This window comes from Mammaliicoccus sciuri (genome assembly GCF_002901825.1).
GTDB classification, from domain to species: Bacteria; Bacillota; Bacilli; order Staphylococcales; family Staphylococcaceae; genus Mammaliicoccus; species Mammaliicoccus sciuri.
In genome coordinates this window covers 60,012-175,354 of the sequence record NZ_PPQD01000030.1, presented here as the reverse complement: position 1 = coordinate 175,354, position 115,343 = coordinate 60,012, and the positions used below count along the sequence as shown (strand labels likewise).

At 31.8% G+C, this 115,343-nt stretch carries 107 protein-coding genes, 2 pseudogenes and 1 riboswitch (2 of these 110 cut by a window edge); of the genes and pseudogenes, 83 read left to right on the top strand and 26 right to left on the bottom strand.

Going from position 1 to position 115,343, the window contains the following annotated elements; genetic code table 11:
- Together CD035_RS10680 and CD035_RS10675 are read left to right on the top strand one after the other, a co-directional pair.
- Nucleotides 1-483 carry the 3' portion of a Rossmann-fold NAD(P)-binding domain-containing protein gene (locus tag CD035_RS10680; RefSeq protein ID WP_048542661.1) on the top strand. It extends 21 nt beyond the left edge of the window, so only the last 483 of its 504 coding nucleotides appear in the window; its start codon lies beyond the left edge, outside the window; its stop codon occupies nt 481-483.
- A 208-nt stretch (nt 484-691) separates the two neighbouring features.
- On the top strand, nt 692-2,998 hold the full coding sequence (locus tag CD035_RS10675; protein WP_048542665.1) for a CDP-glycerol glycerophosphotransferase family protein: 2,307 nt from the start codon (nt 692-694) through the stop codon (nt 2,996-2,998).
- Nucleotides 2,999-3,176: 178 nt separating this feature from the next.
- Here the strand turns inward: CD035_RS10675 and CD035_RS10670 are convergent, their stop codons facing one another.
- Nucleotides 3,177-3,395 carry a hypothetical protein gene (locus tag CD035_RS10670; RefSeq protein WP_048542667.1) on the bottom strand — a complete coding sequence of 73 codons (219 nt, stop codon included), beginning with the start codon at nt 3,393-3,395 and terminating at the stop codon, nt 3,177-3,179.
- 159 nt (nt 3,396-3,554) lie between these two features.
- Between CD035_RS10670 and CD035_RS10665 the strand changes: the two genes are divergently transcribed.
- The 19 genes from CD035_RS10665 to hfq all read left to right on the top strand — a co-directional run bounded on the left by CD035_RS10665 (nt 3,555) and on the right by hfq (nt 26,112).
- Complete coding sequence (locus tag CD035_RS10665; RefSeq protein ID WP_037587854.1) at nt 3,555-4,346, top strand: TIGR00282 family metallophosphoesterase; 792 nt, start codon at nt 3,555-3,557, stop codon at nt 4,344-4,346.
- A 105-nt stretch (nt 4,347-4,451) separates the two neighbouring features.
- On the top strand, nt 4,452-6,209 hold the full coding sequence (locus CD035_RS10660; protein ID WP_048542669.1) for a 2-oxoacid:acceptor oxidoreductase subunit alpha: 1,758 nt from the start codon (nt 4,452-4,454) through the stop codon (nt 6,207-6,209).
- Nucleotides 6,210-7,076, top strand: coding sequence for a 2-oxoacid:ferredoxin oxidoreductase subunit beta (locus CD035_RS10655; protein ID WP_025905600.1), 867 nt, complete (start codon nt 6,210-6,212; stop codon nt 7,074-7,076).
- A gap of 72 nt (nt 7,077-7,148) precedes the next feature.
- Nucleotides 7,149-7,439 (top strand): thiamine-binding protein, encoded by a 291-nt coding sequence (locus CD035_RS10650; protein ID WP_025905601.1) that lies wholly within the window; start codon nt 7,149-7,151, stop codon nt 7,437-7,439.
- 67 nt (nt 7,440-7,506) lie between these two features.
- The gene (locus tag CD035_RS10645; RefSeq protein WP_048542671.1) at nt 7,507-9,231 is read left to right on the top strand and encodes an ABC transporter ATP-binding protein; all 1,725 of its coding nucleotides are present in this window, start codon (nt 7,507-7,509) and stop codon (nt 9,229-9,231) included.
- Nucleotides 9,228-11,072 carry an ABC transporter ATP-binding protein gene (locus CD035_RS10640; protein WP_048542673.1) on the top strand — a complete coding sequence of 615 codons (1,845 nt, stop codon included), beginning with the start codon at nt 9,228-9,230 and terminating at the stop codon, nt 11,070-11,072. Before CD035_RS10645 ends, CD035_RS10640 begins: the two co-directional genes overlap by 4 nt.
- Nucleotides 11,073-11,086: 14 nt before the next feature.
- On the top strand, nt 11,087-11,596 hold the full coding sequence (locus CD035_RS10635) for a GNAT family N-acetyltransferase (RefSeq protein ID WP_048542675.1): 510 nt from the start codon (nt 11,087-11,089) through the stop codon (nt 11,594-11,596).
- A gap of 117 nt (nt 11,597-11,713) precedes the next feature.
- Entirely contained in the window at nt 11,714-13,249 is a 1,536-nt protein-coding gene (miaB, locus tag CD035_RS10630) for a tRNA (N6-isopentenyl adenosine(37)-C2)-methylthiotransferase MiaB (RefSeq protein WP_048542678.1), read from the top strand.
- Nucleotides 13,250-13,681, top strand: a complete 432-nt coding sequence (locus CD035_RS10625; RefSeq protein WP_025905606.1) for a YlbF/YmcA family competence regulator — start codon at nt 13,250-13,252, stop codon at nt 13,679-13,681.
- Between the two features lie 8 nt (nt 13,682-13,689).
- Nucleotides 13,690-13,781, top strand: a riboswitch (TPP riboswitch).
- 65 nt (nt 13,782-13,846) lie between these two features.
- Complete coding sequence (gene thiW / locus CD035_RS10620) at nt 13,847-14,347, top strand: energy coupling factor transporter S component ThiW (protein ID WP_048542680.1); 501 nt, start codon at nt 13,847-13,849, stop codon at nt 14,345-14,347.
- 140 nt (nt 14,348-14,487) lie between these two features.
- Nucleotides 14,488-17,013 (top strand): DNA mismatch repair protein MutS, encoded by a 2,526-nt coding sequence (mutS, locus tag CD035_RS10615; protein ID WP_048542684.1) that lies wholly within the window; start codon nt 14,488-14,490, stop codon nt 17,011-17,013.
- Between the two features lie 14 nt (nt 17,014-17,027).
- Nucleotides 17,028-18,998, top strand: coding sequence for a DNA mismatch repair endonuclease MutL (mutL, locus tag CD035_RS10610; RefSeq protein WP_048542687.1), 1,971 nt, complete (start codon nt 17,028-17,030; stop codon nt 18,996-18,998).
- A 9-nt stretch (nt 18,999-19,007) separates the two neighbouring features.
- Nucleotides 19,008-19,541 carry a glycerol-3-phosphate responsive antiterminator gene (locus tag CD035_RS10605; protein ID WP_048542689.1) on the top strand — a complete coding sequence of 178 codons (534 nt, stop codon included), beginning with the start codon at nt 19,008-19,010 and terminating at the stop codon, nt 19,539-19,541.
- Nucleotides 19,542-19,731: 190 nt separating this feature from the next.
- On the top strand, nt 19,732-20,550 hold the full coding sequence (locus CD035_RS10600; protein WP_048542691.1) for an MIP/aquaporin family protein: 819 nt from the start codon (nt 19,732-19,734) through the stop codon (nt 20,548-20,550).
- Between the two features lie 26 nt (nt 20,551-20,576).
- Nucleotides 20,577-22,070 (top strand): glycerol kinase GlpK, encoded by a 1,494-nt coding sequence (glpK, locus tag CD035_RS10595; protein ID WP_048542693.1) that lies wholly within the window; start codon nt 20,577-20,579, stop codon nt 22,068-22,070.
- Nucleotides 22,071-22,185: 115 nt separating this feature from the next.
- Complete coding sequence (locus CD035_RS10590; protein WP_025905613.1) at nt 22,186-23,862, top strand: glycerol-3-phosphate dehydrogenase/oxidase; 1,677 nt, start codon at nt 22,186-22,188, stop codon at nt 23,860-23,862.
- Between the two features lie 136 nt (nt 23,863-23,998).
- Nucleotides 23,999-24,946 (top strand): alpha/beta fold hydrolase, encoded by a 948-nt coding sequence (locus CD035_RS10585; protein ID WP_048542695.1) that lies wholly within the window; start codon nt 23,999-24,001, stop codon nt 24,944-24,946.
- Nucleotides 24,939-25,868 (top strand): tRNA (adenosine(37)-N6)-dimethylallyltransferase MiaA, encoded by a 930-nt coding sequence (gene miaA, locus CD035_RS10580; RefSeq protein ID WP_048542697.1) that lies wholly within the window; start codon nt 24,939-24,941, stop codon nt 25,866-25,868. The genes CD035_RS10585 and miaA overlap by 8 nt, the downstream gene beginning before the upstream one ends.
- Before the next feature lie 13 nt (nt 25,869-25,881).
- A complete protein-coding gene (gene hfq / locus CD035_RS10575) occupies nt 25,882-26,112 on the top strand; it encodes an RNA chaperone Hfq (protein ID WP_048542700.1) in 231 nt (76 codons plus the stop codon).
- 66 nt (nt 26,113-26,178) lie between these two features.
- Here the strand turns inward: hfq and CD035_RS10570 are convergent, their stop codons facing one another.
- Nucleotides 26,179-26,652, bottom strand: coding sequence for a glutathione peroxidase (locus tag CD035_RS10570; protein WP_048542702.1), 474 nt, complete (start codon nt 26,650-26,652; stop codon nt 26,179-26,181).
- 108 nt (nt 26,653-26,760) lie between these two features.
- On the opposite strand from CD035_RS10570, the gene hflX reads away from it, so the two are divergent.
- From hflX to CD035_RS10545, 5 genes and pseudogenes are all read left to right on the top strand, one after another.
- Nucleotides 26,761-27,999 carry a GTPase HflX gene (gene hflX, locus CD035_RS10565; protein WP_048542704.1) on the top strand — a complete coding sequence of 413 codons (1,239 nt, stop codon included), beginning with the start codon at nt 26,761-26,763 and terminating at the stop codon, nt 27,997-27,999.
- 11 nt (nt 28,000-28,010) lie between these two features.
- Nucleotides 28,011-29,258, top strand: coding sequence for a methionine gamma-lyase family protein (locus CD035_RS10560; protein ID WP_048542706.1), 1,248 nt, complete (start codon nt 28,011-28,013; stop codon nt 29,256-29,258).
- A gap of 85 nt (nt 29,259-29,343) precedes the next feature.
- Nucleotides 29,344-29,581: pseudogene (locus CD035_RS10555) on the top strand (MerR family transcriptional regulator); the annotation flags it as partial.
- A 137-nt stretch (nt 29,582-29,718) separates the two neighbouring features.
- Nucleotides 29,719-31,059, top strand: a complete 1,341-nt coding sequence (gene glnA, locus CD035_RS10550; protein WP_048542707.1) for a type I glutamate--ammonia ligase — start codon at nt 29,719-29,721, stop codon at nt 31,057-31,059.
- A gap of 501 nt (nt 31,060-31,560) precedes the next feature.
- Nucleotides 31,561-31,908 (top strand): hypothetical protein, encoded by a 348-nt coding sequence (locus CD035_RS10545; protein WP_048542709.1) that lies wholly within the window; start codon nt 31,561-31,563, stop codon nt 31,906-31,908.
- A gap of 36 nt (nt 31,909-31,944) precedes the next feature.
- On the opposite strand, the gene CD035_RS10540 is transcribed toward CD035_RS10545, so the two are convergent.
- Together CD035_RS10540 and CD035_RS10535 are read right to left on the bottom strand one after the other, a co-directional pair.
- Nucleotides 31,945-32,583: a sugar O-acetyltransferase gene (locus tag CD035_RS10540; RefSeq protein ID WP_048542711.1), complete on the bottom strand. Its 639-nt coding sequence runs from the start codon at nt 32,581-32,583 to the stop codon at nt 31,945-31,947.
- A 62-nt stretch (nt 32,584-32,645) separates the two neighbouring features.
- On the bottom strand, nt 32,646-33,107 hold the full coding sequence (locus tag CD035_RS10535; protein WP_048542713.1) for a MepB family protein: 462 nt from the start codon (nt 33,105-33,107) through the stop codon (nt 32,646-32,648).
- A 219-nt stretch (nt 33,108-33,326) separates the two neighbouring features.
- Between CD035_RS10535 and CD035_RS10530 the strand changes: the two genes are divergently transcribed.
- The 6 genes and pseudogenes from CD035_RS10530 to CD035_RS10510 all read left to right on the top strand — a co-directional run.
- Entirely contained in the window at nt 33,327-34,067 is a 741-nt protein-coding gene (locus CD035_RS10530; protein WP_048542715.1) for a sulfite exporter TauE/SafE family protein, read from the top strand.
- A gap of 18 nt (nt 34,068-34,085) precedes the next feature.
- Entirely contained in the window at nt 34,086-34,559 is a 474-nt protein-coding gene (locus tag CD035_RS10525) for a pyrimidine dimer DNA glycosylase/endonuclease V (RefSeq protein WP_048542716.1), read from the top strand.
- A 4-nt stretch (nt 34,560-34,563) separates the two neighbouring features.
- The gene (locus CD035_RS10520) at nt 34,564-34,932 is read left to right on the top strand and encodes a YbgA family protein (protein ID WP_048542717.1); all 369 of its coding nucleotides are present in this window, start codon (nt 34,564-34,566) and stop codon (nt 34,930-34,932) included.
- A gap of 88 nt (nt 34,933-35,020) precedes the next feature.
- Nucleotides 35,021-35,185 carry a hypothetical protein gene (locus CD035_RS13965; RefSeq protein ID WP_162841924.1) on the top strand — a complete coding sequence of 55 codons (165 nt, stop codon included), beginning with the start codon at nt 35,021-35,023 and terminating at the stop codon, nt 35,183-35,185.
- A 154-nt stretch (nt 35,186-35,339) separates the two neighbouring features.
- Nucleotides 35,340-35,549, top strand: a complete 210-nt coding sequence (locus CD035_RS10515; protein WP_048542719.1) for a hypothetical protein — start codon at nt 35,340-35,342, stop codon at nt 35,547-35,549.
- A 154-nt stretch (nt 35,550-35,703) separates the two neighbouring features.
- A pseudogene (locus tag CD035_RS10510) lies at nt 35,704-35,847 on the top strand (TM2 domain-containing protein); the annotation flags it as partial.
- A gap of 166 nt (nt 35,848-36,013) precedes the next feature.
- On the opposite strand, the gene CD035_RS10505 reads toward CD035_RS10510, so the two are convergent.
- Nucleotides 36,014-36,937 (bottom strand): diacylglycerol/lipid kinase family protein, encoded by a 924-nt coding sequence (locus CD035_RS10505; protein ID WP_048542789.1) that lies wholly within the window; start codon nt 36,935-36,937, stop codon nt 36,014-36,016.
- Nucleotides 36,938-37,029: 92 nt separating this feature from the next.
- Here CD035_RS10505 and CD035_RS10500 point away from each other — a divergent pair, with 92 nt between their 5' ends.
- From CD035_RS10500 to CD035_RS10485, 4 genes are all read left to right on the top strand, one after another.
- Nucleotides 37,030-37,602 (top strand): N-acetylmuramoyl-L-alanine amidase, encoded by a 573-nt coding sequence (locus CD035_RS10500; RefSeq protein ID WP_229412542.1) that lies wholly within the window; start codon nt 37,030-37,032, stop codon nt 37,600-37,602.
- A gap of 303 nt (nt 37,603-37,905) precedes the next feature.
- On the top strand, nt 37,906-38,790 hold the full coding sequence (locus CD035_RS10495; protein ID WP_048542722.1) for an NAD(P)-dependent oxidoreductase: 885 nt from the start codon (nt 37,906-37,908) through the stop codon (nt 38,788-38,790).
- A 4-nt stretch (nt 38,791-38,794) separates the two neighbouring features.
- The gene (locus tag CD035_RS10490) at nt 38,795-39,124 is read left to right on the top strand and encodes a nucleoside triphosphate pyrophosphohydrolase family protein (RefSeq protein ID WP_048542723.1); all 330 of its coding nucleotides are present in this window, start codon (nt 38,795-38,797) and stop codon (nt 39,122-39,124) included.
- 81 nt (nt 39,125-39,205) lie between these two features.
- The gene (locus tag CD035_RS10485; protein ID WP_048542725.1) at nt 39,206-39,799 is read left to right on the top strand and encodes a hypothetical protein; all 594 of its coding nucleotides are present in this window, start codon (nt 39,206-39,208) and stop codon (nt 39,797-39,799) included.
- Nucleotides 39,800-39,837: 38 nt separating this feature from the next.
- Here the strand turns inward: CD035_RS10485 and CD035_RS10480 are convergent, their stop codons facing one another.
- Nucleotides 39,838-41,211 (bottom strand): aspartate kinase, encoded by a 1,374-nt coding sequence (locus CD035_RS10480; RefSeq protein ID WP_048542726.1) that lies wholly within the window; start codon nt 41,209-41,211, stop codon nt 39,838-39,840.
- Between the two features lie 197 nt (nt 41,212-41,408).
- Between CD035_RS10480 and CD035_RS10475 the strand changes: the two genes are divergently transcribed.
- From CD035_RS10475 to CD035_RS10460, 4 genes are all read left to right on the top strand, one after another.
- A complete protein-coding gene (locus CD035_RS10475; protein ID WP_048542729.1) occupies nt 41,409-42,686 on the top strand; it encodes a homoserine dehydrogenase in 1,278 nt (425 codons plus the stop codon).
- 1 nt (nt 42,687) lies between these two features.
- On the top strand, nt 42,688-43,752 hold the full coding sequence (gene thrC / locus CD035_RS10470) for a threonine synthase (RefSeq protein WP_048542731.1): 1,065 nt from the start codon (nt 42,688-42,690) through the stop codon (nt 43,750-43,752).
- Complete coding sequence (thrB, locus tag CD035_RS10465; RefSeq protein ID WP_048542734.1) at nt 43,749-44,660, top strand: homoserine kinase; 912 nt, start codon at nt 43,749-43,751, stop codon at nt 44,658-44,660. Before thrC ends, thrB begins: the two co-directional genes overlap by 4 nt.
- 68 nt (nt 44,661-44,728) lie before the next feature.
- Complete coding sequence (locus tag CD035_RS10460) at nt 44,729-45,535, top strand: Cof-type HAD-IIB family hydrolase (protein WP_048542735.1); 807 nt, start codon at nt 44,729-44,731, stop codon at nt 45,533-45,535.
- A gap of 54 nt (nt 45,536-45,589) precedes the next feature.
- On the opposite strand, the gene CD035_RS10455 is transcribed toward CD035_RS10460, so the two are convergent.
- From CD035_RS10455 to rpmG, 4 genes are all read right to left on the bottom strand, one after another.
- Complete coding sequence (locus CD035_RS10455) at nt 45,590-46,990, bottom strand: phosphoribosyltransferase domain-containing protein (RefSeq protein WP_048542740.1); 1,401 nt, start codon at nt 46,988-46,990, stop codon at nt 45,590-45,592.
- 12 nt (nt 46,991-47,002) lie between these two features.
- The gene (locus CD035_RS10450; RefSeq protein ID WP_025905885.1) at nt 47,003-47,317 is read right to left on the bottom strand and encodes a hypothetical protein; all 315 of its coding nucleotides are present in this window, start codon (nt 47,315-47,317) and stop codon (nt 47,003-47,005) included.
- A 495-nt stretch (nt 47,318-47,812) separates the two neighbouring features.
- Nucleotides 47,813-49,255 carry an amino acid permease gene (locus tag CD035_RS10445; RefSeq protein ID WP_048543154.1) on the bottom strand — a complete coding sequence of 481 codons (1,443 nt, stop codon included), beginning with the start codon at nt 49,253-49,255 and terminating at the stop codon, nt 47,813-47,815.
- Between the two features lie 203 nt (nt 49,256-49,458).
- Nucleotides 49,459-49,608: a 50S ribosomal protein L33 gene (gene rpmG / locus CD035_RS10440; RefSeq protein ID WP_049318964.1), complete on the bottom strand. Its 150-nt coding sequence runs from the start codon at nt 49,606-49,608 to the stop codon at nt 49,459-49,461.
- A gap of 160 nt (nt 49,609-49,768) precedes the next feature.
- Between rpmG and CD035_RS10435 the strand changes: the two genes are divergently transcribed.
- The 3 genes from CD035_RS10435 to CD035_RS10425 all read left to right on the top strand — a co-directional run bounded on the left by CD035_RS10435 (nt 49,769) and on the right by CD035_RS10425 (nt 52,817).
- On the top strand, nt 49,769-50,707 hold the full coding sequence (locus CD035_RS10435) for a metal ABC transporter solute-binding protein, Zn/Mn family (protein ID WP_048543152.1): 939 nt from the start codon (nt 49,769-49,771) through the stop codon (nt 50,705-50,707).
- Nucleotides 50,708-50,798: 91 nt separating this feature from the next.
- Nucleotides 50,799-51,782 carry a GMP reductase gene (guaC, locus tag CD035_RS10430; RefSeq protein WP_025905892.1) on the top strand — a complete coding sequence of 328 codons (984 nt, stop codon included), beginning with the start codon at nt 50,799-50,801 and terminating at the stop codon, nt 51,780-51,782.
- A gap of 18 nt (nt 51,783-51,800) precedes the next feature.
- Nucleotides 51,801-52,817, top strand: coding sequence for a CAP domain-containing protein (locus CD035_RS10425; RefSeq protein ID WP_103354257.1), 1,017 nt, complete (start codon nt 51,801-51,803; stop codon nt 52,815-52,817).
- 305 nt (nt 52,818-53,122) lie between these two features.
- On the opposite strand, the gene lexA is transcribed toward CD035_RS10425, so the two are convergent.
- Entirely contained in the window at nt 53,123-53,743 is a 621-nt protein-coding gene (lexA, locus tag CD035_RS10420; protein ID WP_048543145.1) for a transcriptional repressor LexA, read from the bottom strand.
- A gap of 144 nt (nt 53,744-53,887) precedes the next feature.
- Here lexA and sosA point away from each other — a divergent pair, with 144 nt between their 5' ends.
- The 6 genes from sosA (at nt 53,888) to CD035_RS10390 (ending at nt 58,223) form a co-directional block, all read left to right on the top strand.
- Nucleotides 53,888-54,097, top strand: coding sequence for a DNA damage-induced cell division inhibitor SosA (gene sosA / locus CD035_RS10415; RefSeq protein WP_048543143.1), 210 nt, complete (start codon nt 53,888-53,890; stop codon nt 54,095-54,097).
- A gap of 77 nt (nt 54,098-54,174) precedes the next feature.
- Entirely contained in the window at nt 54,175-54,411 is a 237-nt protein-coding gene (locus tag CD035_RS10410; protein WP_025905900.1) for a DUF896 domain-containing protein, read from the top strand.
- A gap of 85 nt (nt 54,412-54,496) precedes the next feature.
- On the top strand, nt 54,497-56,485 hold the full coding sequence (tkt, locus tag CD035_RS10405) for a transketolase (protein WP_048543141.1): 1,989 nt from the start codon (nt 54,497-54,499) through the stop codon (nt 56,483-56,485).
- A gap of 126 nt (nt 56,486-56,611) precedes the next feature.
- Nucleotides 56,612-56,842 (top strand): YneF family protein, encoded by a 231-nt coding sequence (locus CD035_RS10400; protein WP_025905903.1) that lies wholly within the window; start codon nt 56,612-56,614, stop codon nt 56,840-56,842.
- Nucleotides 56,843-57,027: 185 nt separating this feature from the next.
- Complete coding sequence (locus CD035_RS10395; RefSeq protein WP_080964705.1) at nt 57,028-57,714, top strand: cytochrome c biogenesis CcdA family protein; 687 nt, start codon at nt 57,028-57,030, stop codon at nt 57,712-57,714.
- A gap of 38 nt (nt 57,715-57,752) precedes the next feature.
- Complete coding sequence (locus tag CD035_RS10390) at nt 57,753-58,223, top strand: CcdC family protein (protein ID WP_025905907.1); 471 nt, start codon at nt 57,753-57,755, stop codon at nt 58,221-58,223.
- Between the two features lie 20 nt (nt 58,224-58,243).
- On the opposite strand, the gene CD035_RS10385 is transcribed toward CD035_RS10390, so the two are convergent.
- Nucleotides 58,244-58,750 (bottom strand): DUF2621 family protein, encoded by a 507-nt coding sequence (locus CD035_RS10385; protein ID WP_025905909.1) that lies wholly within the window; start codon nt 58,748-58,750, stop codon nt 58,244-58,246.
- A 75-nt stretch (nt 58,751-58,825) separates the two neighbouring features.
- Between CD035_RS10385 and sbcD the strand changes: the two genes are divergently transcribed.
- From sbcD to CD035_RS10370, 3 genes are all read left to right on the top strand, one after another.
- Nucleotides 58,826-59,953 carry an exonuclease subunit SbcD gene (gene sbcD, locus CD035_RS10380; RefSeq protein ID WP_048543139.1) on the top strand — a complete coding sequence of 376 codons (1,128 nt, stop codon included), beginning with the start codon at nt 58,826-58,828 and terminating at the stop codon, nt 59,951-59,953.
- 1 nt (nt 59,954) lies between these two features.
- Nucleotides 59,955-62,978, top strand: a complete 3,024-nt coding sequence (sbcC, locus tag CD035_RS10375; protein ID WP_048543138.1) for an exonuclease subunit SbcC — start codon at nt 59,955-59,957, stop codon at nt 62,976-62,978.
- 95 nt (nt 62,979-63,073) lie between these two features.
- Nucleotides 63,074-63,691, top strand: coding sequence for an SCO family protein (locus CD035_RS10370; RefSeq protein ID WP_048543136.1), 618 nt, complete (start codon nt 63,074-63,076; stop codon nt 63,689-63,691).
- Nucleotides 63,692-63,757: 66 nt separating this feature from the next.
- Here the strand turns inward: CD035_RS10370 and mscL are convergent, their stop codons facing one another.
- Complete coding sequence (mscL, locus tag CD035_RS10365; RefSeq protein ID WP_048543134.1) at nt 63,758-64,117, bottom strand: large conductance mechanosensitive channel protein MscL; 360 nt, start codon at nt 64,115-64,117, stop codon at nt 63,758-63,760.
- A gap of 200 nt (nt 64,118-64,317) precedes the next feature.
- Here mscL and CD035_RS10360 point away from each other — a divergent pair, with 200 nt between their 5' ends.
- The 3 genes from CD035_RS10360 to menI all read left to right on the top strand — a co-directional run bounded on the left by CD035_RS10360 (nt 64,318) and on the right by menI (nt 69,506).
- Complete coding sequence (locus CD035_RS10360; protein WP_048543133.1) at nt 64,318-65,943, top strand: glycine betaine uptake BCCT transporter; 1,626 nt, start codon at nt 64,318-64,320, stop codon at nt 65,941-65,943.
- A 244-nt stretch (nt 65,944-66,187) separates the two neighbouring features.
- On the top strand, nt 66,188-68,896 hold the full coding sequence (acnA, locus tag CD035_RS10355) for an aconitate hydratase AcnA (protein ID WP_048543131.1): 2,709 nt from the start codon (nt 66,188-66,190) through the stop codon (nt 68,894-68,896).
- Between the two features lie 163 nt (nt 68,897-69,059).
- Nucleotides 69,060-69,506, top strand: coding sequence for a 1,4-dihydroxy-2-naphthoyl-CoA hydrolase MenI (menI, locus tag CD035_RS10350; protein ID WP_048543129.1), 447 nt, complete (start codon nt 69,060-69,062; stop codon nt 69,504-69,506).
- 53 nt (nt 69,507-69,559) lie between these two features.
- Here menI and CD035_RS10345 read toward each other — a convergent pair whose 3' ends face one another.
- Together CD035_RS10345 and plsY are read right to left on the bottom strand one after the other, a co-directional pair.
- The gene (locus CD035_RS10345) at nt 69,560-69,859 is read right to left on the bottom strand and encodes a HesB/YadR/YfhF family protein (RefSeq protein WP_048543125.1); all 300 of its coding nucleotides are present in this window, start codon (nt 69,857-69,859) and stop codon (nt 69,560-69,562) included.
- A gap of 13 nt (nt 69,860-69,872) precedes the next feature.
- Nucleotides 69,873-70,454 (bottom strand): glycerol-3-phosphate 1-O-acyltransferase PlsY, encoded by a 582-nt coding sequence (plsY, locus tag CD035_RS10340; RefSeq protein ID WP_048543123.1) that lies wholly within the window; start codon nt 70,452-70,454, stop codon nt 69,873-69,875.
- 201 nt (nt 70,455-70,655) lie between these two features.
- On the opposite strand from plsY, the gene parE reads away from it, so the two are divergent.
- The 3 genes from parE to alsT all read left to right on the top strand — a co-directional run bounded on the left by parE (nt 70,656) and on the right by alsT (nt 76,720).
- The gene (gene parE / locus CD035_RS10335) at nt 70,656-72,659 is read left to right on the top strand and encodes a DNA topoisomerase IV subunit B (RefSeq protein WP_048543120.1); all 2,004 of its coding nucleotides are present in this window, start codon (nt 70,656-70,658) and stop codon (nt 72,657-72,659) included.
- Nucleotides 72,659-75,073, top strand: a complete 2,415-nt coding sequence (gene parC, locus CD035_RS10330; RefSeq protein WP_048543119.1) for a DNA topoisomerase IV subunit A — start codon at nt 72,659-72,661, stop codon at nt 75,071-75,073. Before parE ends, parC begins: the two co-directional genes overlap by 1 nt.
- Before the next feature lie 84 nt (nt 75,074-75,157).
- Nucleotides 75,158-76,720, top strand: coding sequence for a glutamine transporter AlsT (alsT, locus tag CD035_RS10325; protein WP_048543117.1), 1,563 nt, complete (start codon nt 75,158-75,160; stop codon nt 76,718-76,720).
- A gap of 40 nt (nt 76,721-76,760) precedes the next feature.
- Here the strand turns inward: alsT and CD035_RS10320 are convergent, their stop codons facing one another.
- Nucleotides 76,761-77,744 carry a DUF1002 domain-containing protein gene (locus CD035_RS10320; protein ID WP_048543115.1) on the bottom strand — a complete coding sequence of 328 codons (984 nt, stop codon included), beginning with the start codon at nt 77,742-77,744 and terminating at the stop codon, nt 76,761-76,763.
- A 101-nt stretch (nt 77,745-77,845) separates the two neighbouring features.
- Between CD035_RS10320 and glcT the strand changes: the two genes are divergently transcribed.
- From glcT to mprF, 4 genes are all read left to right on the top strand, one after another.
- Nucleotides 77,846-78,682: a glucose PTS transporter transcription antiterminator GlcT gene (gene glcT, locus CD035_RS10315; RefSeq protein ID WP_048543113.1), complete on the top strand. Its 837-nt coding sequence runs from the start codon at nt 77,846-77,848 to the stop codon at nt 78,680-78,682.
- Between the two features lie 123 nt (nt 78,683-78,805).
- On the top strand, nt 78,806-80,872 hold the full coding sequence (gene ptsG / locus CD035_RS10310; RefSeq protein WP_048543112.1) for a glucose-specific PTS transporter subunit IIBC: 2,067 nt from the start codon (nt 78,806-78,808) through the stop codon (nt 80,870-80,872).
- A gap of 215 nt (nt 80,873-81,087) precedes the next feature.
- On the top strand, nt 81,088-82,242 hold the full coding sequence (locus CD035_RS10305; protein ID WP_217994727.1) for an AI-2E family transporter: 1,155 nt from the start codon (nt 81,088-81,090) through the stop codon (nt 82,240-82,242).
- 121 nt (nt 82,243-82,363) lie between these two features.
- Nucleotides 82,364-84,889, top strand: a complete 2,526-nt coding sequence (gene mprF, locus CD035_RS10300) for a bifunctional lysylphosphatidylglycerol flippase/synthetase MprF (RefSeq protein ID WP_048543109.1) — start codon at nt 82,364-82,366, stop codon at nt 84,887-84,889.
- A 47-nt stretch (nt 84,890-84,936) separates the two neighbouring features.
- Here the strand turns inward: mprF and CD035_RS10295 are convergent, their stop codons facing one another.
- A complete protein-coding gene (locus CD035_RS10295) occupies nt 84,937-85,554 on the bottom strand; it encodes a DedA family protein (protein WP_048543107.1) in 618 nt (205 codons plus the stop codon).
- Between the two features lie 93 nt (nt 85,555-85,647).
- Nucleotides 85,648-86,148 (bottom strand): peptide-methionine (S)-S-oxide reductase MsrA, encoded by a 501-nt coding sequence (msrA, locus tag CD035_RS10290; protein WP_037587960.1) that lies wholly within the window; start codon nt 86,146-86,148, stop codon nt 85,648-85,650.
- 154 nt (nt 86,149-86,302) lie between these two features.
- Here msrA and CD035_RS10285 point away from each other — a divergent pair, with 154 nt between their 5' ends.
- Nucleotides 86,303-87,280: an LCP family protein gene (locus tag CD035_RS10285; RefSeq protein WP_048543105.1), complete on the top strand. Its 978-nt coding sequence runs from the start codon at nt 86,303-86,305 to the stop codon at nt 87,278-87,280.
- Between the two features lie 73 nt (nt 87,281-87,353).
- Here the strand turns inward: CD035_RS10285 and CD035_RS10280 are convergent, their stop codons facing one another.
- Nucleotides 87,354-87,539, bottom strand: coding sequence for a 2-hydroxymuconate tautomerase (locus CD035_RS10280; protein WP_037560206.1), 186 nt, complete (start codon nt 87,537-87,539; stop codon nt 87,354-87,356).
- The gene (locus tag CD035_RS10275; protein ID WP_048543103.1) at nt 87,539-88,552 is read right to left on the bottom strand and encodes a cation diffusion facilitator family transporter; all 1,014 of its coding nucleotides are present in this window, start codon (nt 88,550-88,552) and stop codon (nt 87,539-87,541) included. The genes CD035_RS10280 and CD035_RS10275 overlap by 1 nt, the downstream gene beginning before the upstream one ends.
- A gap of 394 nt (nt 88,553-88,946) precedes the next feature.
- Here CD035_RS10275 and mqo point away from each other — a divergent pair, with 394 nt between their 5' ends.
- From mqo to CD035_RS10255, 4 genes are all read left to right on the top strand, one after another.
- A complete protein-coding gene (gene mqo / locus CD035_RS10270) occupies nt 88,947-90,431 on the top strand; it encodes a malate dehydrogenase (quinone) (RefSeq protein ID WP_048543101.1) in 1,485 nt (494 codons plus the stop codon).
- Nucleotides 90,432-90,559: 128 nt separating this feature from the next.
- Entirely contained in the window at nt 90,560-90,964 is a 405-nt protein-coding gene (locus CD035_RS10265) for a sporulation protein (RefSeq protein WP_048543099.1), read from the top strand.
- A gap of 142 nt (nt 90,965-91,106) precedes the next feature.
- Nucleotides 91,107-92,327 carry a Y-family DNA polymerase gene (locus CD035_RS10260; RefSeq protein ID WP_048543097.1) on the top strand — a complete coding sequence of 407 codons (1,221 nt, stop codon included), beginning with the start codon at nt 91,107-91,109 and terminating at the stop codon, nt 92,325-92,327.
- 113 nt (nt 92,328-92,440) lie between these two features.
- Complete coding sequence (locus tag CD035_RS10255) at nt 92,441-92,854, top strand: VOC family protein (protein WP_172965064.1); 414 nt, start codon at nt 92,441-92,443, stop codon at nt 92,852-92,854.
- Nucleotides 92,855-92,912: 58 nt separating this feature from the next.
- On the opposite strand, the gene CD035_RS10250 is transcribed toward CD035_RS10255, so the two are convergent.
- Both CD035_RS10250 and CD035_RS10245 read right to left on the bottom strand, forming a co-directional pair.
- A complete protein-coding gene (locus tag CD035_RS10250; protein ID WP_048543095.1) occupies nt 92,913-93,620 on the bottom strand; it encodes a GntR family transcriptional regulator in 708 nt (235 codons plus the stop codon).
- Between the two features lie 108 nt (nt 93,621-93,728).
- The gene (locus CD035_RS10245; protein WP_048543094.1) at nt 93,729-94,823 is read right to left on the bottom strand and encodes a tartrate dehydrogenase; all 1,095 of its coding nucleotides are present in this window, start codon (nt 94,821-94,823) and stop codon (nt 93,729-93,731) included.
- Nucleotides 94,824-95,000: 177 nt separating this feature from the next.
- On the opposite strand from CD035_RS10245, the gene CD035_RS10240 reads away from it, so the two are divergent.
- Nucleotides 95,001-96,272, top strand: coding sequence for an SLC13 family permease (locus tag CD035_RS10240; protein ID WP_048543092.1), 1,272 nt, complete (start codon nt 95,001-95,003; stop codon nt 96,270-96,272).
- A 72-nt stretch (nt 96,273-96,344) separates the two neighbouring features.
- Entirely contained in the window at nt 96,345-97,481 is a 1,137-nt protein-coding gene (locus tag CD035_RS10235) for a glycerate kinase family protein (RefSeq protein WP_048543090.1), read from the top strand.
- A 32-nt stretch (nt 97,482-97,513) separates the two neighbouring features.
- Here the strand turns inward: CD035_RS10235 and CD035_RS10230 are convergent, their stop codons facing one another.
- Entirely contained in the window at nt 97,514-99,028 is a 1,515-nt protein-coding gene (locus CD035_RS10230; RefSeq protein WP_048543088.1) for a Na+/H+ antiporter NhaC family protein, read from the bottom strand.
- Between the two features lie 205 nt (nt 99,029-99,233).
- Between CD035_RS10230 and CD035_RS10225 the strand changes: the two genes are divergently transcribed.
- Nucleotides 99,234-99,437 carry a helix-turn-helix transcriptional regulator gene (locus CD035_RS10225; protein ID WP_025905978.1) on the top strand — a complete coding sequence of 68 codons (204 nt, stop codon included), beginning with the start codon at nt 99,234-99,236 and terminating at the stop codon, nt 99,435-99,437.
- Nucleotides 99,434-100,159 carry a DUF3169 family protein gene (locus CD035_RS10220; RefSeq protein ID WP_048543086.1) on the top strand — a complete coding sequence of 242 codons (726 nt, stop codon included), beginning with the start codon at nt 99,434-99,436 and terminating at the stop codon, nt 100,157-100,159. The genes CD035_RS10225 and CD035_RS10220 overlap by 4 nt, the downstream gene beginning before the upstream one ends.
- Before the next feature lie 797 nt (nt 100,160-100,956).
- Here the strand turns inward: CD035_RS10220 and CD035_RS10215 are convergent.
- On the bottom strand, nt 100,957-102,048 hold the full coding sequence (locus tag CD035_RS10215) for a prephenate dehydrogenase (RefSeq protein ID WP_048543084.1): 1,092 nt from the start codon (nt 102,046-102,048) through the stop codon (nt 100,957-100,959).
- 113 nt (nt 102,049-102,161) lie between these two features.
- Here CD035_RS10215 and CD035_RS10210 point away from each other — a divergent pair, with 113 nt between their 5' ends.
- From CD035_RS10210 to CD035_RS10160, 11 genes are all read left to right on the top strand, one after another.
- On the top strand, nt 102,162-103,208 hold the full coding sequence (locus tag CD035_RS10210; protein WP_048543082.1) for a M42 family metallopeptidase: 1,047 nt from the start codon (nt 102,162-102,164) through the stop codon (nt 103,206-103,208).
- 506 nt (nt 103,209-103,714) lie between these two features.
- Entirely contained in the window at nt 103,715-105,118 is a 1,404-nt protein-coding gene (locus tag CD035_RS10205) for an anthranilate synthase component I (protein WP_048543079.1), read from the top strand.
- Nucleotides 105,115-105,711 (top strand): anthranilate synthase component II, encoded by a 597-nt coding sequence (locus CD035_RS10200; RefSeq protein WP_048543077.1) that lies wholly within the window; start codon nt 105,115-105,117, stop codon nt 105,709-105,711. The genes CD035_RS10205 and CD035_RS10200 overlap by 4 nt, the downstream gene beginning before the upstream one ends.
- Nucleotides 105,677-106,693, top strand: a complete 1,017-nt coding sequence (gene trpD / locus CD035_RS10195) for an anthranilate phosphoribosyltransferase (protein ID WP_048543075.1) — start codon at nt 105,677-105,679, stop codon at nt 106,691-106,693. Before CD035_RS10200 ends, trpD begins: the two co-directional genes overlap by 35 nt.
- Nucleotides 106,677-107,471 (top strand): indole-3-glycerol phosphate synthase TrpC, encoded by a 795-nt coding sequence (gene trpC / locus CD035_RS10190; RefSeq protein WP_048543074.1) that lies wholly within the window; start codon nt 106,677-106,679, stop codon nt 107,469-107,471. The genes trpD and trpC overlap by 17 nt, the downstream gene beginning before the upstream one ends.
- Nucleotides 107,461-108,078: a phosphoribosylanthranilate isomerase gene (locus tag CD035_RS10185; RefSeq protein WP_048543072.1), complete on the top strand. Its 618-nt coding sequence runs from the start codon at nt 107,461-107,463 to the stop codon at nt 108,076-108,078. Before trpC ends, CD035_RS10185 begins: the two co-directional genes overlap by 11 nt.
- 5 nt (nt 108,079-108,083) lie before the next feature.
- Nucleotides 108,084-109,301 carry a tryptophan synthase subunit beta gene (gene trpB / locus CD035_RS10180; RefSeq protein WP_088592736.1) on the top strand — a complete coding sequence of 406 codons (1,218 nt, stop codon included), beginning with the start codon at nt 108,084-108,086 and terminating at the stop codon, nt 109,299-109,301.
- Nucleotides 109,294-110,025: a tryptophan synthase subunit alpha gene (gene trpA / locus CD035_RS10175; RefSeq protein ID WP_048543068.1), complete on the top strand. Its 732-nt coding sequence runs from the start codon at nt 109,294-109,296 to the stop codon at nt 110,023-110,025. The genes trpB and trpA overlap by 8 nt, the downstream gene beginning before the upstream one ends.
- Before the next feature lie 80 nt (nt 110,026-110,105).
- The gene (locus CD035_RS10170; RefSeq protein WP_037587994.1) at nt 110,106-110,765 is read left to right on the top strand and encodes a type 1 glutamine amidotransferase domain-containing protein; all 660 of its coding nucleotides are present in this window, start codon (nt 110,106-110,108) and stop codon (nt 110,763-110,765) included.
- Between the two features lie 145 nt (nt 110,766-110,910).
- Nucleotides 110,911-112,164: an aminoacyltransferase gene (locus tag CD035_RS10165; protein ID WP_048543064.1), complete on the top strand. Its 1,254-nt coding sequence runs from the start codon at nt 110,911-110,913 to the stop codon at nt 112,162-112,164.
- Nucleotides 112,165-112,196: 32 nt separating this feature from the next.
- Nucleotides 112,197-113,456, top strand: coding sequence for an aminoacyltransferase (locus tag CD035_RS10160; protein WP_048543063.1), 1,260 nt, complete (start codon nt 112,197-112,199; stop codon nt 113,454-113,456).
- Nucleotides 113,457-113,609: 153 nt separating this feature from the next.
- Here the strand turns inward: CD035_RS10160 and CD035_RS10155 are convergent, their stop codons facing one another.
- Nucleotides 113,610-114,134 (bottom strand): histidine phosphatase family protein, encoded by a 525-nt coding sequence (locus CD035_RS10155; RefSeq protein WP_048543062.1) that lies wholly within the window; start codon nt 114,132-114,134, stop codon nt 113,610-113,612.
- A 97-nt stretch (nt 114,135-114,231) separates the two neighbouring features.
- Complete coding sequence (locus tag CD035_RS10150; RefSeq protein WP_048543060.1) at nt 114,232-114,981, bottom strand: MerR family transcriptional regulator; 750 nt, start codon at nt 114,979-114,981, stop codon at nt 114,232-114,234.
- A 137-nt stretch (nt 114,982-115,118) separates the two neighbouring features.
- Here CD035_RS10150 and CD035_RS10145 point away from each other — a divergent pair, with 137 nt between their 5' ends.
- Nucleotides 115,119-115,343, top strand: the 5' end (the start) of a protein-coding gene (locus CD035_RS10145) for a GNAT family N-acetyltransferase (RefSeq protein WP_048543058.1). The gene runs 354 nt beyond the window's last position; the window shows 225 of its 579 coding nt (coding positions 1-225); it begins with the start codon at nt 115,119-115,121; its stop codon lies off the right edge, out of view.

Genomic DNA, 115,343 nt, shown 5'->3' with positions numbered 1-115,343 from the left:
GGATCTGGTATGTTGATGGATGCAACGAAATGGATTAAAGAGAATTTTGATGATGATATTTGGCTGCTTTCTAGAAATCAAAATAAATACTCAGAGGACTTACTTCATTCGAAAAATATACATTTTAAACAATATGATTATGAAAATGATAATGCGCTGATTGATGAGAATATACGAGATGTTAATATTATGGTGAATTGGGTGCATAGTAATGGCTATTTTAATCATCTCAAGTTCATTGAGAAATATATAAGTGTGGATAAGTATGCTGAACCAATTTATGTTCACGTCGTCGGTACAAATAAATTTGATGATGCTGAGTTTATTAATAAGCTTAAGAATAAAGGCTTTAATGTATTCACAGTAAAATTGGGTCATGGAATAAATGATGATGGAACTAAACGTTGGCTTAATAATGAAGAAATTTCAAAGGGTGTAATTCAAGCTATACAATTCAAAAAAGATATATTAATAAGTGATTGATGAGTAAACGAGGTGAATTTAATATTGTAGTATAGAAGATAATCTAAAAATAGATTATCTTCTATTTTTAGATTCAATACAATTAATTATTTCTAATAAATAATTCTGTGTAAAATAATTAAAAATTGTGGAATAAGTATATAAGGAGTGTTAATATAAATGAAAATTTAATTATAAGATAAAAACAATTACAAAGGGGCGAGATTGAATGAAAATTAAAATTTTAGGGTTCAATCTTTTTGCTAAAGGTGGAACATCAAGAAGTAATATCAATTTAATTAAATCGTTTATTAAAGCTAATCATGAAGTTGTTTATTATAATTTTAAAACTTTTGATAAGACAGCGAAATTTAATACTATGATTAATGAACAATTATTTGATAAGCATTTAAGTTTCGAAGAATTTAGAACAAGTGAAGATTTTGTAAATGCAGATCTCGTTATACTAACGAGAGAAACCTTCTTTTATTTAGCAAGAGAAATAAAATCAATCAATCCAAATGCAATGGTCGTAGGGGAGATTCATGGACCATTAGCATATATTGATGATAATCAAGATTTAGCTTTTGATGCGATTGATGCTTATAGAGTGAGTTCTATTGATATTAAGCGTGATTTCATCGAACGTTATGGAAAAGAAAATGTCTTTAATCAATATGTCGATGCGTCACATATTATCGCGAATGAAGAACCTAGTGTGACACGAAGAAATTTATTAATTAAAGCAAGATTTGAAGATAATATAAAGGATATTTCATATGTTATAAAAATGATGAATCGTATCATCAATGTTAAGGGCTATGATGATATACATTTATATATCAAGGGGTATGGACCATCTGAAATTTTATATAAAAATTTAATTCATTATTATCAACTAGAGGAACATGTTCATATGAATGAACGAGAACCTAAAAACTATATTTATATATCATCTTCTCCATATGAAACATTAGGCTATTCTATATTAGAATCTATAGCTGAAGGTAATAAAACGTTTATTTATGCTGGAGAAGATGGCGTACTCAAACGTATATATGAACCGTATCATGCAGTACAATTTTTAGAGAAAGATATCCATGAAGATAGTGATCGTTTAATTGAGTTTATTGATGACAAATATACAAAGGAAGAAAGAGCTGAAGATGTAGCATTATTGAATGCAACATTTATTGATAGAGACTATGCTTCTGATTTTATTGAAGCATCTAAAGGATGTATGGATGGTTTAAAAATAGGATCAGGAAGTAAGGCGAAAGTTACACAAAAAGTCCGCAAAAAATCAAAGCTAGAATATGGCAGAGATTTGTATGAACAATATAAGACTAAACCAGTTATTAGAACAGTGTTAAATAATGAGAGAGTCTTTAATTTTGCAAAAAAGAAATACGAAAAAAGGAAAATGGATAAGCTTAAACAGCAATACGACGCCATTACACCTTCGGAAAATAAAGTGTTCATAGAGTCGTTTCATGGGAACAATTTTAATGGAGATCCGAAATATATCGCACTATATATTAAAGAACACTTTCCTGAAAAAGAAGTGTATGTAAGTTCTAGAAATGCATTAGTAGATATGGAAATTAGAAATCACAATTTAATTCCTGTAAGGTTTGGTAGTAATATTTATAATCAAACATTTAGGTCGTGCAAATATATTGTGGTGAACGGCAATACTTTAGATAGGGTGTTTAAACATAAAGATCAAATATTTGTACAAACATGGCATGGCTTTCCGCTTAAAAGAATGTTGAATGATTTAGAAGACAAAACTGAAAGGAATGCTCAAGTAGCAGCGTTTAAACCAAGAATGAAGAAGTGGGATTACTTATTAACTTCTTCAGCAGTAAATACAATGTTACTAGAGTCATCATTTAATATTCAACCAGAGCAAGACTTACAAATACTTCAACTCGGTGCACCGAGAAATGAATATTTAATGAAGCATGATGAAACAGAGAAAGAACGTGTGCTTACGAAATATTTCTTTACTAAAAGTAATGATAAAAAATATATTTTGTTCTGTCCGACATGGAGAAAAGAAAAAAGAGCACTAATGTCAAAAATCAATTTAAACATCTTATTAGAACAATTACCTGAAGAATATGAAATTATTGTTAAACTACATCCTAATGAATCACATTTGAGAGTAACATATAGTGAATTAAGTGATCGAATTCATTGTTTTTATAATGAACTTGTAGACATTCAAGAACTATATTTAATTTCAGATGCCATGATTACAGATTATTCATCTACGATATTTGATTATGCACATTTAAATAAACCCATTTTCTTATTGCAAGAAGATACAGAAGTTTACTCAGAACAAATAGGCTTTTATTTTGATATATTCGAACTTGTCACGATAGAAATTGCGAGTAATGATGAACGCATACTGGCCAGACAATTACTAGAAAATAAACAACCAGATTATCAAAATATAACAGACCAACTATTACAAGATGATAAAATAGGTACCACTGAAAATATCGTGAATTATATATTTAAGTAAGATTTGTACAAAGTGTTGATTTTTATATAGTTATCTTAGAACTTGTGAGTTAATGAAGACATTAACACACAAGATTGGGTGCCTCGTAAATTTTATCTTTAAGTAAGTATTCTACAAATCAAAAACCATCGCTACAATCTATAGCGATGGTTTTTGATATTAGTATTTTATAATAAATTTAACGTGTTAAGTTCAGTTCTAAATCTAATGCTTCTTTTAAAATGTTGGATGTTTCTTGTGAATTTACACCACAACTGCCATATTTTTCAGCGAGTTTGAATGCTGTAACGTATAGTTCTAAACTGTCTTTCGCGATATCTTCTGCATTTTCTTCTACGGATGGATTTGCTCTAACCACTAATTCTGCAAATTTTTCTGGTTGGATTTCAATTCCCATGTTTAAATAAACACTCCTATTAGATTTTGTAACGTTACTAAACTAATGTGTTTGAATAACGCTCGTATTATGTATACCCTAATAAAAAATTAATAATCATCTCTTTTAAAATTTTTTATTTTGAATTAGAATATAGAGTGAATAGAGAGGATGTCAATATTGAGAATTTTATTTATAGGTGATATTGTAGGCAAACTAGGAAGAGAGCAGTTAGAAACATATTTACCAAAAATTAAAGCAAGTTACAAACCAACGTTTACGATTGTGAATGCAGAAAATGCTGCACATGGTAAAGGTTTAACAGAGAAAATTTATAAAGATATTTTAAGAATGGGTGCCGACTTTTTAACGATGGGTAATCACACTTATGGTCAAAGAGAAATATATGATTTTATTGGACAAGCGAATAGAATGGTTCGTCCAGCGAATTTCCCAGAAGAAGCACCAGGTCTTGGTATGAGAATTATTAGAGTTAATGATAAAGATATCGCAATCATTAACTTACAAGGTCGTTCATTTATGCCAGCAATTGACTGCCCATTCAAAAAAGCAGATGAACTTATAGAACAAGCTTCAAAAATAACACCGTATATATTTGTGGATTTTCATGCTGAAACAACTTCAGAGAAAAACGCAATGGGATGGTATTTGAATGGTAGAGTAAGTGCAATGGTTGGTACACATACTCATATTCAAACATCTGATGAGCGTGTGTTAAATGAAGGTACTGCATATATTACTGACGTAGGTATGACGGGTTATTATGACGGCATACTAGGTATTAATAAAGATGAAGTTATTGAAAGATTTATAACAAGTTTACCGCAACGTCATAATTTACCTGATGAAGGTAGAAAAGTATTGTCAGGTGTTATTATTGACCTTGATAGTGCAGGTAAAGCTAAAAAAATACAACGTATATTAATTAATGACGATCATCCATTTGAATAGTATCGTCCATTAGACTGATTTTTATTAAAACCCTTTAATTTCATAGGATTAAAAGGGTTTTTTTGTTATGATATAACATGAGATATTACATGGGGAGGCCATAAAATGAAATCACAAATTTCATGGAAAGTGGGCGGACAGCAAGGCGAAGGAATTGAATCAACAGGTGAAATTTTTGCAACTGCTATGAACCGTCAAGGATATTATTTATACGGATATCGCCATTTTTCAAGTAGAATTAAAGGCGGTCATACAAATAATAAAATTAGAGTATCGTCAAAACCAGTAAGAGCTATTAGTGACGATTTAGATATATTAATTGCATTTGATCAAGAGACGATAGAAGTTAACTATCATGAAATGCTTGAAGGAAGTATTATTATTGCAGATGAAAAAGCGAAACCTCAAAATCCAGAAGATAGTAAAGCACAATTGGTTAGTTTACCATTCACAGGTGTAGCAAAAGAATTGGGCACTGCACTTATGAAAAATATGGTCGCAGTTGGTGCAACTTGTGCCGTAATGGATTTAGATACGAAAGTATTTGAATCATTAATAAAAGATCTATTCGGTAAAAAAGGTGAAAGTGTTGTAGATTTAAACATTCAAGCTTTAAATGAAGGATATCGCTTAATGTCTGAACAAATGGACGATTTACAAAGTGAACATACCATAGAACCAACTGACTCTGAAGGTCATTTATTTATGATAGGAAATGATGCAATTGGTTTAGGTGCTGTTGCAGCAGGTGTTAGATTTATGGCAGCATATCCAATCACACCAGCATCTGAAATTATGGAGTATATGATTGATCGTTTACCAGCATTAGGTGGAACAGTTATTCAAACAGAAGATGAAATTGCAGCATGTACAATGGCTATAGGTTCAAACTATGCTGGTGTACGTTCATTCACATCTTCAGCAGGTCCAGGTTTATCATTAATGATGGAATCAATAGGTTTATCAGGTATGACTGAAACACCACTTGTTATTGTAAATACACAACGTGGGGGTCCTTCTACTGGTCTGCCAACGAAACAAGAACAATCAGATTTAATGCAAATGATTTATGGTACACACGGTGACATTCCTAAAATCGTATTGGCACCAACTAGTGCAAGTGATGCATTCTATTTAACTGTAGAAGCGTTTAACTTAGCTGAAGAATATCAATGTCCAGTTATTCTATTATCAGATTTACAATTATCATTAGGTAAACAAACTGTAGAATCATTAGATTATAGCAAAGTTGAAATTCGTAGAGGTGCATTGGTTGAAGGTGATTTAGAAAAACAAGAAGATAAAGCGTACTTTAAACGTTATGCTTTAACAGATTCAGGTGTATCACCACGTATCTTACCAGGTACAATAGGCGGAATCCATCACGTTACAGGTGTTGAACATGATGAAGAAGGAAAACCTTCTGAAAGTGCTGAAAACAGACAAAAACAAATGGATAAACGTATGCGTAAAACAGCTCAATTATTGATCAATGATCCAGTAGAATCTAATGAAAAATATGAAGAAGCGGATATATTATATGTTGGCTTTATTTCAACAGCTGGTGCAATCGAAGAAGCTATTTCAAGATTGGATCAACAAAATGTGAAAGTCAATCACATTCAAATTAGACAACTTCATCCGTTCCCTTCAGATGTTGTGCAAGAAGCATTTAATAAAGCTAAAAAAGTTGTTGTAGCTGAGCATAACTATCAAGGACAACTATCTAATATTATTAAGATGAATATTAATCATCAAAATAAAATTATTAACCAAACTAAATATGACGGTACGCCGTTCTTACCACATGAAATAGAAGATAAAGCTTTAGAAATCGTAAGTAATATGAAGGAGTTGATTTAATTGGCAACATTTAAAGATTTTAGAAATAATGTTAAACCAAACTGGTGTCCAGGTTGTGGAGATTTCTCAGTACAAGCTGCAATTCAAAAAGCAGCAGCTAATGTTGGACTAGAGCCAGAAGAAGTTGCCATTATTACAGGGATTGGATGTTCAGGACGTTTAAGCGGTTATGTAAATTCATATGGCGTTCATTCTATACATGGACGTTCTTTACCATTAGCACAAGGTGTTAAAATGGCTAATAAAGATTTAACTGTTATCGCTTCAGGTGGTGACGGTGATGGATTTGCGATTGGTATGGGCCATACTGTTCATGCATTAAGAAGAAATATGGATATGACTTATATCGTTATGGATAACCAAATTTATGGTTTAACAAAAGGACAAACATCACCAAGTTCTGCTAAAGGATTTGTAACGAAATCAACTCCAAAAGGTAACATCGAACAAAATATTGCACCTTTAGAATTGGCGATATCATCTGGTGCAACATTTGTTGCTCAAAGTTTCTCTAGTGATATTAAAGAATTAACAAGTATTATTGAAGAAGCGATTAATCATAAAGGATTTTCATTTGTAAATGTATTTTCACCATGTGTAACGTATAATAAAATTAATACGTATGACTGGTTTAAAGAAAATTTAACAAAACTTGCAGATATTGAAGGTTATGATAATACAAACAAATCTCAAGCAATGCAAACTGTATTAGATACTGAATCAATGATTACAGGAATTATTTATCAAGATAAAGATACACCATCATATGAATCACAAATTGAACAGTTTGATGAACAACCACTTGTTAAAAAGTCTCTTAAACTTGAACAAAATCAATTTGATGAACTTGTTTCTCAGTTTAAATAATTATATAATAATACCACTTTAAGCTCATAGATTTATCTATGAGCTTTTATACATAGAAAAGGGGGATTCGAAATGACAAATACATTAATGAGTATTCAAATTATTCCAGAACATCAACAGACAGGTGTTATTCCTCTAGTTGATGAGGCAATTAGTATCATCGATCAATCGGGTCTTAAATATGAAGTACATCCTTTAGAAACAACGATAGAAGGAGATTTAAATGCATGTCTTATTCTTATTGAACAAATAAATGAACGTATGGTTGAACTTGAATGTGACAGCATTATTTCTCAGATTAAGTTCTATCATGTGCCTGAAGGTATAACAATGGATACATTAACGGATAAGTATAAATCATAATTTCAAAATAATAAGATATAAGAAAAGGAGAATGTTATAGAAAAATATATTAAAGGGGATATGTAAATTGAAAACAGTACTTAAATTTATTAGGCCGTATAAATGGTTGTTTATACTCGGTTTAATATTAATGTTAGTAGAATTAGCGGTTGAACTTATTCAGCCCATTTTTATATCAGAAATCATTGATAACGGAATTTTAAAGAATGATTTGAATCACGTATATTTGTACTTAGTTATTATGCTAGTAACAGGATTAGTAGCCCTTTTATCAGGAATATGGAATAGTTTTGTTGCGGGGCATATATCTCAAGCATTTGCTTATGATTTAAGAACTGAACAATTTAAGAAAATCCAGTCTTTTTCTTTAGCAACATTAGAGAGGTTTAAGACTTCAAGTTTAATTACGAGGTTAACAAGTGATGTAACCAATTGTGATCAAGCAGTATATATGTCAATTAGAATCATGTTACGAGCACCTTTAATGATTATTGGGAGCATTATTTTAAGTTTTGCAGTCGAACCGAAATTAGCGATTTATTTAGTAATAGGTTCTCCGATTATTTTTATTATTATATTTGTAATTGCTCGAAAAGGATCTAAACTATTCACAAAAATTCAAAGAAAATTTGATGAAATGAATAGATTTTTCCAACAGAATTTAGAAGCGGTTAGATTAATCAAAGCGAGCCAAACGAGCAAACAAGAAATCAATCAATTTAATGAAAAAATCAAAGATATTAGAAGCAATTATACATACGCATTACGCCTCATGGAATTTATCAATCCTTCATTATTATTGATTATAAATGGCAGTATATTAGCTGTTGTATGGTTTGGTTCAGATATGGTTGATCATTCTACTTTAGAAGTTGGTAAATTAGTTGCGATATTAAATTATGGTATGAGAATGCAAGGTGGATTTGGGATGCTTGCTTTCTTAATCATGACACTCAGTAGAATGAAAGCATCAAGTGAACGAATTGAAGAAGTATTAATTACGCCATCAGATGAAAAAGTGTTTAATAATGAAATTGAACATAAGCTCAATTATGCATATCCTATTCAATTTAAAGATGTTTCTTTCACGTATCCAAATAGTCATAAGCCTGTTTTAGAACATATATCATTTGAAGTGAAACCGAGAGAAACTTTTGCCATTATGGGGTCAACTGGTTCTGGTAAATCTACATTACTCAGTTTGATACCTAAAATGTATAAAGCGACATCAGGAGAAATATTGCTTAACAATAAAAACGTAAACGATTGGGAAATTGAATCTTTAAGAGATGCAATTGGATACGTACCTCAAAAAGCATTGTTATTTTCAGGAACAATTTATGAGAATTTACAATTTGGAGATCCATCAGCTGAAAGTGAAATGTTAGAATTATCTTCAGAAAAAGCCCAAATACATCAATCTATCGAACGTTTTGATCATCAATATGATACGATGATTGGCCAACAAGGTGTGACGTTATCAGGCGGTCAAAAGCAAAGATTGTCTATTGCTAGAGCACTTGTTAGGAAACCAGGTTTATTAATTTTAGATGATTCAACATCAGCATTAGATATTAAGACAGAATCTGCTTTATGGGATGCATTAGAAGATGAAGAAACGACTAAATTAATTGTGACACAAAAAATTTCAACTGCTCAAACAGCAGATCGAATTATGTTACTAGTCGATGGACGAATTGAAGCGATTGGGACACATGAAACACTATTAGAAACATCACCATTGTATAAAGAAATTGCAAGTAGTCAAGAAAGCGCGGTGAGTTCATCATGAGTCTAAGAAACCCTTATGGTCATAAATCAGTATTTGAAGATAAAAAACGTACTCAACATCCAACTAAAAAGAAAAAAAGAGCAAGAGATACGAAAGGTACATTATTAAATATATGGAAATTAATAGACGAAAAACGAATTCAATTAATTGTCGTGATTCTAATGATTATATGTTCATCCATATTAAGTTTAGTTGGACCGTTTTTAATCGGGCATATCATTGATACGAAAATTATACCGAAAGAATTAAATGGACTACCTCAATATATTTTACTGCTTGCTATTGTATATATAATGCTTTCAGTTACATCATATATAGGATCATTTATGATGGTCAGTATTGCCCAGCGCACGGTATATTTATTAAGAAATCAACTTTTTGAACATTTTCAAACTTTGCCTGTCGCTTATTATGATAAAAAGCAACATGGTGAACTGATGAGTCGAATGCAAAATGATATTGAAAATGTATCTCAAGTATTAAATTCATCATTTATACAGTTTACTTCTAGTGTCGTTACACTCATTGGTACACTTTCAATCATGCTTTATTTGAGTCCTTTACTCACACTATTGACGATAATTATTATTCCAATCATGTTTATAAGTTTAAGATGGATTACAGCACGAACAAGTGTGTTATATGCTTTACGCCAAAAGCAGTTTGGTATTATGAATGGATATATCGAGGAAATTGTAAATGGACAAACAGTTGTTAAAGCTTTTTCTCAAGAAAAACATGTTATAGATACATTCAATGAAAAAGCTAAAGACGTGAGAGAATATAGTTTTTGGTCTATCACATTTGGTGGTTTAATACCAAAAGTAATGAACTATTTAAATAATTTAAGCTTTGCAATTGTAGCAGGCATTGGTGGTATATTAGCACTTAATCAAACTGCTGGTGTTACAGTAGGGGTGATTGTGATTTTCGCAGAATATGCGAGACAATTTACAAGACCGTTATCTGATTTAGCAAACCAATTTAATACAGTATTATCTGCAATTGCAGGTGCTGAACGTGTCTTTGATATTATGGATGAGCCGGGTGAAAAAGATGATAAAGAGGCGCAAGATTATCAAAATATTAACGGTGAAATTGAATTTGAACATGTTGAATTCAAATATGATCCTAACCAAAAAATACCGACTATAAAAGATTTATCCTTTAAAATTCATAACGGTGAATCTGTTGCATTAGTTGGTGCCACTGGTGCAGGTAAAACGACAATCGTGCAACTTATTCTACATTATTATGAAGTGAATAAAGGACGTATTCTAATAGATGGCATACCAATTAACAAAATAACACGTGAATCTTTAAGAAGTTCTATTGGTGTTGTGTTACAAGACTCCTATTTATTTGATGGAACGATTAAAGACAATATAATGTATGGAACGCCAAATGCTACATATGAAGAAGTTGTAGAAGCTGCTAAAAAAGCAAATGCACATGACTTTATAGAAGCTTTAGAAAATGGTTATGATACAGTGTTGAAAGGTGAATCTGGTTCATTATCTCAAGGTGAAAAACAACTTATTTCTATCGCAAGATGTTTACTTCAAGATCCTAAAATACTTTTATTGGATGAAGCAACAAGTAGTATCGACACAGTAACCGAAATTAAAATTCAAGAAGCGTTGGATACATTAATGCAAGGTAGAACGAGTGTTATTATTGCGCACCGTTTAAATACAGTTAAAAAAGCAGACTTAGTCTTTGTATTATCCCACGGTGAATTGATTGAATCTGGCTCACAAGATGCATTAATTGAACAACAAGGTATTTATTATCACATGTTAAATACAAATGATGATGAACAAATAAAAGAATTAAACTAAAAGGGGATACGTTTATGGAATTTAGAGAATTAGATAAAGATATTGAATCGTTATTCACAGAATATATAAATGAATGGTATGAAAACGAAGAACCGGTTGTTCCATGGGCGACTGATGTCCGTCAACATGGTGGATTTGACAAGATGTTGATCATGTTAGAAGAAGCAAAAGACCCAGTTGACGCAAACTTTGTAAAAGCAAAAACATATGTACTCATTGACGATGACAAAATTGTTGGCGCTGTAAATATTAGGTATGCCTTAAATGACTATTTAAATAAAAAGGGTGGTCATGTTGGTTACGGTGTTAGAAAAAGCGAACGTGGTAAAGGTTACGCGACAAAGTTGTTAAATTATGCAGTTAAGAATTTGAATAATGAGGGTGTAAATTCTGTTCTTGTAACTTGTGATGAATCGAATGATGCAAGTGCGAAAGTCATTATAAATAATAATGGTGTAGAAGATGAACCCTATAAATCAGATGAACAAGAAAATACGAGAAGATTTTGGATTAATCATCTTTAAAATTAAATAATGACTACATGAAATGAAAGTGCAAAAATGTCGGAACATTTTTGCACTTTATGTTGAACTCTAATATAATATATAGGTATAAATATATGGGCAGAAAGGGTTTTGAAATTGAATGAAGAGCAAAGAAAACATGGGGCTACAGCGAAGACAGAACCTAATTTAGAGAAGGATTATAGCAAGTACTTCGAACATGTTTATCAACCTCCAAATTTAAAGGACGCTAAACAAAGAGGGAAATCACAAATTGAATATCATGATGATTTTAAAATAGACGAACGACATAGAGGTATGGGGAAAGGTCGTAAATTCTATATTAGAACATATGGTTGCCAAATGAATGAACATGATACAGAAGTAATGGCTGGTATCTTACAGGCGTTAGGTTTTGGACCGACTAACTCAGTAGAAGATGCAGATGTGATATTACTTAATACATGTGCAATAAGAGAGAATGCTGAAAATAAAGTGTTTAGTGAAATTGGGAATTTAAAGCATCTTAAACAAGCGCGACCAGATTGTTTAATTGGTGTATGTGGATGTATGTCACAAGAGGAATCTGTCGTTAATAAGATTCTTAAATCATACCAGAATGTTGATATGATTTTCGGTACGCATAACATCCATAGATTGCCTGAAATTTTAGAAGAAGCATATATGTCTAAAGCGATGGTTGTTGAAGTATGGTCAAAAGAAGGCGACGTCATCGAAAATCTACCTAAAGTAAGAAATGGTAGAATTAAAGCGTGGGTAAATATTATGTACGGTTGTGACAAATTCTGTACGTATTGTATTGTACCGTTCACACGTGGTAAAGAGAGAAGTCGTATGCCTGAAGAAATTATTGCTGAAGTAAGAGATTTAGCAAGACAAGGCTACCAAGAAATATGTTTATTAGGTCAAAATGTAAATGCATACGGTAAAGATATTGACGGTTTAAATTATGGTTTAGGCGATTTGTTAAATGACATCACTAAAATCGATATACCGCGCGTACGTTTTACGACAAGTCACCCTTGGGACTTTAATGATCGTTTAATTGAAGTGATTGCTAATGGTGGTAATATCGTACCTCATATACATTTACCAGTACAGTCTGGTAATAACCAAGTGTTAAAAATTATGGGTAGAAAATATACACGTGAAAGCTATTTAGAATTAGTTCAAAAAATAAAAGCAGCAATTCCAGGTGTAGCATTGACAACGGATATCATTGTTGGCTATCCTAATGAAACAGAAGAACAATTTTTAGAAACAATAAAGTTGTATCATGAAGTTGGTTTCGAACATGCTTACACGTATGTATATTCTCCGAGAGAAGGTACGCCAGCAGCTAAGATGAAAGATAATGTGCCTGATAAAGAGAAAAAAGCAAGACTTCAAAGATTAAATAAAGTAGTTGGCGAATATGCTGCAGAATCATTGAAACCATATGAAGGACAAGAAGTATTTGTTTTATGCGAAGGTTCAAGTAAGAGAGATGAAGCAGTACTAGCAGGCTATACTGAAAAGAATAAATTAGTTAATTTTAAAGCACCAAAAGATGTAATCGGCAAAATCGTAAAAGTAAAAATTACTGAAGCAAAACAATATTCATTAAATGGTGAATTTATAGATGTTGTATCTAAAGAAAAGGTGGTACATTAAATGTATACAAAAGATGATATTTTGGAACAAGCGCGTAAACTCGGAAAAATGATGTCAGAAACAGAAGAAGTAGATTTCTTTAAACGTGCAGAAGCGCAAATTCATGAGAATCAAACAGTCAGAGAAAAAATGGCAAGCTTGAAATCTTTACAAAAACAAGCAGTTAATTTCCAAAACTATGGTAAAGATAAAGCTTTAGCTATGGTTGAAGAAAAAATAAAAAACATTGAAAAAGAATTAGATGAAATGCCAATTGTAAGTGAATTTAAAGAAGCGCAAGTTGAAGTTAATGAACTTTTACAAATGGTATCTCATTCAATTAGCCATACAGTTACAAATGAAATTATTGAATCAACAGGTGGTAATCAACTTACTGGTGAAACAGGTGCAGCAGTTAGAAATGCACCAAATACAAGTAGCTGTTCAAATTAAGATATAATATATTGCACACACGGTGCCTAAAAAGGCTGAGAAGATACGTGTAGATTTGATCCAGGTAATACTGGCGTAGAGATTGTGCAACTAAAGATTATATATGCTTTTAATCATTAGTCTGCCAATACGTAGACTAATGATTTTTTATTTGGAGGAAATATAATGAAGAAGACAAAATTAATGACTTTAACTGCAATATTAACAACGATAAATGTTGTGTTTAGTACTTTTATTACAATACCTATAGGCCCAATAAAAGCATTACCAATGCAACATTTCATTAATGTCATATCAGCTGTATTTCTTGGACCATGGTATGGCTTAGCACAAGCTTTGTTATCTTCGTTTATTAGAAACTTATTAGGTTTAGGCACGATTTTTGCTTTTCCAGGCAGTATGATAGGCGTATTATTAGCAAGTTTACTCTATAAATATCGTAAACAATTATCAATTGCATCTTTAGGAGAAGTCCTAGGCACTGGTATGATAGGTAGCTTCGTTTGTATTCCGTTAGGTTGGTTACTAGGATTAGGGAAAATTGCATTTTGGCCGTTATTTTTATCATTTTTCTTTAGTAGTCTAATAGGCGCTATCGCGAGTTATATATTATTAAAAGCTTTTGAAAAAAGAGGCATATTAAAGAAATTAAAAAATGATACTTAAAGTTATATCATGAATTAAAGGGCGTGAAGCAAATATTGCTATATCACGCTCTTTTTTTAATAAATAAACATACTCGTTTAATAGTAGAAATTTTGATAAAATAGATAAATCGAAAGTTAAAAAAAGGAACGTGAATAAAGATGTCTAAACCAACGCCGATGATGGCTCAATATTTAAAGATAAAATCTCAATATCAAGATACATTATTATTTTTCAGATTAGGTGATTTTTATGAAATGTTCTACGATGATGCAATTGAAGCATCAAGAGTATTAGAAATAACACTGACAAGAAGAGATGCTAAGAAAGATCCAATTCCAATGTGTGGGGTACCGTATCATTCTGCTTCTGGATATATCGAAAAACTTATTTCAAAAGGTTATAAAGTCGCGATTTGTGAACAAATGGAAGATCCGACACAAACTAAAGGAATGGTTCGTAGAGAAGTAGTGCAAGTCATAACGCCAGGTACGGTTATGGATCAAAAAGGTATGGACGAAAAAACAAATAATTATATATTAGGATTTATAAAAGAAGACGGAGAGTTTCATTTAAGTTACTGTGATGTCACAACAGGAGAATTAAAAGTAACATCATTTGTAGATGAAACAACTTTAATTAATGAAATTACAACGATTCACCCTAATGAAATTATTGTTAATAAAGTGTTACCAGATAATTTATATAAACAAATTCAACTCATAACTGAAACCATCACAGTTATTGATAGCTATGAAGAACGAGACTATGAAGTTGTCACAGGCACATCTCACGATCAAAAAAGGTCATTAAATTATTTATTAAATTATATTCATGATAACGGTAAACGCGATATGCCACATTTAGAAGAAGTTGTCGTATATAGAGCTTTAGATTATATGAAAATGGACTTTTATGCGAAACGAAATCTTGAATTAACAGAAAGTATCAGACTTAAATCTAAGAAAGGTACATTATTATGGTTGATGGATGATACGAAGACACCTATGGGCGCAAGAAGATTAAAGCAATGGATAGATAGACCACTTATTAATCAAAGAGATATCGAACAAAGATTAGATGCTGTTGAACAATTAGTGAATGGGTTTATTGAGCGTGATGAACTTCGAAGCTATTTAAATATGGTATATGATATTGAAAGATTAGTCGGAAGAGTTAGCTATGGCAATGTGAATGCTAAAGATTTAGTACAGTTGAATTATTCAATAAAGCAAATTCCATATGTTAAAGAAATTATTGAAAGATTAGACTCAAAGTCTATAGATCGATTTAAAGATTTAGAGCCATTAAATGGTTTAGAACGATTATTAGATGAAAGTTTAGTAGAAGATCCACCGATATCTGTTAAAGAAGGTGGCATATTTAAAAAGGGCTATAACGAAACACTAGATCAATATAAAGAAGCTTCAACAAATGGTAAACAATGGATTGCAGAATTACAATTAAAAGAACGTGAACGAACAGGTGTTAAATCATTAAAGGTAAGCTTTAACAAAGTTTTTGGGTATTATATTGAAATTACAAAAGCTAATTTAAATCATATAGACACGGATGCTTTAGGATATCAACGTAAGCAAACATTATCAAATGCTGAACGATTTATTACTGAAGAATTGAAAGAAAAAGAATCTATCATTTTAGGTGCAGAAGATAAAGCAATCGAACTAGAATATCAACTATTCCTGGATTTAAGACAAGAAGTGAAAGCTTATACTGAAAAGTTACAAGCACAAGCTAAATTACTATCAGAAATAGACTGTTTACAAAGCTTTGCCGAAATTGCTCAAAAATATCATTATACACGTCCAATTTTTAGTGAAGATAAAACATTATCACTTAAATCATCGCGACATCCTGTTGTTGAGCGCGTAATGGATCATAATGATTATGTCCCAAATGACTGTTATTTAGATAAAGAGGGCTTTATTTATTTAATAACAGGACCAAATATGTCTGGTAAGAGTACGTATATGCGTCAAATAGCTATTATTAGTATTATGGCTCAAATGGGGGCATACGTGCCTGCAGATTATGCGCAATTGCCAATATTTGATCAAATCTTTACGAGAATTGGTGCTGCAGATGATTTAGTATCAGGTAAAAGTACATTTATGGTCGAAATGTTAGAAGCTGAAAAAGCTATGGTTGGTGCAACTGAAGATAGCTTAATTATATTTGATGAAATCGGAAGAGGTACATCAACATTTGATGGTCTAGCACTTGCACAGTCTATGATTGAATATGTACATCATTATACAAAAGCAAAAACATTATTCTCTACACATTATCATGAGTTAACACATTTAGATGAAACATTATCTGGACTTAAAAATATTCACGTTGCTGCACAGGAGTACCAAGGAGAATTGATTTTCTTGCATAAAGTAAAAGAAGGCGCGGTTGATCAAAGTTATGGTATTCATGTAGCGAAATTAACAGATTTACCTGATGAAATAATTGAAAGAGCACATACTATTTTGCAAGAACTTGAATCTCATACTAAAGTAGAAAAAGAAGCAGATAAGTATGAACAACCGTCATTCCAATTATTTGAAGAACAAGGGCAATCTGAAATTGAAAAGAAACTGAAATCAATTGATTTAATGAACATAACACCTATTGAAGCATTATCAAAACTGCATGAATTACAAAAACAACTTAAATAGAAAGTGTGAGTGCATTGGGAAAAATTAAAGAGCTCGAATTATCTTTAGCCAACAAAATAGCTGCAGGTGAAGTGGTAGAAAGACCAGCTTCTGTTGTGAAAGAATTGTTGGAAAATGCAATTGATGCTCAAGCTACTCAAATTGATATTACGATTAAAGAATCAGGTATTCAATCTATTAGAGTCGTAGATAATGGAACAGGCATTGAAGCAGACGATATATCCAAAGCTTTTGGTAGACATGCGACAAGTAAAATTAATAACGATTATGATTTGTTTCATATTCGTACGCTTGGTTTTAGAGGAGAAGCTTTGGCGAGTATTTCATCAGTGAGTAGAGTGACGATGAAGACTTGTACAGATGGTATGCTTGGTCATGAAGTACGCGTTGAAAATGGTGAAATTACAAAAAAACAACCTGCTAAAGCTAAAAAAGGTACAGATATTCTTGTTAAAGATTTATTCTATAATACGCCAGCAAGATTAAAATATGTTAAAAGTTTGTATACTGAACTGGGTAAAATAACGGATATAGTGAACAGAATGGCAATGAGTCATCCAAATATCGCATTTAATCTCGTATCAGATGATAAAACAGTTATTTCAACAAATGGTTCAGGTAGAACAAATGAAGTAATGGCTGAAATTTATGGCATGAAAATTGCGAAAGACCTTGTACCAATTAATGGAGAAACAGATGATTACGTCGTAAATGGTTTTATTTGTAAACCTGAGCACACGAGAAGTAATAGACATTATATTTCTATATTTATAAATGGTCGATATATTAAGAATTTTGTACTTAACAAAGCGATTATAGAAGGTTATCATACACTATTACCAATTGGCAGGTATCCAATCGTTTATTTAAATATTGAAATGGATCCGATTTTAGTAGATGTTAACGTTCACCCGACGAAACTAGAAGTAAGACTTTCTAAAGAACAACTACTTTATGATTTGATTAATCAAAAAATTAAAGAAGCATTTAGAGGTATGTCATTAATTCCAGATACATCTTTAGAAAAGCAAAAACCTAAAAAATCACAAAAAGAAATTTTTGAGCAACAAAGAATAGATTTTGAAGCCAAAAGAAATCAAAATACAACTCAATATCAGCACATATCTGATAAAACTGAAAGTGTCGAAGAAACTGAAAAAACAAATGACTCTACTAGTAGAGAACCTTCATCTTCTTGGCAATTTAAAGATAAAACTGAACATCATTCGGTTATTCAAGAAGATACTATCAGTCAAGAAGCTAATAGAGATATAGAAGTTCCACATGATGAACCCGAGCAGGTAGAGAATAATGAAGAAAATTATGAAGTTCAAGATACAGTAGAACATGTTGATACACCATATCAAACACCAATTGAAGAAGAGCAAGTATCTGAAGGGCCACGTGTACCGTATATGGAAGTTGTAGGTCAAGTTCACGGAACATATATTGTGGCACAAAATGATACGGGCATGTTTATGATTGATCAACATGCAGCGCAAGAACGAATTAAATATGAATTTTTCAAAGAAAAAATTGGTGAAGTCACAAATGAAACACAAAGTTTATTGTTGCCATTAACATTTAATTTTTCTAAAGACGAGCACATGATTATTGAAAAGCATTTACAATCACTTGCTGAAGCGGGCGTATTTTTAGAACCAATTGGTCATCATGATTATATGGTCAGTGAATATCCGGTTTGGTTACCTAATGTTGATGCAGAAGAAATTATAAAAGATATGATCGATTACGTGTTAAATCATGAAAAAGTTGATATTAAAAAATTAAGAGAAGATGCAGCAATTATGATGAGTTGTAAGAAATCTATTAAAGCTAATCATTATTTAAGAAACCATGAAATGAGTCATTTGATAGATGAGTTACGAGAAACAACCGACCCATTTACTTGTCCGCACGGAAGACCAATTATTATTGAATTAACGACGTATGAATTAGAGAAATTATTTAAACGCGTTATGTAGGAGGATAAAATGAATAATCATATATTACCAGCTATTCGCTCTATGAAAGATATGGAAAAATTCTTTAAGATGGATTACGAGAGATGCGTTTTATTAGATACACATATCGGACATTTGCAAGGTATTTTAGAGCAAATGAAAAAGCATCAAAAAGAAGTGATGCTTCATATTGATTTAATAAAAGGTTTATCAAATGATGAAGCAGCTGTTGAATATGTTATACAACAATATAAACCACATGGCATCATATCAACGAAATCAAAAATTATTAAGCGTGCAAAAAAATTAAATACGTTAACCATATTACGTGTATTTATTCTTGATAGCACTGCGTTAAGTAGAAGTATTGAACTTATTAAACAATCAGACCCTGATCTAGTAGAGGTTCTGCCAGGTGTTGCTACTAAAGTAATCAAAGAAATCAGTGATAAAACAGGTAAGCGAATTATTGCGGGCGGTTTAATTAATACTAAAGAAGAAATTGATTTAGCAATTGAAAGCGGTGCACAATATGTTACGTCTAGTGATATTACAATTTGGTAAATCTATTTGACAACGTTTTCATAAAGTATTATACTTCTAATTAAGTTAATATATGAGATGAGTAAATGAGACCCTCTACGAAAAGAAACTATGCGTTAAATTTGTATAAATTACTATATAAATATTATGTGTAGTTCAACGTAGGGGGCTTTTTATGTATTAGCATATTTTATTTAGGAGGGTGTTTAATATGAGTGAATTTTTAGGAGAATTAATCGGTACAGCCATCTTAATATTGTTTGGTGGTGGTGTGTGTGCTAACGTCAATCTAAAAGGTACACTTGGTAAAGGTGCAGATTGGATTGTTATATCATTAGGTTGGGGACTAGCTGTTATGCTTGGCGTTTATGCAGTTGGAAATGTATCCGGGGCGCATTTAAACCCAGCTGTTACACTAGGCTTTGCAATTGATGGATCATTCCCATGGTCTAAAGTTGTTCCATTTATTGTGGCACAAATGCTTGGTGCTATGATTGGTGCTGCTTTAGTATGGGCTACTTATTTACCACATTGGAAAAAAACTGAAGATCAAGGTGCTAAATTAGGTGTATTTTCTACTGGTCCATCTTATCCAAACTATGTAGCAAACTTTATGAGTGAGATTATTGGAACTATGATCTTAGTTATGGGATTATTATTTATAGGAACAAATAAATTTACTGATGGCTTAAACCCATTAATTGTTGGTTTATTAATTGTAGCAATTGGTTTAAGTTTAGGTGGTGCGACAGGTTATGCCATTAACCCAGCTCGTGATATCGGGCCACGTATCATGCATATGTTATTACCAATTCCGGGTAAAGGAAGTTCAAATTGGAAATATGCGATTGTACCACTATTAGGGCCTATTTCAGGCGGTATGTTAGGTGCTGCATTATTTAACATTTTCTTTAACGGGGTTGTAAACGGATTCGTTATTTTCTCAATCATCTTTACTGTGATTGTCGTATTGTCTGGTATTTTCTTAAATAAATCAATACTTAAAGACGAAGTTTCAGAAATTCTGTAATATACAAATTTATAGGAGTGTTTAATATGGAAAAATACATTTTATCAATTGACCAAGGTACAACAAGTTCAAGAGCAATACTTTTTGATAAAGAAGGTACTATCAAATTTGTGAGTCAAAGAGAATTTAAACAATACTTCCCTAAAGGCGGTTGGGTTGAGCATGATGCTAATGAAATTTGGACATCAGTATTAGCAGTTATTTCAAGTGTACTTAATGAAAATAACATTAGTCCAAAGCAAATCGAAGGTATTGGTATTACAAACCAAAGGGAAACTGCAGTTGTATGGGATAAAAACACAGGACGTCCAGTTTATCATGCAATTGTTTGGCAATCTCGACAAACTCAAGACATTTGTACAGAATTAAAATCTAAAGATTTAGAACCAATTTTCAAAGAAAAAACAGGTCTATTATTAGATCCATATTTCTCAGGTACAAAAGTAAAATGGATTCTTGATAATGTTGAAGGTGCTAGAGAAAAAGCTGAAAAAGGCGATTTATTATTCGGAACAATTGATACATGGTTAATCTGGAAATTTACAGGTGACGTTCATGTTACAGATTACTCAAACGCAAGTAGAACATTAATGTATAACATTTATGACTTAAAATGGGACGAAGAATTATTAGAATATCTTGATGTACCAGCTTCTATGTTGCCAGAAGTTAAACCTTCTAGTGAAGTATATGGTTATACTCAAGAGCATCACTTCTTCGGTGAGAAAATAGCAATCGCTGGTGTAGCAGGTGACCAACAAGCTGCATTATTTGGACAAGCATGCTTTGAAAGTGGAGAAGTTAAGAACACATACGGTACTGGTGGATTTATGTTAATGAACACTGGTGAAAAAGCTGTAAAATCTGAAAGTGGTTTATTAACAACATTAGCTTATGGTCTAGATGGAAAAGTAAACTACGCACTTGAAGGTAGTATTTTCGTATCAGGATCTGCTATTCAATGGTTAAGAGATGGATTAAGAATGATCAAATCAGCACCAGCTTCAGAAGATTATGCTAATCGTGTTAAATCTACAGAAGGCGTATACGTCGTACCAGCGTTTGTTGGTTTAGGTACACCTTATTGGGATGCAGATGCTAGAGGTGCAATCTTCGGCTTAACACGTGGTACTGAAAAAGAACATTTCATTAGAGCAACTTTAGAATCATTATGTTACCAAACTAGAGATGTGTTAGAAGCAATGGAAAAAGATTCTGGTATTAATGTTGAAACATTAAGAGTTGATGGCGGCGCTGTTAAGAATAATTTCTTAATGCAATTCCAAGCTGATATTGTAAATACGCCAGTAGAAAGACCGGAAGTAAATGAAACAACTGCATTAGGTGCAGCATACTTAGCTGGATTAGCAGTAGGTTTCTGGAAATCTAAAGATGAGATAAAACAACGTTGGAAATTAGAAACAGAATTCAAACCTGAACTTGAAGAAGAAGAACGTGAAAAACTTTATAAAGGTTGGAAAACTGCAGTAAAAGCCACTCAAGCTTTTAAATTAGATTAAGTTGTGTTATCATATAGTTAAGTTAATATTTCGTAGAGACATGAGAGGCTTTGTTCGTACATTTTTTGTAGGGATAAGTCTCTCATTTTTTTACATTTTATAGGAGGAAATGGTTATGCAACAATTATCAGCATTAAATCGTAATCAAGTTAAAGATCAACTTAAAAATACTGAATATGACGTAGTTGTTATCGGTGGAGGAATCACTGGTGCAGGTATCGCTTTAGATGCAGCGCAACGTGGTATGAAAGTAGCATTAGTTGAAATGCAAGACTTTGCACAAGGTACAAGTTCTAGAAGTACGAAATTAGTTCATGGTGGTTTACGTTACTTAAAACAATTCCAAGTTGGCGTAGTTGCTGAAACTGGTAAAGAAAGAGCAATCGTTTATGAAAATGGTCCTCACGTAACAACACCGGAATGGATGTTATTACCTTTACACAAAGGCGGTAGCATGGGTCCATTTACAACATCAATCGGTTTGAAAGTTTATGATTTCTTAGCAGGTGTCAAAAAAGCTGAACGTCGTACAATGTTAAACAGAGAAGAAACAATTAAGAAAGAACCACTTGTAAAACAAGACGGTTTAAAAGCTGGTGGTTACTATGTTGAGTACCGTACAGATGATGCTCGTTTAACAATTGAAGTTATGAAACGCGCACGTGAGTTTGGTGCAGATATCATTAACTATGCTAAATCAAATAAATTCTTATACAACAAAAAGAAAAAAGTATCAGGTATCGAAGTAACTGATTTATTACAAAATGAAATTTTCGAAATTAAAGGTAAAAGAGTTATCAACGCGGCAGGTCCATGGGTTGATGAAGTACGTGGTAAAGACTATTCAACAAACAATAAACAACTTAGATTAACTAAAGGTGTTCATATTGTTATTGACCAAAGCGTATTCCCATTAGGTCAAGCTGTATACTTTGATACAGAAAATGATGGCAGAATGATCTTCGCGATTCCTAGAGATGGAAAAGCATACGTTGGTACTACTGATACAATTTATGATAATGATAAATCTTCTCCAAAAGTTACAGAAGAAGATCGTCAATATTTATTAGATGCTATTCACTATATGTTCCCAACTGTTAAAGTTGAAGATAAAGATATCGAATCAACATGGGCTGGTGTTAGACCATTAATCTTTGAAAAAGGTAAAGATCCATCAGAAATTTCTCGTAAAGATGAGATTTGGGAAGGCGATTCAGGCTTACTTACAATCGCTGGTGGTAAATTAACAGGTTACCGTCATATGGCTCAAGATATTGTTGATTTATTAAGTAAACGCCTTAAAGAAGAATATAAATTATCATTCAAACCTTGTCGTACAAAAGAAACTTACATTTCTGGCGGTAACGTTGGTGGTAGTAAAAATTATGAATCATTCGTTGAAAGCAAAGTTAAAGAAGCTAAAAACTACAACTTATCAGAAGATGCTGCACGTTATTTAGCTAGAAAATACGGATCTAATGTAGATGAAGTATTTGCTATTGCACATGCTACACAAGTTGCAGATGTTAATCTTCCAATCGAAGTATATGCTGAAGTTATTTACAGTATTCAAAAAGAAATGGTTCATAAACCAACTGACTTCTTAGTACGTCGTTCTGGACGTTTATACTTTGATATTCAATATGTATTAGATCATAAAGATGCAATTGTTGAAGTAATGGCTCAAGTATTAAATTATGATAATGATACTAAACGTGTTTATAAAGATGAATTAGAACAAGCTATTAAAGAAGCGGTTAATCCAAATGATCAACCAGCTATTGTTAAATAATTTATAAATCATTTATTTATACCTACTGACAATTTTTTGTCGGTAGGTTTTTTTATATATTGTATGATTGATTTGTGAATATATTTTTAAGCGCTATAGATTTTGCTATAATGTCTTATAAGGGAGGCGCATGTCTTTGAGACGATTTAATCATAGAATTACATTATCTACAGAACAAACTTTAGAAGTTACAATCGATAAAACGGATGAAAAACCGTTTGGAATTATACATATACTGCATGGTGTGGCTGAACATAAAGATAGATATGATGCAGTAGCAGAATATTTATGTAAAAGAGGTTATCATGTTTTACGTCATAACCACAGAGGTCATGGTATGGACATAGAAGCTTCTTCAAGAGGTCATTTTAATGCATTACAAGATTTAGTCGACGACGTTAAAGAAGTAAGGGATACGTTTAAAAACGAACTGAATCCAGAATTGCCATTTATATTACTTGGACATTCTATGGGTTCGCTAGTAGCGAGGCAATATGTTCATGACTATCCTAATGATGTAGATGCTTTGATACTATCTGGGACGGTTGTTTATCCTAAAATTCAAGGTAATTTAAATTTATATGCATTAAAGTTTGTGAATTTATTTTTAGGAAGTCGCACAAAATCAAAGTTTATTAATAATATTGCTTTTAAGACAATGAATAGACAACATAAAGATTTAAATAAAGATCATAAATGGTTAAGTCAAAGTGATGAAAATCGTGAACAATATGAAAAAGATATGTATTCAGGATTTCCAATTTCTCATAAAGTACTACTAGAAACAGTTAAAGCAGCTGTACAAACTAAGAAAATCAGTTATATAAAAAAACAAAATATAAATATGCCTATCCTATTAGTGTCAGGTAAAGAAGATCACTTTGGTGGATTTGGTAACGGCATTAAACAATTAGCTTCTATTTATAAACGTTCTGGAGTCAAACATGTCACAGTACAATTATATAAGAATAAACGTCACGAAGTGTTATTTGAGACAAACCGTTATGCAGTGTATGAACATTTATATAATTGGTTGACGATACAAATTAAACAATTAGAAAAAGAGGAAATATCCAATGAATGAAAAACCATTAATTGCAATAGTAGGTCCTACTGCAGTAGGTAAAACAGAATTAAGCATTAAATTAGCCAAATCTTTAAACGGTGAAGTTATTAATGGTGATGCCTTTCAAATTTATAGAGGTTTAGATATTGGAACAGCAAAAGTAACTGAAGAAGAAAAAGAGGGCGTTGTTCATCATTTAATAGATGTTTATGAACCAGATGAACCTTATTCAGTATATCAATTTAAACAAGACTTCGAAAGAATTGTTAAAGATATTCATGATAGAGGAAAATTGCCAATACTTGTCGGTGGTACAGGTTTATATGTACAGTCGGTTTTATATGATTATAACCTTGAAGAAGAGATAATTAGTTCTGAAAAAATGGAAATAACAAAAAATAAATTAAATAAATTATCTAAATTATCAAATATTGAATTGCACAATTATTTACATGAGATTGACCCGAAAACCGCGTCATCAGTGCATCCAAACAACCGAAAAAGAGTGGAACGAGCAATTGAATATTACTTAAATACGAAAAAAACTTTAAGTGAAAGAAAGAAAAGCCAGACATTTACTGGAAAATATAGTACAATATTAATTGGGATAGAAATGTCGCGCGAAACATTATATCAAAGAATTAATATGCGCGTTGACATGATGTTGGAGCGAGGATTATTAAGAGAAGTGTCTAATCTTGTTGAGAAAGGATATCAAAATTCTCAAAGTATGCAAGCAATTGGATATAAAGAATTGGTACCAGTAGTAAAAGGAGAAATAGACATAGAAACCTCTACAGAACAAATCAAGCAAAATTCAAGAAGATATGCCAAACGTCAAATGACTTGGTTTAAAAATAAAATGAATGTGACTTGGTTTCAACGGGATAAACAGTCTTTAACAGAAATCGCAGACAACGTAATCCAATTATCCAAGTGAAGGGGAAAGTCATATGGCAGAGAAAGAAAATATTCAAGAAGTTTTACTTAAGAAATTCAAGTCAGAAGGAACTGAACTTACAGTATTCTTACTAAATGGATTTCAAATGAAAGGGAAAATTGTCGACTTTGACGACAAAGTTGTATTATTAGATATTCTCGGGAAAGAACATCTAATTTACAAACATGCTATCTCAACTTTCGTAGACGCTCAAGATGATGTAAATCAAGATAGCGAACAATAATTATATTTGAAATAATAAGCGGCTAGGACATTATTATGTCTTAGCCGTTTATTTATGTGAATCTCACTATAATACTGCTTCTATTGAACTTCTTAATTGTTCAGGATTTTTTTGTGGAGAAAATCGATTCACAACTTCTCCGTCTTTATTCACTAAGAACTTAGTAAAGTTCCATTTAATTGATCCATTTAAAATACCTTTTTTAGCAGAAGTGAGATATTCATATAAAGGATGTTGTTCAGAACCTTTAACTTTTATTTTTTCATGCATTGGGAAAGTTACACCATAATTTAATTTACAATTTTGGTATGCTTCGTAAGAGTCACCGGGTTCTTGATTACCAAATTGATTACATGGAAATCCTAATACCACGAAATCTTGATCTTTATAATCTTGGTATAAAGCCTCTAAACCTTCAAATTGAGGTGTGAATCCACATTCACTTGCTGTATTAACTATTAAAATTGCTTTTCCTTTATACTCAGATAATGAATATTCTTCACCGTTCGTTTTTGCAACAACGAAGTCATAAATTGACATTGCCATCACTCCTTTTCTTAATTCTATTATAATCAAAAATTTATCAAAGTCATATCAATTTGCATGCATGTTTATATGTTAAAATATATTTAAAGTGAGCGTGATAAAATGAAAAACGATATGAAGTCAACAAAACATGAAATAGAAAAAGTAATCCTGTTAGCAATTCATGATAAAAAAGATGATGAAGCAACATTCAAATCAACAGTTCAAGAATTGGAATCTCTTGCTGTCACAAGTCAACTAGAAGTAATGGAAGTCTTTACTCAAAAAAGAGAACGACCTGATCAACAATATTATTTTGGTAAAGGTAAAATAGAAGAAGTCATTGAATATATCGAATTGAATGATATTAAAGTGAATGCAGTTATCGCAAATGATGAATTGACAACTGCGCAATCAAAACATTTAGATGAATTATTTAATACAAAAATTATAGACCGCACGCAATTGATTTTAGAGATTTTTGCTCAAAGAGCTTCAAGTAGAGAAGGTCAATTGCAAGTTGAATTAGCACAGTTAGATTATTTATTGCCGAGATTATCTGGACACGGCAAAAGCTTATCTCGTTTAGGTGGCGGTATTGGTACGAGAGGTCCAGGTGAAACGAAATTAGAAACAGATAGAAGACATATTCGTACTAGAATGAATGAAATAAAACATCAATTAGAGACAATTGTTTCTCATCGATCACGATATAGAGAACGACGTCAACATAATCAAGCTTACCAAGTTGCATTAATTGGCTATACAAATGCCGGTAAATCTTCATGGTTTAATCAGTTATCAAATGATGAAACATTTGAACAAGATTTGTTATTTGCGACTTTAGATCCTAAATCTCGTGCAATTACGATAAATAACGGGTTTAACGTTATACTTTCTGATACAGTTGGGTTTATTCAGAAGTTGCCTACAACATTGATTGCAGCATTTAAATCGACTTTAGAAGAAGCGAAATATGCGCAACTACTCGTTCATGTTGTAGATGCAAGTCATCCACACTATATGGAACAGTATGAAACGGTTATGACTTTAGTCAATCAATTAGATATGGGCCATATTCCGGTGTTAGTCGTATTTAATAAAAAAGATTTAGCACCTTCTAATCATTCGGCAATATCAGGACAATCTATATTTGTTTCAGCAAAAAATTCTAATGATAAAGCTATATTTAAAGAAAAATTAGTCGATATGATTAAAGAGACAATGGATTATTATGAAATGGATATATCATCAAGTGATGCTGACAAATTATATTGGCAAAAAACACATACTTTAGTTGAAAAAATGGATTTTGATGAAGAAACAGAAACATATCACATAAAAGGTTATAAACAGAAATAAGAGGTAAATAAATGGCACAGAAATTAAAAGAATTAATTATTGATGTAGAAAAAGAATTAAGACCATACTTTGATCAAATCGAACAAAATGCTTTAATCGCTCAAGAACATGTACTTGATGCATTTCACGAAGTGAAAATCACTGAATCAGACTTAATCGGTACAACAGGTTATGGATACGATGATATAGGTCGAGATCATTTAGAAGATGTTTATAGTAAAGTATTTAAAGCTGAAGACAGTTTAGTAAGACCACAAATTATTTCAGGAACGCATGCAATAACATTAGCGCTTAACAGCCAACTGAAATATGGGGAAGAATTATTATATATTACAGGAACACCTTATGATACGTTATTAGAAGTAATCGGTATAAATGGTAATGGTATTGGAAGTTTTATTGAACAAGGTATCGCTTATCGAGAAGTACCATTGAAACAAAATAAAATAGATATTCATTCAGTGTTAGAAAATATTAATGAAAATACTAAAGTTATTGCGATACAAAGATCAAAAGGTTATAGTTCACGACCTTCATTAACAATTGAACAAATTGAACAAGCAATCAAAGCGATTAAAGAAGTATATCCAGATAAAATTATATTTGTGGATAATTGTTACGGAGAATTTGTTGAAGATAAAGAACCAATTGAAATAGGTGCAGATTTAATAGCAGGTTCTTTAATTAAAAATCCAGGAGGTGGTTTAGCTAAAATTGGCGGGTATATATCAGGAAAAGCTGACCTGATAGAACGTTGTGCATACAGATTAACGGCACCAGGAATTGGTAAAGAAGCGGGCGCATCTTTAGGGAGTTTGCCAGAAATGTACCAAGGGTTCTTCTTAGCACCGCATGTTGTCAGTCAAAGTTTGAAAGGCGCTTTATTTACTTCTCGCTTGTTAGAAAAATTAAATATGACAACGACACCACATTACCAAGATAAACGCACAGATATTATTCAATCTGTTACTTTTGAAACAAAAGAACAAATGATTGCATTTTGTCAGTCGATACAACACGCATCTCCAATTAATGCTCATTTTAGTCCGATGCCTAGCTATATGCCAGGTTATGAAGATGATGTCATCATGGCTGCAGGTACATTTATTCAAGGATCTTCAATAGAGTTAACAGCAGATGGTCCAATAAGACCACCATATGAAGCATACATTCAAGGTGGCTTAACTTATGAGCATGTTAAAATTGCGATAACGCGTGCTGTACAGCATTTAATCAAGCAAAATCTTGTTGAATTATAAAAGATGTAAGGTTTCCTGACATTCATTTGTTTTCTGAAAATTTATGTGCTAAATTTATAACAAGTTCTTACTAAAGGAGGCGGTCGTGCTGTCAAGAGACATAATCAGAAGAAACATGGCCGTTTTCCCGATTGGTGTCGTAATCAAGTTAACAGAGCTAACAGCTAGACAAATCAGATACTATGAAAGCAATGAGCTCGTTTCGCCCAAAAGGACTGAAGGTAATCAACGGTTATTTTCTTTAAATGACCTTGAACGATTACTGGAAATTAAAAATCTTATCGAAAAGGGATTTAATATGAAAGGCATTAAACAAATTCTTTTGGAAGAAGAAAATGACCTTTCTGATGAAGAACTGAAGATGAGAGAGCGGGTAATTAGAGGAACTTCTAAAACAGAGGGACCACTTAACCGTGGAGATTTATCAAGATTTTTTAATTAAAAACTGGAGGATAATCACATGGCTAAACAAACTTTTACAAAAGAAGATATTTTTCGTTTTGCTGACGAAGAGAACGTACGTTATTTGAGATTACAATTTACTGACATTTTAGGTACAATTAAAAACGTTGAAGTACCAATTGCACAATTAGAAAAAGTATTAAACAATGAAATGATGTTTGACGGTTCTTCAATTGAAGGATTCGTGCGAATTGAAGAATCGGATATGTATTTATGTCCTGACTTAGATACTTGGGTAATTTTCCCTTGGACAGCAGGAAAAGGTAAAGTAGCACGATTAATTTGTGATATTTACAATCCGGATGGCAAACCATTCCCTGGTGATCCACGTACAAACTTAAAACGTGTATTAAAAGAGATGGAAGAGTTAGGATTTACAGATTTCAACTTAGGACCTGAACCAGAATTTTTCTTATTCAAATTAGATGAAAAAGGAGAACCAACATTAGAATTAAATGATAATGGTGGATACTTCGACTTAGCTCCTACAGATTTAGGTGAAAACTGTCGTCGTGATATCGTTCTAGAATTAGAAGATATGGGCTTTGACATTGAAGCAAGTCACCATGAAGTAGCACCTGGTCAACATGAAATCGACTTTAAATATGCTGATGCTATAACAGCATGTGATAACATTCAAACATTCAAACTAGTTGTAAAAACAATTGCACGTAAACATAACTTGCATGCGACATTCATGCCAAAACCATTATTTGGTGTAAACGGAAGCGGAATGCACTTTAACGTTTCATTATTCAAAGGTAAAGAAAATGCGTTCTTCGACCCAAATGGAGAAATGCAATTAACGGATGATGCCTATCACTTTATTGCTGGTATCTTGAAAAATGCACGTGGATTTACAGCAGTATGTAACCCATTAGTAAATTCATACAAACGTTTAGTGCCTGGTTACGAAGCACCATGTTATATTGCATGGAGTGGTCAAAACCGTTCACCATTAGTAAGAATACCTGTATCTCGCGGGTTATCAACTCGTGTTGAAATTCGTTCAGTAGACCCAGCAGCTAACCCTTACTTAGCATTAGCTACTATCCTTGAAGCTGGATTAGATGGTATTAAAAATAAATTAACGCCACCAGAATCAGTAGATCAAAATATCTATGAAATGGATAGAGAAGAACGTGAAGCGGTAGGTGTACAAGACTTACCATCAACACTTTACACAGCTGTTAAAGCAATGAGAGAAAATACAGTTGTCAAAAAAGCATTAGGTAATCATATCTATCGCCAATTTATTCAATCTAAATCATTAGAGTGGGATTATTACCGTACACAAGTATCAGAATGGGAAAGAGATCAATATATGAAGCAATACTAATTGCTATTAACCCTCAAAGCATACGCTTTGAGGGGTTTTTTGTGTTTGGATTTATGGGGGAGTGTGTGGTGGTGATTGAGAAGATAAAATATGGGGGAGGAGTTAATGACAAAAGTCAGAGGAAGTGTAATTAAGGGCACCTATAGTAACAAAAGTCGTAGGAAGTGTAATTAAGTGCACCTATAGTAACAAAAGTCGTAGGAAGTGTAATTAAGGGCACCTATAGTAACAAAAGTCGTAGGAATTGTAACTAAGGGTGCCTATAGTAACAAAAGTCGTAGGAATTGTAACTAAGGGTGCCTATAGTAACAAAAGTCATACGAAGTGTAACTAAGGAAGCCCGTATTTACAGAAGTAGACACAAGTGTAAATAACTAGGATGATATACCTGCAAATAGGCGTAGTAAAACTTGATTTGAAAATAAATATATTTTATAATAATATAAAATATAGGGAATAAAATATAACTTAAATAATATTAACAACTAAGAGGTGATAAAAATGGACTTTGTAACAAGACCTGAATTTGAAGAACATAAAAATCATATGGACTCACGCTTTAATACACTCGAAGATAATATCAAGGAAGTAAAGCAAGAATTAACTACAACAAAATTAGAATTAAAAACAGATATAAATAATTTAAGGTCAGAGATTAAGGGCGATATGAATAACTTAAGAACAGAGTTGAAAACTGATATAAAAGATTTGAAAGATGATCTTATATCTTTATTTGATGAAAAAGAAAAGGCAAATAAGGAAGAGATGAAACATACTCAAATAAAATGGTATATTGCCACAACTCTCATTATAATAGGATTTGTAGGAAGAATATTAGGATTTTATTAAAATAAGACCACCTACATAGAGGTGATCTTTTAAAGACTATGAATTTTCTACTGATTGTCGTTTTTTCTCATAATATTCTAATTTCATGTGATGCCATTTGTCATAATCAGAGCTTGTGATATGCTTAATGACTTTTGCTGGATTTCCACCTACGACTGTATTTGGTGGCACGTCTTTTGTTACGACTGCTCCTGATGCGATTACAGAGTTTTCTCCTACCGAAACGCCTGGTAATACGACTGCATTTCCACCAATCCATACATTATTTCCAATATTAATTTCATGACCAAATTCTAATTGTTCATTTCGTATTGTTGGATCAATTGGATGACCTGCTGTATATAAACTCACTCTTGGACCAAACATAACATTATCGCCGATATTGATATAATTCACATCTAAAAATATACAATCCATATTAGCATAGAAATTCTCACCAATATTGATATGTCTACCGTAATCAACATAGAGTGGTGGATGTAAATATATATTTTCACCTGTTTTACCAAAAAGTTCTTTTTCTAACTTAATTATCTCATCACTATTTTCAATAGGTGTATAATTAATTTTATCTGCTAGCATTTTTCCTTTTTTCGAACCATTAGATTCATGAATATCGTGCGCTATGTATAGTTCACCTTTAAGCATTTGCATATAATCAAAATGATTCTGCATATCATAATTCCCCTTTATATGAATATGAACATATTATATCTTGTTAAACTTGTATATACAAGTTAAGAGGTAATAAATGATAAGTTAGATAAATCTACGAAAAATTCTTTTTGCCAATTTTGAGTTTGACTAGCAGTTTTATTTAAAGGATTTTCCCAAGGTGGGTAAACTCTCATTGCCATTTTTCCCTTTATTTCATGATTACTAATGATTTTCTGCTTAAGTAGAATATCTTTAGGAAAAATAAATAGCCCTTTTTTATTGTTATCTAATATAGCTATGATGAGTTTATCCGGTGTTTCGGAATATGTATAAGGTCTGTTTTGATCATTTTGATCTTTAACCCAAAATACGACAAAATAACCTTTTTTATTAGCTGTCTTTTTAGCTCGTCTACTTCTATAAGTAATATTTTGAATTTGAAAACTACAAGCTTCATATTTAATATTAAGTTCTTCAAATTTGTAGTCTTCAATTGGTTCATCATTAAAATAGTTTTTTATTAATTCAATTGAATCAAACAATTGCAAACCTCCTTATATGACTTTTCATAATTGATTATAACAAAGATTGAACTATTAAATACGATGTTGAAATATTCTAGTATTCCCTTGTTTTTAAACCATTTTCATATTTTTTAGTTCTTAAAAAAGGTATAATGGAAGTAGAATATTAATGAGATTTTGACACTTTCTAATGTTTAGAAGGTGTTTTTATTTTATAAACATATTAAAGGGGATTCTATGGATATTACAATTTGGACACTCGTTATTTTTTCAATTCTACTGGGGGCAATGGTAAGAATTGTGTTTGGTTTTGGTGAGGCTTTAGTCACGATGCCATTACTCGCTTTATTAAATTTAGATTTTAAATTGTCTATTTCTGTGGTGGCAATTGTTGGGTTATTAGTGGCTTTTCCTGTGTTTATTAGAAGCCGTGGCAATCTAGATTGGTCTATTATTAAACGTTTGTTAATTGGTTCTATTATTGGGACACCGATTGGAATCATAATTGTTAAATGGGCAAATGAAGATGTGATTATTAAATTTTTAGGGGTATTTATATTATTGTACGGTGCTATTAATCTTATTAATTATTATAAGAATATATACCAAGTTAAATTGAATATTCCAAAGTTTTATGACTATATTGCAGGTATTGTTTCAGGTGTTTTAGGTAGTGCATATAATAGTCACGGTGTACCGATTATTATATATGGAACTTTAAAAAAATGGCATGTAACAGATTTAAAAAACATTTCACAAGTACATTTTTTTATTACAGGTTGTTTTATTGTCTTTAGTCACGGTGTTTCAGGATTTTGGTCAATATCACTTTGGTATTTGTTATTGGCAATTTTACCACTTATAATCCTTACATTATGGCTGGGTCATATCATCAATACTAAAATTGATCAACGTGCTTTAATTAAATATATTTATATGTTATTGATTTGCTTCGGTATCATCATGATTGTTAAATAATGAGAGAGGAATTACGCAATGCAAATTTTTAGAGTTCATGAGAATCATCAAATAAGTGCAAAATTTTTAGATAACCGCCGTCTTTCTAAACAAGTATTAGAACTTTATCAAATCATTAATGTATGTTTAGCGAAGCTAGAATATATTGAAGGTAATACACGTTATTTAAGTCATCCTATTGTAAAGCATGTTTTTAATGATGGCTATCCGTATTTAGAGGACACTTATCACTTATTATTAGATATGGATAAAGAACATAGAAGAAGAGGTGGGAAAAGGTCTAAAGACTTTGAACATCAAATTTCTCAAATGGGTGATATGATAGATAAAGGTATTAAAGATGGCGCATTTTCTGCTGAAAAATTACCACCTATATTTGTTTATGGTGAAATGAAATTAATGAATGATCAAGCTTATTTAGAATATGAAAAATTATTATTTATGAAATGGACAGAAGATAAAATTGCACCTCGGTGTAATATAAGTAGGTGATAACATGCGTAAAAGGTCAGATATTGAAAAATTATGGAGACATGAAAAATATAATGTCATGATGCATAGTCAAAAGTCATATTTAGATATAAGAGAGGCTTTAAAGGGAGATATCTCATATGACGATTTACAAAGTATGATTGATGATGCTAAAGCCATTGTTCCGACTAAAGGTTCAATCATCAACACTTATGATCATATGTGGGGGTATTTTAAGAAAATTGCTACTGAAGAAGAACGTAACCAATATTTGAAGTATAAATTTCAATATCAAGAAAATGAAATTCAATACCAATGTTTAATCACATTTATATACAAGCTTGCTGTGAAATATAATCAAAAGTATTTATTAGAATCTACTATTTTACATTGATTTACCAATCTAAAGTATAATGATGATTGTGTAACTTTGAAAAGGGTAAATATTATATAGAAAGTAGATTTTAAGGAGGCTGAATAAAATGGAAGAACGTGTATATCAAAAAATGTGGGACACTTTAAAAAAAGAAGTACAATTTAATATAGTGGAACTCGAACAAATGGAAGAAGAAAACGAATCTCCAGGATTAAAAAAAGCCCAGAACATGATGGATCATTTAGAGAAAGAGTTTATCAAAAATTCATAATCAATCATAATCATTTAAAAACATTTAAATTTGTTCTGTAAATCTATAAAATATATGTAATAATACATTATTAATAAGCATTTACATCAATTCCCTCTAGATTCGCTTAATATAGTTTTGTAGTATTTATATATTAAGTTTTTTGGAGGCAGTTATGTTTTTTGATAAAAAGATTATCGTATTTGAGAATTTAGAGAATAAATACAATCAAGAAGAAGCAAAAAATATATTTTTGAGACATTCCATTGATTATGACTTTATTACAATAAGTAGCCAATCTATTATTTTAGGTGGATTACAATATCCTTCAGCACAGAACAAAGATCAATTTATTGCTGATTTTAATGACTATTTAGGTAACTAATGCATTTAGCTGTCGACAAGTTTTAAAACTTGAGGCAGCTTTTTTATTGATAAGTGACAAAATTGTCATACTATTACTGATTTTGTTCGTTTATATTTGGGTAATATATCTATAGAGAGACTATAATAATATTTATAGTTGAAGGAGGGATATTATGCTCGTAAATAAATGGATTTATATCGCATTAGCTGTGTTATTAGGAAACTTTGGCGTTCATAAATTTTATGCACAAAAACCAGTTGTTGGACTATTACACTTAGCATTCTGTTGGACAGGGATTCCACATGTTATCGCATTCTTCAGTGCTATATTTGCATTGTTTAGACCATCTGATGAACATGGTAATATTCAAGCATAGCAAGTTGTGAAATGCTTTTATTAAGTTTTTAAAACTCTAGATATCATTATAAATAATTTTTCGAAAAACCCGCTTCACTGTATATGTTCAGTGAAGCGGGTTTTAATTATGCATTATTCAAATCTACATAGAACAATTTAACTTGGTCACGTAATATTTTTATTTCAACAGGCGTTTCGAATAGAATTTCACCGTCTATATCTAATTTGGCTGATGGATCAGTAGATAACGTTGCTGATTCACATGATATATGTTGTATGCTGTCACTAATCTCATTCCAATTCATGCTATCTTTTACTTTAAAGAAGTCATTGATGATACTGAAATTTTGTTTGTCAAAAATAAATATATTCATTTTACCGTCATTAGGTGATAAATCTTCTAAAGGAATTCTACTACCACCAACATGTTGACCATTCGCAATCAAAATCATTGATGTTTCTCCTGAATATGTTTTGTTATCAGCTGTTAATTTATATTGATAAATTTCTGGGTTAGCTACCGTTTTGATTGTAGAAAAAATATAACTGAATTTACCTAATAATTCTTTTTGGTTGGATTCAACATTTTCAGCGTTTTGAACCATTAAACCAATACCTGCAAAGTTAAGTGCATAGGTACCATTGACATCTAATACATCAAATGACTTAATTTGACTCGATAATAAATCTTGAGAAGCTTGCATTGGTTTTTGAGATATATTTAAAGTCTTTGTGAAATCATTGAATGTTCCACCAGGTAAGACACCAATGGGTATTTGGAGATTATTTTCTACGACACCATTTATTAATTCATTTAAAGTTCCATCGCCGCCTAGTATAAAAATAACATCATAAGCTTGTTCGTTTGTATCGGCAGCTAATGTTTTACAATAAGAACGAATTTGTCCTTCTTCTTTACTTAATTTTATTGTTAATTCATCACAAAGCTGAGTTAAATTTTCTGTAACTTGTCCGAGTTCTTTATATATATTACCTTGGCCAGCAGCTTCGTGGTAAAATAAAATTCCTCTATGAAAATGTTGTGTCATAATCATTATACCTCCTGTATTGTACCTTTTATTACAATACCATGTATAACGATTGATAAACAATTTTAAATAAAATATTTTAATGTGTTAAAATGAATAAAAGCATTGAAAAGGGGAGGATTATTATCGTTTCACAAAATGATTATATCCATTATGAAATGGACAAAAGAAAGCAACCTTTACTAGGTGTTGTGATCCATAACGATGCAAGTGAGTTAAATGCTAATGAATGGCGTGAAGTATTAATAGACGCACCTGAAGAAAGATATGTCCAAGGTATCGCGCATTATTACATCGATAGAAATCAACAATGGCAAGCGATTGATACTGAGCGTATTGCATGGCATACCGCTAATTCAATAGGTAATGAACAATATTTAGGTTATGAAGTATTAGAATCTCTCTCAAGTACGGATGAAGAATTTTTATTAAATGAGCAGGAAACATTAAGAGCAATCGCTTCAGATATGATTGATTATAATTTAACACCTAATCGTGATACTGTTAGATTACATTTGGAGTTTAGTGAAACTGAATGTCCGCATCGTTCATTAGAAATTCATACGAATTGGAAGACAACATTAGATGGTATGCCAGATGAGTGGATTATAAATGAAATGAAAGATTATTTTATCGAACAAATTAAGCAATATATATTGAATTAAAAAAGCGTGTGGATGTGAAATCATTTGATTTCTATCCCACGCTTTTTAATTATTGTGCATATTGTTGTTGTATTTGAACTAATGCGTTATAGAATAGTTCAGGTTGTTCTGGACCATTGTATGTTCCTTTTTCTAATGCAGTTAATGAAGCTTTTTCAGGGTTTGTTAATTCGCCTTCATATTTTTGTCTCCTTTCTGCTTTATAATGATTAATTTAAGCTAAAAGACTAAGTGTGTTTGTTTAGATTTTTCTGATAAATCTGTATAATGTTTATATGATTAAAATATGCAGGAGGAATTCAAATGACTAAAAAAACAATCGGTTTTGTAGGTACAGGCGTTATGGGAAAATCTATGGCAACACACTTAATTAATAAAGGCTATGAAGTAAACGTTTATAATAGAACGAAATCTAAAGCAGATGAATTGGTAGAAATCGGCGCGACTTGGTGTGACACTATTGCAGATTTATCTAAGACTAGTGATGTGATTATATCTATAGTTGGTTATCCTAAAGATGTTGAATCTATTTATTTAGATGAAAGTGGGATTATAAACCATGCTAAAGAAGGCACAACTATTATAGATATGACAACTTCAAGTCCTGCTCTTGCAGAGAGAATTTATAATGAAGCAAAAACAAAAAATATTAACAGTTTAGATGCACCCGTTTCTGGTGGTGATGTCGGTGCGAAAAATGCTACATTAACCATTATGGTCGGTGGAGATGAAGAAGTATTTAATCAAGTTGAAGATATTTTTAATGTTATTGGACAAAATGTCGTCTATCAAGGTAAAAGTGGCAATGGACAACATACGAAACTTGCTAATCAAATTGCAATCGCAGCAGGTATGTTAGGTGTAGCAGAAGCCATTATATATGCTGAAGAAGCGGGATTAAATATAGATAAAGTGTTCAGTTCTATTGAACACGGTGCAGCAGGTAGTTGGTCATTATCCAATTTAGGGCCAAGAATGGTTAAAGGAGACTATGCACCAGGATTTTATGTTAAACATTTCATTAAAGATATGAGAATTGCGATAGAAGAAAGTGAAAAAAGAGACTTATATATGCCTGGATTATTAAAAGCCAAAGAAGTATATGATGCACTAAGTGAAGCAGGTTTTGAAGATAATGGTACTCAATCTGTTATTCAATTATTAAAAGATCACATTAAAAAGGGGTAATACAATGGATTTAAATGAATATCAAAACCTTGCATTAAGAACAATGTCTGATGTTAAAAGAGATCCTGATAAAAGCTTGATTAATGGTGCATTAGGATTAACAGGAGAATCTGGTGAAGTTGCAGATGTCGTTAAGAAATACGTATTTCATGGTCATGAATTAGACAAAGAAGCATTAAAGAAAGAACTAGGTGATGTACTTTGGTATATCGCATGTTGCGCTTCAGCTCTTGATGTAGATTTAGATGAAATTGGTCAATTAAATATTGAAAAACTTAAAAATAGATATCCAAATGGATTTTCAAAAGAAGATTCACTAAATCGTAAAGAATAATAAACAATTATCTATTGGATAATAATGACAAAACTGTTAGAATGAAAATGAATGAAAACGCTTTCGTAGGAGGTAGCTATATTGGAAGGAAACGAACAATATTTATCTATAGATGAACTAAAACAGTTAATGTCTGACTATCCATTTCAATATATTGTTTGTGGACAAAGTGCGATTGATTTATTTTTGAATGAATATACGCACACTAAGGAAATCATGAGCATAACAGTAAGCAGAGAAGAGGTGCTTACTTTAGCAAACTACTTTTTAGAACGCCATTATCAAATAGTAGTTGAGACACCATTGAATGAACTAAAAGAAATTACTGTTGAAGAACTTGGAGAATATAAGAAATATTATATTTATAATAAGAAGAACGAATGTAAAATTCTTAAAGTTTATATATATGAAACGAAAGATGAGAAATGGCAATTTAGTCATGATCACAATATAGAAGTGGAAGATTATAAAATATATTTCCATAGTTTAGAACATGATGTGAAGTATTTGCGACCGGAAATTCAAATGATGTATAAGCTATATCATGAACTGAGACAAGATGATATTTATAAATATCAAAAGTTAATTCAACATTTAAGTTATTATCAATTCTTTATGCTTAGAAAAGTGATAGGAAAAGAAAAACTTAATCAGATTATTTTATCAGATACATAAAAGAAGCCAACGATTAAATCATTGGCTTCTTTTAGTTATTATGCGAGTTGTGTTGTTTTATTTGCGAAATATTCATCATATATAGCTTGAACGGCTATATCAGAATATTGCTCATCAATACCAAACATCATAGAAATTTCAGATGAACCTTGGTTAATCATATTCAAGTTCACATTCCTCTTGCTGAGTGCTGCAGTTGCTCCAGCTGCTGTACCAACTGCTTTATTCATACCTTCTCCTACAATCATTAAAATAGCTAAATCATAATCAATTGTTAATTCATCTACTGGTATGTTTTCTCGAATTTTACTTAAAACTCTTTCTTCTTTTCCTTTAATTTGAGTCGATCTCATAATAATACTAATACTATCGATACCAGATGGGATATGTTCTATTGAAATATTTTCTTCTTCTAAGATACTAAGTACTTTACGTGTAAATCCAACTTCTCTATTCATTAAGTATTTTTTGACGTTTATAATTGTAAATCCTTTATCACAGCTAACGCCTGAAACGATATGAGATAAATGAGAGATGTTACGTTCACTCACAATGTAAGTACCTTTATCAGTTGGTCTATTTGTATTCTTGATGACAACTGGAATACGATCTTTATAAAGTGGTTCTAGTGCCTCATCATGAAATACACCAAAACCAGCATATGATAATTCACGCATTTCTCTATATGTGATTTCTGGAATCACTTCAGGTTGAGATACAACTGTTGGATTTGCTCTAAAGATACCAGATACATCCGTAAAGTTCTCATACAAGCTTGCTTTAATACCTCTAGCTAAGATTGCGCCTGTAATGTCAGATCCACCTCTAGGGAAGGTCACGATATCATCATTTTCAGAATAACCAAAGAATCCAGGAATAATTAATTTTTCATCATATTCACGTAATTTATAAATATTCTCATACGACGATTCTAATATCATAGCATTGCCTGGTTCATCTGTGACGATTATGCCAGCTTCTTTAGGTGATAAGTAACGTGTAGGGTGGCCTAATTGATTATTATATTGTGCAATGAGTTGTGCATTAAAGTCTTCTCCACAACTCTTTAAACCGTCTAATAAGCGTTCAGGTTTATCATGGTACACGTCTATCAAATTTAGTAAATGACGTTTAATTTCATCTAAAATAGAACGATCCATGTTGAGTTCAGTCACAATTTCTTCATAACGATCAACGATTTGATTGAGTTTGTTTGAATAATCTAATTGATTAATAACTTTTTCGTATAAGCGTATGAGCAAATCCGTTGTTTTAATGTCTTCTTTAAATCTTTTTCCAGGTGCAGATACGACTACAATTTTTCTTTCATCATCAGAGTTAATGATGTTAACGACTTTTTTAATTTGCTCACTGTTAGCGACGGAACTTCCGCCAAATTTTGAAACTTTCATTTTATCAGTCCTTTTACTGGGGGTAATGTAATTGTAGCTCTTTACAAAGCGAGAAATAATGATAATATTACTATTAATTCTAATTATTCAAACTTTACAAAAAACTTTAATGAATTTATACTATAATAAACTTGAGTCTATTTCAAGTAGACATTTGTATTTTTAACAAGAACAATATATTTAAGGTGAGTGAGGAAATGAAAGTATTAAATGTAGCAGTATTAGGTCTCGGCACTGTTGGAACAGGTGTCGTGAAGATTGTTGAAGAAAATAAAAAGCAAATAGAAGACACGATTGGGAAATCTATACATATTAAACATATTCTTGTGAGTTCTGTGAACAAGAAACGTGCAATTAATACTTCTAGCTATCATTTAACTGAAAATATTAACGAAATTTTAGAAGATGAAGAATTAGATATTGTTGTTGAAGTAATGGGTGGTATCGAACCAACAGTAGAATGGTTGAAAGCATTTCTTTCTAAAGGTATACACGTCATTACTGCAAATAAAGATTTATTAGCCGTACATTTAAGAGATTTAGAAGATTTAGCTGAGAAAAATAAAGTTGCACTCAAATATGAAGCGAGTGTAGCAGGTGGTATTCCGATTGTGAATGCGATTAATAATGGTTTAAATGCCAATAATATTAATCAATTTATGGGTATCTTTAATGGCACATCTAACTTTATTCTTAGTCAAATGACTCGTGAAGGAAAATCTTATGATGAAGCATTACAGCTTGCAACAGATTTAGGGTATGCAGAAGCGGATCCAACTGACGATGTCGAAGGAATTGACGCAGCTCGTAAAGTTGTAATTACGAGCTACTTATCATTTAATAGAGTGATTTCGTTAAATGATGTTGAAAGAGTTGGTATTTCAGATGTTGAAATCGAAGATATTAAAGTTGCAGAAAAATTAGGCTATAAAATTAAATTAATTGGTCAAGGTAAATACGAGAATGGTCGTGTTATTTCAAGTGTTAAACCGACATTGTTACCAAATAGTCATCAAATGGCGCATGTTGAAGATGAATATAATGCAATATATGTAATTGGTGATGCTGTTGGAGACACAATGTTTTATGGTAAAGGTGCTGGTAGTTTAGCTACTGGTAGTGCTGTTGTTTCTGATTTATTAAATGTTTCATTACAATTTGAATCAGATTTACATACATTACCTCCACACTTTGAACTTAAAACAGAACGTACGAAAGAAATCGTTGAAGATGAAGTAGTTAAATTCCCACTGAAAAATAGTCATTTTATTATCGTTGAAAGTGACAAAGATGAAGATGTCTTAAGAGATGATATTAAAGCGACAATTGAATTTCATAGAAGTGTTAAAGTAGAACAACGTACTGAAAATACGTATGGTATTGTCATCAGAGGTATTGATGAATTACCAGTTGATCAATTAAAAGAAAATGGCATTAATATTTTGAAATATTATCCAATTGAAGGAGATAAGTAATATGGGCAGATGGCAAGGATTAATTCATAATTATAAAGAATATTTACCAGTGAACGAAGGAACACCAGAATTGACTTTAAATGAAGGCAATACACCATTAATTCATTTACCTTATTTATCTGATAAATTGAACATTAATTTATTCGCTAAGTTTGAAGGTCTTAACCCTACAGGTTCTTTTAAAGATAGAGGTATGGTAATGGCAGTTGCAAAAGCGAAAGAAGAAGGTAAAAAAATCGTGATATGTGCCTCTACTGGTAATACATCAGCTTCAGCTGCCGCTTATGCTGCTAGAGCAGGTTTAAAAGCAATTGTTGTTATTCCTGAAGGTAAAATAGCACTTGGTAAATTAGCACAAGCAGTTATGTACGGTGCTGAAATTGTATCAATTAAAGGGAATTTTGATGAAGCATTAAATATCGTTAAAAAAGTTGCAGAAAAAGGTGAAATAGCACTTGTAAACTCTGTAAACCCATATAGAATTGAGGGGCAGAAGACTGGTGCATTTGAAATTGTAGAGCAATTAGAAGGTAAAGCACCAGACTTATTTGCGATACCAGTTGGAAATGCTGGAAATATAACAGCATATTGGAAAGGTTTCAAAGAATATCATCAATTAAATCAATCAGGTCTACCTGTTATGTGCGGTTTCCAAGCTGAAGGTGCATCTCCAATCGTACAAGGTAAAGTTGTAACAAATCCAGAGACAGTAGCGACTGCGATTAGAATTGGGAATCCAGCTAGTTGGAAATTGGCCGAGGCAGCACGTGATGAATCAAATGGATTAATAGATAGTGTGACAGATGAAGAAATTCTTAAAGCATACAAACTTATGACAAGTAAAGAGGGCGTCTTCAGTGAGCCAGCAAGTAATGCTTCAATTGCAGGTTTGTTGAAATTGCATGAACAAGGTAAATTAGAGCCGAATCAAACTGTTGTAGCAATTTTAACAGGAAATGGATTGAAAGATCCTGATACTGCTATTGATTTACTTGATTCGCCAATTACACCATTAGAAAATGACGAACAAGCAATTATTGATTATATTGAGCGTGCATTAAAATGAAGAAATTAAAGCTTAAAGTACCAGCCTCAACTGCTAACCTTGGGGTTGGTTTCGACTCAATCGGAATGGCTCTAGATAAATATTTAGAAGTAGAAGCGTATCTGTCCGAAGATGGAAAATGGCATTTTGAGCATGTTGGACCTCATCTGAAAGGTTTACCTGTTAATGAGGAACATTATATTACTAAAATTGCACAAACTGCTACAGAGAAATTTTCGAAAGAAATGCCGGCATTAAATTTAAAAATGTATAGCGATATTCCACTTGCGAGAGGATTAGGTAGCTCAGCATCTGCGCTCGTAACGGGGTTATTTCTTGCAAATTATTTTGCAAATTTAAAGTTATCTAAATATGAGTTACTACAACTTGCAACTGAAATTGAAGGACATCCAGATAATGTTGCCCCAACAATTTATGGTGGATTAGTCTTAGGCGTATATGATCCAGAAGCTAAACATACGGATGTATCATATATAGATATACCAAAAGTTGATGTTATTGCTACAATACCGGAGTATGAGCTATCAACAGAGAAAGCGCGTAAAGTATTACCAGAAACACTATCTTTAAAAGATGCCGTTAAATATAGTGCAATAAGCAACACGATGATCAGTGCTTTAATTCAACATAATTATGAATTAGCTGGAAAGATGATGATGAAAGATGGTTTTCATGAACCTTTTCGTCAACATTTGATCCCTGATTTTGAACGTATTAAAGCATTAGCTATAGAACATGGCGCGTATGCGACTGTTATTAGTGGTGCTGGTCCAACTGTATTAACGCTCGTCAAAAAAGAATTGAGTGGTAAACTTGTAAGGGCATTACAAGATGAATTTGAAGATTGCGAATCAGAATTGGTAACCATTAATCGTTATGGTATTAGTCAAAAAATCATAAACTTATAAACAAAAGTGAGATGCTTATATTCTATGTATGATAGAATATAAGCATTATTATATTTAAGGAGAACAACATGACATATAAATACATCGTAATGGATATGGATGATACACTTTTGACTTCTAAGAATGAAATAAGTGAAGTAACATATCAATACTTAATGGAGAAACAAAAAGAAGGCATGAAGTTAATACTTGCATCGGGGCGACCAACTGCAGGTATGATTAAGCATGCAGAAGTGCTAGATTTAAAAAGCTATGGTGGTTATATTGTAAGTTACAATGGTGCTTTTGTTATAAATGCTGAAGACCAAAGTATCGTATTTAATCAAACAATTAGTCAAAAAGATGCACACGATATTATTGATTATTGTAGAAGTCATAATTTCTTTTATTTAACATATTTAAATGACCAAATTATTCATGATACGACACATGATTATATGAACATTGAAAGTGAATTAACAGGTCTTCCAATGAATAAAGTTAATAATATTAAAGAAGCTATTATAGGTGACGTTCCAAAAATAATGGGTGTTGATTTCGAGGAAAAAATTGCAAGTGCAAATGAAGCGTTGAATGGTAAATTTAATGACCAAGTGTCATCAACAATAAGTAAACCGTACTTTTTAGAATTCATGAATAGTGAAGTTTCTAAAGGGAAATCGTTGCAAAGATTGTTTGATCAAATTGATGCGGATTTCTCAGAAGTGATAGCTTTTGGTGATAGTTTAAATGATTCTGACATGTTAGAAAGAGCAGCAGTTGGTGTTGCTATGGGAAATGCGAACGATACGATTAAAGGTATTGCAGATGTTGTTACAGACGACCATAACCATGATGGTATTGTAACAGCGTTAGAAAAAATATTAAATGCATAAAAATAAAGCAGTTCAAACCTTAAATTAAATTTTTAAGATTTGAACTGCTTTTTATTATTCGTGACGATCTTCATTAAATGCGATTGAAGTCATTTCAATTACTAGAATTGATTTTGCCCCAAGAATTTTTAATTGTTGTACAATATCATCAATTTCAGTTTTATGTCTCAGTCTTTCAACAAATACGATGATTTGTTCGTACTGATCAATCTCTAAATTGTATAAATAATGTGTGATTGTTCTTTCCAATGGAGACATAAAGCTAATTTTTTTATTAGAGTGTCTTAATGTACTCGAATCAAAATTAAAGCGAGTAGTACCTTGTACACGTATTTCTTTACCAGGTAAATAACGAGCAATTTGAAGTGGAACGTATAAGAATTCTCCTATACCAATGACAAATTTAGGTGAATCATCTAAAAAGTCATTCAATAATTCTCCCATACGTTGAAATAGATCTTCAGATACTTGTTGTTCTTTACCATTTAAAGTGAATCTACCTGTTGAAATAAAATATGGATTATCGTGAATCGTACCATCACGCAGCATGTTTTGTGCTTTTACAATAAAATGATCATTTATGACATTTCTTAATGAGTAATATTGAACTTTCGTATCGTGTTTTTGATTATCTAGTAGTTCATTTTGAATTAAATCTTTCGTCTCATGGTCAATAGCTGTAATTTCTACATCAAACGACATAAGTGAAATGATGTTGATTTTAATATTTAAAGATTTTTCCAAACTTGAGAATGCTTCTTTAACACTTTGAGATCTTAAATCAATAGGTGTTAATACAGTGAATGTTTCTCTTTCAGGACATTTATCATAAATCTTTTTAATGAGATTTAGTACAGAATTACCATTTAATAAATGATTATCAATGATTGCGACACGTTCATCATTATCAAAGAAGTCTTTATCTTTCGTATAGAAATATAAACGTTCTTGAGGATCAACAATATCGCTATGATCTAATAATGGTGGATGAGAAATAATCTTATCTCGTGTAGAAGCTAAGAACATCACATCATCATCAAATAAACTAAAAATCGATTGTCCTAAATTGACAGCACGTTCACTTAAGCCTAAAAATCTTGTTGGTGGATAGTGACCAAGTTTATTAGATTCAACCATATTTAAGGCTTGAATCATTTTACTGCGATTTTTACTGTTAATAGCTTTAGCGATCGTTTGAATACGTTCATCCGTTTCGCCTGTTAACGACTCATGATATAAGAATCCTAATAATAAACCAACAAGTAAAGGATGCTCTGGATATAATCCTCTAGAATATCCTAAACAAGGAGATACTGGTATAAATGGAAATTCTGAATGTTCTTCTTGTGTAATTGCGAGCATTTCATCTATTTCAAAATCAAATCTATTTTCTTTAACTTTCACTTCAACTTGCTGTTCGTTATCTAAAGGAAAAACTTTACTTACTTGGGACATGTGATTACTCCTTTATTTACTTGTATGCGTCCATTCATGGCTGAATTTCTTTCTCTTAATATGCGCATAAATTTGGTCCGCTGCATAGTCTTGGTTCGTATAAACAGTAATATCAAAAAATGCTTGATTCTCTTCAAATGGTTCATTTAAATATAAATCTTTAAGATGATCAAATAATGATTGCATCTGTTCCCGAGTTAAACTTGTATATTCTCTAAGTGTCTTCTTAACGAGTTGAGCATGTGTGTCATAAATACTTTGAACAACAATGACAAAGCGTTCATCTTGTTCCATAACATCATCAAATAAATTAGTTTGACCTGTCATATTTACACCTTCTTTATTCTAAAATTATCATTAATATTTATTATACTATATATATCGCAATATGAAAAAGTAGATTATAGTTAGCAAATTTTTATAAACGTTTTGAACAAGGGAGTTCGGGATTAGGGAAATGATATTTTGTGTAGGATTTGTTGTTACAAAAGTCGGCAGAAGTGTAACTAAGAGGCGCCATAGTAACAAAAGTCGGCAGAAGTGTAACTAAGAGGCGCCATAGTAACAAAAGTCGGCAGAAGTGTAACTAAGAGGCGCCATAGCAACAAAAGTCGGCAGAAGTGTAACTAAGAGGCGCCATAGTAACAAAAGTCGGCGGAAATGTAACTAAGAGCGTCTATAGTAACAAAAGTCGGTGGAATTGTAATTAAGGAAGCCGTTAGTAACAAAACTCAACAGAAGTGTAACTAAGGAAAGCAAGCACGAACAAAATTTTAGATATAAATAACGCCACTCAAGTTGATTGAGTGGCGCTTTTAAAAATTATTTCTTATATTGGTGTTTTCTTAAATCAATATCTTCAAGTTTGATAATTTTTGATTTCGTTGTGAATTTATGAATAAAGTATACTACGAAACCTAATATAATCGGTAAGAATGATTCGATTAATACTGGGAAGTTCAATGTCATAATGCTATCAAATGATTGACCGATTAATAAGAATGCTATAACAGCGATTACGATGATTGGTCCTAATGGATATAAAGGTGCTTTATATTCAAGTGTATCTGTCGCTGATTTGCCTTGTTTCTTAATGGCCATCCTTAATCGAATATGACTGATAATACTCATTAGCCAAACTAAAGTAACAAGTGCGCCTAACATATTCAACAATCTATAATAACCATCAGCGTTAATCGTTGCATATACGATAGACGCGAAAATTAATACGATTGTGACGCATAATGAAACGAACGGCATATTGTTTCTATTTAAGTTATTGATAAACTTAGGTGCTTGCTTATGTTGAGCAAGTGAGTAAAGTAATCTACTTGTAGCATATAAGCCTGAGTTACCAGCTGAAATAAGTGCTGTTAAAATAACTGCATTAATAATGGAAGCAGCAAATGCTATACCAACTCTATCAAATACGATTGTAAACGGACTTTGTGTTACAGTGTTTGATTTATTTAATAACAATGGATCAGTATATGGAATAATTGCTGCAATCACAGCGATTGCTAAAATATAAAATAATAAAATTCTCCAGAATACTTGTCTAATTGCTTTTGGCATGGATTCTTTAGGGTTTTCAGATTCACCAGCTGTTACGGCTACTACTTCTGTACCACCGAAGCTAAATCCAGCAACAAGTAGTACGCCTAAGAAACCAGAAATACCATTTACAAATGGTGCTTCTTTATAAGTGAAGTTTGATAATCCTAATGGTTCATTACCGCCTAAGATTCCAAATATCACAAGAACACCAACTATTAAGAAGATGATAATAGTCGCGACTTTTATAAAACTTAACCAATATTCAGCTTCACCAAATGCTTTAACTGTAAAAGCATTTAATAAAAATAGAATGATTAAGAAAATAATGCTCCATACAAACGGGTTAATATTTTGGAATATATCCCAGTATGTAATGATTTTTGCTGCAGTTAATATATCAACGCTTGTTACCAGTGCCCAAATTACCCAATAAAGCCAACCAACAGTAAATCCTGCTGACGGATCTATAAATCTACTTGAGTATGCACTAAATGAACCAGAAACTGGATAAAAAGTTGCAAGTTCTCCTATAGCTGTCATTAAAAAGTAGAGCATAACACCAATAATAGAATAAGCTATAAGTGCACCACCAGGTCCTGCTTGAGTGATGACTGCACCACTCGCCATAAACAAACCAGTACCAATTGAACCACCAATGGCGATCATTGATATGTGTCTAGTCTTTAATCCTCGTTTCATTTCTTCCATATAATTCACCTTGCTTTCTAATAGTACAATTTATCTGTAAATAAAATATACATATTATTTTATTAGTATTTCAGTAAATAAGCAACAAAAACTTTTAACGCATAAATGCTTTAAAGCCATAAAGTATAAATGTATAAAAATAGAAGTCATTTCAGATGTATGAATTGACTTCTTTGTCGTATATTTTCTTATAAAATAAGAAATTATTTAGTTTCGCGGTGTAAAGTGTGACGACCTAATCTTGGACAGTATTTTTTCATTTCAATACGTTCAGGATTTGTACGTTTGTTTTTAGTTGTAATATAATTTCTGTCGCCACATTCAGTACATGCTAACGTGATATTGACACGCATGTTCATCAGCCTTTCTATTCAGTAATCGTTACGTTTTATAATTTTAGCATAATACAAATGAGTTTTCAATGCAAAAATATGTGTATTATATAATTGCGATATGATGTGTAAAAGCGTATATTGTTATAATTAAAACAAATAATCATGTAGGAGTTAAAATATGAAAAAAATATATATTATAGTTGGTGCACTATTAATGATGGCGTTCATCCTTGCAGGTTGTAATAACCAAACATCAAAGGATGACAAAATTAAAATCTATGCTACAAACTTTCCATATGAAAGCTTTGCTAAACAAATTGGTGGCAAATATGTAGATGCCAATTCTATTTACCCAAGCGGTACAGATTTACATAACTATGAGCCAACTCAAAAAGAAATGCTCAATATCGCTAAAAGTGATCTATTTATTTATTCTTCAAATGAATTAGATCCAGTAGCTAAAAAAATTAGTTCTACTATTAAAAGTGATGATCATAAATTAGAAGCGGTAGCTAATTTGAAAGAAAGTCATATTTTAGAACATCATCATGAGCATGGTGAAGAAGAGCATGAACATGAACACGAAGAAAGTGCTAATGATCCACATATTTGGTTAGACCCAATTGTCAATAAAGAAGCGGCTAAATCTATTAAAGAAAAACTCATTCAAAAGGATCCAGAGCATAAAGATTATTATCAAAAAAATTATCAAGACCTCATTAAAGATATAAACGAAATTGATGAAAGTTTACAAAACATAACGAAAGATACAAAAAGAGATACAGTATTTATTTCTCATGATTCTCTAGGTTATTTAGCTACCAGATATCATTTTAAACAAAAAGGTGTCACAGGCATGAATAATGAAGAACCAACTCAAAAAGAAATATTAGAAATTATTAAAGATATTAACAATTCGAAATCTCCATATATTTTATATGAACAAAATGTTAGTTCAAAAATGACAGATATTATAAAGAAAGATACGAAAAGTAAACCGTTAAAATTTCATAATTTAGAAGTATTAACTAAAGATGAAGCAAAACAAAAAAATATTTCATATCAGTCTTTAATGGAAGAAAATATCAAAACTCTTGATAAAGCTCTAAATAAATAATATTTATAGTATTATTTCGTTTACTTTTACTACTTAACCATGTATAGTAACTAATGGATTATTATTAATAGTTGTGAAAGAGGTTATTGATATGAAAATTTTTGATTATGAAGATGTACAGTTAATACCAAATAAATGTATAGTAGAAAGCCGTTCTGAATGTGATACTACTGTAAAATTTGGTCCAAAGACATTTAAATTACCAGTAGTACCTGCCAATATGCAAACAGTCATGAATGAAGAACTAGCTGAATGGTTTGCTAGTAATGATTATTTTTATATCATGCATCGCTTTGATGAAGAAGGACGTATTCCATTTATCAAAAAAATGCAAAGCCAAAACTTATTCGCTTCAATTTCTGTAGGTGTTAAAGACAATGAATATACTTTTATAGAACAACTTTCTAATGAAGGGCTTGTTCCTGAATATATAACAATAGATATTGCACATGGTCATTCTGAGCAAGTTATTAGAATGATTAAACATATTAAACAACATATTCCTGAATCATTTGTAATTGCAGGTAATGTTGGTACACCTGAGGGTGTTCGTGAACTTGAAAATGCGGGTGCTGACGCAACAAAAGTTGGTATCGGACCAGGTAGAGTATGTATTACAAAAATTAAAACTGGATTTGGTACTGGTGGATGGCAATTAGCTGCAATTAACGCTTGTAGTAAAGCTGCTAGAAAACCAATGATTGCTGATGGTGGTATTAGAACTAACGGTGACATTGCTAAATCTATTAGATTTGGTGCAAGTATGGTAATGGTTGGTTCATTATTTGCTGCACATGAAGAATCGCCAGGTGAAACAGTTGAATTAGAAGGTAAACTATATAAAGAGTATTTCGGTAGTGCATCTGAATTTCAAAAAGGTGAGCGTAAAAATGTAGAGGGTAAAAAGATGTTTGTAGAACATAAAGGCTCTCTAAAAGATACGTTAATTGAAATCGAACAAGATTTACAAAGTTCTATTTCATATGCAGGTGGAAAAGATCTACATTCTATTACAAAAGTAGACTATGTAATTGTTCGTAATTCAATATTTAATGGTGACAGTGATCGCGGCTAAAACAAGTGAGGTGACGACTTGAGAAAAGTATTCTTTTTATTTATGTTGCTATTATGCTTAACACTTATCAAGCCAGTCCCAGAATCAAATTTGTCTAGACAAATTGGGCAAAAAGTATTGAATGTTCAACAAGGATTACAACACGAAGAATCAGCTAAAAAGGTTGAACTGAAGACACCAGATGACCAAGAATTTGCGATTAATAATATTCAAATCAATCAAACAAAAAGCGAAGTAGAAAAGAAACTTGGTAAACCTAAGCGTATAACAGTTAATGAATATAACGAGAAATGGCATGTGTATCATAACGACTATCATGAATTTGTGATGGTAAGTTATGGTCATGACAAAGTAACTGGTTTATATACAAACCAAGACCTTATAACTTCTAAAAAAGGTATCACAAGTAAAATGAACAAAGATAAAGTTCGTTCTATACTTGGTGAGCCTGAAAAAGCAATAGAAAAAGAAAAAGTGAAACTCATACAAAATGATGAAGATTATGATGTTTTCAAATTTGATAACATCTATACAACCGTGTTTTATGATAAACATGAAAATAATCAAATTAAAGGTCTCATGCAGATTGCATCATCAACTGAAGATAAGCGAACGAATCAGTATCATGCAGCATCTGATGAATACAAAAAAGCTTTAGAATTACAAAACTTTGATCTTGTAAATGCCGAAAGAGTACAGTTTGGATTACCGACATTAACTTATAATGAACGTATTAGCGAAACTGCAAGAAAGCATAGTCAAGACATGGTGAATAATGATTATTTTGATCATAATAACAAACAAGGTATGTCTCCATTTGATAGATTAGATCGAGATGGTTTTAAATATGTAACAGCTGGGGAAAACTTGGCTTATGGTCAAATCAGTAGTATATATGCACATCATGGTCTCATGAATTCACTTGGACATAGAAAAAACATTTTAAATAAAGATTATAAAGAATTAGGTGTAGGTGTTGATATTGGCGAAGAATTACAGCCATATTGGACGGAGAACTACATCACGCAACAATAGAAAAGAGATAAGTGGTATTATCTTATCAACGTTGATATAATTAAATCGAGAAAAGTCAATATTTCATATTTCCTTAAATGTTTAACACATGTTGTTTCTAGTAATTTTGATTGGTGAAATAACATATAAAGGGGTAGTTTTACATGGAAAATAAAGAAATAAAACGAAAAGATTTAGATGTCTTAGAACGTATTAAAGAATTATTAAATAAAAAAGATGTATCATAAATATATGACAAGTAAAGAAAGAACTCGATAAAGGGAATATGAAAAAAGGAGATGCAAGCGCATCTCCTTTTTGTTATGTTACATTTCTCTAAACAATCCAACAACTTTACCCAATACTGTAACGTTATCTAAATAAATAGGTTCCATTGTATTGTTCTCTGGTTGAAGTCTATATCGCGTTTCCTCTTTGTAAAAACGTTTAACTGTAGCTTCATCATCTTCTGTCATTGCAACTATGATATCACCATTCTCAGCGATTGATTGACTACGTACGATTACTTTATCGCCGTCTAGTATACCAGCTTCAATCATACTATCGCCGACAACATCTAATATAAAGATATTGCTATTATGTGTTGATGTGAAATGTGCAGGTAATGGGAAGTATTCCTCTACATTCTCTACAGCCGTAATAGGTATACCTGCTGTAACTTTACCGATAACTGGAACGTGAATGGTGTTCTCTTGGTTAACGTTCTCTCCGACTGTTTCTGTGATTTCTATTGCTCGTGGTTTAGTTGGGTCACGTTTAATGTAGCCCTTTTCTTCTAGTCTTGATAAATGACCATGTACAGTAGAGCTTGACGCTAAGCCGACTGCTAAACCAATTTCACGTACGCTAGGCGGATAGCCTTTCGTTTGTACTATATGTTTGATGAATTGATATATTTCAGATTGACGTTTAGTTAATTCTTTCATAGTCGCACGCTCCCAATTAATTATTTAAATTTATTATAGCACATACGTTTCCTTTGAACAAACATTTGTTCGTATTTTTATTGACTACGAACAGTTGTTCTGTTATTATAATAATACAAACAAACGTTCTAGGAGGAATTGAGTATGACAATTACAATTAAGAAGACAATATTAGTGTATATAGCAGTATTCTTCATGACTTTATTAATTGGATATTTATATTTAGCTCAGTCTAATGATCTTTATAATACAGAACAAACGTACGAAATGACCGATCATCAAATTAAACAACAAAGCGATAAACAACATAACCATATATCTGATTCCAATACATTAGTAGGGTCAATAGATTGAATTTAAACACGAGTAAATCCATTTGGATTTATTCGTGTTTTTTGGTATCTTTTATGTATAAAGAAAGTGGGGATATTATGCTAGATAAAGCAAAAATAGAAAGAATTAATGAATTAGCGAACAAAAAGAAATCTGAAGGTTTAACAGATAGTGAAGCTAAAGAACAAACAAAATTACGCGCTGAGTATTTACAAGCTTTCCGCGGTAATTTTAAAAATACAATCGAGAATACTAAAATCATTGATCCAGAAGGTAATGATGTAACTCCTGATAAAGTAAAAGAAATTCAAAAAAATAATAATATAAGAAAGTAAGTATAAATTAAGTAATAATAATTAATTTTTGAAAAAATTTCATGTATAATGAAAAGGGATTACAAGAATAAAGGAGACTACATTTATGTTTAACGAAAAAGATCAACTTGCAGTAGATTCAATCCGTGCTTTAAGTATAGATGCTATTGAAGCAGCTAACTCAGGACATCCTGGTTTACCAATGGGTGCTGCGCCTATGGCATATGCATTATGGACTAAGCATTTAAATTTCAATCCACAATCTAAGAACTATTTTAATAGAGACCGTTTTGTTTTATCTGCTGGTCATGGTTCTGCATTACTATATAGTTTATTACACGTTTCAGGTAGTTTAGAACTTGAAGAAGTGAAAAACTTCAGACAATGGGACTCTAAAACTCCTGGACATCCAGAATTTAGACATACTGATGGTGTAGAAGTTACAACAGGACCTTTAGGACAAGGTTTTGCAATGAGTGTTGGTATGGCGATGGCTGAAAAACACTTAGCAGGTAAATTTAATAAAGATAAATACGATGTAGTAGATCATTACACATATGTTTTAGCAAGTGATGGTGACTTAATGGAAGGTATTTCTCATGAAGCAGCTTCATTAGCAGGTCACTTAAAACTTGATAAATTAATCACATTATATGATTCTAATGATATTTCATTAGACGGTGAATTAAATAAAGCATTCTCTGAAAATGTTAAAGAAAGATTCACTTCATATGGTTGGAGCTATATCTTAGTTGAAGATGGTAATGACTTAGAAGCTATTGATAAAGCGATTACTGAAGCAAAAACATTAGAAGGCCCAACATTAATCGAAGTTAAAACAGTTATCGGTTATGGTGCGCCTAATAAAGCAGGTACTAATGGCGTGCATGGTGCTCCATTAGGAGAAGAAGAACGTGAATTAGCATTAAAAGCATACGGTTTAGATCCTTCTAAACGCTTTAATGTACCTCAAGAAGTATATGATATCTTCAGTGAAACAATGCTTAAACGTGCAAACGAAGACGAAGCAGCATGGGAAAAATTAGTCGAAGCTTATACAAATGATTATCCAGAATTAGGACAAGCATTTAAACAAGCCATTTCTAATGAATTACCTGTTGATTATGATAAAGAATTACCAGTTTATGAAGCTGGAAATAGCAGTGCCACTCGTGCGGATTCAGGTGAAGTGATTCAAGCATTAAGTAAATCAGTACCTGCATTCTTTGGCGGTTCAGCTGACTTAGCCTCTTCAAATAAATCAAATGTTAAAGATGAAGCTGACTTTAGTAGTGAAACACCTGAAGGACGCAATGTTTGGTTTGGTGTTCGTGAATTTGGTATGGCTGCTGCAGTTAATGGTATGGCAGTACACGGTGGTGTTAAACCATATGGTGCAACATTCTTCGTATTCAGTGACTACTTGAAACCAGCTGTAAGACTTTCAGCAATTATGGGTGTACCTTCAACATTTGTATTCACACATGATTCAATTGCTGTTGGTGAAGATGGCCCAACACATGAACCAGTTGAACAATTAGCTGGATTAAGAGCAATTCCTAACTTAAACGTTATTCGCCCTGCAGATGGTAACGAAACAAGAGTAGCATGGAAAGTAGCTTTAGAATCTGAAACGACACCAACAGCTTTAGTGTTAACAAGACAAAACTTAACAGCTTTAGATGTTGAAGAATCAGTGTTAGAAGAAGGTGTTCGTAAAGGCGGATATGTTGTATATCGTTCAGAAATCGAACCTGAATACTTACTACTAGCATCTGGTTCAGAAGTTTCATTAGCTGTAGATGCAGCTAAAGATATCGAAGCACAAGGTAAAGGTGTACAAGTTGTATCATTACCTAACTGGCATGCATTTGATCAACAAGATGCTGAATATAAAGCATCAGTATTACCAGCATCAATCACTAAACGTGTAGCAATCGAAATGGCATCTTCTCTAGGTTGGCATAAATATATTGGCATTGAAGGAAAAGTCATTACAATTGATACATTCGGTGCAAGTGCGCCTGGCGACTTAGTAGTTGAAAAATACGGATTTACAAAAGAAAATGTATTAAACCAAGTATTAAGCTTCTAAAGAATCTTAAAAAGCCTCATCCAAGAAACTTGGCTGAGGCTTTTTCATTTTAAACATTAAGTTTCATCTTGATAAAATGTAATGAATTTAGTAAACTTTTATAGGATACAGAAAGTGGGTGAAATAATGGCAACGTGGTTAGCAATATTATTAATCGTCGTGGCATTAATCGGTGGGCTAGCACTTGGATTCTTCCTTGCACGTAAATATATGATGGATTACTTGAAAAAGAATCCACCAATTAACGAAGAAATGTTACGTATGATGATGATGCAAATGGGTCAAAAACCATCTCAAAAGAAAATTAATCAAATGATGACAATGATGAATAAGAATATGGATCAAAAAATTAAATAATCTTATATTAATCATAAGTAAAAATAAAACGTATAACCGTGATATTTTTAAACGAGTCTCAGACGTACACAACAGTCTAAGGCTCGTTTCTTATTTTGTTTAAGTTTTCACTTATTGTTCAAATAAAGGTGTTTTAACTTAATTGTTATTTGATAAAATAGAATATGAGTGAGAGGGGGATCATTGTGGAAATCACAGTATTTGTAGCTTTTGGTGCAGGCATATTAAGTTTCGTATCTCCTTGCGTATTACCCATTTATCCAGCGTTTATTTCTTATATAACAGGCATGAGTTATGACGACATCAAAACTAAAGGACTTAGTCGTAATGCAATCCTACATACGATTATCTTTTTGCTTGGTTTTAGTGTTATATATATGATACTAGGAATGGGTATAGGATATATTTCTGGTATGCTGATTAATTACCAAACGTTAATCAGGCAATTAGGTGCCATTATTATTATTGTATTTGGTCTCATTATATTAGGTGTATTTCAACCACAATTTCTAATGAAAGACCGTAAAATAAATTTCAAGACGAAACCCACAGGTTATATAGGTACTTTTCTTATAGGTATGGCATTTGCTGCAGGATGGACACCTTGCAATGGTCCAATTATTGCAGCGATTGGTACGTTAGCTGCTACTAATTCATCACAAGCATTACTTTATATGTTGTTATATGTATTAGGATTCAGTATTCCATTTTTCATACTGACATTCTTTATAACTAAATTACAAATTATTAAAAAGTACAATGTTGCTATCATGAAGTTTGGTGGTATAATTATGATAATTATGGGAATATTACTGTTCTTTGATTTATTAACGGAGATTACGATATTCTTCCAATCATTAGGTTTAAATTAAATATTATTGATATTTCGTACTTATAAGGGGTTTTAGATATGTATTTCCTTTTTTCATTTGTAATAGCAGCTTTAATGGGATTGGCAGTTATTGTTGTTAGAATGAAAGCACAAAATTATCCAACGAATGCTAAAAAGATCGTATTACCGCCATTTTTTATGGCTACAGGTGCATTGATGTATGTTGTACCGTACTTTAGATTAAATGGCAGTGAAATTATAGAAGCAATTTTAGTTGGTTTGTTCTTTTCTCTATTTCTTATCTTTACTTCTAACTTTGAAGTTAAAGGATCAGAAATTTATATGAAACGTTCTAAATTATTTCCGGTTATTTTAATATCGTTATTAATCATTAGATCAGTCGGTAAATTTTTCTTAAGTGATTCAATCGATCCAGGTCAATTAGCAGGTATGTTTTTCTTACTCGCATTTAGTATGATTGTACCTTGGAGAATAGCCATGTATGTAAAATATAAAAAATTAAAAGACCGTATGCCAATTGTAAATTAAAAAAACAACGCACATCTCAATTATTGAGTGTGCGTTGTTTTTGCATTTGAAATTTCTTCTCTATGATCAAAGATAGAAAATTTATTCTTCTCATCATCAGCTAATTCGAACAATTTTAAATATGGTGTATAATCTATATTAAGTTCGGTTAGCTTTTTCTTCATGAATTTGTGATCTCTTTTTGGTGTTGCTACGATATATCCTCTCATGATATGGTCAAGTTCGATTGTTGTGGCATGTTCTTCTAAAGCAATTTTAGAGACACGTCCACCTATCTTTTCTTTCGCAACATCCCTAAATAATTCTGGAACAGGTGAAACGAGTTCGTTTAATAAACTACGTGCTTCATCATTCCATAATGGTAAAGCTTTATTAATGTAGTAGTCTTGCCAATCAAGTTCACTCATACCATTATCTTTAGGCATACGTTTTAAGAATTTACGAAACATAAAGAATCCACCGATTGCAAGTAACGAAATAAATACGATGCACCATAAAATAATAAAAAATATAAATGCGTTACTCAATGAAATCACTCCTTAGATTTAGTATAAATGAAGCGTTTCAACCTGTCTAATAAATATTATAAAAGGAGCTTTAAAATGAAAATTTTACATACTGCTGATTGGCACATTGGTAAAACCATCAATGGTCAATCATTAATAGAAGATCAAAAGTTTATACTTTCAAAATTATTCGATGCAATTAAAGAACATCAACCAGATATTGTTGTCATTAGCGGTGATTTATACGACTTACACTATCCCAATAAAGAGTCGATGGTTGTTCTTGAAGATGCGCTTTCAACAATCAACTTAGAACTTAACACGCCAGTAATAGCTATAAGTGGAAATCATGATGGTAAAGAACGTTTAAACTATGGAGAGAGATGGTTCGAAAAAACAGGCTTAAAAATTATTACGGGATATGATCAGTTACTTGAACCTATTAAAGTGAATGATGTCAATATATACGTAATGCCTTACTTTACACCTGCTGATATTAGACATGTGTTTGAAGTAAAAGATATTCATACACATCAGGAAGCGACTGAATTTATTGTTCATAAAATGAAAGAAGTTATAAAAGAAGATGAAACGAATATTTTAATAGGTCATTTATTCGTTGCTGGTGGTGAATCGACAGACTCTGAAAGACCATTATCTATCGGAACAATAGAGACAGTCAGTGCCGATACATTTGAAATATTCGATGCTGTATTATTAGGTCATTTACATCACCCGTTTGCGATAAAGTCCGATTACATATTTTATTCTGGAACACCAATGCAATATTCATTTTCAGAGGCAAATCAATCTAAAGGATATAGACTATTTGATTTTGGTCATAAATCATTTAAAGAGTCATTTATTCCAATAGAACCTAGAAGAGCATTTCAAGTGATACAAGCAAGTTATGAAGATGTCATACATGAAAAATTAGACATTAAACATCGTGAAGACTATTTTCACTTTAAATTGTCTGATATGGACCATGTGACAGATCCACTTATGAAGATAAGAAGTATATATCCTAATACACTTCAAATATCTAGGAGAGATTATGAAGTTGCAAATGATGAAATAGATGTGGATGTTCATACTTTGACGGATTTAGAAATTATTGAATCATTTTATGATCATGTAACGGGTGAACCGTTAGAAGGCATAAAAAAAGAAAAAATCATCGCATTGTTAGAAAATGATTTAAATAAGGGGGCACGAGAATAAGATGAGACCTTTATTATTAAAGATGCAATATTTTGGACCATTTATAAATGAGGAAGTTGATTTTACACATTTATCTAAATCACAATTATTTTTAATCTGTGGAAAAACGGGGTCAGGAAAGACGATGATCTTTGATGCGATGGTTTATGCTTTGTTTGGTAAGACATCGACAGAATCGCGTGAAGAAGTTGATTTGCGAAGCCATTTTGCTGATCCTAAGTTACCTACAAAAGTAGAATTTGAATTTGAAATTAAAAACGAGCAATATAGCGTCGTAAGAACTGTGAAATACATTAAAGAAGGTAATAAAAACCCAACGAATGCAACTGTTGAAGTATATAAAAAAATAAATGATAAGTGGTCATTAGAAACGAAAAGTATTAATACAAGCAATGATTATTTAAAAGCGTTATTACATATGAATGTTAAGCAGTTTAGACAAATATTGATTCTTCCACAAGGTGAATTCAAACAGTTTCTCGTTTCGAACAGCACAGATAAAAGAAGTATATTAAGAACACTATTCGATAGTAATCGTTTTGAGTCGTTACAAGAACAATTAGAACTAGAAATGAAGAAAGAAATCGCATTAATCGAAAGTCACTATCAAAAAATCACACAATATTTAAATGACATGCATGATTTTGATGACGAAGCGTTACAAGAACATAAACAAGTTGAAGGCTATCGTTATGAAGTGATTCAAGATGCATTAACGTCATATGAAGCGGTAGGACAAGAAAAGTTAAAAGAACTAACAAATTTGAAAGCTAAACAGCAGCAACAAGTTAGTGAAATTGAAAATGTCTTTGAACAGGAGAAAGCATTAAAAGGAAACTTTGAAACGTTACAAGTTAAAGAAGCAGAATTAAATCAGTTGAAAAGTAAAGAGAAAGAAATCAATGATTTAAAGAAACAAGTTAAATACTTAAAAAGTGTACAATCTTTAACATATCAATATCATCAACTTAAAGATAAAGAAACTAACCATACAAACGAATTAAAAAATGATGAAGTACTTCAAAAACAAATAAGTGATAATGCACAACAATTAGAATCAATTGTACAACAAATAAATAATCTGCATAAAGAACATAAACAAATCGAAGAATATAGAGCATTTGTTCAAAATACTAAACATATAAAAGTAAATATAGATAAATATATAGAAGCAGAACAAAACCTGGTAAAACATAAGGAGAAACAAAAAGCACTAAATAATGCAATTGAAGAAGACAAGAAGGAAACAGAGCAATTAAATAGTAAACTTGGACACATTACTTATGACGAAAAAGATGAGCAAAATCAATTAAAAGAACAAGAAACAATGAAGTTAACATTACAAGGTCTAGAAACAACACAAAAGCTGTATGCAGATAAACAAGCGTTGGAAGAGAAAATACAAGCATATAATCGTCAATTAGTAGAATATGAAAATGAAAAAACGTCACTAGAACAACGTATTGATGCTGAAAAGGCGTTTGATATATTGAATGTGGAAGATGAAATATTAAAAATTCAAAAGCATGTTCATAAAGGTGAAGATTGTCCTATATGTGGATCAATCATAGAAACAATCAATGGCGATGTTGATTTTGAAAGCTTAAAACAAGAAAAAGCGAAACAATTAGAAGTTGAACAGCAGTTACAAGAAGTAAATCAACACATTACGACTTATAAAGAAAGAATTAATTTGACGAATGAACAATTAAACAAGTTAAGTAATGTATATGATGTACAAAAAGATATAGCATCATTAAACGAAAGTGTTGAACAAATTGTAAGTAAATTAAAAACTTATCAAGAGAATCGTCAGCATATTCAACGTCTAGAAAAAGAAATAAATGCTGTAGATAAACAGATAACAGAACACACATTACAATTAAATGATTTAAACCATAAAATATCTACATATGAAAATGATTTAGCGTACTTTAATAAAGAGACGGGGTATACTGAAGTATCATCATTTGTTGAACGAGTTAATACGTTAGAACAAACATTATCTAAGTTTGATCAAAGTATGAAAAAATTAAATGAACAACAAGAACAATATCAAAATGATAAGCAAACATTACAAATGCAACATGCTACGGTTAAAGAACGTTTATCTATGATTGAAGAACAAATTAAATCTACAAAAGACTATTTAAGTACTGAAATGAACAAACATGACATTTCTTTATATGCTCAGTTAGATGAGTTGTTATTACAAGTAGAGGATATTGATCGACTAGAAGAAAGTGTTCAGCAATATGACAAAAAGTATATAGAAGTTGAAGCGGTCGTTAAAGAACTTAGCAAAAAAGTAAGAGATCAAGAAATGCCTGATATTACTAATACGGAAGAACAATTAGTAAGTGCTAAAGATTCTCTAAACAATTTAACGAAACAATTGAATCAACTGCAATTAAAGGTTGAACAAAATGACCAAAAATCTAAAGCGATTCTTAACGTGATAGATAAGATTAATCAAGACCTTAAAGAACAAGAAGAAATGATTGATTTATCGAGAATTATGAATGGGAAGAATAGCCAGAAATTATCATTGGAGAATTATGTGCTGATTTATTATTTAAATCATATATTAGATAATGCAAATAGACATTTTCTTAAAATGACGAATAATCGCTATCAACTCGTGCGTAGAAAGGAAAAATCACAAGGGTTAAGTGGTTTGGAAATAGAAGTGTTTGATAGATTTTCAAATAGAACGAGACATATTACATCATTATCAGGTGGGGAAACATTCCAAGCTTCGTTGTCGCTAGCGATAGGATTGTCGAATGTTGTGCAGCAAGAAGCGGGTGCCATCCATCTAGAATCGATGTTTATTGATGAAGGCTTTGGTACATTAGATGCTGAAACTTTAGAAACTGCGCTCGATACACTCGTTAATATCCAAATGTCCGGTCGTTTAGTCGGTATTATTTCTCATGTATCTGAATTAAAGACAAGAATTCCAACCATATTAAATGTAAACAAGAATGGATTTTTAAGTACAACGGTATTTTCGAATAATTGAATGACACATCAAAGACATAAATAGATTAAATTACGTATTTAAGTTGAGATTTTTATTTGATATATTTTAACTAACAGAGTTATGGGAGTGTTAGGATGAAAAAGGGAATATTTCTAATATTGGTTGCAAGTATGATGATAATGAGTGCATGTAGTAATAACGCGATTGAACCAGACAGTCAATTTGGCAATAAAATGCAGTCATTCAATGTAACTGATCAAGATGGTCATAAATTTTCGCAAAAAGATATGAAAGGGAAAGTGTATATAGCTGACTTTATCTTTACGAATTGTGAAACAGTATGCCCACCAATGACATACAATATGAGTACTGTTATTGATCAACTTGAAAAAGATGGCGTTAAAAATTATGGGGTATTAAGTTTTAGTGTGGATCCAGCAAATGATACACCGAAAAAACTTAAAGATTACGTTAAACAATATAATGTACCAGATAATAAATGGACGCTATTGACGAACTACGATTTCAAATTTATTAAACAATACGCACAAGATAACTTTAAATCAATCGTGGCGCCACCACCTAAAGGTAGTACTCAAGTCACACATGGTACAAGTTTCTATTTAATAGATCAGAATGGAAAAATTATTAAATCATATAGCGGACAGGATGCTGGGGATAAGAAGTTCCCTAAATCTGAAATTGTAGCTGATGTTAAAACATTAGTAGAAGAAGGTCCAGTAGAAGATTAATAAACATTTAAAAAACCATCGATTATTGAACAATCAATAATCGATGGTTTTTTAAATATGTAAAACTTACTTTTCGCGTAAAGCGTCGCGGATTTCTGTAAGTAATACAGTTTGTTCGTCAACTTCTTCTTCTTCTTCGCCTTTTTTCATAATAGTATTTGCAATTTTAATGAATACAAATAGTGCGAATGCGACGATTAAGAAGTCAATGATAGATTGGATGAATAGACCGTACTTGATACCCATTAATGACCATTTTTCAGCGAAGTCTACTTCTCCAAAAATTAATCCAATAAGTGGCATTATGACGTTCTCAACTAAAGATGTAACAATTTTGTTAAAGGCAGCACCAATAACAACGGCGATTGCTAAATCTAAAACGTTACCTTGCAAAGCAAAGTCTTTAAATTCTTTTAATAATGACATATTAAACACCTCCTTATCGAATTTTATCATACATGAATATAGCATAAAAAGAAATAGTCAATTTGATTTTAAGTGTAATATTTGTTAAAGTGTTGAATGTTGCTGTTTTCATATAGCATTTATTTGAAAATATCACGAATAAAATTAGTTAAAACGGGAATACATAATTAAAAGTTTGTTATTTTGAAAGGAGTATGCAAATGTCAAATTCGCCAATTCAACCTAACGGCAGAAAATTATCAAATGTTTTTACAGCATCAGCAATTGTAATTGGTATTATCGTAGCAATAGGTGCGATTTTTCCTACAAAATTTGGTGATGTTACAAGTGATATCAGTAGTTGGATTTCTACATACTTTGGTTGGTACTACATGATTATCACAATAGGTATGGTGTTCTTCTGTGTGTTCATTATATTTAGTCCAATTGGTAAACTGAAATTGGGTAGACCACAGGATAAACCAGAGTTTAACACTGTATCATGGTTTGCAATGCTATTTAGTGCTGGTATGGGTATCGGTTTAGTATTCTACGGTGCTGCTGAGCCAATGTCACACTACTTATCACCACCAACAGCAAGTCCAGAAACAAAAGCAGCAATGACTGAATCTATGCGTTCAACATTCTTACATTGGGGCTTCCATGCATGGGGCATTTATGGTGTAGTAGCTTTAGCACTTGCTTATGCACAATTTAGAAAAGGTGAACCAGGATTATTATCTAAAACTTTAAGACCTTTATTAGGTGATAAAGTGGATGGTCCTATTGGTACAATTATTGACGTGTTATCAGTATTCGCAACTGTTGTAGGGGTTGCCGTTTCATTAGGTATGGGTGCTTTACAGATTAATGGTGGATTAGAATATTTATTTGGTGTTCCAAATAACATTGTTGTTCAAGGTATTATCATCATTATCGTAACAATATTATTCCTTGCAAGTGCATGGAGTGGCTTAAGTAAAGGTATTCAATATTTAAGTAATACAAATTTAGTTTTAGCTTCATTATTATTAATTGTTACTTTAATCCTAGGACCTACAATTTTAATTTTAAACATGTTTACATCTTCAACAGGTGCATTATTCGATAGCTTTTTATTCAACAGTTTCGATGTAGCGCCATTAAGTGAACAAAAAAATACTTGGTTAAATTCTTGGACACTTTATTACTGGGGTTGGTGGATGAGTTGGAGTCCATTCGTAGGTATATTTATTGCCCGTGTTTCTAGAGGTCGTTCTATTCGTGAATTTATTCTAGGTGTTATGCTTGTACCAACAATCATTAGCTTTATTTGGTTCAGTGTATTTGGCGTAACAGGTATTGAAGTAGGTAAGAAAGCACCAGAAGTATTCAAAATGTCTACTGAAACGCAATTGTTTGGTGTGTTTAATGAAATGCCAATGGGTATCGCATTATCTATATTAGCTTTAGCGTTAGTATGTATTTTCTTTGTAACTTCAGCTGACTCAGCTACTTTCGTACTTGGTATGCAAACAACTCATGGATCATTAAATCCATCAGGTATGGTAAAAGTAATTTGGGGTATCGCGCAATCATTAATCGCGTTTGTATTGTTATTATCAGGTGGAGATACTGGATTAAATGCACTACAATCAGCAGCAATTATTTCAGCATTCCCATTTAGTTTTATTATCATCTTGATGATAATTGCATTCTACAAAGATGCAAACCAAGAAAGAAAATATCTTGGATTATCGATTACACCGAATAAGCATCGTATGAAAGAATATGTAGAAAAATCTAAACGAGAATATGAACAAGAATTAAAAGAACAACGTCGTTTAGCAAGAGAAATGGAAGATTAATAAGTGATAGACTGAGACAAATTTATGTCTCAGTCTTTTTTATTTATAGTTGATAATCATTATCAATTAATAACTAAAAATTATGTATATTTGAAAATACATAAGTAAAACTTATAGCATCCTATTATAAACTTGAATGATAAATATCTTCATTTTTAAGCGCAATGTATTGTTTTACTAAAGTATTGATTATACAATTGTATATGAAGCATTAACTTGCACAATTTTAAAGGGGGAACTAATAATGAGCTCAAGTTTAAAAGAACAATCTAAAAAATCTTTTGAATTGAACGGCAAAACATACACGTTTTATAGCTTAAAAACATTAGACGAATTAGGTTTATCTAATGTTGATAAACTACCTTATTCTATTCGTGTATTATTAGAATCAGTATTAAGACAATTTGACGGACGTGTCATTAAAGAAGAACATATTATGAATTTAGCAAAATGGGGTAAATCTAACGATGCTAATGCAGAAGTACCATTTAAACCATCACGTGTTATTCTACAAGACTTCACAGGTGTACCTGCAGTTGTAGACTTAGCTTCTTTACGTAAAGCTATGGATGATGTTGGTGGAGATGTATCTAAAATCAACCCTGAAGTACCTGTTGATTTAGTTATTGACCACTCTGTACAAGTAGATAGCTATGCATTACCAAATTCATTAGAAATGAATATGAAATTAGAATTTGAACGTAATATCGAGCGTTACCAATTCTTAAACTGGGCAACAAAATCATTTGATAACTATCGTGCTGTACCACCAGCTACTGGTATTGTTCACCAAGTTAACTTGGAATACTTAGCAAGCGTTGTACACATTAGAGAAGAAGAAAATGAATTAGTAACTTACCCAGATACTTTAGTAGGTACTGACTCACATACAACAATGATCAACGGTATTGGTGTATTAGGTTGGGGTGTAGGTGGTATTGAAGCCGAAGCAGGTATGCTTGGACAACCTTCATACTTCCCAGTTCCTGAAGTTATAGGTGTTAAATTAACAAACGAATTACCACAAGGTACAACAGCTACTGACTTAGCTTTACGTGTAACTGAAGAGTTACGTAAAAAAGGTGTTGTAGGTAAATTTGTTGAATTCTTTGGTCCTGGTGTAGAAAAATTACCATTAGCAGACAGAGCAACAATTGCTAACATGGCGCCTGAATATGGTGCTACATGTGGTTTCTTCCCAGTAGATGATGAATCATTAAGTTACTTACGTTTAACTGGACGTTCTGAAGAACAAGTTAATGTCGTAGAGAAATACTTAAAAGAAAACAATATGTTCTTCAATGCTGAAAATGTAGAACCAACATATACAGATGTTGTAGATCTAGATTTATCAACAGTTGAAGCATCATTATCTGGTCCTAAACGTCCACAAGATTTAATCAAATTAAGCGACATGAAAAAATCATTTGTTGATTCAGTGACTGCACCAGCAGGTAACCAAGGTCATGGTTTCGATAAATCAGAATTTGATAAATCTGTAGATATTGAATTACAAGATGGTACGAAGACTTCAATGAAGACTGGTGACATTGCAATAGCAGCCATTACTTCTTGTACAAACACTTCTAACCCATATGTAATGTTAGGTGCAGGTTTAGTAGCGAAAAAAGCAATCGAAAAAGGCTTAAAAGTACCAGATTACGTTAAGACTTCATTGGCACCTGGTTCAAAAGTTGTTACAGGTTATTTACGCGATGCTGGATTACAAGAGTATTTAGATGATCTTGGATTCAACTTAGTTGGTTATGGTTGTACAACTTGTATCGGTAACTCAGGTCCATTATTACCTGAAATTGAAAAAGCGATTGCTGAAGAAGATTTACTTGTTACTTCAGTATTATCTGGTAACCGTAACTTCGAAGGTCGTATTCATCCATTAGTTAAAGCTAACTACTTAGCATCACCACAATTAGTTGTTGCTTATGCATTAGCTGGTACTGTTGATATCGATTTACAAAACGATCCAATCGGTAAAGGATCTAATGGTGAAGATGTATACTTAAAAGACATCTGGCCATCAATTGAAGAAGTTAGAGATACTGTATTATCAGTTGTTACACCTGAATTATTTAGAGAAGAATACAAAACAGTATTTGAATCTAATGAAGTTTGGAATCAAATTGAAACGACAGATCAACCATTATATGACTTTGATCCAAGTTCAACATATATCCAAAACCCTACATTCTTCCAAGGTTTATCTAAAGAACCAAAAGATATTCAACCTTTAAGTGATTTAAGAGTTATGGGTAAATTTGGTGACTCAGTTACAACTGACCATATTTCTCCTGCAGGTGCAATCGGTAAAGATACACCAGCTGGTAAATACTTGCAAGACCATGATGTAGCAATTAGAGACTTTAACTCATACGGTTCTCGTCGTGGTAACCATGAAGTTATGATGAGAGGTACTTTTGCTAACATTCGTATTAAGAACCAATTAGCACCTGGAACTGAAGGTGGATTTACAACTTATTGGCCAACAGAAGAAGTAATGCCTATCTTTGATGCTTCAATGAAATATCAAGAAAATGGTATTGGTTTATGTGTGCTTGCTGGTAATGACTACGGTATGGGTTCTTCTCGTGACTGGGCAGCTAAAGGTACAAATCTTTTAGGTGTTAAAACAGTTATTGCTCAAAGTTATGAACGTATTCACCGTTCTAACCTTGTTATGATGGGTGTATTACCTTTACAATTTAAAAAAGGTGACTCAGCAGATAGCTTAGGCTTAACAGGTAGAGAAGCAATTTCAGTAGATATTCATGAAGGTGTTAAACCACGTGATATTCTTAAAGTAACAGCTACAAGCGAAGATGGTAAAGTTACTGAATTTGAAGCTTTAGCAAGATTCGACTCTGAAGTTGAAATTGACTACTACAGACACGGTGGTATACTACAAATGGTATTAAGAAATAAATTAGCACAATAATATAAAGCTAATTCATATAAGAGCAGTAGATATTCTTTGTAAATTGAATGTCTACTGCTTTTTATATAAACATTAAATATATGTATATAAAAGAATATAATCACAGGCGTAATTATATTTATGTTATGATTAGGTTAAGGAATTTAGAAAGAGGGATTGAATCATGATTTATAGTGAAACACCAATAGATGTTAGATATGCAGAGACGGATAAAATGGGCGTTGTTTATCATGCAAATTATGCCATTTGGTTTGAAGTAGCAAGAACAGACTACATTTATAAAGCAGGATTTAGTTACGCAGATATGGAAAAGGCAGGTATTATTTCTCCTGTTGTTGATTTGAATATTACTTATAAAAAGTCTATAACATATCCAGAAAAAGTTATCATTAAAACGTGGATTTCTCATTATTCACCAATAAGATCAATTTATTCTTACGAGATATTAAATGAACAAAGAGAAGTTGTGTCAACAGGATCTACAACACATGTATGCTTGAAAAAAGGTTCAAACAGACCAATTAGACTAGATAAAAGTTTCCCTGAATGGCATAATGCATATTTAAAAATTCACGAAGAAACTGAACAAGGTGTAGACCGTAAACTATAATAAATAAGCAGATGTGTTTCGCTAAATACACGAAATACATCTGCTTTTATAGTTTATCTTGAAGCTTTGACTTCATATTTAATTTCTCCATTGTCATTTAAATCAATTACTAAGTCATTATCATCGAAGTACCATAAATCTTTTTCATCAATAAAAAATGGAATATCGTTTTTCACGTCTTTAAAACCAACTTCAGAAGAACTTAATTCTTCTACAGTAAATGCGGGTGAGAAGCCTTGTTTTAACTGAAATTCACCGCCATAACGAACGAAAAATCGTAAGGCTTGATCATCATTGAATTCTAATTCGTCTTTAAACCATTCGATAGCTTTTTCAGTAATTTCTAAATTCATAGTGCATTCTCCTTTACATCCATTTGATTTTTGGTTCTTGTCCTTTGAATATTCTTATAATATTTGATTGGTGTCTGACGAGTAGTATAACCAATATTGCAATAGATACGATTAAGAATGGTATATCACCAATGATAATAGCACCTATAAAACAACTTATACCCGCTACAATACTAGATAATGATACATATTTAGTTAAATATAGAATTACAAAGAATATAATAGCTAGTATAATTAATAGTATCGGATGTACACCTAGAACTGCACCTGCACTTGTTGCAACGGCTTTTCCACCTTTGAATTTTAAAAATATTGGAAATACATGTCCGACTACCGCACAAATACCTACAAATATGCTAGGAATATCTACATTAAACCATATTGGGAAGAAAACTACAATAAAACCTTTGAAGATGTCTAAAAACATCACGATAAATCCAGCTTTTTTTCCTAATACTCTAAATGTATTTGTAGCACCCAGGTTGCCACTTCCGAATTGTCGAATATCTTTTTTATAAAATAACTTACCTAACACAAGGCCACTTGGGAAACATCCAACTAAGTAGCTAAGTATAATAACAACAAATGTCATTATTGAAACACTCCTTTGATAGCAGGTACTAATAGTTTACCATAACTGTATATCGGTTACTATTTAAAAATATGATATTGTCATTACAATGTAAAGGGAAATTGTACCACAATTAGGGATAGGACTTGCATTTTCTAGGGATTTATAACAAAATAACTATTGTAAAGTAAAAGAAACGAACGTACGTTTGTAGGAGGAGAAATATTGAATAAACAAGCAAAAGTTCAATATGGTGAAGATTCAATACAAGTACTCGAAGGTTTAGAAGCAGTAAGAAAAAGACCTGGTATGTACATTGGTTCAACAGATGTCCGCGGACTTCACCATTTAGTATATGAAATAGTAGATAACTCTGTTGATGAAATTTTAAATGGCTTCGGTACGGAAATCGAAGTGACCATTCATAAAGATAATAGTATTTCTGTTTATGATAACGGTAGGGGGATGCCTACAGGATTACATAAGACTGGTAAACCAACACCTGAAGTTATATTTACTGTCCTTCATGCCGGTGGTAAATTCGGTCAAGGTGGCTATAAAACATCTGGTGGACTACACGGCGTAGGTGCTTCGGTCGTTAATGCTTTGAGTGAATGGTTAGAAGTAACGATTTATAGAGAAGGGCATATTTATAAACAAAAATTCAAAAACGGTGGTGTACCTGTAACAACATTAGAGAAAAAGGGGAAAACACGTAAAACAGGTACGACGGTCCATTTCAAACCAGACTCTAAAATATTTAAAGCTTCAACACATTTTAACTTTGAAACGTTATGCGAAAGACTTCAAGAATCAGCATTTTTACTGAGAGCACTTAAAATAAAAGTAACGGATTTAAGGGGAGAAGAACCGAGAGAAGTATTTTATCATTATGAAGACGGTATTAAAGAATTTGTTAATTATTTAAACGAAGGCAAAGACGTGTTGCATGACGTTGCTATGTTTAGTGGCGAATCAAATGGAATTGAAGTAGATATTAGTTTTCAATTTAATGACCAATATTCTGAAACAATTCTAAGTTTCGTTAATAATGTTCGTACTAAAGACGGTGGAACACATGAAACAGCCTTAAAGACAGCATTTACACGTGTGTTTAATGAATATGCTCGTAAAATCGGTGAACTTAAACAAAAAGATAAAAACCTTGATGGAAGCGATATTCGTGAAGGTCTTACAGCTATTATTTCTGTAAGAATTCCAGAAGATTTATTACAGTTTGAAGGACAAACTAAGTCTAAATTAGGTACAACAGAAGCACGTGCAGCTGTTGATTCTGTAATGTCAGATCAACTTCCTTTCTACTTAGAAGAGAAAGGTCAATTATCAAAATCATTACTTAAAAAAGCGATAAAAGCATCTCAAGCACGTGAAGCAGCGAGAAAAGCGCGTGAAGAAGCTAGAAATGGTAAGAAAAACAAACGTAAAGAAACTTTATTATCTGGTAAATTAACGCCAGCACAAAGTAAAAATACAGAGAAAAACGAACTTTATTTAGTCGAAGGGGATTCTGCCGGAGGATCAGCTAAATTAGGGCGCGATCGTAAATTCCAAGCAATATTACCGTTAAGAGGTAAAGTTATTAATACAGAAAAAGCTAAACTTGAAGATATCTTTAAAAATGAAGAAATCAATACGATTATTCATACAATAGGTGCTGGTGTAGGTGCAGACTTTAATATTGAAGATAGTAACTACAACAAAGTGATTATTATGACAGATGCCGATACTGATGGTGCGCATATTCAAGTATTATTATTAACTTTCTTCTTCAAGTATATGAGACCGCTATTAGAAGCAGGTAGAGTATATATTGCATTACCACCTTTATATAAATTAGAAAAAGGTAAAGGTAAGTCAAAACAAGTTGAATATGCATGGACGGATGAAGATTTAGAAGTATTAATGAAGAAAATTGGTAAAGGTTTCACACTTCAACGTTATAAAGGTTTAGGTGAAATGAATGCCGATCAATTATGGGAAACAACAATGGATCCTGAAACAAGAACATTAATTAGAGTAAGTATTGATGATGAAGTACGTTCACAACGAAGAGTGACAACATTAATGGGTGACAAAGTTGAACCACGTAGAGAATGGATTGAAAGACACGTTCAATTCGGTATGCAAGAAGATCAAAGTATACTTGAAAGTGATGACATTCAAGTACTTGATGATGAAGTAGAATCATTAGAGGAGGAAGTTAAATAATGGTTGAACAAATTCAAAACCTTCCTTTAGAAGATGTAATTGGAGATAGATTTGGTAGATATAGTAAATATATCATTCAAGACCGTGCGCTTCCTGATGTACGAGATGGATTGAAACCAGTACAACGTAGAATATTATTTGCGATGTATAAAGACGGTAATACGTATGATAGAAACTTTAGAAAAAGTGCTAAAACTGTTGGTAACGTAATCGGTAATTATCATCCACATGGTGATTCTTCTGTTTACGATGCAATGGTACGTATGAGTCAAGATTGGAAATTGAGACATGTACTAATAGAAATGCACGGTAATAACGGTAGTATTGATAATGACCCTCCTGCAGCAATGCGTTATACTGAGGCTAAATTAAGTAAACTAGCCGAAGTGTTATTACAAGATATAGATAAAGAAACAGTTGAACATGTACAAAACTTTGATGATACAGCGATGGAGCCGATGGTATTACCAGCTAGGTATCCTAACTTATTAGTCAATGGATCTACAGGTATTTCAGCAGGTTATGCAACTGATATTCCACCGCATAATCTAGGAGAAGTAATCGATGCGACATTAAAGCTTATCGATAAACCAAGTACAACTGTAGATGAATTAATTGAACATATCAAAGGACCAGATTTCCCAACTGGCGGTATTATTCAAGGGTTAGATGGTATTAAGAAAGCCTATAAAACAGGTAAAGGTAAAATAGTTGTTAGAAGTAAAGTAGAAATAGAAAAAATTAGAGGCGGAAGAGAACAAATCGTCGTAACTGAAGTACCATTTGAAGTAAACAAAGGTACATTAGTTAAGAAAATTGATGAACTCAGAGCTGATAAGAAAATAGAAGGAATCGTAGAAGTTCGTGATGAAACGGATAGAGAAGGTTTACGAATTGCAATTGAACTTAAGAAAGATATTAATAGCGAAGGTGTTCTAAATTATCTATACAAGAACACAGACTTACAAGTGCTATATCATTTTAATATGGTTGCAATCAATAATAGAAGACCTGAATTATTAGGACTTAAACAAATTCTAGAAAGCTATATTGAACACCAAAAAGAAGTTGTAACAAGACGTTCTCAATATGAATTATCTCAAGTACAAAAACGCATGCACATCGTCGAAGGTTTAATTAAAGCATTGTCTATTTTAGATGAAGTTATTGAAACAATTAGAGCTTCTAAAAACAAACGTGATGCGAAAGAGAATTTAATTGCGAAATATGAATTTACTGAAGAACAAGCTGAAGCAATCGTGATGTTACAACTTTATAGATTAACAAATACAGATATTGTTTCTTTAGAAAATGAATTTGATAAACTCAAACAAACTATCGAACGCTTAAAAGATATTTTAGAAAATGAAAAATCATTATTTAAAGTCATTAAGAACGAACTTAGAGCTGTTCGAAAAGAATTTGCTGATGAACGGTTAACTGAAATCGAAGAAAAAATCGAAGAAATTAAAATTGAAAAAGAAATTTTAGTTCCGAGTGAAGAAACAATCGTTTCTGTCACGCATGATGGATACATTAAACGTACTTCTAATAGAAGTTATATCGCAAGCGGTGTTGATGAGGTAGGACTCAAAGACGGTGATTACTTATTAATGCACGAAAAAATGAATACACAAGATACGTTAATTGTATTCACAAATAAAGGTAATTACTTATTTATACCCGTACATGAAATTGTGGACTTAAAGTGGAAAGATCTTGGTAAACATATTTCACAAATGATTCCAATTGATGATGACGAACGTGTCATTTCTGTTAATAAAGAAACAGATTTCAAGCCATCGTCTAATTATATTATCGCGACGAAAAACGGCATGATCAAAAAGTCTACAAATGATAAATTTAAAGCGAGCAGAATTACAAAACCACTCGTTGCCATTAAACTTAAAGGTGACGATGAAGTTGTTTCCGTACTGAAAATAGTAAACGATGAACTTATAACAGTGATTACTGAAAAAGGTATGAGCTTAACTTATGATACAGATGAATTATCCGACATTGGTTTGAAAGCAGCAGGTGTTAAATCTATCAACTTAAAAGACAATGATAAAGTTGTAATGACAGATAAATTACCAAATAATCAATCTGTTTTTATTGTGACGAATCGTGGTTCAGTTAAAAGAATGAAAGCAGAACAATTTGTACCTGCTAAAAGATCTCAACGTGGCTTAATGATTTTAAAAGAACTAAAATCTAAAGCACATAGAATCGTATTTGCTAGAACAATAGCAGAAGATGAAACATGTGTGATGATTTCAGAAAAAAATCAAGTCAAAGTTAATACTAAAGACTTTAACTTTAGTGAACGATATACAAATGGTCGATTTGTTATTGACGAGAATGACTTCGGTCACATAATTAATGCATATTTTGAAGAAAAAGCAATAGATTAAAAAATTATAGTCATAATGAATGGCACATGGTAAAATCATGATAGCGATTTATTATGACTATATTATTAGAATTGAGGGATTTCTTTGAAGGATTTTGATAGTTATATCCCAGGTTGGTTTCATAACTTTGTTCAATGGGGTAATGATTTAATTTGGACTCAAAACTTAATTTTCCTATTACTACTAGCTGGCGTATTTTTTACAATAAGTTCTAGAGTAGTACAACTTAGATGGTTACCAGAAATGTTTAGAGTCATTTTTGAAAAGCCTGAAACATTAGAGGATGGAAGAAAAGGTATATCTTCTTTCCAAGCATTTGCAATAAGTGCTGCTTCTCGTGTTGGTACTGGTAATATCGCAGGTGTTGCAACTGCGATTGTATTAGGTGGCCCAGGTGCAGTATTTTGGATGTGGGTTATTGCATTCATTGGTGCAGCAAGCGCATTCTTTGAAGCAACATTAGCACAAGTATATAAAGTAAAAGATAAAGAAGGTGGGTTCCGTGGAGGACCAGCATATTACATAGAACGTGGTTTAGGTCAGAAATGGCTTGGTGTTGTGTTTGCAATTCTCATAACAGTAACGTTTGCATTTGTATTTAACACAGTTCAATCTAATACGATTGCTGCTTCTTTAAATGAACAATATGAATTTTCAAATGTGATAACAGGCATTATCTTGGCTATTATTACAGCATTAGTTATCTTTGGTGGGGTAAGGAGTATTGCAACAGTATCTTCATTTATCGTTCCAATTATGGCAGTTGGATATATTGGTTTAGTTGGTTATATCCTATTTATGAATGTTGATCAAATTTGGCCAATGATTCAAAATATCGTAAGAAGTGCATTTGGTTTCCATCCTGCATTTGGTGGGGCAATGGGATTTGCAATTATGCAAGGTATTAAACGTGGATTGTTCTCAAACGAAGCAGGTATGGGTTCTGCAGCAAACGCAGCAGCAACTGCAGCAGTTAGCCACCCAGTTAAGCAAGGTTTAATACAATCATTAGGTGTATTCTTTGATACAATGATTATTTGTTCAGCAACGGCAATTATGTTGTTGCTTTACACAGATTTACAATTTGGAGCTGATGCGCCACAAGGTGTGGCCGTAACACAACAAGCACTGATAACACATGTAGGTGAATTTGGTGGTATATTCTTAACGCTAGCCGTATTTATGTTTGCATTCTCTTCAATAATTGGTAACTATTACTACGGTCAATCAAATATTGAATATTTAACTAAAAATAAATTTGTTATGTTTGTCTTCAGACTTTTAGTTGTAGCAATGGTCTTTGTTGGCTCAGTAGTACAAGTTCAAACAGTATGGGATACAGCAGATCTATTTATGGGATTAATGGCGATTATCAATATCGTAGCATTATTTGGTCTTGCAACTGTCGTATTTGAAGTTGCTAAAGATTATCGTGCACAAAGAAAGCGTAAGTTAAATCCAGTATTTAAAATTGAAAACTTAAAAGTTAACTTTAATAATATCGAAGCATGGGGTGAAAACCCTTATGCAACAATAAATAAAAAAGAAACAACAGAACAATCATCTGAAGTAAAAACAAAGTATGATGAACCTAAAGAAGATACATTTGAAAATATTAAAGATGATGTTAAAGACGAAGATAAATAAAATGAAAGCGCCATGGACACGTGTCCATGGCGCTTTCATTTTATTTAAATAAGTTTGCAATTGAATTGAAGATATCTTTAATGGCATTTACAAGTTTATCCCAGAAACCTTCGTCTTGAAGTTTGTCTTTAATATCATTACCTAAATCTTCAGCTTTTTTCTTTGCATCTTTAAATTCATCAGATTTAACTAAATCATTAACATAATCTTTCGAGTTATTTATAAAATCTTTTGCATTTTCACCGCTAAAGACACCGTCTTTTTGTGCTTTATCAATAACATTAACAATCATATTAATTTGGTTATCATTAATAACGTTTGTTAAACCATTGTCTTCGATTTTTTGGTTAACGATATTTGTAATTTCATTGATTGTTACATTACCTGACTTTTCAGCTACTGCTTGTTTAGATTCTGCAATCGTTTTGTTTAATTGTGATTGAGAAAATCCTTCTTGACCTTTATTTTCTTCAGTTATTTGGTTAATTGTAGATAACTCTTCTTGAGCGACTTGTGTTCTATTTGAATCTACTTCTTCACCTTGCTCTTCAAATGCTTTGTATACACCAGCTAATGCACTTTCACCTGTAACATCTTCACTTGAAGCAATTGTTACATCAGCATCTTTAATACCAGCTGTCATTAATGCATTTTTATATGTGTCTTTTGTTACTTTTGTAATTTGACCTTGGTCTTGATTAATCGTTAAGTTAAGACCACTGCCTTTAGAAGTCTTTGTAATACGAATACTTGATTTTAAGACATCATTTGATGATTGCATATTTAAGTATTTATTTAAATCATCAGCAGTAACGTAAGTTGTCTTGTCACTGTTTTTAGTACCTAATAAGTTTGAAGTTGTATCTTTAGCACTTGTATTATTTTGTAATGCTGCACCGTAAACAGTAACGGCATTATCCCAAGCCTCTTCAGTTACCGCATGGGCTTGATGTTTCGGATATAGAATAGTAGATAATAATAAAACAGAAAGAACACTTATTATATATAGTTTTGTTTTTTTCATATGTTTGCACATCCTCAAATTTATTGATATAAAATATATCTATCATTATATTATCATCAAATGTATAATATGTAATAGGTCTTCAGAATGAGGTTTAAGATATGGGAAAATACATTATCGAAAAGGCATTAAACAATAATGTGTTAGTTGCTAATTATTATGATAAAGAAGTTATATTAGTTGGTAAGGGAATTGGTTTTGGAAAAAAACAAGGTGAAGAAATTAATACAGATTTAATCGAAAAGGTATATTTATTAGAATCTGAAAATGATAAAAATAAATATAAGCAATTATTAGATGGTACAAATGATGAAGTGTTTAGTATCGTTTTAGAAGTTGTGAATGGTATCGATAAACAGTTGGGTGGAAGTGTTAGTGAAAAGACATTAATATCTTTAACAGACCATATGTTATTTGCGATCAAGCGTATTAAAGAAGGTATACATGTTCATAATCCTTTTTTAAAAGAGACAGAACTGCTTTATCCGAGGGAATATCAAATAGCAGAAAAAGCTGTTAAAGCATTAAACGAAAAATTAAATTTACAGTTTATTGAATCAGAAGCAGGATTTATTGCTTTACATATTCACTCTGCAGAAGTGAATCATTCAATTCATGATATACACAATATAAAAGCGATTATTCAAAAAGCAATCATTATAATAGAAGAAGGCCTAGAAGTTGATATTAATAAAAATAGTATTAATTATAGTCGTTTTGTTCGGCACCTTCACTTTGCGATTCAAAGAGTATTGGCAGATGAACGAATTCCAGATGCAACTAATATCGAAACACTATTGAAAGCGCAATATCCATTGTGCTATAATATATCCGTAAAGATAGTGAAGATGATGCAAACACAATTGAAGAAGCCAGTATATCAATCTGAGTTGGCATATTTAACAATGCACATCCAGCACTTTAATAATAACTTATAAATTGCGTGTTACTGATACGATCAGGCATGAGCAAATAGACTTTACCGTAATGGTAAGTTTCTTTGCTCATGCCTTTTTTCATGCCGTGATTTACGAAGTTAAACAATTAGGAGGGTATTAATTATGTTTAAAAAGTTCTTTGGACAATTGCAACGTATTGGTAAAGCATTAATGTTACCAGTTGCGATTTTACCAGCAGCGGGTATTTTACTTGCGTTTGGTAATGCAATGCAGAACGATCAATTCGTTGAAATTGCACCTTGGTTAAAATCTGATGTTATTGTCATGATAGCTTCAGTAATGGAATCATCTGGTCAAATTATCTTTGATAATTTACCATTACTATTCGCACTCGGGACAGCATTAGGTTTAGCTGGAGGAGATGGTGTTGCAGCATTAGCAGCATTAGTTGGTTACCTTATTATGAATACAACAATGGGAGTTGTTAAAGGTATTTCAATTGATGACATTTATAGCTATGCTGAAGGCGCTAAAACTTTAGGGCAAACTGCTAAAGATCCAGCAAACGCATTAGTTCTTGGTATTCCAACACTTCAAACAGGGGTGTTTGGTGGTATTATAATGGGTGCTCTTGCAGCATGGTGTTACAACAAATATTATAATATTAACTTACCACCATTTTTAGGATTCTTTGCAGGTAAAAGATTTGTACCTATCGCAACATCTGTAATAGCAATTATTGCAGGTATTATTCTTTCATTTGCATGGCCACCAATTCAAGATGGCTTAAATAACTTATCTACATTCTTATTAGATAAGAACTTAGCTTTAACAACATTTATATTTGGTATTATCGAACGTGCTTTAATTCCATTTGGATTACATCACATTTTCTACTCACCATTCTGGTTTGAATTTGGTAACTATGTAAATTCTGCAGGTGAATTAGTTCGTGGTGACCAAAGAATATTTATGGCACAAGTTAAAGACGGTGTACCATTTACAGCGGGTGCATTCACAACTGGTAAATATCCATTTATGATGTTTGGTTTACCAGCTGCAGCATATGCAATCTATCGTCAAGCTCGTCCAGAGCGTAAAAAAGTTGTCGGCGGTTTAATGTTATCTGCAGGTTTAACATCATTCTTAACAGGTATTACTGAACCTTTAGAGTTCTCATTCTTATTCGTAGCACCAGTATTATACGGTATTCATGTTATTTTAGCAGGTACATCATTCTTAGTGATGCATCTACTACATATTCAAATCGGTATGACATTCTCTGGTGGATTTATCGATTACGTATTATACGGTTTATTAAACTGGGATCGTACAAATGCACTACTTGTTATTCCAGTAGGTATTATTTATGCGTTAGTTTATTACTTCTTATTTACATTTGCGATTAAGAAGTTTAACTTAAAAACTCCTGGTCGTGAAGATAAAGAATCTGAATCACGCAATAGTTCAGTAGCAGAACTTCCATTCGATGTATTAGATGCAATGGGTGGTAAAGAAAACATCAAACATTTAGATGCATGTATTACGCGTTTACGTGTTGAAGTATTAAATAAATCTGAAGTAAACAAAGATGAACTGAAAAGTTTAGGAGCATCAGGTGTACTTGAAGTCGGTAACAATATCCAAGCTATTTTTGGACCTAAATCAGATCAAATTAAACACGATATGGCACGTATCATTTCAGGTGAAATTACGAAACCTGATGAAACAACTGTTACTGAAGAAGGCGATCAAGAAAGTGCTGCTATTTTAGCTGAAGGTGGCGCAACAATTTATGCACCAATTAAAGGTGAAGTTGTTAACATCTCTGAAGTACCAGATAAAGTATTCTCTGAAAAAATGATGGGTGACGGCGTTGCAATTATTCCTGAAACTGGTGAAGTTGTTGCACCATTTGATGGTAAATTGAAAATGACATTCCCTACAAAACATGCGATTGGTTTAGAATCTAATGACGGTGTTGAATTATTAATCCACTTCGGTTTAGAAACAGTTAAATTAGAAGGTAATGGATTTGAAATTTTAACGGAAGCTGATACAGATATTGTTAAAGGTCAACCATTAATGAAAGTTGATTTAGACTTCATTAAAGAAAATGCTGATAGTACTATAACGCCAATTGTAGTGACTAATCTTGGTGATGCTTCATTAGAAGTATTAACAACAGGTACAGTTGAACAAGGTGATAAAATATTAGTCGTTAAATAAGACTTTTATGGATGAGAAGATACATCTTCATGGTGTATCTTCTTTTTATATTCTAAATTAAACAATTATAATATTATTATGTAAACTATAAATGTAAATTTTTGTTTTTAAAGTGATTCGATTAGGGTATAATAGATTATAAATCTTTAAGAGGAGGGCTTATTTTGGAAAAAGAAAAGTATTCCAATAATACTTTTAATAAAACAACACGTTTTATGCAGTTTTTCGGTGGACGTGATATTTATTTTATTTTAGGATTATTGATTTTGATAGGGTTAACAATATTTATTTTCCAACATGTTTCATTTGTTTTTGAACCTATCGTTACAATTACGACAACTTTAATTGGCCCAATTATTGTTGCGTTTGTTGCATTCTATTTGTTTAATCCTATAATTAATTTTATGGAAAGGTTTAACATTTCTAGATTATGGGGAATCATCATATTATTATGTGTGATTATCGCAGCATTTACACTAATTGTGACGTTATTAATACCTGTTGTGCAACATCAAGTTGAGAGTTTATCTAAAAATTTACCTACATATTTCGATGAATTTAGTGATAAATTAAAAGAGCTTTCTCAAAATTCATTTGTAGCGGATTACTATACACAAGCTCAAAATTGGTTCCAACAGAACTTTAGCGATATTCCTAAGAAAATATCTAATTCAGTAGGAGATTTTAGTAATAAGTTCCAAACATTTGTATCTACAATTACACATGTTGTTGTGATCATTATTACATTCCCATTTGTATTATTCTTTTTACTTAAAGATGGCGCGAAATTCAGAAATTACTTTATTAGATTAATGCCACCAAAATTCAGAAAAGATACACATGATTTAATTGATAAGATGAATGTTCAAGTTGGTTCTTATATTCAAGGTCAAATGATTGTTGCTTTCTGTATTGGTGTATTACTATTTATCGGTTATTCAATCATTGGATTAGACTATGCTTTAACATTAGCAAGTATTGCTGCTGTGACTAGTGTTGTACCGTATTTAGGTCCAATTATCGCTATTTCACCAGCAATTATTTTAGCTGCAATTGATTCACCGTTCATGTTATTGAAACTTGCAATTGTTTGGGCTGCAGTTCAATTTTTAGAAGGACATTTTATTTCACCAAATATAATGGGTAAAACAATGCAAATTCATCCTTTAACAATTATCTTTGTATTGTTATGTGCAGGTAATTTAGCAGGTATACTAGGGGTTATTTTAGGTATTCCAGCATATGCTATTATTAAAGTAGCGGTGACACATCTCTTCACATTATTTAAACGTCGTTATAATAAGTATTATCAAGATGACTCAGGTCCATACGAGTTTAAAGATGAAGAAGTTGTACATGAAAAAGAATAAACTATAACTATAGACTGCCTTTAACTTTTTGAAGCTTAATGGCAGTCTTTTTTAAACATTTTAATTTGTATATTTATATGGTATTATTTGGGAGTATTACAAAATAAAAGAAGGTTGGAATATGAGACTATTAAATCGAAAGAAAATTTTGCCAATATTAAAAGTTTTATTTATATGTATCATATTATGCATCGTTGTCTTTGTATTGCATAATGAATTAGGAAAAATCGACTTTAAAAAGACAATCGTGCTTTTTAGAGAAATGAATACATTTTATTTTGTAGGCATCATTATATTAGGTGTACTTTCCGTTTCTGTTTTATCTCTATACGACATGATGCTAAAACAGTCTTTAAAAATTAGTTTACCAATACATAAAGTTTTATCCATTAGCTATATTATTAACACGTTTAACAGTATTTTAGGATTTGGTGGATTAATAGGTGCTGGTTTAAGAATTTATTCTTATAGAAATGACGTTGAAGATAAGAAAGATTTAGTTAAAAGTGTTTCATTGTTATTGTTATCCATGTTAAGCGGTTTAAGTTTATTATGTGTACTTATTGTATTTCGTGTTTTTAATGCGGATGCATTACTAGCTGACATTTCATGGGCTAAAATTGTCATATATATTGGCAGTTTGTTTCTTCCTTTATTTATAGTTGTGTCGTATTTGAAACCTTCTATAAGTCGAGACAGACTGCTTGGATTTAAATTTACAATTGTATCTGCACTCGAATGGATTGCGGCGAGCTACTTATTATTTGTCATTTTGAAAGCATTACATATTCATGTAGACTTTGCTCACTTAGTTGGGATATTTGTTGTTGCAGCCTTATCAGGATTAATTAGTATGATACCCGGGGGATTTGGTGCATTTGATTTAGTGATCTTATTAGGTATTAAGTCGCTTGGTGTACCTGAAGAAAAAGTATTATTAGCGTTGTTACTCTATAGAGTTGCTTATTACTTCTTCCCATTTATTATAGCACTTGGTTTATCTACATTTGAATTTGGTAGTATCGCTAAAAAATACATCGAAGAAAGTAAATTCTATACACCAGCAGTTGATACAACATCATTCATAAAGTCTGTACAGAGTGATTTTATGACCAAAGTACCAACATTGGCGCTAGGTTTGTTATCAGGTATTACAGGATTTGTACTTTATTTTAATCACATTTTAATCTTATATGATGCTATTTACTCACATCATTATACTTTTTATTCAATCTTATTAGCACTTCATACAGCTTCTACACTTATGTTACTTATTTGTGCTAAAGGCGTTATGTCTGGTACGATGCGATCTATTCTCATGAGCATAATTTCTGTCATCGTGATGTTAGTCGTATCTATATTAACGAATAGTACAATCATTGCATTTTTATGGTTAGCGATACTATTAGTATTATTATTTATCGGCTACAAAAATGCGCTCGTTGTCAAAAAGATTGTTACACCTATGAAAATAGTTTTAAGTGGTATATTAATTTTAACAATGTTTATTTTCAATAGAATTGTCACTAAAAATTATTTGAATTTATATCCACATGAAGTCACTAAATTTGATAAATATGCTGTGTTTACAATGTTCTTAATTGCACTTGCGATCTTATGTTTAATCGGTATGTGCATAACATATATACTCTCAAAAAGATTCCAAAAAAGTTTATATACAAATGCTACATATGAAACGATACAGTCTATTATCGACCAAAATGAAGGTTCATATGTGAGTCACTTAGCATTTACAGGAGATAAATCATTTTATGTTAATAAAGATGAAGATGTCTTTATTATGTATCGACATAAGATGAATGCAGTTATCGTGTTAGGTGATCCAGTCGGTAACTCTGATAAATATCATGAAGTATTAAAAGAATTTTATGATCAAATGCATTTTTTAGGTCATGATATTATTTTCTATCAAGTACAAAGTAAATTACTTTCTTTATATCATGATTATGGAAATGTCTTTTTCAAATTAGGAGAAGAAGCACTCATAGACCTCGAAACATTCAGTTTATCTGGTAAGAAAAAACGTGGTATGCGTGCAACTCATAATAAAATGGCATCAGAAGGCTATCAATTTGAAATAATAGAAGCGCCATTTGCAAAAGATGATATTGACATGTTGAAATCTATTAGTGACGGCTGGTTAGGTGACAAGAGAGAAATGAGCTTTTCAGTTGGGTCATTTGATGAAGATTATTTAAATAAAGCACCAATCGCAGTTATAAGAAATGATGGCAATGAAATAGTAGGTTTCTGTTCATTAATGTATACAAATTATAATGATTCCATATCCGTAGATCTAATTAGATGGAACAAAGAAGTAGAACTACCAATGATGGACGCTTTATATATCCATATGTTGTTATGGGCACAAGAACAAGGCTACAAACAATTTAATATGGGAATGGCTACGTTATCCAATGTAGGACATAATCAATACGCATATTTAAGAGAAAAATTTGCAGCAAAAGTATTCGAAAATATGAATGGACTATATAGCTTCCAAGGATTACGAAATTATAAACAAAAATTTTATCCAGAATGGGAACCAAGATATTTAGTATATCGTAAATATAGTTCACTATTATGGAATTTAATAAGAGTATCTTTAACAATTAATCATAAATAAAAACCCAAAACCACTTTTTTACAAGTGGTTTTGGGTTTTGTTTGTATTTAATTAACACGTGTTTCTTTAATGCGTTTATACCATAAGTATAAGACGTATAGTACTGCTATTGCGATGATTACAATAAACACTTTAGAATACATACCTACATATATGAGAATTTGATGCCAATGATTGCCTAGCATCTTACCGAGCATGATAAGAAATATATTCCACATACCTGTACCGATTGCTGTTAAAAGTATAAATACGGGTAAGTTCATTTTAGTTATACCGGCTGGTAATGAAATGAGAGTTCTGACAATTGGGATAAAGCGTCCTAAAAAGATAGCCCAATGTCCATATTTATCTAACCATTGAATGGTCTTATCTAAGTCTTGTGTTTTGATACCTATATATTTGCCACGTTTATGTATAAATTTATATAAACGTTCTTCTCCTATAAGAGCACCAATGCTATATAATACAAGTGCTCCGAGTACGGCGCCTAAAATTGTAAGTAAACATACAATTATGATATTCAACTCTGACTGTGAAGTCATAAAGCCTGCAAATGTTAATATGATTTCAGAAGGGAAGGGGTGTATTACATATTCTAAAAATACGAGTATGAAGACACCAATATATCCATAATGCGTCATAAAATCAGTAATCCATTGTTCCATAATGTTCTCCTTTTATATCTTAAATACTGATAGATGTTATATAAAAATAACAGTATAGCATAATTGTATACGATACTGTTATGCTATACTTGTTTATTTTAAACTTTGTCTAATTGTTTGTTCTTCTTGATATCTTTCAGGATTCTTCTTATAGAAATCTTGATGATAATCTTCAGCTTTGTAAAAAGGTTTATATGGTAATAATTTTGTAACGACTGATTTTCCTTCTGGTAATTCTTTATTTAATTGTTCGATATACTGTTCAGCAAGTTTCTTCTGATCATCATTTGTATAGAAAATAGCTGTTTCATATTGTGTACCTCTGTCTTGGAATTGTCCATGAGCATCAGTAGGATCAATAATTGCAAAATATATTTCTAGCAGTCTATTATATGAGAATAAAGCTACATCATATTGGATTTCGACAACTTCATAATGTCCGGTATCACCCTTTTTTACTTCTTCGTATGTTGGATTTTCAGTAGTTCCACCCATATAACCTGAAGTCACTTTATCTATTCCTTCATATTGGTCAAATGGCTTAACCATACACCAAAAGCATCCTCCTGCAAAATACGCTTTATTCATATTCATGATATTTTTACCATCCTTTATTCAGTCTCAAGTCTTATTTTTAAGTTAGCTTTGCAATTTTTCTTGATTTTTAGTATATAAATTGGTTAACTTAATGTATGAGTCTCATTATAATATAATTAGACTCAATTTTGAAGATAAAAGGTTGGTAACAATGACTTCGCATAATCAATCAGAAACTGAAGATAATCGTCAAACGAATATACCTACAAGAAGAAAAAAGCGTAGAATTAAAAAAAGACCTTTTATTTTCTTAGGTATCATCTTACTTTTAATTGGACTTGGATTTTACATTAATGCTTCTTATAAATCTGGTTTGAAAGTTTCATCAGATAATGGTAAAAAGCAGCAATTACATAAATTCAATAGTACAACGCGGAATGATGGTAAAGTAAATGTGCTCGTATTAGGTGAGGACCGCAAAGTAGATAATTCACAACCTAGAACAGACTCAATTATGATTGTTCAATACGATTACTTGAAAAAAGATCTCAAAATTGTATCTGTCATGAGAGATATTTATTCAGAAATCCCAGGTGGCTATCGTAATTATAAGATTAATACTGCATATTCATTAGGCGGACCTGAATTATTACGTAAGACATTGAAGAAGAACCTTGATATTGATCCGGAATACTATGCAATTATCGATTTTGATGGATTTGAAGAAATGGTCGATGAAATTGCACCTAAAGGTGTTCCAATCGATGTTGAAAAAGATATGTCTGCCAAAATTGGTGTTTCTTTAAAACAAGGGCAACATAATTTAAACGGGAAAGAATTATTAGGTTATGCGCGCTTTAGACACGATGAAGAAGGTGACTTTGGTCGTGTTAGAAGACAACAACAAGTCATGACTGCACTAAAATCAGAAATGATGAGTGTAGATTCAGTTGTTAAAGCACCGAAATTAGCTGGTATTGCTAGAGGTTATGTTAATACCAATTTAGATGATCAAACAATTTACAAAACGGGAGCTAGCTTCTTAGCTAGAGGCGATAAAGATATTAAGACGTTAACAGTCCCTGTTAAAGGTTCTTATACAAATGAGAATGATATTGAAAATGGGGCAGTATTAAAAATCGACAAAGAAAAAAATAAAGAAGCAATTAAGAAATTTCTTAACGATTAATCATTAAGGAAACGAAAAAAGCAATAAATGGTCACTTTGACCATTTATTGCTTTTTATATAATTATATAGTTCTTATGAATCAGATTTACGTGTACCAGCAACACCGTAGTGTTCAGGTTTCATTTCTTCAATAATGACATGAATATTTTCTTTTGGTGCTTTTGCATTTTGATGAACAGCTTCTGTAACATCTTTTACAAGACCTTTCAATTGTTCATCTGATCTACCTTCAATTAATTTAATGTTTACGATTGGCATTATAAACGCTCCTTATTATATTGAATATTTGCTGAAGGACCACTATCTCCATTCCAGTCTGTTTGACCGTCATCTTCTATGAATTCTATGTTCACATCTTCAACATGAGATAAGTCTAACAATTTTAATATAATCCGTTTTCTGATATCTGACAACTCTTTAAGTGTATAATTGTGATTAACTTCTAATAAACATTCTATATGAAGTGCTTCTCCTTCTTTAATAACAGCAAGTCTTTTAATATCACTAATTGCTTTGTCGTCTAATATGACACGTGAAGCATGTATTTCAGATTCATGATCTGCAATACCAAGAACGCCTTGTGCATTTTCAATAAAGATAATACCCACAACTATAAACATCATCACACCAATGATGACTGAAGCAATACCTTCTAACATACCTAAACCTGTTAATCTTGCAATAATGATTGAGAGAACGGCAATAATACCACCGCCAGTTGCGACAGTATCTTCCATGAATACTAATTTTGTTGCAGGTTTAGCTTTACCAATCAGTAAATAACTTTTAGTAAATGGTGTCAGTAATCCTTTACTGCTTTCACCAGCTTCCTCTAAGATTTCTTTACCAGCTTTTCTTAAAACACTACCTTCTAAAATAATACCGATAGCTAAAACAGCAATATTAATCCAGAAAAATAATATTGGTCCACCAGTTTCATTTGGATGGACAATATGGTGGAAACCTTCTTTAACTGTCTCATAAGATAAAATACCTACAATAATAACAGCTATTAAACAAACGAGGTTAATTAATCTTCCATATCCAAGAGGGAATTTTTCATTCGGACTTCTTTTAGAAAATGCTGATCCTAAAAATACAAAAAGTTGGTTTGCTGCATCACCAAAAGAGTGCATCATTTCAGCAAACATAGCGATGTTTCCTGTAAAGATAAAAGCGAATAACTTTAAACAGCCTAAAATAAAGTTAACAACTGCAGCAGAAAGCGAAGACTTGCTTCCTTTTTTAAGTAAATTAATGAAAGCTTTCATAAAAAACTCCTTTAAAATATTTTTGTTTTGATTATAACACTATAATACCCAATTTTATTATAATATAAGTATTTTTATGTAAATATCATAATAATATTATGTAAACTATAAAGTTTAATTGAAATTTTTTAAACCATCATTTAGGGAATGTGTTATACTATTTATATAGATATATTAATTAAGTTATACTAATACTCGACTATTTTAATGTAACTTAATAATAAAGTTAACTTATTACACATTGTGCACTTGTTGTCACTTTTTAAATGAAAGTATAAGGTTTATAATAGTAGTAATACATAGATTAATTCATACAAATTATTCATTTGTATATTTTTTATGGACATATATTTAGTCGAAATGGTTAATATTGAAAGGGGCTCTGTAGTTAATTATGAATGCTTTACATAAGAAAACAGATGTAATATTAATTGGTGGAGGCATTATGAGTGCTACTTTAGGTACAATGCTTAAAGAATTATCACCAAACTTAGAAATTAAATTATTTGAAAAATTATCAAAACCTGCTGAAGAAAGTTCTAACGAATGGAATAACGCGGGAACTGGTCATTCAGCATTATGTGAATTGAATTATACTAAAGAAGAGGCGGATGGTTCAGTTAATATTGATAAAGCAATTCAAATAAATGAACAATTTCAATTATCAAAGCAATTTTGGACATATTTAGTAAATAAAGGTAGTTTAACAGATCCACAATCATTTATTCGTCCTGTACCACATATGAGTTTTGTGTATGGAGACAAAAATGTACAATTTTTGAAAAATAGATGTGATGCATTATCAAAAAATCCATTATTCACTGGTATGACGTTTACAGATAATTTTGAAACGTTAAAGCATTGGATGCCGCTTATGATGGAAGGGCGTTCTCAAGCTGAAAGAATTGCCGCAACTAAAATTGAATCTGGTACGGATGTAAACTTTGGGAATTTAACGCGCTCATTATTAAGTGACTTAAAAGACCAAGGTGTTGAGTTAAATTATAATCATTCTGTTCAGAATATTCGAAGAAATGAAGACAATTCATGGCAATTAAAGATTTATAATGCCGAAACTAAAAAGGCTGAATACCATAATACTCAATTTGTATTTATCGGTGCTGGTGGCGGTAGTTTGCCACTTTTACAAAAGACAGGTATTAAAGAAGCTTCTAATATTGGAGGTTTCCCAGTTAGTGGTTTATTTATGGTATGTAATAATGAAGAAATTATTGCTAAACATGACGCTAAAGTATACGGTAAAGCAAAAGTCGGAGCGCCACCAATGTCAGTACCACATTTAGATACTAGATACATTGAAGGTAAACGTTCATTATTATTTGGACCATTTGCTGGATTCTCGCCTAAATTCTTGAAGACTGGCTCTAACTTAGATTTATTTGGTTCAGTGAAACCGAATAATATCTTTACGATGTTATCAGCTGGTTTAAAAGAAATGGGATTAACGAAATATTTAGTAGAACAAGTCTTATTGTCAGATGAAAAGCGTTTAGAAGAACTAAAAGAATTTATACCGACTGCGAAGTTAGAAGATTGGGATATCGTAATCGCTGGTCAACGTGTACAAGTCATTAAAGATACTCAAGAAGGCGGAAAGGGTACATTACAATTTGGTACTGAACTTGTAACAAGTGAAGATGGCTCTATTTCTGCGTTATTAGGTGCCTCTCCAGGTGCTTCTACTGCTGTACATGTTATGTTGCAGTTACTTGAAAACTGTTTCCCTAATGAATTTGTAAACTGGGAAGATAAGATTAAACAAATGATACCTTCATTTAGAACAAACTTATCTGATAATCCTGATTTATTTAATGAAATTAATTCATCAACTTCGAAAGCATTAGGTTTATATAAGTAAGGTTATTTTAAATATTGATGATTGTTAAAAAATTATCAACTATAATTAAAAAATTCTCTTTAATCACTTTAAATTTTAGTTTAATCGGGTTAAACTATCTTTAATGAAGATTAAGGGGGATTTGTATTATGTTTGAAAAATTACTTACCTCTATAGGTGTCGGTAATCTAACAATCGATACGCGTTTAGAAAAGATGACTTTTAATGAAGAAGAACCCATTAAAGGTAAAGTAATATTTAAAGGTGGGTCATGTGATTTAGAAGTTAAATATATCGAATTGTCCCTTATTGAACGTGTCAATAATCAAAATGAGGATAGTGATTTTTCGGAATTTGATTATGAATTGCATAAGCATAAAGTTAATCAATCCTTCTTGATTAAGAAGAAAGACCATCAAGAATATGAATTTGAATTTAAATTAGAACAAATTGAATTCAAAGGTGAACCAGATGAAATATATTTAAAGACACATGTTCATATCGATCAGTCAATTGGCGCTGATGATGAAGAAAAATTAAGTATAGTACGATAATTAATAATCAAGTCTTACAAAGCTGACCTATAAGAGGTTAATGCTTTGTAGGGCTTTTTTATTTAGACAAATAAACCTCTTGAAATAGAACGTATGTTCGTATATAATGATGATACAAACAAATGTTCTGGGAGGTGATGTGATGTACAATTACAGTGATTTCCAAGAGAGATATATTTTATGTTTAAGTCTTCATAACTTTTTTGCGAATGTGTCATGTGTTTCTAAAGGTATTAACCCAAATGAAAATAAATTAGCTGTTATTTCCGATACGAAAAGGCAAGGCGCCATTGTTATTTCTGCTACTGAGCCATTGCAAGAATTAGGAATCAAGACTGGTTCAAGACTATTTGAAATACCACATAGAAATGATATCTTTATCATCAATCCAAATATGAAACAATATATAAACTATGCAAATACTATTTATAAAGTATTGCTTAATTATGTACACGCAGATGATATCCAACAACATCGTGTAAATGAAATTTTCATTGATGTGACAGATTATTATAAACAATATTGTGATAAACCAAGTGAATTTGCTGCTAGAATTCGAGCCGAAATTGAACAAGAAACGCAATTGAATTGCCATATAGGTATTGGACCGAACATGTTGATGAGCAAGTTGGCTTTAGATACAGAATCTTATCAACATGATCAATCAATTGGATTATTAAATTATAGCGATATAATGGATAAAGTGTGGCCGATACATCCGTTGCATAAAGTATGGGGCATAAATAATCGATTAGAAAAGGAATTAAATGAGCTTGGTTTATATACTGTTGGAGATTTAGCACGTTATCCAGTTAATAAATTAACACAATTATATGGCACTATGGGTAAGGAATTGAATCTAATCAGCAATGGTATAGATACTAATATCTTTAGGGAAACTCATAGTATTTATAATCCGGACATTAAATGTGAAGTAGCGTTTGAAAAACAATATCAATATTATGAAATGAAAGAAATTATACTTCAACAAGTGGAACGTTTAACGAAACAATTAAGATCTAGAAATTTATTAGTTAAGACAATTGCTTTTTCACTGAAAAGTAATGCCAATACAATCTCTAAATCTTATACTTTAAAAGACGGCACGAATATTACGATGGATATATTTAGAGTAATCTGGAGTTTTACAGAACAGTTATGTGATAAACATGAGCAGTATTCAGCATTAAATATTTCACTTACGCAACTCGTGCCAGAACGAGCTCGTGAACTGAATTTATTTATAGATACATTTGAGCGAGAACGTGATGAAGCATTAGCATTGCTTGCAAATGAACAAAGTGACAATAACACGTATAGAAGACAAGATGAAAGTAGACAGAATCTAGTCGATCATAGATGAAATACAGAAAATAATCACTATGTGTTGAAAATGTAAATTTTATTAACATTTGACAAACTCTTTGCACATTTATATACTTATTTTGATTAACAATCAAATATGGGGAGTGGTGCATGGTGATTAAACAAGTTACACCTTATCTTTACTTTAACGGAACTTGCGAGGAAGCATTAGCATTTTATAGTGAAGCATTAGATGGAAGTGTAAGAGAATCACAAACTTATGGTGACGCAGGTGTAGATGCCTCCGAAGATCCAAATAGAATTATACATGCACAATTAGAAGTTAATGGTCATTTATTTATGTTTTCTGATACCCCAAATGATGATGATTCACTTCATAAGAATCACAATATATATATTGTTTTAGAATTTGAAACAGAAGAACAAATTAATGAAGTTTATAATATTTTTAAAGAAGGTGGACAAGTTCAAATGGAACTTGGACAAACTTTCTGGGGTCAGACATATGCGAAAGTAATCGATCAATTTGGTATAGGTTGGGATTTAACTTATACTCATCAATAAAATAAAGTATAAAGAAAAACCATAAACAATTTTTGAGTAAAGTTTATGGTTTTTTAATCTAGTCATTTAATGAATTAACAATTTCTCCCCACGATCTTTTTCTGTGAGATTGCATAGCTAATCGTGCGGCATGCTTATCTTTAGCTTCTATACATGCAATAATCGCTTTATGTTCAATGATAGATTGATATGGAGCAGGTCGGTCATTTATCGTAAATAGTCTAGCTCTAAATAATTGGTCTGCATGTATATTAATTACGCTACTTAAGCGTGTATTATTTGCAAAACTAATTAAATCTGCATGGAATTGATCATCTAATATAGACCATTCGTATAAATTATTCTGTTCAAGTTGTTCTTGTTGTAATTCTATTAAATGCTTTAAATGTGCTATATTTTCTTCTGTCACTTTTGTTGTCGCTAATTCTACTGCCAAACCATCTAATGTTTCAGTGATTTCATAGATTTCCTTTAAATCATGCTTTTTTATCGGATTGATATTAAAACCACGCCTTGGAATTAAAGTCAGTAATCCTTCAGTTTGTAATCTTACTAATGCTTCTCTAACAGGCGTACGACTCATTTCTAAAGCTTCAGCAATTTCTCTTTCTAAAATTGTTTGCCCCGGCTCTAATATTAAATTTTTAATCGCAATACGTAATATATGATAAGCGCGAATAGGTAATCGCTGTTCATCTAACTGTTTAGCGATGTCTAGAAGTTTTCCTTTTAAAGAATCATATTCAATTTGATGATCTTCTGACATGTCGTATCCTCCTCATTCAAATAATAAAAAATACACGTCTTTCTTAAAATGAGTTTCTCTCATTATAACAGAAAGACGTGCGGTTATATAAAATGATTACGAATAAAATTATTGCTTCACATTTGAATGTAAGTTCTCAATAATTGAATCTGCCATTTTTTTAGTTGTTGTATTACCACCGATGTCTATTGTAAGTGCGCCAGAACCTGTCGCTTTCTTAATAGCTTCATTGACTTGATTTGCTTCTTCTTTTAATCCTAAATGATCTAACATTAATGCTGCACTACCAATAGCTCCAATAGGGTTTGCGATACCTTTACCAGCAATATCTGGTGCAGAACCATGAACTGATTCAAACATGCTTGGATAACGACGATCTGGATTTAAGTTTGCACTTGCTGCAATACCTAAACTACCTGCTAATGCACTACCTAAGTCAGATAAAATATCTGCTAATAAGTTAGATGCAACTACGACTTCTAAATCTTCTGGATGTAACACAAAGTGTGCCGCCATAGCATCAACTAACCATTGATCTGTTTCAACATCAGGATATTCTTTGCTCACACGTTTAAATACATCATCCCATAATACCATCCCATATTGTTGCGCATTACTTTTAGTAACACTTGTTACTTTTTTACGTTTACGCTTTCTTGCAGTTTCAAAAGCATATCTAATAACACGTTCACAGCCTTTTTCTGTAAATAAAGATGATTGTACGGCTACTTCATTTCCTTCACCTCTACCAGTAAAGTTACGACCACCAACGCCAGAATATTCACCTTCAGAATTTTCACGAATGAGTACCCAATTTAAAGATTCAACATCAGGATGATTTAATTTACTTTCAACACCTGGTAAAAATTCAACTGGACGAATATTTGCCCATTGGTCAAATCCTTGACATATTGCGATTCTCAATCCCCATAAGCTAATATGGTCGGGAACATTTGGGAACCCTACAGCACCAAAGTATATAGCATCATAGTCTTTTAAAGTATCTAATCCATCTTCTGCCATCATACGACCATTTTCTAAATAGTACTCACATCCCCAAGGGAAGTAATCAAAATCAAATGAAAATTGATGATTGGATTGCTCTGCTAAATGATTTAATACACGAACCCCTTCGTTAACAACTTCTTTACCAATACCATCACCTGGAATGACAGCAATTTTAAATGTTTTTTCTTCTGACATGATAAATAACCTCCTGTTTCTTTGTGATACATCCATTATTAAATAATGTATACGTTAATGTCAATATATAACTTAATAAGAAAAATATTTCACTAAATTATTGACTTAATGTATACGTTAATGTACGATGATTGAAATGAAAACGCTATCAAATTTTTGGAATAAGGGGTGTTTAGTATGGATAGTTCAATAATTACTTTAATATTTTTAGTATTTGCAATAGTTATGTTCGCTTGGGAAAAAATACCGTTAGCAGTAACTGCGATGATCGTCGCAATTGGATTAGTCATTACAGGCGTACTTAAACCTGAAGAAGCTTTTGCAGGATTCGTTGATAGTAACGTACTATTATTTATGGCTATGTTTATTGTTGGTGGCGCGTTTTTCGAGACAGGAATGGCTCAAAAAATAGGGGGAATCGTCACAAAATTTGCTAAAACTGAAAGACAATTAATTATTTCTGTTATGTTAATAACTGGTTTAATGTCAGGGGTACTTTCTAATACAGGTACTGCAGCAGTTTTAATACCAGTTGTAATTGGTATCGCAGCAAAATCCGGTTTTTCAAGATCTACTTTACTATTACCATTAGTTTTTGCAGCTGCAATGGGTGGTAACTTAAGTTTAATTGGCGCACCTGGTAACATGATTGCACAGTCAGCGCTTAAACAAATAGGTGATGGATTTGGATTTTTTGAATATGCAAAAGTAGGGTTACCAATTCTTATTATCGGTATATTATATTTCACTTTAATTGGACATAAATTATTACCAAAAAGAGAAGAAGTCGATCTTGAAGAAGATTCAATATATGCTCAAGAAGTTGATTATTCAAAGGTTCCAAAATGGAAACAAGTTATGTCTTTAGGCGTATTGATTTTAACCGTTATCGCAATGATTTTTGAACAGCAAATAGGTATTGCGTTACATGTTTCTGCATGGATTGGTGCTTTAGTGTTAATGGCAACAAGAGTTATTCCAGAGAAAAAAGCGATGAGATCAATTGATATGAATACAATATTATTATTTGTAGGGTCACTTGCTTTAGCAAATGCTATTCAAGTATCTGGTGCAGGTAAGCTAATTGCTAGTTCGTTAATGAGTACATTAGGTAAAGATCCATCTCCGTATGTATTATTATTTGTTATACTCGTGTTATCTGCTACGATGACGAATTTTATGTCTAACACAGCAACAACTGCATTATTAGTTCCAATTAGTATTTCTATTGCAAATGGTATGGGGGCTGATCCTAGCGCTGTATTAATGGCGACTGTAATCGGTGGTTCACTAGCATTTGCAACACCAATTGGAATGCCTGCCAATACAATGGTTTATGGTCTTGGTGGATTTAAGTTTAAAGACTATGCTATAGCGGGTATTCCACTTATTATTTTATCTATCATAGTTTCAATGATTCTGTTACCAATATTCTTCCCATTTTATTAATTAAATCTGTTAATTTTATATTTTTTCTGTAACATATAATTAGAACGAAATCATAAGAAGGTGGCGTTATTCATGAAAGTTTTAATTGCACCAGATTCCTTTAAAGGTAGTATTGATGCACTCAGTGCTGCACAAGCGATAGAACGTGGCATTTTAACAGTAGATCCTGAATCTAAAACGTTTATTCTTCCAATGGCAGATGGTGGAGAGGGTACGATGATTAATTTAGTGCAAGCAACTAAAGGAACAGTAATGGGAGTTAAGAGTATTGATCCGTTATCAAGACCAATTCAATCAAGTTATGGTATAACTGGTGATGGAAAGACAGCTATTATAGAACTAGCTACAAGTTCAGGGATTGATTTACTTAAACAAGAGGAACTTAATCCATTACATACGACCACTTATGGAACAGGCTTACTTATTAAAGATGCCATTGAAAAAGGCATTAAACATTTTATTGTATGCTTAGGTGGAAGTGCTACAAATGATGCAGGAATTGGTTTATTACAAGCATTAGGCTATCAATTTCTAGATAAAAATGGAGTAGAAATACCATTAGGTGCAGAACATATTCATAATATTGAAGCGATAGATCAATCAGATGTGATGCCACAAATACATGATGTGAAATTTGAAATTGCATGCGATGTGACGAATCCATTCGTTGGTAAACAAGGTGCAAGTTATATATTTGGGCCACAAAAGGGAGCAACTCCAGAAATCGTAGAGAGGCTAGATCAATCATTTATTCATTTTGCAGATGTTATTAAGTCATTTAAAGATCAAGAAATAAGCAATATAGAAGGTGCTGGCGCTGCGGGTGGAACAGCAGGTGGCATGTTAGCGTTCTTAAATGCAGAGTTAAAAAGAGGTATAGAACTTGTAGTAGATTTTGTGAATTTTAAAGATATTATTAAAGAAAATGAAATAGACCTAATTATCACTGGTGAAGGTAAAATTGATGGTCAAACTTCAGGTGGAAAAGTCATATCAGGAATTGCACAAATTGCAAAATCTTATGACATACCTGTTATCGCAATTGGTGGTACGGTAGAGATGCCATTATCAGCACTTCACGAACAAGGCTTAACTGCAGCATTTAGTATTGCAAATGGTCCAATGACTTTAGAAGATGCTATGAATAATGGTGATAAACTCATTGAACAACAAACTGAACAAATTTTTAGAGCGCTTAAATTGAAATAATAAAAAGAGGTGGGAAATTATCCCATCTCTTTTTAATGATTATACCGATATTTCTGAACTTGATTTATAATAAAGACACCACATATCATGGATAAGATAGCTAAAATAAGTGTGAATTTAAAATCAATTATACTTGTAATAAGTAAAGCAATCGTTGTTACAATACCGTTAAATATTGCAATCGGTACTTGGGTCTTGTTGTGATCTTTATGATCAGCACCAGCACCTGTTGATGATAATATGGTTGTATCTGATATTGGAGAACTATGATCCCCAAAGATACCTCCAGAAATAACGGCTCCTATACAAACTGCTAACGAAATGTCTAAATGATATCCTAATGGAATTGCGAGAGGTAACATAATAGCAAATGTTCCCCAAGAAGTTCCGTTTGCGAAGGACATACATGCACCAACAAGGAAAATTAAAGCAGGTACTATAGCAGGTGGTATCGTGCCATCGATAACTTGAACGATATAGTTAGCCGTTCCTAATTTGTCCAATACACTTCCTAAAGACCATGCTAATACTAAAATAACTAAAATATCTGTCATATTTTTCATACCGGTAGTATAAATATTTAATGATTGGCTAATTGTCTTAACTTTATAAAATAACATTAATAGGATAATAGAAATAGCAGCAAAGAAATAAGATAAACTTAAAGCTATTCTGAAATCTTTACCCTCTACACTTTGGAACGGGAATCCTTTAGGTGCTAATAAAGTAAACAATGAAACAATTAAAATGACGATAGGTAACCAAATTAGAATGGGTTTACTTTTATTTTCTACATCTTTATCAACTTCTACACTTTCTCTTAATGGCTTCGCATTGTCCCAATAAATTTGACCAGTATTCATTATACGATCCTCAGCTGCTTTCATAGGTCCGAAATCTAATTTTAATAAAATAATAAGAGGGACGATTAATACCGCAAGGACTGGATAAATAAAGTAGGGTAATGAAACCATAAAGGCATCCCATGAGGACATATCTATACTTAATCGTTTAAATTCTGTATCAATTAAACCCATAATATAAACGCCCCAACCAATAAACGGTACCATTACAGAAACTGGCGATGCTGTTGAATCAATAATCCAAGCTAATTTTTCTCGTGATATCTTCGCTTTATCAAATAAACTTTCATAAATTGGACCAACAATTAAAGGTGTGCCCATTTCAGAAAAGAATATTATAATACCACTAAACCAAGCAGCAAGTTGGATTTTGATACGACTTTTTGCACCTGATATAAATCGATTCGCAAATGCTTTTGCACCACCTGAGTTCTCAAGCAACGCCACAAATCCTCCGATAAACACTAATAAGATAAGTATGCCCGCATTATATTCATCAGCAACCGTGCTGTACAAATAATCTCCAAGTAATTTTTTTAAAGAAGATATTGGATGAAAGCTTGTTAACAAGAGTATGCCTGAAAATAATCCTAAAAATAATGAAACAATAACACTTCTCGTAAGTAATACCATAATAATGGCTATAATTGGAGGAATAATCGACCAAAAGCCAAAATGATCCATAAAAATACCCCCTTCAAAATATTCTGAAATATGTAATTATTTAATCTTCACATATAATTATAAATAAGTAAATATGATTTTAATAAATTAACAATGATATGCATTCTTATACATAGAACAGTGACAATTATATATAACAAAATGACAACTATATTTGTCAATATGACTAAAATCGTGTATATTGATAAATGTAGGTGGTGGTCAAATGAGAAATAGGGTAAAAGAGTTAAGAGCTCGGGAAGGATTTAATCAAACTGAATTGGCTAAAAGAGCAGGAATTTCAAGACAAACAGTTTCTTTGATAGAGCGGAATAACTTTATGCCATCAGTATTGACTGCTGTTAGAATAGCAAGAATACTCAAAGAAAATGTTGAAGATGTTTTCATATTCGAGGAGGATGAATTATGAAAAAGAATAAAATTATGTTAATTGGTAACTTAATATTATATATGCTGATCGGTGGTTTAGTAGGTGGCTTACTTACAAGTATTTTTAAAAAAGGACATGACTTTTTAGAAATTGAACTTACGACAGTGCAAACTGATATTACAGCCATTATTCTAGCAATTGTATTAGTTATTTTAGTTATCATTTTATTGAACGTTTATAAAAAAGCTGAAAAATATAGAAAATTTGAAACAAATCCTGAAAATGAAGATGAAATAGAAATACAGTTAGAAAAAACATTAATTTATCCACCCATATTGCTTGGTATCATTATGACAATAGCTTTAACAATACTAAATATCGTCATTAACTTAACAAAAGAACCAAGTATGCTGTCTTTATTAATTGCGATGATTTCATTAATAGCAACAGCACCAATATCATATATGCATTTATCTAAATTGAGAAAATTATACCCAGAGCGAAACTATCCTAAAGCAGGAGATAAAAAATTAAATGAAAAAATAATAGATATGATGGATAGTGGAGAACAATATATTACATTAATTGCACTACAAAAAACTTATACACTGAACCAACAATTAATAATCGGATGTATAGCATTATCATCAATATTCTCAATCTCATCAAACAATAATCAATTCTTTAGTGTGTCATTATTGATTATTTTATATTTAGTCAACACAATGTATTACTCTAAAAAAGTATCAGAAACAATATAAAAAACTGCCTTTTATGGGCAGTTTTTTGTTTGAATGAATGAGGATGTACAATTGAAGTGACCCAAGTCTTAGCTTAACGACCTATTTAAGTCAAGAGAAAGCCCAAGTCATGGCTTAACGCCTAACTTAAGCCAAGAGATGACCCAAGTCATGGCTTAATGTCTAACTTAAGCCAAGAGAAAGCCCAAGTCATGGCTTAACGCCTAACTTAAGCCAAGAGATCGCCCAAGTCATGGCTTAATGTCTAACTTAAGCCAAGAGATAGCCTAAGTCATGGCTTAATGTCTAACTTAAGCCAAGAGATGACCCAAGCCATGGCTTAACGAACAACTTAAACCAAGAGATTGCGCAAGTCATGGCTTAACGAACAACTTAAACCAAGAGATTGCCCAAGTCTTGGCTTAATGTCTAACTTAAGCCAAGAGAAAGCCCAAGTCATGGCTTAATGTCTAACTTAAGCCAAGAGATCACCCAAGTCATGCCTTAACGACCTATTTAAGCCAAGAGATCGCCCAAGTCATGGCTTAACGACCTATTTAAGTCAAGAGATCACCTAAGTCATGGCTTAATGTCTAACTTAATCCAAGAGAAAGCCCAAGTCATGGCTTAATGTCTAACTTAATCCAAGAGAAAGCCTAAGTCATGGCTTAATGTCTAACTTAATCCAAGAGATCGCCCAAGTCATGGTTTAACGACCTATTTAAGCCAAGAGATCATCCACAATCTATTCCACTAATCAAAACAAAGCCAAGAGACATTCATTCTCTTGGCTTTGTTCCTAATCTCGATATTCGATATTACAATGTATACGTATCAAATGATTGTAAGGCTTCTATTGCGCGATCTCTGTCTGTGCTTGATTTGAAGCTTAATCTTAATGCACCCATAATATCTTCTCTAACTTCTAATATTCGAATATTTGTTATAGAGATGTGATTTTGTCCGAGTATTCTTGTTACTTCACTGATCATACCTGGTTTATCTGGGATATCGACATATAAATCAAATGTTGAAGTTAGGGCACCTTGCTCTTTAATAGGGAGCTGGTCTCTATATGTTTTGGCTGATTGATAAAAATCATGAATTAATGCAGGATTTCCTTCTTCTATCATTTCTTTCGTATGTGTCATTTGTTCGATCCAATTTTCCATAAGTGTGACAAGATGTTCTTTATTTTCTAATGTGATGTCACGCCACATATCAGCATTACTACTCGCGATACGTGTGATGTCACGGAAACCGCCTGCTGCTAATGTTCTGACATATTCAGATATTTGTGTGTTTTCTTCATTCATATGAATTAAACTTGATGCGATGACATGTGGAAAATGACTGACGACGCCAGTTACATAGTCATGTTCTTTTGCCGACATTTTGATGAATTTTGCTTTAGTAGGTTCTAACAAATGTTTAACTTCACTATAAGCCGCTTCATTGTCTGCTTGATCATATATCAATACATAATAAGCATTCTCGAATAAGTGCTTTTTTGAATTCGTGACACCTGACTTATGGCTACCTGCCATTGGATGTCCACCGATTAAATGAATATCTTGTTCTAATAATTGTGATTCTAGTGAACTTAATCCTAATTTCGTACTACCTGTATCGGTAACGATTAATCCTGGTTTAGTATCAATTTCTAATAATCGCTTACCGTACTCAATAGATTGCTGTACGGGTGTGGCTAATATAATTAAATCTGCTTGACGAGCACTAGAATCAAAGTCCGTTGCAATTTCATCTATAATTTTCATAGATAATGCGATTTCTGAATGTTTTTCAAAATAATCGTAACCTGTTATATGTAAATTGGGATGATAAAATTTAATATTTTGTATTAAACTCCCACCAATTAATCCTAGTCCAACTATAAATACGCGTTGCATAAAATCCCTCCAATACTTTAATAGTTTAAAGTAAGTTAGTGTGAGAAAGCAAGTGTTATTGATTTATTTTTTTAAAAGTATAGAATGATAATAAATGTATAAGGAGTGGTAATATGACAATTAACGTAAAAGAAACGATCGATACAATTAAAGAACTTGTTTACATTAATAGTCCGTCTGGATTTGCTGATCCAGCAGTTGAATATTGTAGAAAAGTTGCTGAGTCTTTAAATTATGATACGAGTGTAACACACAAAGGCGGATTATTTATCAATGTTCCAGGAAAAAATGATGATGCACAACGTCTGATTACAGCACATGTAGATACATTAGGTGCAATTGTTAAAGATATTAAAGAAGATGGCAGATTACAACTAGATTTAATTGGGGGATTTAGTTGGAATGCAATTGAAGGGGAATATTGTACTATCACTACGCAAAGTGGAAAAGAAATAACAGGTACCATTTGTTTACATGAAACAAGTGTTCATGTATATAAAAATAATACTGAAATTCCACGAAATGCCGAACATATGGAAGTAAGATTAGATGAAAAAACATTTAATTCAGAAGATACAAGAGCACTAGGCATTGAAATTGGAGATGCAGTGAGTTTCGACCCAAGATTTGTACATACAGAATCAGGATTTGTTAAATCTCGTCACCTTGATGATAAAGCAAGTGTTGCGATGATTTTACAATTTTTGAAATATCTTAAAGAAGAAAATGTTGAACTACCACATACGACACAATTTTATATTTCGAACAATGAGGAAATTGGTTATGGTGCAAATTCAAGTATTTCAGATAAAGTTGTAGAATTTATCGCTTTTGATATGGGTGCATTAGGAGATGGACAAGCTTCTGATGAATACACAGTATCTATTTGTGTGAAAGATGCTTCAGGGCCATATCATGTAGGTTTAAGAAATCATTTAGTCAATTTATGCAAAGAAAATGATATTCAATATAAATTAGATATATATCCTTATTATGGTTCTGATGCTTCTGCTGCTTTACATGCTGGTGCTGATATTAGACATGGATTATTCGGTGCAGGCATTGAATCTTCGCATGCTTTAGAACGCACACATGAAGATTCTATTCTTGAAAGTGAAAAGTTATTAAGAGCTTATTGTTTATCAGAAATTAAAAACTAATCAGAATTTAAGGGTTGACATTTAAAATTTATTCTCGTATAGTGATATTTAATTAATCCGAAGAAATCATTCGGAATTTGAAAGATGAGTATCTCGTGTTGATAGTAGCAAATAGAAAGCTAATGGTTGATGTAAATTAGCACTACACACAAAGAGAGAATTGGGCTTTCAAATCATCAATTAAATGAAATTTAGAGTGAACATGAAATTCGATGTTAACTAAGGTGGCACCACGGTAACGCGTCCTTACAGATAGCGTATACTGTGGTGTCTTTTTGTATACCTAAATCAGTGGTCATAAGTATAAATTAAAGCCTGTAGCAAACAGAAAGTTAGTGGTTGATGTAAACTAACACAGTTTAATTTAGAAATGGGGACCATGTAGACATAATTAAATATTTAATGAGTGAATAAGTTTTATACTTATTAATGAAGGTGGTACCGCGCATAAGCGTCCTGTTTGATTAGGATGTTTATGCGCGGTTTTTTTATTAAGGAGGATTAAGATGATTATTAAATTTAAAAAGTTAAATGCTGATATTACCCCAGAAACTTTAGGACAAATAAATCGTAAGAAAATGATTTTAGAAAGTGCAAGCACAGACCAAATGAAAGGTAGATTTTCAATTGTAGCGTTCGAAGCTGTTGGAAAAGTGAATTTATATGATGATTATTTACAAATATTTATAAATGAAGAAGAACAACTTGTAAATGAACGTCCATATGAATCACTAGAGGATTTCATCAATGATATGAAAGTTGACGAAGTTCCAGAAGTTTTAACACATTTACCATTTGTATCTGGCATGATCGGGTATTGTAGCTTCGATTTAATTAGATATCAAAATAAATTACTTAAGCAAATTGAATTGCAATCAGATATTCCAGACGCTTCATTTAATCTTGTTGAATCTGTATACGTATTTGATCATTTTAAAGAAGAATTGTTTGTTATCGCATCTAACTTATTTAGTCAGAATACGGAAGCACAAGTTGAGCATGAGCTCAATAAAATGGTTGAAACATTAAAAGATATTTCACTATTTCAAAATAAAATTGAACATACATCAAGAGGTGAACTTGAAACTAATATTAGTGAAGAAGATTTTATGAAAGAAGTCGAATATTATAAATCGCTTATTAGTCAAGGTGATATGTTCCAAGTCGTACCTTCAAGAATTTATAAATATAAACATTACTTTAATGAACAAAATAAAGATACTTTGAAACTTCAAATTTATAAAAATTTAAAAAGACAAAACCCAAGTCCATATATGTATTACATTGACGATGAAGAAAGAAGCATCATTGGATCTTCACCAGAAAGTTTCATTAAGAAACAAGGTGATATCATTACAACAAACCCAATAGCAGGTACTAATAAGAGGGGTCAAACAGAAGAAGAAGATAAACAAAATGAGGTTGCACTGATTACAGATGAAAAAGAATTAGCTGAACACCGTATGCTTGTCGATCTTGGAAGAAATGATTTAAATATGATTGCTCAAACAGGTTCAGTATATATGCCTAAGTTAATGACTGTTGAAAGATTTGAACATGTTATGCATATCGTCTCAATCGTCGAAGGTAAAATTAGACCAGAAATTACACCGCTTCAAATGATTACAGCTTTATTACCAGCAGGAACAGTATCTGGTGCACCTAAGACGAGAGCAATCACAAGAATTTATGAAAGCAGAAAAAGAAAACGCGGTATTTACGCTGGTGGTGTTGGCTATATTAATTGCAACCATGATTTAGATTTTGCTTTAACAATTAGAACGATGGTTGTTGATAACGAATATGTAAATGTAGAAGCTGGCTGTGGTGTTGTATATGATTCAAACCCACAAAAAGAATTAAAAGAAACGATGATCAAAGCAAAAAGTTTATTGGAGGTTACACCATGATATTAGTAATTGATAATTACGATTCATTCACATATAACTTAGTAGATTTAATTAAGCAACATGATGACGTCTTAATCTATCATCCGGATGAGGCACCGTTCAATTTAAATATTGATGGATTGGTTATATCTCCAGGACCTGGTCATCCTGATGATACAGAAGACTTAAAAAATTTAATAGAAGCATATAAAGATAAACCGATATTAGGTATTTGTTTAGGCGCTCAAGCATTAACGACTTATTACGGTGGAGAAGTTGTCGTTGGGAAAGAAGTTAAGCACGGTAAAGTTGATCAAATTGATATTATTGAAACTTCTAAATTGTATCAAGAATGCGAACAGCATTTTAATATTATGAGATATCACTCATTAATTAGTGATGAAAAAACATTTCCAAGCACTTTGAAAATTACAGGAAGAACGAGAGATTCCATACAAACATTTGAACATAAATTAGAACCACATTTCGGAATACAATTTCATCCTGAATCATTTGCTTCAGATCATGGAAATGAAATTATAAAAGCTTTTATCGATATAACAAGGGAAGGTGCAAATTATGAACACGTTAAAACAACTCATTCAGTATCATGATTTATCGCAACAAGAAATGAAATCATTTGTAGATTTAATGATGGATGAACAAGCAGATGTATCATTGAAGGTTGCACATTTAGTAGCATTAAGTATGAAAGGTGAAACATCAGATGAATTATCGAACTTAAGTCAAAGTTTAATTGAAACAACATATAAAGAAAGACCTTATTTAGAAGATAGTATTTGTGTTTGTGGCACGGGTGGAGACCATTCTGGCAGCTTTAATATTTCAACAACCGCTTCATTTGTTGTTGCGGCAGCTGGCTTGAAAGTTTTGAAACATGGTAATAAAAGTATTACATCTAAAACAGGTAGCATTGATATCTTATCTGCTTTAAATATTCAAACAACACCTATTAAAGATGCGACAGAAAAAGTAAACGAAACAAATTTAGCATTTTTAAGTGCAACTGAAACGTATCCGATTATGAAGACTGTTCAACCTGTTCGTAAATCAATACCAACACCAACAACATTTAATTTACTTGGACCAATGATTCATCCGTATCATTTAGATTATCAAGTGATGGGCGTTTATGATGAAACGAAACTTAAAATTATTGCTGAAGCAATTTATAAATTAGGAAGAAAACGTGCCATTATCGTGCATGGGGCAGGTGGCATGGACGAAGCTACTTTATCTGGTGACAACATTATATATGAAGTATCTCAAGAAGAAGTTATTAAAAATTATACTGTAAATGCTGAAGACTACGGATTACAATCAGCACCTAATGAATCATTAAAAGGTGGAACACCTGAAGAAAACAAAGTCATTACTTTAGATATTTTGACTGGACAAGATCATGGTCCTAAAAGAGATGTCGTTGTATTAAATGCTGCTTTAGCGTTATATGCCGGTCAAAAAGTAGACTCTATAAAAGAGGGTATTACTTTAGCAGAGTCTTTAATAGATAATAAACATGCATTATATATATTAGAAGCTGTAGGAGGCAAAGTTTATGACAATATTGGATGAAATTGTAGAATATAAAAAAACATTACTAAATAATCAATATTATGAACAAAAATTAAACACATTGGAGAAAGTGGATGTACAACACAAAACATCTTTCTTAAGTCGTACACAGCATGATAATAAGTTGAATATCATTGCTGAATTAAAAGCAAAAAGTCCTACAGTATCAGATATTCCGAAACGAGATATGGCTACTCAAATAAAATTATATGAACAATACAGTGCTTCTGCTATATCTATATTAACGGATGAAAAATATTTCGATGGTAGTTATGAGAGATTACAAAATTTAACAACTAAGACGACATTACCTGTTTTATGTAAAGATTTTATCATTGATAAAAGACAAATTGATTTAGCACATCATGTTGGTGCCTCTATCGTATTATTAATCGTGAATATTTTATCAAAAGAAGAACTCGAAACTTTATACGCATATGCAACAGAAAAAGGTTTAGAAGTACTTGTCGAAGTGCATGATAAAGAAGAACTCAATATTGCACATGAAATTGGTGCACAATTAATTGGCGTTAATAATCGTGACTTAAAAAGATTTGTCACAGACGTTAAACATACGAATGAGATCTTAACGCAAATTAAACCAGGTGTAACATACATTTCTGAAAGTGGTATTCGTACTTTAGATGATGTAAAAAGTATTATCGGCAGTGGTATTGATGGCGCATTAATTGGGGAGTCGCTAATGAAACATCCACACTTAGATGAATTTCTACCAAGTTTACGACTAGAAAAACAAGGTGAGCAACATGTTTATTAAATGTTGTGGCTTTCAAGATAAAGATGCTATCGAAACAGCTGTCTTAAATCATGTCGATGCAATTGGATTTATCACGTATCCAAAAAGTAAACGATATGTATCTGTTAAAGATATAAAGTCATTAAGTAAAGATATTCCCCAAACGATTGATATCGTAGCTGTTGTTGTGAATTTAACGATGGTAGAAATTGATGAACTTATTCGAGAAACTTCTATTAATACACTTCAATTTCATGGTGATGAATCTGTATCATTTATACATGAGGTGAAAGAAAAGTATCCGCATATTAAGATTTATAAAGCTTTACCCGCTAATGATCAATTAGTTACTAATATAGAAGCTTTTAAAAATGAAGTAGATTTATTTTTAATTGATACGCCTTCAAAAGATTATGGTGGTACAGGAGTATCTTATGACTGGTCTATATTAAATGCATTAAACAATATTCCGTATTTAATTGCTGGTGGTATTAATATAGATAAAATTAAACAAATTGAATCATTAAACTTTAACCATAATGGTTATGATATATCAAGTGGAATTGAAAAGAATGGTCAAAAAGATAAAGAGAAAATTAAAGCATTACTAACATATGTAAAGGGATGATTGAATTGAATAAAAATATACAATTGGAAGCAGATGAATTAGGATTTTTCGGTGAATTTGGTGGACAATATGTACCAGAAACATTAATGCCAGCTATACAAGAATTAAACGATACGTATCAACAATTAAAAAATGATCCGGAATTTCATGAAACATTAAATGATTATTTAAAGGATTATGTAGGCAGAGAAACACCTTTAACATATGCTGAGCGTTATACAGAAGCACTTGGCGGCGCAAAAATATACTTAAAAAGAGAAGATTTAAATCATACTGGCGCTCACAAAATCAATAACGCATTAGGACAAGCGCTTATTGCAAAGAAAATGGGTAAAAGAAAGCTTGTTGCTGAAACTGGTGCTGGTCAGCATGGTGTAGCGAGTGCAACAATTGCAGCGTTGTTTGATATGGAACTTATTGTATTTATGGGTGAAGAAGATATTGAAAGACAAGCATTAAATGTTTTCAGAATGGAATTATTAGGTGCTAAAGTTGTACCTGTAACAGACGGACAAGGTACGTTATCAGATGCAGTAAATAAAGCTTTACAATATTGGGTTTCACATGTTGAAGATACACATTATTTACTTGGATCGGCGTTAGGTCCTCATCCATTCCCAACTATCGTAAGAGATTTACAAAGTGTGATTGGTAAAGAAATTAAGAAACAAATATTAGAGAAAGAATCTCGATTACCAGATGCAGTTGTTGCATGTATTGGTGGCGGTTCAAATGCAATTGGTACATTTTATCCGTTTGTAAATGATGAATCTGTTAAATTATTCGGCGTTGAAGCTGCTGGTGAAGGTATAGATACTACTAAACATGCTTTAGCTATTGAAAAAGGGAAACCAGGTGTATTACATGGTTCTAGAATGTATTTAATTCAAGATGAAAATGGACAAGTCGAACTTGCGCACTCTATTTCAGCGGGATTAGATTATCCAGGTGTAGGTCCGGAACATAGTTATTATAACAATATTGGTCGTGTTCAATATCCGAATGCAAGTGATACTGAAGCGATGGATGCGCTTATTAAATTTACACAATTAGAAGGTATTATTCCAGCTATAGAAAGTGCACACGCGTTGAGTTACGTTGAGAAACTAGCACCAACAATGGATAAAGATGAAATTATTGTTGTGACAGTTTCTGGTAGAGGAGATAAAGATATGGAAACGATTAGAAAGTATATGCAAGAGAAGGGGGATCATCATGCGTAAATTATTTATACCATATGTCATGGGAAACAAAGATTTTATAGATTCAGTCAAGCTTATGGACGAAAATGGTGCAGATTATATAGAAATTGGTTTACCTTTCTCGGATCCTGTAGCTGATGGCCCAACGATTATGGCGGCTGGACAAGAAGCGATTAAACAAGGTATGTCTGTTAATAAAATCATTGATCAACTGATCGAACATAAAGATGAAATCAATACGCCATATTTATTTATGACTTATTATAATTTAATTGATGCTTATGGTGTTGACGCTTTTATAGAACGAATTGCTGAAGCGAATGTTTACGGTTTAATCATTCCAGATTTACCATTTGAACTTGGACAAAGATTTAAAAAGCATTTACAACCTAAAAACATTAAATTAATTTCTTTAATTGCGATGACTTCTAGTGATGAAAGAATTAAACAAATAGCCGAACATGCGGAAGGCTTTATTTACACAGTGACAATGAATGCGACGACTGGTGATGGCAGAGGCTTCCATGAATCTTTAAAAGATAAAATTAAATTTATACAACAACACGCTAGTGTACCTGTCGTTTGTGGATTTGGTATTAGAACTGAAGAACACGCTAAAGAAATAAAGTCATTTAGTGACGGCATTGTGATTGGTAGCGAAATTGTTAAAAGATTAAAAAATGATTCAATAGAACAAACTCAAGCATATTTGCAAAGTATTAGAAAAGCATTAGATGAAGATTAAAAATGCATAACCCTTAATAGAAGAAAAAGAAACACACTTCATGTATAATCGACATTAACAAATGAAAAGGAGTGTTTCTAATGAGCAAAAAAGTTCTCATAGTTGTTACAAATGCATCTCAATTTAAAGATGGTAAACCAACTGGGTTATGGCTAGAAGAAGCAGCAATTCCTTATAAAGTATTTATTAAAAATGGATTAGAAGTGGATATTGCATCTGTAAAAGGTGGCAGTGTTCCGATAGATCCAAATTCAACTCAAAATGACGAAGCTAAAGAATATCATGACGTATTAGAAAAGTTACAACAAACATATAGTATTAGAGACATCGTGTTTGAGAGTTATGATGGCATATTCTTACCTGGTGGTCATGGAACAGTATTTGACTTCCCAAATAATGAAGACTTGGAAGATATGCTAGCATATTATAGAAATAACGATAAGGTGATTGGTGCAGTATGCCATGGTCCAAGTGCATTTGTAGGCGCTAAGCTTCCTAATGGGAACTATTTAGTGGATGGTGTTAAATTAACTGCTTTTACAGATAGTGAAGAAAAAGCAATGAATTTAGAAAATGATGTACCATTTTTACTACAAACACAACTTGAAAAGCAAGGTGCTCGATTCGTTAAAGGTGCTGATTTTGAATCGCATACAGTTGCAGACGGAAAATTTGTCACAGGACAAAATCCAAATTCGAGTGAAGAGGTTGCCGAAAAATTTGTGAATGTATTAAAATAGTTAAGCAATATAAATAAAAACCTGCCATATGGTAGGTTTTTATTTATGAAATAATGGTATAGTAATGAGTATTATTTTAGAATAAAGACAAAATATTGTATAATTGTAACAAATACATAAAAATGAGATTGGGAGTATTGTATAAATGAAATTTACAAATTTAACAACTGGTGAATTTGAAGCTTTTACAAATAAAATGCCGTACGCGCATTTTACACAAGCAGTAGGTAATTATGAATTAAAAACATCTGAAGGTACTTCAACACATTTAGTAGGGGTCAAAGATAATCAAGGTGAAGTATTAGCTGCGTGTCTGTTAACAAGTGTACCAGTTATGAAGAAATTTAATTACTTTTACTCAAATAGAGGACCAGTAATGGATTATGACAACAAAGAACTTGTTGACTTTTTCTTTAAAGAAATCGTGAGCTATTTAAAAAGTTATAAAGGATTATTCTTTAGAATCGATCCTTACTTGCCATATCAACTAAGAGATCATGATGGCAATATTAAAAAATCATTCAACCGTGATGGTTTAATTAAACAATTTGAATCATTAGGTTATGAACACCAAGGCTTCACAACTGGTTTCCACCCAATACATCAAATTAGATGGCATTCTGTACTTGATTTAGAAGGTATGGACGAAAAGACGCTCATCAAGAACATGGACAGTTTAAGAAAAAGAAATACTAAAAAAGTTCAAAAAAATGGTGTTAAAGTTCGTTTTCTATCTAAAGATGAAATGCCGATATTCCGTCAATTTATGGAAGATACTACAGAGAAGAAAGATTTCAACGATCGTGGCGATGACTTCTATTACAATAGATTAAAATACTTTGAAAATGTAAAGATTCCTTTAGCATATATAGACTTTGAAACTTACATTCCACAATTAGAAAAAGAACATGAACAATACAACAAAGATATTGCAAAAGCTGAAAAAGATTTAGAAAAGAAACCAGATAATCAAAAAACGATTAATAAAATAGACAACTTAAAACAACAAAGAGAAGCAAATGAAGCTAAATTAGAAGAAGCACTTCAACTACAACAAGAACATGGTGATACATTACCAATAGCAGCTGGTTTCTTTATTATTAATCCATTTGAAGTTGTATATTATGCAGGTGGTTCATCGAATGAATATCGTCACTTTGCAGGTAGTTATGCAATTCAGTGGGAAATGATTAAATACGCGTTAGATCACAACATTGACCGTTATAACTTCTATGGTATCAGCGGAGACTTCTCAGAAGATGCACCTGATGTTGGCGTTATTAAATTTAAAAAAGGTTACAATGCAGATGTTTATGAATATATTGGTGATTTCGTTAAACCAATTAATAAACCAGCGTACAAAGCATATACAACACTAAAAAAAGTATTAAAAAAATAAATGATTTTCAGTAAGAGAGGAATTTAGATAATATGAAATTTACAGAATTAACGGTTACTGAATATGATGAGTTCGTATCTGATAGTCGATACGAAAGTCACTACTTTCAAGTAAAAGAAAACATCAAGACGAGGGAAAATGATGGTTTTCAAGTTGTATTATTAGGTGTTAAAGATGAGAATAATCAGGTAGTTGCAGCAAGTCTATTCTCAAAAATACCAACATTAGGTAGTTATGTGTATTATTCAAATCGTGGTCCGGTAATGGATTATAGCAATCTAGATTTAGTGACATATTACTTCAAAGCACTTGAAAAGTACTTAAAACAACATCAATGTCTATATGTTAAAGTCGACCCATACTGGATTTACAATATATACGATAAAGATATTAAACAAATTAAAGTAGATGGCGCTAATGACCAAATCGTTGATTTAATTAAATCACTAGGCTATGACCATCACGGCTTTACGACTAAATATGATCCATCAAGCCAAGTAAGATGGATGGGTGTCTTGAACTTAAAAGATAAAACATTAGCAGAAGTTAAAAAAGGATTCGACAGCCAAAGAAAACGTAACGTCAATAAAGCGCATAATTATGGTGTTAAAGTACGTTTCTTAGAACGCGATGAATTAGATATATTCTTTAAATTATATAGAGAAACAGAAGAAAGAGCTGGCTTTATTTCTAAGACAGATGAATATTTCTTAAACTTTATTGATACATATGGTTCTAAAGCATTAGTACCATTAGCATATATCGATTTAAATGAATATATTCAATCAACACAAGAGAATTTAAATGACTTAGAAACAAAACGTGACCAAATGATGGCAAAAGAAAACAAATCTGAAAAACAATTAAAGAAAATTGCTGAAACAGATCGTTTAATTGACCACGCACAGAAAGAATTATTAGAAACTAGCGAACTCATCAAAACAGATGGTGAAATCTTAAACTTAGCTTCAGGTGTATTCTTTGAAAATGCATATGAAATCAATTATTTCTCAGGTGGCTCAAGTGAAAAATATAATCACTTTATGGGACCATATATGATGCACTGGCATATGATTAACTATTGTTTCGAAAATGGATTCGATAGATATAATTTCTACGGATTATCAGGAGATTTCACTGAAGATAGCGAAGATTACGGTGTATACCGATTTAAACGAGGATTTAACGTTCAAATCGAAGAATTAATCGGAGATTTCTATAAACCAATCAATAAGAAAAAATACTTCTTACACAATGTAATTCAAAAAGTACGATCTAAAATTAAAAAGTAATCAAAAAAAGCTGAAATTCATTTTTCAGCTTTTTTTGTGTTAAATATAGGGTTAGTGGCATATATCATATTTATTCGATTAATTAGTTTACATAATATATATTATAGGAAGTTAAGTATGTTGTCTTAGGGGACGCCTATTCTACATATATATCTAACTATTTATTGTTACATGTTTTATTTGTGACGATTCATCAATTGCATATAGATCTGGATTCTTTAAAGCTTTCCATTCATCAAAGCCAAATTGTTTATCAAAATGATTTAGTAATAATGACATGATGTTTCCATGTATAACGATTAATGCATGTTCATTTACTGGTATCGACTTAAATACTTCTAAAATTCGCTGTTGAGCTTCTAAACTTGTTTCGCCATTATGTATCCGATAATTAAAGTCACTGAAAGTCATTTTAAGCTCAGTTAGCCAATTATCTATTGGTAAGTCACTTAAAATGCGCTCATTTAATCGACTATCATAAGTTAATGGTGTTTGGTATTTCGTTAAATATGGTTTAATTGATTCATATGTACGATTCATTTCACTGACATATATATGGTCAATATTGAGTTTAGCTAGTACAGGTACTAATTGTTGTGCTACCTTAATACCATCTATCGTTAAAGCTGCATCAAAGTCTTGTCCAGTAGCTTTGCAATGTCTTAATACATAAATCATTAAATCACTCCAAATAGATTTTAGGAAAGCATATCATACATCATTATAAATAAAAACTACTATAAATCGAAATAAATACGATTTATAGTAGTTCATTCTATTGATTCATTTTGACATAACTTGCAATTGCTTTACTAGCAAATTGTGCGGTACCGTCACCAAATTTATTGATATTTTTAGTAAATCTTTCATCACTTACATACATATCACCGATACTACCAAATGCTTCTAAACTATACTCGCAATCAATATTAGAATTTAAATATGTGTACCATCTTTGTACAATTGATTGAGCAATTTCTGAGTCTGGAGATTCATTTCTCTTTGCTGCAAATGCTCTAAAAATATCATTCATTTCTTCTTCTTTTGAAGCTTTTTCTTCTTTAGACCAACTATTAATACGATTGTTCGCTTTATCTACAGTTTTATTCCCCCACTTTTCACGTGCCTCAGCTTCATATTCATTCTGATTAAACTCAAATCCTATAAATTTATCTTCATTCGTCATGTTAATTTCTCCTTTCATATGTTTAGTCGTTTGATCTATCGTTTGAATCATTTGATCAATTCTTGTTCTTTTATTGATGAGCATCTTTTTATGCATATTTAATGCTTCTTCTTTATCAAACGAAGGATCATCAAGAATTTCTTTTATCTTTTTGAGAGGAAAATCAAGCTCTTTAAAAAATAAAATTTGCTGTAATCTGTCTACATTCTCGTCTGAATACAATCGATAACCAGATGATGATACATTAGACGGATTTAGTAAATTAATTTCATCATAATGGTGAAGCGTGCGCACACTTATACCGACTAATTGAGCAATTTCTTTAACAGTCATTTCCATTTACTTAACCTCCTCATAACCCTACTATAAAGTCTTACGTTACGTTAGAGTCAACAATATAATCAAAAAAATAAATAAAGTCAATTTCGTACATGTTATAATACATATAGAATATCACGTAAGTCAGGAGTTTTATAATGAATAAAGAGATACAACTTGAATTAAAATTAGACACATCTCGTTTAATACTACTAGCTGGAGAACAAGTTTTTTCATATAAAGAGACAATAAAGGACGAAATGCTGAACTCAGTAAATACATTGAAAGATTGGGTAGCATTCTTCAATTATCAATTCGATGAATATAAAGTGACTGATTTTCTTAATAAATCAACTGACCCACAGTATAACAAAGAATATTTT

What these genes read in the sequence shown, in the direction of transcription:
- CD035_RS10675 (WP_048542665.1), top strand. Translation starts at nt 692, where the DNA reads ATGAAAATTAAAATTTTAGGGTTCAATCTTTTTGCTAAAGGTGGAACA.
- CD035_RS10670 (WP_048542667.1), bottom strand. Translation starts at nt 3,395, where the DNA reads ATGGGAATTGAAATCCAACCAGAAAAATTTGCAGAATTAGTGGTTAGA.
- CD035_RS10660 (WP_048542669.1), top strand. Translation starts at nt 4,452, where the DNA reads ATGAAATCACAAATTTCATGGAAAGTGGGCGGACAGCAAGGCGAAGGA.
- CD035_RS10650 (WP_025905601.1), top strand. Translation starts at nt 7,149, where the DNA reads ATGACAAATACATTAATGAGTATTCAAATTATTCCAGAACATCAACAG.
- CD035_RS10640 (WP_048542673.1), top strand. Translation starts at nt 9,228, where the DNA reads ATGAGTCTAAGAAACCCTTATGGTCATAAATCAGTATTTGAAGATAAA.
- CD035_RS10635 (WP_048542675.1), top strand. Translation starts at nt 11,087, where the DNA reads ATGGAATTTAGAGAATTAGATAAAGATATTGAATCGTTATTCACAGAA.
- CD035_RS10625 (WP_025905606.1), top strand. Translation starts at nt 13,250, where the DNA reads ATGTATACAAAAGATGATATTTTGGAACAAGCGCGTAAACTCGGAAAA.
- thiW (WP_048542680.1), top strand. Translation starts at nt 13,847, where the DNA reads ATGAAGAAGACAAAATTAATGACTTTAACTGCAATATTAACAACGATA.
- mutS (WP_048542684.1), top strand. Translation starts at nt 14,488, where the DNA reads ATGTCTAAACCAACGCCGATGATGGCTCAATATTTAAAGATAAAATCT.
- CD035_RS10605 (WP_048542689.1), top strand. Translation starts at nt 19,008, where the DNA reads ATGAATAATCATATATTACCAGCTATTCGCTCTATGAAAGATATGGAA.
- CD035_RS10600 (WP_048542691.1), top strand. Translation starts at nt 19,732, where the DNA reads ATGAGTGAATTTTTAGGAGAATTAATCGGTACAGCCATCTTAATATTG.
- glpK (WP_048542693.1), top strand. Translation starts at nt 20,577, where the DNA reads ATGGAAAAATACATTTTATCAATTGACCAAGGTACAACAAGTTCAAGA.
- CD035_RS10590 (WP_025905613.1), top strand. Translation starts at nt 22,186, where the DNA reads ATGCAACAATTATCAGCATTAAATCGTAATCAAGTTAAAGATCAACTT.
- miaA (WP_048542697.1), top strand. Translation starts at nt 24,939, where the DNA reads ATGAATGAAAAACCATTAATTGCAATAGTAGGTCCTACTGCAGTAGGT.
- hfq (WP_048542700.1), top strand. Translation starts at nt 25,882, where the DNA reads ATGGCAGAGAAAGAAAATATTCAAGAAGTTTTACTTAAGAAATTCAAG.
- CD035_RS10570 (WP_048542702.1), bottom strand. Translation starts at nt 26,652, where the DNA reads ATGTCAATTTATGACTTCGTTGTTGCAAAAACGAACGGTGAAGAATAT.
- hflX (WP_048542704.1), top strand. Translation starts at nt 26,761, where the DNA reads ATGAAAAACGATATGAAGTCAACAAAACATGAAATAGAAAAAGTAATC.
- CD035_RS10560 (WP_048542706.1), top strand. Translation starts at nt 28,011, where the DNA reads ATGGCACAGAAATTAAAAGAATTAATTATTGATGTAGAAAAAGAATTA.
- glnA (WP_048542707.1), top strand. Translation starts at nt 29,719, where the DNA reads ATGGCTAAACAAACTTTTACAAAAGAAGATATTTTTCGTTTTGCTGAC.
- CD035_RS10545 (WP_048542709.1), top strand. Translation starts at nt 31,561, where the DNA reads ATGGACTTTGTAACAAGACCTGAATTTGAAGAACATAAAAATCATATG.
- CD035_RS10540 (WP_048542711.1), bottom strand. Translation starts at nt 32,583, where the DNA reads ATGCAGAATCATTTTGATTATATGCAAATGCTTAAAGGTGAACTATAC.
- CD035_RS10530 (WP_048542715.1), top strand. Translation starts at nt 33,327, where the DNA reads ATGGATATTACAATTTGGACACTCGTTATTTTTTCAATTCTACTGGGG.
- CD035_RS10525 (WP_048542716.1), top strand. Translation starts at nt 34,086, where the DNA reads ATGCAAATTTTTAGAGTTCATGAGAATCATCAAATAAGTGCAAAATTT.
- CD035_RS10520 (WP_048542717.1), top strand. Translation starts at nt 34,564, where the DNA reads ATGCGTAAAAGGTCAGATATTGAAAAATTATGGAGACATGAAAAATAT.
- CD035_RS13965 (WP_162841924.1), top strand. Translation starts at nt 35,021, where the DNA reads ATGGAAGAACGTGTATATCAAAAAATGTGGGACACTTTAAAAAAAGAA.
- CD035_RS10515 (WP_048542719.1), top strand. Translation starts at nt 35,340, where the DNA reads ATGTTTTTTGATAAAAAGATTATCGTATTTGAGAATTTAGAGAATAAA.
- CD035_RS10505 (WP_048542789.1), bottom strand. Translation starts at nt 36,937, where the DNA reads ATGACACAACATTTTCATAGAGGAATTTTATTTTACCACGAAGCTGCT.
- CD035_RS10500 (WP_229412542.1), top strand. Translation starts at nt 37,030, where the DNA reads ATGAATAAAAGCATTGAAAAGGGGAGGATTATTATCGTTTCACAAAAT.
- CD035_RS10495 (WP_048542722.1), top strand. Translation starts at nt 37,906, where the DNA reads ATGACTAAAAAAACAATCGGTTTTGTAGGTACAGGCGTTATGGGAAAA.
- CD035_RS10490 (WP_048542723.1), top strand. Translation starts at nt 38,795, where the DNA reads ATGGATTTAAATGAATATCAAAACCTTGCATTAAGAACAATGTCTGAT.
- CD035_RS10480 (WP_048542726.1), bottom strand. Translation starts at nt 41,211, where the DNA reads ATGAAAGTTTCAAAATTTGGCGGAAGTTCCGTCGCTAACAGTGAGCAA.
- CD035_RS10475 (WP_048542729.1), top strand. Translation starts at nt 41,409, where the DNA reads ATGAAAGTATTAAATGTAGCAGTATTAGGTCTCGGCACTGTTGGAACA.
- thrC (WP_048542731.1), top strand. Translation starts at nt 42,688, where the DNA reads ATGGGCAGATGGCAAGGATTAATTCATAATTATAAAGAATATTTACCA.
- thrB (WP_048542734.1), top strand. Translation starts at nt 43,749, where the DNA reads ATGAAGAAATTAAAGCTTAAAGTACCAGCCTCAACTGCTAACCTTGGG.
- CD035_RS10460 (WP_048542735.1), top strand. Translation starts at nt 44,729, where the DNA reads ATGACATATAAATACATCGTAATGGATATGGATGATACACTTTTGACT.
- CD035_RS10455 (WP_048542740.1), bottom strand. Translation starts at nt 46,990, where the DNA reads ATGTCCCAAGTAAGTAAAGTTTTTCCTTTAGATAACGAACAGCAAGTT.
- CD035_RS10450 (WP_025905885.1), bottom strand. Translation starts at nt 47,317, where the DNA reads ATGACAGGTCAAACTAATTTATTTGATGATGTTATGGAACAAGATGAA.
- CD035_RS10445 (WP_048543154.1), bottom strand. Translation starts at nt 49,255, where the DNA reads ATGGAAGAAATGAAACGAGGATTAAAGACTAGACACATATCAATGATC.
- rpmG (WP_049318964.1), bottom strand. Translation starts at nt 49,608, where the DNA reads ATGCGTGTCAATATCACGTTAGCATGTACTGAATGTGGCGACAGAAAT.
- CD035_RS10435 (WP_048543152.1), top strand. Translation starts at nt 49,769, where the DNA reads ATGAAAAAAATATATATTATAGTTGGTGCACTATTAATGATGGCGTTC.
- guaC (WP_025905892.1), top strand. Translation starts at nt 50,799, where the DNA reads ATGAAAATTTTTGATTATGAAGATGTACAGTTAATACCAAATAAATGT.
- lexA (WP_048543145.1), bottom strand. Translation starts at nt 53,743, where the DNA reads ATGAAAGAATTAACTAAACGTCAATCTGAAATATATCAATTCATCAAA.
- sosA (WP_048543143.1), top strand. Translation starts at nt 53,888, where the DNA reads ATGACAATTACAATTAAGAAGACAATATTAGTGTATATAGCAGTATTC.
- CD035_RS10410 (WP_025905900.1), top strand. Translation starts at nt 54,175, where the DNA reads ATGCTAGATAAAGCAAAAATAGAAAGAATTAATGAATTAGCGAACAAA.
- tkt (WP_048543141.1), top strand. Translation starts at nt 54,497, where the DNA reads ATGTTTAACGAAAAAGATCAACTTGCAGTAGATTCAATCCGTGCTTTA.
- CD035_RS10400 (WP_025905903.1), top strand. Translation starts at nt 56,612, where the DNA reads ATGGCAACGTGGTTAGCAATATTATTAATCGTCGTGGCATTAATCGGT.
- CD035_RS10390 (WP_025905907.1), top strand. Translation starts at nt 57,753, where the DNA reads ATGTATTTCCTTTTTTCATTTGTAATAGCAGCTTTAATGGGATTGGCA.
- sbcD (WP_048543139.1), top strand. Translation starts at nt 58,826, where the DNA reads ATGAAAATTTTACATACTGCTGATTGGCACATTGGTAAAACCATCAAT.
- sbcC (WP_048543138.1), top strand. Translation starts at nt 59,955, where the DNA reads ATGAGACCTTTATTATTAAAGATGCAATATTTTGGACCATTTATAAAT.
- CD035_RS10370 (WP_048543136.1), top strand. Translation starts at nt 63,074, where the DNA reads ATGAAAAAGGGAATATTTCTAATATTGGTTGCAAGTATGATGATAATG.
- mscL (WP_048543134.1), bottom strand. Translation starts at nt 64,117, where the DNA reads ATGTCATTATTAAAAGAATTTAAAGACTTTGCTTTGCAAGGTAACGTT.
- CD035_RS10360 (WP_048543133.1), top strand. Translation starts at nt 64,318, where the DNA reads ATGTCAAATTCGCCAATTCAACCTAACGGCAGAAAATTATCAAATGTT.
- acnA (WP_048543131.1), top strand. Translation starts at nt 66,188, where the DNA reads ATGAGCTCAAGTTTAAAAGAACAATCTAAAAAATCTTTTGAATTGAAC.
- menI (WP_048543129.1), top strand. Translation starts at nt 69,060, where the DNA reads ATGATTTATAGTGAAACACCAATAGATGTTAGATATGCAGAGACGGAT.
- CD035_RS10345 (WP_048543125.1), bottom strand. Translation starts at nt 69,859, where the DNA reads ATGAATTTAGAAATTACTGAAAAAGCTATCGAATGGTTTAAAGACGAA.
- parC (WP_048543119.1), top strand. Translation starts at nt 72,659, where the DNA reads ATGGTTGAACAAATTCAAAACCTTCCTTTAGAAGATGTAATTGGAGAT.
- CD035_RS10320 (WP_048543115.1), bottom strand. Translation starts at nt 77,744, where the DNA reads ATGAAAAAAACAAAACTATATATAATAAGTGTTCTTTCTGTTTTATTA.
- glcT (WP_048543113.1), top strand. Translation starts at nt 77,846, where the DNA reads ATGGGAAAATACATTATCGAAAAGGCATTAAACAATAATGTGTTAGTT.
- ptsG (WP_048543112.1), top strand. Translation starts at nt 78,806, where the DNA reads ATGTTTAAAAAGTTCTTTGGACAATTGCAACGTATTGGTAAAGCATTA.
- CD035_RS10305 (WP_217994727.1), top strand. Translation starts at nt 81,088, where the DNA reads ATGCAGTTTTTCGGTGGACGTGATATTTATTTTATTTTAGGATTATTG.
- mprF (WP_048543109.1), top strand. Translation starts at nt 82,364, where the DNA reads ATGAGACTATTAAATCGAAAGAAAATTTTGCCAATATTAAAAGTTTTA.
- CD035_RS10295 (WP_048543107.1), bottom strand. Translation starts at nt 85,554, where the DNA reads ATGGAACAATGGATTACTGATTTTATGACGCATTATGGATATATTGGT.
- msrA (WP_037587960.1), bottom strand. Translation starts at nt 86,148, where the DNA reads ATGAATATGAATAAAGCGTATTTTGCAGGAGGATGCTTTTGGTGTATG.
- CD035_RS10285 (WP_048543105.1), top strand. Translation starts at nt 86,303, where the DNA reads ATGACTTCGCATAATCAATCAGAAACTGAAGATAATCGTCAAACGAAT.
- CD035_RS10280 (WP_037560206.1), bottom strand. Translation starts at nt 87,539, where the DNA reads ATGCCAATCGTAAACATTAAATTAATTGAAGGTAGATCAGATGAACAA.
- CD035_RS10275 (WP_048543103.1), bottom strand. Translation starts at nt 88,552, where the DNA reads ATGAAAGCTTTCATTAATTTACTTAAAAAAGGAAGCAAGTCTTCGCTT.
- mqo (WP_048543101.1), top strand. Translation starts at nt 88,947, where the DNA reads ATGAATGCTTTACATAAGAAAACAGATGTAATATTAATTGGTGGAGGC.
- CD035_RS10265 (WP_048543099.1), top strand. Translation starts at nt 90,560, where the DNA reads ATGTTTGAAAAATTACTTACCTCTATAGGTGTCGGTAATCTAACAATC.
- CD035_RS10260 (WP_048543097.1), top strand. Translation starts at nt 91,107, where the DNA reads ATGTACAATTACAGTGATTTCCAAGAGAGATATATTTTATGTTTAAGT.
- CD035_RS10255 (WP_172965064.1), top strand. Translation starts at nt 92,441, where the DNA reads ATGGTGATTAAACAAGTTACACCTTATCTTTACTTTAACGGAACTTGC.
- CD035_RS10250 (WP_048543095.1), bottom strand. Translation starts at nt 93,620, where the DNA reads ATGTCAGAAGATCATCAAATTGAATATGATTCTTTAAAAGGAAAACTT.
- CD035_RS10245 (WP_048543094.1), bottom strand. Translation starts at nt 94,823, where the DNA reads ATGTCAGAAGAAAAAACATTTAAAATTGCTGTCATTCCAGGTGATGGT.
- CD035_RS10240 (WP_048543092.1), top strand. Translation starts at nt 95,001, where the DNA reads ATGGATAGTTCAATAATTACTTTAATATTTTTAGTATTTGCAATAGTT.
- CD035_RS10235 (WP_048543090.1), top strand. Translation starts at nt 96,345, where the DNA reads ATGAAAGTTTTAATTGCACCAGATTCCTTTAAAGGTAGTATTGATGCA.
- CD035_RS10230 (WP_048543088.1), bottom strand. Translation starts at nt 99,028, where the DNA reads ATGGATCATTTTGGCTTTTGGTCGATTATTCCTCCAATTATAGCCATT.
- CD035_RS10225 (WP_025905978.1), top strand. Translation starts at nt 99,234, where the DNA reads ATGAGAAATAGGGTAAAAGAGTTAAGAGCTCGGGAAGGATTTAATCAA.
- CD035_RS10220 (WP_048543086.1), top strand. Translation starts at nt 99,434, where the DNA reads ATGAAAAAGAATAAAATTATGTTAATTGGTAACTTAATATTATATATG.
- CD035_RS10215 (WP_048543084.1), bottom strand. Translation starts at nt 102,048, where the DNA reads ATGCAACGCGTATTTATAGTTGGACTAGGATTAATTGGTGGGAGTTTA.
- CD035_RS10210 (WP_048543082.1), top strand. Translation starts at nt 102,162, where the DNA reads ATGACAATTAACGTAAAAGAAACGATCGATACAATTAAAGAACTTGTT.
- CD035_RS10205 (WP_048543079.1), top strand. Translation starts at nt 103,715, where the DNA reads ATGATTATTAAATTTAAAAAGTTAAATGCTGATATTACCCCAGAAACT.
- CD035_RS10200 (WP_048543077.1), top strand. Translation starts at nt 105,115, where the DNA reads ATGATATTAGTAATTGATAATTACGATTCATTCACATATAACTTAGTA.
- trpD (WP_048543075.1), top strand. Translation starts at nt 105,677, where the DNA reads ATGAACACGTTAAAACAACTCATTCAGTATCATGATTTATCGCAACAA.
- trpC (WP_048543074.1), top strand. Translation starts at nt 106,677, where the DNA reads ATGACAATATTGGATGAAATTGTAGAATATAAAAAAACATTACTAAAT.
- CD035_RS10185 (WP_048543072.1), top strand. Translation starts at nt 107,461, where the DNA reads ATGTTTATTAAATGTTGTGGCTTTCAAGATAAAGATGCTATCGAAACA.
- trpA (WP_048543068.1), top strand. Translation starts at nt 109,294, where the DNA reads ATGCGTAAATTATTTATACCATATGTCATGGGAAACAAAGATTTTATA.
- CD035_RS10170 (WP_037587994.1), top strand. Translation starts at nt 110,106, where the DNA reads ATGAGCAAAAAAGTTCTCATAGTTGTTACAAATGCATCTCAATTTAAA.
- CD035_RS10165 (WP_048543064.1), top strand. Translation starts at nt 110,911, where the DNA reads ATGAAATTTACAAATTTAACAACTGGTGAATTTGAAGCTTTTACAAAT.
- CD035_RS10160 (WP_048543063.1), top strand. Translation starts at nt 112,197, where the DNA reads ATGAAATTTACAGAATTAACGGTTACTGAATATGATGAGTTCGTATCT.
- CD035_RS10155 (WP_048543062.1), bottom strand. Translation starts at nt 114,134, where the DNA reads ATGATTTATGTATTAAGACATTGCAAAGCTACTGGACAAGACTTTGAT.
- CD035_RS10150 (WP_048543060.1), bottom strand. Translation starts at nt 114,981, where the DNA reads ATGGAAATGACTGTTAAAGAAATTGCTCAATTAGTCGGTATAAGTGTG.